Below are 115,343 nucleotides of genomic sequence, written 5' to 3' on the forward strand. Positions count from 1 at the left end.
CCCAGGCACAGGCAAATGGCACCGGGAATATTCAGGTAAAAATTTCTTTAGGACATAAAGCGCCGGCCCGCAATGCACGTTTCGTTCAACTGGCAGGCGGTTCTGCCGGTGTGGTGGTGTCGAACGTAGCAGGCAGGCAAATAGAAAAAAACGACCGGGTAACCGCTGCTTCGTCTATACTTAACTGTGGTGCAGGCGATGTGGATGAGTTGGTAGCAGATATCAGTTATCTGCTACCTTCTGCTCCATTAAGAAAGCTGGCAGGATGGAAAGACGGATACGCGGTAAATGATGATGCTATGTGGGGCTACCTGATGGAGCACGGTTCACCCGGGCAGTCACGGCGTTTGAAAGATGATCAGTGGAATAAGCCCGATGCGCCTTTACTTACCGTTCAACTGGATGAGGAAGGCACAACGGGATTTACAATTGCGCTGGAACAGCTTATCAGCCATGGCGCAATGTGGCTTCCTGAACAGGATGCGTTTATTACGCTTGCTGATAAACCGGTTGATTTTAAAATGCATATTGCTGCTTTAAAGGGAACAAGGGTGCTGGATGAAGTGGCACAACAGGCTGACGCATCGCTGGAAACATTTCAAAAGCTTTGGCCGGATATCGGCAACCCCAATGAGTGGGATCGATCCTGGCAAACCCGCTGGATGGGTACTACCGGGCATCTTACGGTAACGGCTGCTGCGCATGGTTCTGTATATAAGTTTGCAGTGGACCGCTGGGGAAATGTACGTCCGGATTTTGCATCTCCGCATAAGTTCAGGCTTGACCTGCAATGGCCGGAGAGTGCATGGAAGCGACAGAAAATTGATAACGGGTTACCTGTTATTATTACCAATCTTGAAAAAAACGGGCAACTTGCCACTATAGAACAATTCTCCTCTCCATTAGTTGATCTCTCAACAACCATACGCGGGTATATACCCAGCGTTATGTTCAGCAAAATAGATATATCCGGCAAAGCCGGGAACTTTAGCTTTGAAATAACACTGCACAACGAATTAAAAGATCACGCACTTGAAGTCATTCAGCAACAGGGCAAATGGATCATAGCTGATAAGCAGACCGGCGATATTTTTTTAGTAATAGAAACAGGAAAAGACATTACCGTAAAACCAACAGATCCTGTACCCAATAAAAACGGGCAGCAAATTGCATTCACCATTTCTGGTGTGCTTACCGATGGAACGAGCCGGGAGTTTGTAGTAAAACTACCTTCTCCCGCTATCGTCCCTGCTGAGTTAACAAGGCTCAATAACCTGCAATATGCAGTGGAAAGAAAAAAAACGGTGGATTATTGGGAAGGATGGTTGGCAAAAGGGGCATCATTCCAGGTGCCGGAGCAGGCTGTGAATGAGTTATACCGCGCCAATCTCTGGCATGCGCTTATTTTACCACGTCATACCCTTGATATTGATGGAAAAAAACATATGGATCTGCCTTATGCCAATACTGCGTATGGACAGAGAAATGCAGACTGGCCCGTCAACCAGGCAGTATATGTAGATTATATGATCTATGGTTTGCGCGGGTATGATGATGTGGCGCAGGATGAATATACTGCTATGTTCAAAAGTCAGCAGCAGCCCGACGGCAGGATAGGAGGGTTTGCCAACTGGGGTGTATATTCGCCCGGGCAACTGTATGCCATAGCACAGAACTTTTTACTATCCGGCAACAGGCTGCAGTTTGAACAACTGCTTCCGAACGCGCTTAAAGCGCTCGACTGGTGCCTGGCGCAGGTGGCTAAGTCAAATGAAGGAGCCAATAAAACAGGACTGATCCTGGGGCCGCTTAATGACCTTACCAATGCGGAAAGAGAGTGGGCTTTTAACCAGGCATATTATGTGGGCGGACTGGAAGCGTTTGCCAAAGCGCTGTCGGTCTATAACCATCCCCGTGCGGAAGAGGTACAGCATATAGCATCCAAAATGAAAGCAGATGTGGTAAAGGAATTTGCCCGCGGTAGTGTAAAATCACCGGTAGTGCAGTTGGAAGACGGTACGTGGATCAACTATGTACCAACTGATGCGCTGACATGCCGGCGCATGATGGATCAGTGGTATCCAACCGATGTAGATACTGGTCCTTTACATCTTACCCGGTTAGGCGTTATTGACGCGCATAGCTGGCTTACCACAGCTATGCTGCATGATCATGAAGATAATTTGTTCTTTAAAAACCAGGGCGCTGCCAATGAGCCGGTGTACGTTCAGCAATCCACTCCATATTTTTTGAGAGATAACGTGAAAGCTGTGATCCGTGCTTTTTACAGTTTAATGGCCTGTGGTTTTTCGCATGAGCAATATACTTCGCTGGAACATCGCTGGGCATGGGGGCAGTATTATGGCCCGCCCAGTACAGATGGCGCCTGGTTTGAGATTTACCGCAGAATGTTGTTGAACGAAATAGGACAGGATACCTTAATGATCGGGCAGGCCATACCACAAAGCTGGCTGGAAGAAGGAAAGAAGATAGAAGTGAAAGACGCGCCTACTTATTTCGGGAAAACATCGTTTTCCATAGAGGGCTTGAATAAGGAAAATGAAATTAAGGCGACTGTTGAAGTGCCGGATCGTGATGCGCCGCGGCAGTTGCTGGTAAGGTTTCGTCATCCTGCGGGTAAGATGATCAGATCAGTGCTGGTAAACGGAAAGCGCTGGAAAAACTTTGATGCCAAAAAGGAGTATATCAGTATTCCCGCGCCATCAGGTAAATATATCATCTCGGCCAGGTATTAATAAAACAATCTTTGCTTTAATCAGGATACCATGTTCAAAACAATATCATTTTCTTTAGAGGTACATTTAAAATTACTGTGCCGTAAATTGGCGGTGAGATATCGTACACGGCATACGCCCCGGTTGCTGTCTTCATCAACCAGCAACCATTTTAAATATGCCCTTTTTGTATCAATCTTTTTGTTAACCACGCTGTATATACAGGCGCAGGTTACCAATGTAAAAGTTGACTTTAGCAAAGAGCTCGGCCCCATGAAAATGGAGCAGATGGCATTGGGGCAGGGAGGGCTTTCAGAAGAGCCTATGCTGGCAAGCCGGGTTACTGAAATAAGAGCGCTCCATCCCGGTATCATCCGGATTTTTGTAAGTGAATATTATGATGTTATTCCTGAGCCGGGTAAATATCATTTTGCAACACTCGACAGTACTGTTTCGAATATATTACAAACAGGCGCCAGGCCTTTTATGAGCTTTTGCCTGAAGCCCAAACAGTTTTTCCCGGTAGTAGATCACGATATCGTGGAGCCCAATGACTATGCAGGCTGGGAACAGTTTGTATACGACGTGGTAAAACATTATGTAAATAAAGGTGCCGGCATTACCTACTGGGAAGTAGGCAATGAAGTGGATATTGGTGAAGACGGTGGCACACCTTACCGCTTTAAGCCGGAAAGCTATGCACGTTATTATAAGCATACAGCAGCAGCGATTCTTCGTGCTGATCCTAATGCGAAAGTAGGAGGACCGGCATTGGCATATTATAAATCGCCTATCTTACCGGAATTGTTACGGGTTTGCTCAGCAGAGAAAATACCCTTGCATTTTGTTTCTTTTCATCATTACAATAATAGTCCCACTGTTATACGCGGACAGATTGAATATGTAAAAAATCTTGTGGCGCAGTATCCTGATATAAAAGCGGAAACGATCATGAACGAGTGGAATGTGGATCTGTTCAAACCTATTCTTGATACGCGTTATCAGCCCTGTTATGTTGCCGAAACCATCTGGCAAATGAAAGATGCAGGTTTGGACTGGTCATGCTATTATCATATCCGTGACTGGTATGTTTCGTTTGAAACATTTTCAAGATTCTTTTCCCCTCACGGCACCGCGTTCATGACGAGGTGGTGGAACCGCCAGGCGCAGTTCAGCGGACTGTTTGATTACCAGAACCAGATCCGCCCGGCGTATTATACTTTTAAATTATTATCAAGACTGGCAGGAAACAAACTGGCGGTTACATCCAACAACGATAAAGTACATGGCTTTGCAGCGCATGATGCCAAAATGCTGATGCATAATATGATGCTGTGGAATTTTTCGGACAAGCCTGTAACCGTTAAAGTAGATCTTGTTGATCTTCCGAAAGATATGCAGGTACGTCATATTGTGCTGGATGCAACCGGGGCAGGATTGGAAGAAAATCAGCGCTTACGTCCAGATCCTTTTATTAAATTGAAGAAAGGTACGCAAACCATCAACCTGAAACTGGAGCCCTGGGGAGTGCATTACTGGTCGTTTGAGTAAGGGGCAATGGTCAATAGTGAATAGATGAATAGTGAATGGGCAATGGTGAATAATGAAGCTGATAGCTGACACCTGATAGCTGATAGCTCAAAGCCGATAGCCCAAAGCAAAAACAAGAATTATGATCATAGACATACATACACATATTTTTGATGCCGCGCAGCATTTTGGTCCAAAGCTCAATGCAGACCTGGTGAGGTGTGGTGTTGATCCTGCTGTATGGGGCAATGTGGAAGAAAGGCATTTGGAAACAACAAAAGCGGCTGATGTAGCGGTAGTATTTGGTTTGCAGGCATCCGCCACCGGCTGGAATATTCCCAATGAAGCGGTAGCCGCACATGTTGCAAAGGCACCGGAAAGATTATTGTTCTTTGCTTCTATTGATCCGCTGCAATCGGATTATATGGAGGAACTCGAAAAATGCCACCGCCAATTCGGTGCCGTTGGCGTAAAGCTGGCGCCATTATACCAGAATGCGCATCCGCAGGATAAAAGATATTATGATATATACCGGTATTGCCAGGCGAACGGATTACCAATATTATTTCATGCGGGTACCTCTTTTGTAAGTGGTACCCCGTTGGATTATTCCCGACCTGTGCACTTTGATGCGGTGGCGGTTGATTTTCCCGGACTGCGCATGGTGCTTGCACACCTGGGTCATCCCTGGGAAGGGGAGACCATCGCGGTGATACGCAGGCATGCACATGTATATGCAGATATATCCGCGCTCTATTATCGCCCCTGGCAGTTTTATAATTCCATGCGGCTGTTGGTAGAGTATAAGGCGCAGCATAAAGTTTTGTTCGGTTCTGATTTTCCATTTACCACCACAGGTGATTCCATAAAAAATGTACGGGCATTGAATAGTATTACAGGTTCCAGTGGTTTGCCGGAAGTGCCTGCTGAAGTAATAGAAGAAATTATTCATCGCGACGCGTTGAGCTTGCTTAACCTGCCAAATCCTTTACAAAAGTGAGCAATCTTCCACCATATATGCAGGTACTGCAGTTGCAGGGAATAGAACAACTGGTTCAGGTAACATTACCTGTGCCGGTACCTGCCGGTGATGAAGTGCTGATACAAACAAAGGCTGCTACAATATGTACCTCTGATCTGCACGATATCAGGAGCAATCCTTTTGGAATACAGTATCCGCGTGTGATGGGACATGAAGGGGCAGGCATAATTGTGCAGTGTGGCACTGATGTTAAGAATTTAAAACCAGGAGACTGCGTTGCGGCTCATCCTGTTGTTCCCTGTGGGGTTTGTGAGGAATGTATGCGCGGTTTGCAACATTTGTGCTCACGCATGGGGCATTCCGGTATAGACCGCGACGGCTGCTTTGCGGAATATTTTGTGCAGCGGGCAGACAGGGTAAGGAAAATTCCTGCTGATATTTCTTTTGCTACCGGGGCGTTGTTGGAACCGGTATCTGTTTGCCTCGAAGCGGTATACCGTGCCGGTAATATTAAAGGTAAAACCGTGCTTATTGTGGGTGACGGGCCTTTTGGAAATATCATTGCGCGGCTTGCCCGAAAGCAGGGCGCCGGTCGTGTGATGGTATATGGGCGGACACCGTTCCGGCTGGGGATGATACCGGGAGCAGAAATACTGGATGCTGTTCCGGAAAGATCGGTTGATGTGGCTATTCTCGCTGTTGGTAATGCGGAAGCAGCAGGGAGTTGTATCAAAGCATTACGTCCCCGCGGCAGGATGGTGGTATTCAGCGCGGCGCATCAGCCAGTTTTAGTGGACCTGTTCAGCGTGCATGTGCTGGAGCTGGAAATAGCGGGCGCTTGCAATGATGAAGATAAAATAGATGAAGCATTGGCGTGCCTTGGTGACAGATCACTGGCATTGGAAAATATAGTGACGCACCAAGTGCCATTTAACGATTGGAAAGAAGCATTTGATCTTGCCCGTAACGGACATGACCAGGCGTTGAAAGTAGCGTTGGTTTTTGAGTGATGGCATCGCCAGAGGCGATAAGACAAGGGTGCTAAGCGAAGACGCTTAGCACAGCGTAATGTTTGAGTGATGGATTTTCCTACAGGTGGGTGTCGCCACCCGCCTATCCTCTTTCGTGGTTCGTGTCTCACGAACCACGAAAGAGGTGGTTGAGTATTGGGATATTTTGTTTTTGTGCTGCCGATAAAAGCTAAACCCACTTACCGTCACTGCGATACCGCCCGCATGAAGATCTGAGTTAAAAGAATGTAGCGGCGGGAGAAGCAGCCTTCGTGTTTGGACAAGGCCGTAGATTGCGAGGATTGCTTCGCCGCGAAACGGGTTGAGATTTGATAATTGTTGAGGCGGCTCGCAAAGACGGGCGAGGGGTTGAGTAATGACATACTTTGTTTTAGTGCTGCCGGTAAAAGCTAAACCCACTTACCGTCACTGCGATACCGCCCGCACGAAGATTTGAGTTAAAAGAATGTAGCGGCGGGAGCCTGCCCGCCGAGGTGGGAAGCAGCCTTCGTGTTTGGACAAGGCCGTAGATTGCGAGGATTGCTTCGCCGCGAAACGGGTTGAGATTTGATAATTGTTGAGGCGGCTCGCAAAGACGGGCGAGGGGTTGAGTAATGACATACTTTGTTTTAGTGCTGCCGGTAAAAGCTAAACCCACTTACCGTCACTGCGATACCGCCCGCATGAAGATCTGAGTTGAATGAATATTGCGGCGGGAGAAGCAGTCTTCGTATGTGGGCAAGGCGGCAGACTGTAGGAATGACTTCTGGTGAGTGGTTCGTGAGACACGAACCACGGCAAAGGAGATTGCTTCGCCGCATATCATTCATAATATTTTGAGTTGATGCGGCGGCTCGCAATGACGGAACCAGGTTGATAAAATCGCCGGAGGCGATAAGACAAACGTGCTAAGCGAACCTGCCTGACGGCAGTCAGGGACGCTTAGCACAGCAAAAAGGCGAATAAAAACTAAACTAAACGCATGAAGATAACCAACGTAGAAGCATTTATCCTTCAGTCGCCGTTTGAAATAACCAACCCGGCGGGAAGTGAAGAGGCGCGTGGCGTAAAGCACTGCCTGCTGATAAAGGTAAGCACGGATGAAGGCATTACCGGCTGGTCGGATGTGGAAACCTCTCCGCATGTAGGCGAGGCCGTTGTAAACGCGCCTGAAAGTGGCGCGGGCATGTTTGAAGGATTAAGAGAACTGGCAATAGGCGAAGATCCTTTTGAAGTAGAGCGCCTTTGGGATAAGATATACAGAGGTACCATTTATTTTGGAAGAAGAGGCGCCGCGATGCAGGTATTATCCGGCTTTGATATTGCCTGTCATGATATTATCGGTAAAGCCATCAATCGCCCGGTACATAAAATATTAGGCGGCGCCAGAAGAGATAAGGTTCAGGCCTATGCTTCCACACTTTTCCGTCCTACCACAGATGCGATCAGGCATGCCTGTGAGTTTTATATGCAGCGCGGGTTCAAAGCGGTGAAATTCGGGTGGGGTGTGTTCGGACAGGATATTAAGCAGGATGTTCAACTGGTGGAAACCGCGAGAAAAACATTGGGACCTGATATTGCCCTGATGGTAGACCCGGGATGGATGGTGAAACGCAGCGCCTATGATGCGATAGCGCTTTGTCGCTTGCTGGAGCCTTATAATATTTACTGGCTCGAAGATTTTCTTCACCCGGAATTGTACCCGGGATACCGTAAGGTAAAGGAAGCCGGTGTAAAAACACGTATTGCTGCCGGGGAGCAGGAAGCAACGGCATGGGGATTCCGGCAGCTGATAACAGAAGGTGGGGTAGATGTGGTACAGCCTGATCTCTCGAGATGTGGTGGGTTTACCCAGGCAAGAAAGATCATGTGGGAAGCAGAATATGCAGGTGTAGATGTTTGTCCGCATGCCTGGCTTACCGATCTGCTCACTGCTGCAAGCCTTCACCTGAATGCAGTATTGCCGAAATCATTATTCCTGGAATACAATGTAAGCGATAACCCGATGTTGCGGGAGATCATCCGTAACCCTGTTCAACTGGATGCGGATGGCTATATACAGGTGCCGCAGGGCGCGGGTTTAGGAATTGATATTGATGAAAAGGCTGTAAAACGATTCTGTGTAAACTTATAGACAACAGCAATGAAAGAAATACTCGATCATACACTGCAATCTTCTGAAGCTGCCTTATGGTGGCTGGGGCAGGCAGGCTATATTATAAAGTCATCAGGGCAGGTGGTTGTGATTGACCCCTACCTATCAGATAGTGCGAATGGTGGTGTGCCCGGCTTTTCACGCGCCGTTCCTGTCCCGTTGCAGCCGGAAGAGCTGAAAGCGGATATTTATATCGTTACACACGATCACCTGGATCATCTTGACCCGGAGACAATCGGTGGCTACCGGTATAAGAATAATACTACGTTTATCGCGCCCCGGCTGGCCGCAAAAAAACTGCATAGCCTTGGCATACCTGCCGGCAATATGCTGGTAGTGAATGCCGGTGACAATGTAACGGTTAACTCAATTACTGTAACAGGTGTTTTTGCTTTGCCTACCGGAAAAGATGTGATAGATACAACGGGATACCTTATTCAGTTTCCTAACGGAAGAACGGTTTATCATACCAGTGATACACAGTTTCATCCAATTGTACTGGAAGCCGCACCTTCCAATCCGGATATAATGCTTGTTCCGATAAACGGCAAATGGAAGAATACCAATGCGGAAGAAGCAGCGCTGTTTGCAAAGGCTGTTCAGCCGCGGTATGTAATGCCGAATCATTATGATATGATGCCGCTGAACGCTGAGAATCCGGAAGTGTTTGCCTGGTTCTGTGAGCATCATGATTTGCCGGGCAAATGTATTATCCAGGAGCATTACCATCCTTTTACCTGGAAAGAAGTAAACGATTCATCAAATAATAATTAAAAATTAAAAGACAAATAAATCAGTTGCTATGGTAACAAATTTTATGTTAGCAGATGACAAAGAAAAATTCAAGTGGATAAAAGAACACCTGTATGTAGCGATCGTGTGTGATGTACTGGATATACTCGGATATCGCAACCAGGCAATGCACCAGCGCCTGCGCCCGCTGGATGCTGATAATTGTACTATTGTCGGTAGGGCCAGAACCTATCGCTGGATGGAAACCGATTATGTGGAAGAAGAAGATCCTTATGGATTGGAGATTGAAGCAGTAGATTCAATCAGGGAAGGAGATGTAGTGGTACATTCCACCGATTTCGCCGGAACCAATGCTCCCTGGGGTGAGCTCATGAGCACGATTGCCAAACGCAATGGCGCTACGGGTTGCATCTGCGATAGCATGATCAGGGATTGTAAAAGGATCATTGAAATGAAATTTCCCATATTTTACGGCGGCATTCGGCCGCTGGACAGTCTTGGCCGTGGACGTGTGATGGCATACGATGTGCCCATCCGTTGCGGGGATGTAGTGGTAAAGCCCGGTGAATTGATCTTTGCGGATTTCGATGGGGTGGTAGTGGTACCGAGAGAGGTAGAGGATAAGGTATTGGAGATGGCACATGAAAAAGTGTCTAAAGAAAATGCATCACGCAGGGATCTTTTAAATGGAGATTCTCTTCGGGTGGTATATGATCGTTATGGTGTACTTTAACAGGTTTAAGCTTATATGAATATAATTTGCGTGGTTGCTCATCCGGATGACATGGAAATATTGTGTGGGGGTACGCTTGCCCGTTATGCACAATCAGGGCATACCGTTACCATAGCTGTTTTTACCGATGGCAGCATGGGCGATGCTGTTATTAAACCAGCGGAGCTGAAGGGAATAAGAGAAAAAGAAGCACATGCTGCAGCTGGCATCATCGGCGCGAAAGTGATATGGGGAGATATAGTGGACGAGCATGTTTTTCCCGATGCGGCACAAAGACTACGCATGATCGATATTTTGCGGGAAGCAGATCCTGATGTGATCTTCACACATTCCCCCAACGACTATCACCCTGATCACCGGTATGTGGGTCAACTGGTTTTTGATGCCTATTTTCAAAAAGGATTACCGCATATACCCGGTCAGCAAAAACCGGCATGCAGGTTTGGTCAGGCACAGGTATATTATATGGATAACCTGGGCGGTATTGGTTTTTCACCCACAGAATATGTAAATATTACAGAGACATTTGAAATAAAAAAGCAAATGCTTTCCTGTCATAAAAGCCAGTTCGAAGCAATGAAAGACCTGGCAGATACCAACCTCCTCGATATGATAGAAGTGCAGGCCCGTTTCAGGGGAATGGCTGCCGGTTGTCGCTATGCTGAAGGATTTACCCGGCTCGATGCATTTCAGCGCGGGCTTACAAGCAGGATACTCCCATGAATGTAAGCTTTGAAAAATGGAAACACTGGAATGCAGTAACCTGTACCGTTGGTCAAAATACTATGGTGATCGGCATTTCCGCAGGGCCGCGAATATTGGCATTGCGTTATAATGACGGGGGGAATATTTTGTATGAAGATCATACGGGTTTCGGGGTAGGAGCGTGGCAAATGCATGGGGGGCACAGGTTTACAATTGCCCCGGAAAATGATGATAGCTATCATCCCGATAATGACCCCTGCGAAGTTACCATAGAAGATACAGCCATTCATATCACCGCAAAGCAAAGGTTAAACGGTTTGGCGCTTTCTCTTGTGATCAATGCATCTCCGCAGGGAGGGTTTTATGTTGATCATCTTCTTGTAAACAAGGGTTCAACGGATTGGGAAGGCGCTTTATGGGCGATAACCTGTATTCCCCGTTCTCATGTATTATCAGGTTCGTGTACAACAAATACCATCAGTTTTTGGCCGGGCACCGATGCTTCAAAGTGGAAGCATGCCGATGGTCGGGTAACAGTGGAAGATGGTTATTTCAGGGGGAAAGCCGGCTGGTATAGTGCCGCTCCCGAACTTACAGCAATCAGCCATGAAGGAAGGCTCACCATTACCAGCCCGGATAAAACTGTTCCGGAATTATGCGTGGATAATGGCTCAAATGTAGAAATGTTTGTTTGTGCCGGTTGGGCGGAACTGGAAACGCTCAGCAAAAAATATATTGTGAAGCCGGGTGGTTCGGTAGCGCACCGGCAGCACTGGCAATTCATTACCCGGGAACGCTATTAGTTTTTATACGTAACCATTAAGGCATTAAGAAAATTAAGTAAAAGCCTTAATATACCTTAACTTCTTAATGGTTTACAAAACAGATATTTTCGCATGGAAAATTTTCATCTTTCAACACTGGATATACTGATTATCATAGCGGAGATACTGCTGGTGGTCATCATTGGTTTTGTAGCCGCGGGAAAAGTAAAAAGAACAGCAGAAGGATATTTTCTCGCATCAGGCAATATGCCCTGGTATCTGATCGGCGCCGCGTTTGTATCTACCTCTATTTCCAGTGAACAGATCGTGGGAACTATTGGCGCTACCTATAAAGGAGGACTGGGCATTGCCAACTGGGAATGGTGGGCGTTGCCGACCTACCTGTTGACAATGATATTTTTTATTCCCCTGTACCTGCGCAATAAGATCATGACTGTTCCGGAACTGCTGAACCGCCGCTTCGGGCCAGCCTGCGGGGCTATCTACAGCTTCGTGATATTGATCGGTTATATTTTTGTTTTTTTACCACCGGTTATTTATGGTGGTAGTATTACTTTAAGTGAACTGACAGGCTGGGACCAACGATACGTGATGGCAGGAATAATAATTGTAACGGCAAGCTATACACTGGCCGGAGGCTTAAGTTCAGTGATGTGGACGGATGCCATTCAATGCATCATGCTGATCGGCGGTGGTGTGATATTTTATTTTGTTGCGCTGGATCATATTCCCGGTGGATGGAGCGCCATGGTGGAAGCAGCGCCTGAAAGATTTCATCTTTACCAGCCGGCAGACAATCCGGAGGCTCCCTTTGCAGGGTTGATATTGGCTACTTTCGGCGTGTTTTTATTTTACCAGTCATCCAACCAGGTAATGATACAACGCATACTCTCGGCCCGCAGCAGGTGGGATGGCGTAATGGGGCTGATATTTTCCGGCTTTATTAACCTTGTGCGCCCGCTGGTAACCTGCCTGGTGGGATTGATTCTTTACCATTGGCTGGAAGTAATGCGTCAGGGCCCTTCACTGTTACCAGACAACCAGGATAAGGCCTTCCCGTTGGCGCTCCAGTTGTTTGCACCGTCAGGGTTGAAAGGAGTTATCCTGGCAGGATTTTTTGCAGCGGTAATGGCAAGTGTAAGTTCCTTGTCTAATTCCATCGCAACTATTTTTTCATTAGATGTTTATAAGAAGTTCATCAATAAAAATGCAGGAGATAAAAAATTAATTATAGCCGGACAGTTATCCGGCGGCGCGGCATTGGTCATTTCTTCATTGATGGCTCCGTTAGTCGGGAGCGTAGGGCTGTTCAAATATTTCCAGACCGGGGTGACGTATATGGCTACCCCGTTCATTTCGGTATTGCTGATGGGCGTATTCTGGAAACGTGCCAATTATGCGGGAGCTATTGCCGGTTTGGTGGGTGGCGTTATTATCCAGATAGCATTAGGCGCTTTTTTACTGGCGGCTGATATAAAATTGCACTGGCTATATGTGGGAGCCATTGCAGAAGTATTGACAATATTATTGATCGTAATTGTTTCGTTGCGCACAACACCCCCGGTATTAGCAGATATTGACCGGTTTTTATGGAAATGGTCATGGGTGCAGAACATGGACGACAAATCAGCACAGAGACCCTGGTGGAAGCAGATTAAACTCTGGCTTGCTTTATATGCAATTGCATGGTGCTATATTTACTGGAGGTTTTGGTAGGGGGAAGGGGTAGGGTTCACCTATCAGCTATCAGCCATGAGCTATGGGCATTGCACTCTTGTACTGCAGCAATCCTATTCGGCTGAGGTGCAGCTTTTTCTATATTTTGCATCTTCCTTCTATTGCTTGTATATACTGAAAAGTATCGGACAATATTATCCCTGCTCAAACAAATAACAAATAGAACGCTCTTTATTTAATTCGCTTCTCCCTATACTCATTCGGAGATAGTCCCATTACTTTTGTAAACATTCTTGAAAAATAATATTGATCTTCAATGCCCACCTCCTGCGAGATTTCCTTAACCCTTAGCTTGGTAAAAAGCAGGTACTGGCAAGCCTTTTGAACTTTCAGGTGGTTAAAATATTCCATTGGAGAAAAGCCGGTTTTTTTCTTAAATAAATAAGAAAAATGTGAAGGGGATAAGTTTACCTCGCAAGCGATCTCTTCCAGGGATAATATCCTGTGCGTATGCTTACTTAAAAAATCTATTGCAAGGTCAATGGAATCCTTATTGCTTAGTTTACCCGAAATATCGTATTTATCATTAAAAAGAAAAGTAGAAAAGAAATGCCACAGGCACATGTTTACGCACATCAGGCTATCATTGGAATATCCTTTTTCCAGTTGGGTATACATCTCATTAAATAACTCAATACTCCTTTCCTTAAATCTGATAAATCCGTGTAGTCCATTCTTTTTTTCGATGTCAGTAGTAATTTTTCCGGAAACCGCTCCTTTAAAATGGATCCAGTAAATACTCCAGGGATCATCTTCATCAGCTGTATAGGAATGAGGCATTCCATCCGGAATGATAATAAAATCATCAGCCTCCATTTTGTATTCTTTATTGCGAATGAAAACCCGTCCCTTTCCATCGTTGCAATAAATTAATATATGCTGTTCTGCGCCATGAGGACGTTCCATATAATGAAACCGGGCTCTGGGGTAATACCCTATATCTGTAATATACAGGGTGTTGATCATCTTATTTCTTACACATTTGCTGTTAAGTACCTGCTTGGGAATTACAATAAGCTTTTGTCCCTGAAAGCCTTCTTTCTTTTTTATTGTATGTTCCATGTTTGAAGAATAGGTTTAAAAATAGTAAAAAAATCCATCTAATCAGGACGTTACTCCATTTAACCAACTGTAATAAGAAAATAATTTTGAGTATAAATAAATGTGTTTGCCATGAACCTGGAAGAAGTAAAAGCATGGATAGAAAATGTCAGTATCCCCACTTATCCTACAGGTCTGCCTGAAAAAAATCCCATGTTCCTGGAAAGACGGGTATACCAGGGTAGCAGCGGTGTTGTGTATCCTTATGCGGTGATAGAAAAAATTGAGGACACAAAAACTGATAAAATTTACAAAGCGGTTTTTATGGAAAACCGTTATTTGAAAATAATGATCCTGCCTGAACTGGGCGGCAGGATACAGATGGCTTATGACAAAGTGAAACAGCGCCATTTTATTTATTACAACCAGGTAATTAAACCTGCATTGGTTGGACTTACCGGTCCCTGGATTTCGGGCGGCATAGAGTTTAACTGGCCACAGCACCACAGGCCTTCTACATTTGAGCCGGTTGATTATACCATTGCTGCAAATGAAGATGGCAGCAAAACCGTGTGGGTAAATGAAGTGGAGCGCATGTTCAGAACCAAGGGCATGGCCGGGTTTACCATATATCCTGGTAAAGCATATATAGAGATAAAAGGAAAGTTGTATAATCGTACTCCGTTCCCGCAAACTTTTTTATGGTGGGCTAACCCTGCTGTTAAAGTGAATGATCATTATCAATCTGTTTTCCCCCCGGATGTGCACGCGGTTTTTGATCACGGCAAAAGAGATGTGTCCTCTTTTCCTATAGCCAAAGGCATTTACTATAAAGTAGATTATGCCCCGGGTACTGATATTTCACGATATAAGAATATTCCTGTGCCTACATCCTACATGGCGGTAAGCTCAAAGTATAATTTTATGGGTGGCTACGAGCATGACAGCAAAGGTGGCTTGCTGCATGTAGCAGATCACCATATCGCCCCTGGTAAAAAACAATGGACCTGGGGTAATGGTGAATTTGGTCGCACATGGGATGAAAATCTTACAGATGAAGACGGTCCATACATTGAATTAATGACCGGTGTTTATACAGATAACCAGCCTGATTTTTCGTGGATACAGCCTTATGAAGAAAAAACCTTTGAACAATATTTTATGCCTTACCGCGAAGTAGGCATGGTAAAAAATGCTACTAAAGAAGCCGCAGTCAATCTTGAAATAAATGGTAACAAGGCAAAGATTATATTATATGTTACATCGGTATATGAAAATATCAGAGTGGAACTGCTGAGAGCTGATGAATGCCTGTTTTGCGAAACCATTTCTTCTTCCCCGGAAAATCCTTATCACAAAAAAGTTACACTTGCTAATAGCATACTGCCAGAGGAAATAAAATTGCTGGTCACCAACCTTGCTACAGGAAAAGAACTGGTAAGCTACCAGGAGGAGAAATATGCTGAACAGCCTGTTCCATCACCGGCGCAACCTGCAAAGAAACCTGCTGACGTTGAAAACAATGAACAGTTGTTTTTAACCGGTCAGCACCTGGAACAATATCGTCATGCTACATATAAACCGATCGATTATTATGAAGAGGCATTGAGGAGAGATCCTAAAGACGCACGCAACAATAATGCAATGGGACTGTGGTATTTGAGGCGGGCGCAATTCGCCAGGGCAGAACCTTTTTTCAAAAAAGCGATTGAAACCATTACCCAGCGTAATCCCAATCCATATGATGGTGAGGCTTACTATAACCTGGGCTGGTCGCTCAAAATGCAAAATAAAAACGAAGAAGCGTATGACGCGTTTTATAAAAGTACCTGGAACGATGCCTGGCAACATGCAGGCTATTTAAACCTTGCAAGAATTGCAACACAGAAAAAAAGCTATGAAGATGCTTTAGCATTTATTGAGAAATCCCTGGTAAAGAATTACCATAGTCATACAGCAAGGCATGCCTGTGTTTTTATTCTCCGGAAACTTGATCAATATAAAAAGGCACAGATTTTTATTGATGAATCGTTGGAATTAGATCCTTTTAACTTTGGTTGCTTGTTTGAGAAATACATTTCGCTGTTAGGCGAAAAAGACAAGGCTCAGGCTGCAGCTGATATATTAAATCACTTAAAAAATATCAGCAGGCATAATGCCAATAATTTTATAGAGTACGCTTTTGATTATGCCCATGCAGGACTTTATGAGGAAGCCATTCAACTGCTTTCTATATACAAAGCGCATGATAATCAAAATACCTTAGTTGAATATTATCTGGGCTGGTTGAATTATCAGGCGGGGAACCAGCAAGAGGCAAGAGCACATTTTCAATATGCAGCATCGCTTTCTCCTGATTTTGTTTTTCCCAATAAGATAGAAGATGTTATTGTATTTAAGAAGGCAGTTGAACTAAATCCTAATGACGCTAAGGCATTTTATTATCTCGGCAATTTCTGGTTTGATAAAAGACAATACAATGAAGCCATTGAATGCTGGGAGCAATCGGTAAGGATTGATGATGGCTTTCCTACAGTACACCGTAATCTTTCATTAGCCTATTACAATAAGCGCAACGATGCTGATAAGGCATTGCAATCTATGGAAAGGGCTTTTTCATTAGATGAAACAGATGCCCGTGTGCTGATGGAATTAGATCAACTGCATAAAAGACTGAACAGGGATCATATCGAACGCCTTGATTTTTTGAACAGGTATTTTTCTTTAGTGCAGCAAAGGGATGACCTCGGACTTGAAATAATAACATTATACAACCAGTTAGGAAACTTCATTAAAGCTAAATCACTTTTAAGTGCACGTAAGTTCCATCCGTGGGAAGGTGGGGAAGGGATGGTGATCAGGCAATACCTGATCTGTAATATAGAGATTGCCAAGCAATTTATTGCTGAAGGTAAATATGAAGATGCACTGGAGTTATTGAACCAGGCAGAGAATTATCCATCTAACCTGGGTGAAGGTAAACTGGCAGGAGCGCAGGAAAATGATATTCACTACTGGAAAGGCATAGCGTATGAGCAACTGGGGGACAAAGAAAAAGCTCATCAATATTATAATATGGCGGTAAAAGGGATCAGCGAACCTGCACAGGCTATTTTCTATAATGATCCTCAACCTGATAAAATATTTTACCAGGGATTGGCATGGATAAAGCTGAACAATCCGGAAAAGGCTACAGCAATCTTTAAAAGCCTTATCGCCTTCGGAGCGCAGCATATTAACGATAATATCAGTATAGATTATTTTGCTGTTTCACTACCCGGTTTATTAGTGTTTGATACAGACCTGAACCTGTTGAACAAAATTCATTGTTATTATTTAATGGCGCTCGGGAATCTTGGTTTGGGGAATAATTACAAAGAAAAAGCAAATGAATATTTTGAGCAGGTGTTGCTGCTGGATAAGAATCACCAGGGTGTGATTACTCATAAAATAAATACTGTTAGTTGAATACAGGTATTACTACACAATCGTAAAATAATCCATCAAACACCAAAAATCATCCATCAAAATAACATAGGTATAAATATAAATTTGACTTTTCAATATTACAATTGATGACTAAAACATTGCTGTCATGAACAATCAAAACCTGGTTAAAGAAAATCAGATTCCATCTCTGAACCTTTTACTGCTATTGTTTTTTGCCCTCTTTAGCAGTACGTTATTTGCCCAACAAAAAACTATTACGGGGAAAGTAAAAGACGAAAACAACAATCCGCTGGAAAGTGTTTCGGTAACAGTTAGGGGCAACCCCAATACAGGCACCACTACTGATGCCAAAGGAAATTTTTCGATCGGGGCTTCTGCAAATGATGTCCTTATTTTTGAATTTGTAGGTTACCAAAAAGAAGAAGTTAGGGTGACCGGCAATTCAAATCTTGATGTCATTTTACACTTATCAGACGCCAAACTTAACGAAGTAGTGGTGATTGGTTACGGAACAAAATTAAAAGGAGAGTTAACAGGCGCAGTATCTAAAGTTGACAGTAAGGCGTTTGAAACCAGGCCGCTTACCAATACGATGAATGCCCTGCAGGGCGCTTTACCCGGTGTAACGATCACCAGGGGAAGCGGCAGACCTGGCTTCGAGAACTATGCCGTACAGGTGCGTGGCGCCTCCTCGGTGAGCGGTAGCAGGGTGATGATTTTGATAGATGGAATTCCCGGTGACCTCAGTCTTATTAATCCAAATGATATTGCGGATCTCACCGTGCTGAAAGACGCTGCAGCTTCCATCTATGGCGCACGCGCCGCAGATGGCGTAATAATAGTTACCACAAAAAAAGGTAAGAAGGGAGCGCCCTCCATTTCATATTCCGGGAACTATGGAATAAAAACTCCCCAATATTTAAAAGAGAGAACAAACACTTTGCATCTTGCCGAAATGTATGATGAAGGTATGCGGAATGTGAACCTGCCCGGCGTTTCTGAAGAAGTGTTTGAAAAGATCAGGAACAATGCTGAGCCTGACCCTACAGGATGGCTGAAATACCTGGAAAATTTTCCCGGCTTTTACCAGTCGCATGATTGGAACGATGCGGTATACGGACCAAGCGCCCAGCAAACACATAACCTCAGTATATCCGGTGGCGGCGATAACAGCTCATATCTTTTTTCCGCAGGATATGAAAGAAACGAGGGTGTGTTCAGGCATGGAGAAAACCACTCCAGCCGGTATAATCTTCGCCTGAATTATGATTTTAAAATTTCTGACAGGATAAATATTGAAACAAGAACCAGCTTTGAGAACCAGCCTGTAACTACTCCTACCGCGCTTAGCAGCATATTATATTATGTAAACCAGATGGGTAGCTACGTTCCCATATATAATCCGTTGGGGCAGTTGTATAAATACCAGGGAGGTTTTAGAAATGCTGTTCAGTATCTTGAGGAAGGTGGTCTGAATAAGGAGAATGCCTACCGGGTCTCTACTAACCTGAAAGGAAATATTAAGCTGCTCAATGATTTGCTATTGGTAGGCCAGGCTGGTATAATTATAGATTTTAATGACAGGAAGGAAACACGCCCTACATTCGCCCAGCATAATTGGGATGGCAGTGATTTTGACATTGTAAATAACCCGAACAGCGCTTTGTTTACGAATTCCAAAAATATTTACCAGAATTATACGGCTTATCTTGATTACAATAAGACTTTTGCAGGCAGACACAAACTGAATGTAATGGCAGGAGCTTCACGGGAAGGGAAGACCTACGAGAATCAATCCATTACAGGGTATAATTTTGCCAGCAATGAAATATTTACACTAAACCTTGCCGATAGAACAAAAACAGAGTATTCCAACTTCAGCAGCGGTGCATCTGATTGGGCCCTGCAATCGTACTTTGGCAGGTTGAGCTATTCTTTCGATAGAAAATATTTGATAGACTTTACAACAAGGATGGACGGCAGCTCCAAATTTGCAAAGGATAAACGCTGGAGTGCTTTGTTCCCTTCTGTAGCTTTTGCGTGGAATTTGTCGGAAGAAAACTTTATCAGCTCACTCAATGCTTTTGATAACCTGAAAGCCCGCCTGTCATGGGGACAATCCGGGAACCAGGAACTGAGCTTTGGCAACTATGACTATATATCGCTCATTTCTATTTCCGGCAACTATCCCATGGGGTCGCCCAATGTAGGGTTGCCCGGCGCAGTATCCAGCATTGCTTCACAAGACCGTACATGGGAAACCATTGAAACAAAAAATGCAGGTATTGATTTTGCATTTTTAAATTCAAGGCTTACAGGAAGCTTTGACTATTACATTAAAAGCAATAAGAACATGCTGGTGAATGACCAGTTGCCTGCAACGCTGGGCGGATCTGCGCCAACACAAAATATCGGTAAGCTGGAAACAAAAGGCTGGGACTTTTCTATAGGCTGGAATGATAAGATAGGCGGTGTAAGGTATAGTATTTCAGCAATGCTCAGCGATAGTAAAAACAAATTAATAGAATTGAAAGGAAATGATGCGTATGGAGAAGGCCTGATCTATGCACGAAAAGGCTATTCACTGAATTCTTATTTTGGCTACCAGTTTGATGGAATTATTCAGAATGAAGAACAATTAACCGCTTACAAACAATTGGGTAATGTGCCTTCTAACCTGGGTGTAGGCGATGTAATGTTCAGAGATGTTGATGGTGATGGACAGATTACGGCTTTTGGAGATGCTTCAAAAGGCACATCAGGAGATATGGTATATCTCGGGAACCTGCTTCCCAGGTATACATATTCATCCAATATCAGCGTATCCTATAAAGGATTTGACCTGAGTGTATTCTTACAGGGTATAGGAAAAAGGCAGGGTATCAGAACAGGAGAGATCAGCGTGCCGCTATGGCAGATATGGATGCAACCCCTGGAATACTTCTATGGTAAGAACTGGACACCTGAAAACCCTGATGCAAAATACCCCCGTATTATACCCGGTTCCGTTGGCTTTGATGGAATACGTAACTGGAACTGGAGGTACTCTTCCATGCGCATGAATAACCTTTCCTACCTCAGATTTAAGGTAATAACATTAGCGTATAATTTACCTCAGTACCTGGTCAGCAAAGCTAAAGTGAAGAATATTCGTATATACGTTAGCGGGCAGGATCTGTTTACTTTTTCAAAAGATACATGGAATAAATCATTCGATCCCGAAGAAACATGGGAACGCTCAGATGAGCAAACCTATCCTTTCAACAGCGTAATTTCTCTTGGACTGGATATCAAATTCTAAACCATTAACTAAAGTATCATGAACCATACATATTTTAAGGCATTTATTTTTTCACTCCTGGTACTAACAGGTTGCAATAAAGGGCTGGACCTCGTGCCCAAAGATGCTATTTCAGACGCCACTTTCTGGAAAACAAGTGCCGATTTTAAACTGGCGGCAAATAACCTGTATTCTTCACTTGAAGGGTTTAATACCTGGGATATATATGCAGACCTGGCCTATGATGTACCCAACTCCGTTAGTAACGGAACTTACCAGACAAGTGAAAGTGACAGCAGGTGGAACAATGCATACATCTATATCAGGCGTTGCAATAAGATCATAGCAAAAGCGGAGGAATCTTCCATAGCTGCAGATATAAAACAATTTTACGGAGAAGCTAAATTTTTCAGGGCGTACAACTACTGGAGCCTGTACAGGCTTTTTGGAGAAGTGCCGATTGTTACCACAGAACTGGATATACAGGATGAGGAATTATATGCGCCCAGGGCTACCCGGAAAGAAACAGTTGATTTCATTTTAAAAGATCTGGATGATGCTGCAGCCGAACTACAGGAACAGGGTAGTTTGCCAAGCGGCGATATTGGCAGGATCACTAAGGGTGCTGCTGATGCACTAAAGGCAAGGGTGGCATTGTTTGAAGGCACCTGGGGAAAATCAAGAAGCGACGCAAACGCCAATGCTTACCTGGATATAGCCATTAACGCGGCAACAACGGTTATGAATAGCGGGCAATACGCCTTGTATACAGGTGAAGGTGCGCAGAGCTACAGGTATTTTTTCATTGATGAAGGAGATGATGCCTCTGAAGCCATATTGGACCGTCGCTACCAGGTAAATATTTCTAATCAAACATTTCCAAGCACAGTAGGCGAAGGACATTTGTTGCCTACCAAAAAACTGGCCGATATGTATTTGTGTGCGGATGGTTTGCCTGTCTCGCAGTCTCCCCTGTTTCAGGGTTATAATCAAACCGGCTCTGAATTCCAGAACCGCGACCCCCGCATGACAATGACTTTTGTTGTTCCGGGCACAGGCGCTATGCAGCTTTGGTATCCGGAACCGGTGGCAAGCTGGCCTTTCTATCCCCAGCGTAATGCCAATACAGGTTATACTACGTTTAAATTTTTGTCTGAAAATCCGGCATCTAATGCATCGCCCTTTACGCTTGGTTATGGTTACGACCGCCATATTTTAAGATATGGAGAAGTGCTGCTTATTTATGCAGAAGCTTCATTTGAAAAGAATGGCGCTATCAGCGATGAAGAGCTGAATAAATCAATAAATTTAATCCGTCAGCGGGCGGGTATGATTGAACTGACCAATGGTTTTGTGAATGCCAACGGATTGAATATGCGTGAGGAAATAAGACGCGAAAGAACCATAGAGCTGGCGCTTGAAGGTTTCAGGTATGATGACCTGCGGAGATGGAAAACTGCAGAATACGAAATACCAACAGATGTAAAAGGAATTAAAATTGTAGGTACTCCCTGGGCTAACCCTATCGTGGTGGAAGGCCAGGATAGAAATCCTTATACAGATGCAAGCTGGCAAAACAAAACAGATGCCAATGGGTTTATTATTGTTGAAAACGCTTCCGGAAGAAGCTTTAATGCTGAAAAACATTACCTGATGCCGCTGCCTACAAAAGAAATCATGATCAATCCTGCATTAAAACAAAATCCGGGGTGGTAAGGTTAGTATACATTTGAATGCCAGCAATATTCAGTGTTATGCATTTTAAATTATGATGATGCGAATGAGCTAATAGGTTGAATTAATGAATATTTGTATTATGAAAAGATTTTTGATCCTGTTTCTTTTGCCTTTCTTTTGCGTGGCAGTTTATGCGCAGCAATACACGCTGAACTCTCCTGATAAAAAACTGGTGGTTGAAATTGAAAATAATCAGCAGGGAATAAGTGTGAAGATGACGAAAGGAACTGACCAGGTGCTGAGCTTATCAGACCTTGGTATGATTACCGGTCAAACAAAAGCAGAATCCCTGAAGGTTAAAAAGACAAAAAGAAATACAGTAAACGAAGAGATAACACCTGTTGTAAGAGAAAAAAGTAAAACTTACAGGAATGAATACAACGAGCTCATATTGACGTTCAAATCAGATCTTTCACTCACATTCAGGCTTTTTAATGAGGGAATGGCGTATCGTTTTTCAACGGCTGCCAAAGATAGTTTGACAATAACGAGGGAAACGCTGAATATACAGTTGCATGAAAGTGATTCTATCCGCTTCCAGTCAGAGAAATCTTTTAACTCAGCATACGAGCAACCCTATGAGTTCAAAAAGCTGGGCGACCTTAACCCTGACAGGCTTTGCAACCTGCCATTGCTTGTAGAAAAGCAGAACGGAAAATTTGTAATGATCACAGAATCGGATCTTTACAATTATCCGGGCTTGTGGGTAAAAGGCACAGGAGTTTCACAAATTTCGGCTACTAATCCCCGTTATCCCAAAACATTGATAACTACCAAAAATCGTTATGCCAGTGGCCAGGTTGGTGAAACCTGCGATTATATTGCAAGAGTAGCAGGTACAAGAAACTATCCCTGGCGGATTTTTGCAGTGGCAGACCAGGAAGATGGATTGATTAATAATAACATGGTATATCTGCTGGCTTCTCCTACGGAGTTGAAGGATGTTTCATGGATCAGACCGGGTGTGGTTATGTTTGACTGGTGGGGTAAGAATAATATTTATGGTGTGAATTTTAAAGCAGGCGTTAATACAGAAACAGCAAAATACTTCATAGATTTTTGTGCTGAAAAAGGATTCCGGTATTTTCTTTTTGACGATGGATGGAGTCCTAAGGATGATCTGCTTCATCCTGTTGCGGGTTTAAATATGGAGGAGGTTACCGCTTATGCAAAAAGCAAAGGGATAGACGTGATGGTATGGGTAATATGGAATACATTAAGAGACCAGTGGCAGGAAGCTTTTGACCAGTTTGAACGTTGGGGTATTAAAGGGATCAAAACGGATTTTATGAACAGGGATGATCAGCTGATGGTGGAGTTTTATGAAGCGCTTGCCGCTAAAGCAGCAGAAAAAAAGATGATCGTTAATTTTCATGGCGCTTACAAACCTTGTGGGTTAAGCCGTAAATATCCGAATGTGCTAACGCGGGAAGCATTGATTGAATTTGAACAAAGCGGCGTATCTAACAATGATAATCCTGAGCACCATAATTTATTGCCTTATATCCGCATGTTTACCGGCGCCATGGACTATATTCCTGCTACCATGCGCAACGGAAACAAAAACAATTTCCGGCATTTCTGGGATTACCCGATGGGTTGGGGCACAAGAGCACATGCGATGGCTTTGTTTGTAATTTTAAATAGCCCGATGACGATGCTGCCCGGTTCTCCTTCTGATTACTACCGGGAGAAGGAGTGTACTGATTTCCTGGCGAAAATACCTGTTGAATGGGATGAGACTAAACTCTTAATGGGCAGGATCAGTAAATACACTGTACTTGCCCGGCGGTCAGGTGATGAGTGGCATATTGGGGCCATCACCAATGACGACCGGCGAACGCTGGAACTATCCACTGGTTTTTTAAAACCCGGTAAATACCAGGTAGAGATTATTGAGGATGGAATAAATGCAGGTACTGCAGCAACCGATTATAAACTATCCCGGCGTGAGCTCAATGCCGGCGAAACATTAAAGCTTACACTTGCCGCTGGCGGTGGGTGGCTGGCAAGGATCACGCCGCAAAATAAATAAATCCCTAAGTCAAATCGAAAGTTTATCCGGTTTACTAACCGGATCTGAACACGAATGCAGACAGATACATTTCAATTTTTTGCTCCTGTATCACTTTCCGGCCGGTAACACACCGGTCGGAAGGAGATGGGGTTACTACCCACCACTTGCTGAAAATTAAAATGCGCCAATGAGGCAGAGCTATATATGCCAGTAAACGATAATAAATGGAGCTATTAAAAGAAGAAAATTTCAGACGTTCTATAAAAGGCAGCGAGGTAAAATTATTCACGCTTCAAAATAGGCATGGTTGTGTGGCACAGTTTACCAATTACGGAGCACGTTGGCTGAGTATGTGGACGCCTGATAAAAATAACCGGTGGGCCGACGTAGTGCTCGGGTTCGAAAACCTGGATGGATACCTGGATGCTAAAGAAAAATACTACAGCGCTATTGTTGGCCGCGTATGCGGGCGAATTAATAAAGGAACTTTTGAGTTGGAAGGAGTGAAGTATGAGCTGACAAAGAATGATATTTTTGGTAACCCGTTAAAAAATCATTTGCATGGAGGTTTTAATGGATTCAGTTTCCAGGTTTGGGATGGCACTACATTAGTAAATAATCGTGGCGAGGAGGTAGTGGCATTTAAATATCTTTCAAAAGATGGAGAAGAAGGATATCCCGGAAATATTGCAGTAACGGTGATGTATACTTTAGGTAATGATAATTCAATAAGAATAAATTATTCAGCGCATGCAGATAAAGCAACCATCGTTAATCTTACCAATCACGCTTATTTCAATCTGCATGGTGATATGAATAAAAATGTATTGGATCATTTTGTTTGTATTCGTTCTGAAAACAGTGTTGAATGTGATGATGAATTAATTCCCACCGGCAATATAATTTCTATAAAAGATACAGCGCTTGATTTTACGCGGCCGCTAACTATCGGTTCCCGTATTGGCGAATCGTTTCCCGGGCAATTGTTCCCCGGCAAAGGATATGTAGTATCTTATGTTTTGAATAATTACGATAGTGCTTTGCAATTAGCAGCAACAGTGGAAGAAAAAGAAACAGGAAGGATGATGGAAGTGTATACCGATCAGCAGGGTATACAGTTTTATAATGCATGGCTGTTTGATGGAACAGATGTGGGTAAAGGAGGACAACGATATTTTAGCAGTAGTGGACTTGCATTGGAGGCGCAGGGTTTTCCCGATGCGCCGAATCATTACCAGTTTCCCTCTATAGAAATACTTCCCGGAGAAGAATATAAACAAACAACGGTTTACCGGTTTTTGATAAGATAAATTTTATACTGGGTATGAGGAGCATTCAGGGGTTCTCTTGCAATGGGGCGTTTGTAAAGCGTATCATCTTATGCTATTGTAAAATGATCAGATAAAACAATATACTACAGCTCATTCTTAAAGATATAATGAATGCATACGGCCATCAATGAAAATACTTATCCGGTTAATAAGAAATATTCTTATAATACCCGTTATATTTTAGGTATTTCTTTTATTTCTGCTTTAGGAGGTTATCTGTTTGGGTTCGACTTTGCGGTAATTGCAGGAGCTTTACCTTTTTTGCAAAAGCATTTTTCATTAGATGCTTATTGGGAAGGATTTGCAACAGGAAGCCTGGCATTGGGCGCTATTATTGGCTGCATGGTGGCCGGGTCTGTGTGTGACAAATATGGACGTAAGCCGGGGTTATTAATTGCCGCGGCAATATTTGCTATCTCTTCGCTGGCGATGGCGTTTGCGTTTTCAAGAGATACTTTTATTGCTGCCAGGTTTTGCGCCGGCATAGGAGTGGGGATGGCCTCTATGTTATCTCCCATGTACATTGCAGAAATTTCTCCTGCGCATATACGTGGCCGTATGGTAGCCATTAACCAGTTGACAATTGTGCTGGGCATTCTTTTTACCAATCTTATTAATTATGCATTGCGCAATTCCGGTGAAGATGCCTGGCGCTGGATGTTTGGATTAGGTTTTGTTCCCTCCGCCTTGTTTTTTATTGGCGCTATGTGGCTGCCCGAAAGTCCGCGCTGGCTGATAAAGACCGGAAAAAAATCGCAGGCAAAAAGAATATTAGAAAAGATAGGAGACGCAGATTATGTAAATGAATCTGTCAGCAGTATTACAACATCTTTAAAAGGCATTGTTAAAACGCGATATACCGATATTTTTAAAAAAGCCATACTACCCGCTGTATTGACAGGTATAGGATTGGCAGTATTTCAACAATTGTGCGGCATCAATACCGTATTTAACTATGCGCCAAAAATATTTGATAGTATTGGCGCTTCGCAGGACGATCAATTATTGCAAACCGTTTTTATAGGAGGTGTAAACCTGGTATTTACTATTCTTGCCATGTTGCTGGTTGATAAATTAGGCAGGAAACCTTTAATGCTGATAGGTGCAGGCGGGCTTGCTGTTATGTATGTAATTATCGTCGTCCTGTTAGGAAATCAATTGACCTATGTATCCTGGTTTTTATTAGCATCCATCGGCATTTATGCCTTAACGCTTGCTCCCGTTACCTGGGTATTGATCTCAGAAATATTCCCCAACAGCGTACGAAGCGAAGCTACCACAGTTGCTGTGATCAGCTTATGGGCAGCCTATTTTATCCTCGTGTTTACCTTTCCCGTTTTATTTGAGCAACTGCAGGAAAAATCATTTTATATCTATTCCGTAATATGCATAATGGGGTTTTTCTTTGTCGGGAAAAAGGTAAAAGAAACAAAAGGCAAGACGCTGGAAGACATAGAAAGGGTAATGAAATAGTGCTGTTTAACGGGTGGTGGTTAGGCTATATAAAATGTTTTACAATTGTTTCCTCTAAGTTTGTAATCGAAGAGGCTTACATATAAAAGTTACTTATTGTTGGAGGAACTAAAGCGTTCCAATGAGCAGAAATGTTTTTGATGAAATATTTTTTTTGAAAAAGCGTCTGTAGCTAAAATGTTCATAGCTCCTAAAAAATATTGTTATGCAAAATGCTAAAGCACTATATCTGAAATTTAATTTTTGCATTCTGTTCCTGTTTTTCTGTATGAAAACCCTGCAGTCGCAGGAACTGAATTACCTGTTTAAGCAGGGTGAAAGCGGGTACAAATGCTTCAGGATACCTGCCATAGTATCAACCAACAGTGGAACTTTACTGGCTTTTGCTGAAGCAAGAAAAAACAGTTGCAGTGATACCGGAGACATTGATCTTGTGTTGAAGCGATCTGAGGATGGCGGAAAATCATGGAGCGCACTTGAAGTAGTGTGGAGTGATGGAGAGAACACCTGTGGAAATCCCGCTCCTGTAGTAGATAAAACGAACGGCAATATCATTCTGCTATCAACCTGGAACCTGGGAACTGATCATGAAAAAGATATTATTGCTTTAAAGAGCCAGGATAAAAGAAGAGTTTTTATGCTGAAATCAACTGATGACGGAAAGACCTGGTTGCCTGCAAGGGAAATAACAAGAGATACAAAAAAAGAAGACTGGACATGGTATGCAACCGGCCCGGTAAATGGTATCCAGGTACAAAAAGGAAAATATAAAGGCCGTCTTGTGATTCCCTGTGATCATATAGAAGCAGTATCAAAAAAATATTATTCCCATGCTATTTATTCGGACGATGGCGGCGATAACTGGAAGTTAGGAAACAGCACACCACAGGACCAGGTAAATGAATGTACGATTGCTGAATTATCTGATGGAAAACTTATGTTGAACATGCGTAACTATAATGATACCCGCGTAAGACAGGTTTCTGTTAGTAAGGATGGAGGACATTCCTGGGCAGATTTAAAAGGCGATCCGGCTTTGATTGAACCTGTTTGTCAGGGAAGTCTGCTGAGCTATAAACAAGCCGGTAAGAAAGTATTGGTTTTTTCAAACCCTGCAAATAAAGAACAGCGCATAAACATGACTGTGAGATTAAGCTTTGATAATGGTAAAACATGGAAATACAGTAAGGTATTGCATGAAGGACCTTCTGCATATTCCAACCTGGTAGTACTTCCCAATGGTAATCTCGCCTGCTTTTATGAAGGTGGAATTAAAAATCCTTATGAAGGAATTGTTTTCCAGGAGATTCCTTTATCAGATATAAAAGGTAAGTGATTTAGTAATTCAGGGGTTTGGAAAATATGCTGAAAGCATATCCAGGCTGATTATTTTCTTAAAGCAATTATTTATTTTTTATTTTCTGGCGCGGAAATTCATCTCTGTCAGATTAAGTTTTAACTATTACAAGTTAAAGGAACAACGCCATGTTGTTCAGCGTAAGTAATAATTGCTTCGCTTTCAGACAAGTCCAGATAATTTAAAATATTTGAAGTTCTTAGTTGGTTCCAAATATCATGTTGCTTTGGAAATGTATTTCTATCAGGTTCCTTAGCAATGATAAAGTCCTTCATAGAAACATTATTTTCATTGTAAGTAGTCTTCAATTGTATAAAGGAATTAATATGGTTAGCTACTGTTACTGGTGTAGCTTCCATGTCAACTGTTTGAGCAAATACATCAATTTCATTCTTACCTGCAAAGTCGATACGAACTGGAGTAATTAGATTTTGTACGTGTTCATGGGTAACCTCCCTATTTAAATCATAGTGCTTTTCGATTTTGTCGCCAAAATGAGTTTTTATGTATTCAACCGGTTTCACTCTCGGTAATTCCTCTTTAGCTTCAATGATGTCGTCAATGTATTTTCTGAACAGAGAAGAAAAAATCTGCTTATTCACTTCCAATGAAATCTCTTTGGGATTTGTAAATGAAATGACATTATTAGAATACTTGCTCAAATAAGAGATGTAGGAAGTAGAAAAGGTATTATCAGAGATATTATTCTTAAATATTTTGAACTCTTTTTTATTTGAAGATTTTGAATTATCAAAATCAATCTTCCTTTCAATGTTTTCTAATATCTCCCGAAGTATTTTATATGACGAGTTAGAGAGCAATTCTTTTGAAACTTGCAATTTATTCTTTGAATAGCTGAAATAAACTTCGTTAGCATTGAACAATAGCAACCCTACTGAAATCTTTTCCTGGATTTCAGGCCTAATTAAAACTGATAATATGCTGTATTGAGTTGTCATTTTGTTCAGGCTGCAAAGTATTGTAAAAACTCCAAAAAAGTGTGCCAACACTCCTCAAACCATTCGTCGGTAAGTAAAAACTGATTTAGTTCCGTCTCTTTTCCCTGTAAATTAACGTTCCATTCTGGTGGAATGTTTTGTAAATATTGATTAAGATTCTGTCTGCAACTCAGGGTGCAAAGGTAAAAAGATTGTTTGAGGTTTTCAATATTTTTAAACTCATTGATTTTGAACAACTTAGAAAAGAAGGAAGAGTATATCAAACTATCCTCATAAGTTATTTGTACCAAGCCATTTTCAAGGTTTTGAGAATTAAAACAGGCTTCATGGTCAATGGGGTAAAGCCTGTATTGTCCGCCAATCAGTTTATATAGGATATTGTAATTGTTTAAATGCCTGTCTTCGTTTGCCACCCAAATATCAAAAAAAGCCAGCTTTAAAACATCTGCTTTTAATACTTTTTTATTCCTTGTACCTACCAGAATATCTTCTGATACCTGGTTCAAGTCAAAAACATCTTCAAGCTTTTGCAGTCCAAAACAAGGAACCTCAAACCTGTTTCTTGGGATAGTTAAATCTGGTGGAATGTGTTCCGGCAAAACCTGTATCAATGAAAATGGAGCATGATTGAATTGCCAACAATCCAGAAACGAAGCAATAAGAAACTCTTTGAATAACCTATGTGCAGTACCAACAAGATTATGATACTTGCAATAGTAGAAATTCAAATCAGAGGCATGGACTATTATTGGCCTGTTTTGGGTTTCAATAATGTTTCCCCTGTCTAATGCTTCTATGGATTGGAAAGTAGGCAAATATTTTATCCCTGTTTATTGTTTTTAATCATCTTAAAAAAAGTTACTCTCATACTACTAAATCTTAAACCCGTATTTTGAAATAAAATGATAGTTCATCAGACAGTATTTTTTGTTTTGTGCTGTTAACTGCTCTTTGTCATTTATAATATCGAACATCATTCTGAAATGATGGGGTTTTAACCGTTTTTTTACTCTATCCCATTCAACCATCTTTCTGATAAGTTTCAAAGTTATTTCAGGGTCTTTGGAATTATTCGATTCGATATGTTCAGATAACTCATCAATTTCAAAAAGAAGTTCAGGTGCATTCTCAATTACTTTTTCAATTATGTAAATGCCATTTGAAATTTCGTTTGGCAATATATTTGAACCATTCCTGACTTTTAAAGCCAAGTTCCAGGAAATGTTTTGCTGTGTGTCGGACAAACTCCTGGTTTCTTTGCCCCAATCCTCAATTTTCTTCCATACGCTTGTCGGAATAGATTTTATTTTTTCAAGTTCTTCCTGCCTCTTTTGCATTTCCGCTTCATCTTCAGAAATGATTATTCTCTTTGGCGGATTTTTCTTATCAATTAAATCCTGCACTATCCCTGATAAATCAAAGTCGAATCCATGTGATTTGACTTTTAACCAGCACTCTTCTTTTTTTGCCCACTCACCATAAAGCCCTCCGGGAATATCCTTAATAAAGGCTTCAACTTGTACCATCATTGAATGGAGCAATTGTTTAAGTGAACCGGATATATCCTGAGCCTTCCAGATTTTGTATAAGTCTAACTGATTTTTAGTTAAATGATTTAATAAACTGATGGTGTAGGGCACAGTAATGTAACGCAAATCACCAATAGCATTGGGTTTTACACCATAAACTTTCTCCGAAGCCCGATAGAGGATTGCTTTTGAAATTGTGTCTTCGTAATATACATTATTCAGTTTCTTTTCGAGATTGAAGTTGATAAACTGTACATAGTTTTTTTGATTTCCTCTTACAACATAATGTGGACCAACAGGCACTTTCTTCCCGTCTGCTATTTCCTGATAAGCATTAATGTATTTAGCCAATTCCTCTTTGGTGAACATTTGATTCTTCGGGTTCTTTAAATCAAAAGCCTTTAGTCTGGACTTTGGCAAACTCTCCTTCAGTCGTGCATTTTTATATTGCCCTCTTGCCCTTTCATAAAACCATTTAGTTTGTATCGGCTGACTGTCTGTTAAAGGGGTGAAAATACTTCTTGACAGTTTTTCAAATTCAATATGATACGGCCTGTTACTACTTAAATCTGAAACTGATACTTTATTTTGAGTATTGGCGAAAGCAGATATATTGGAAACAATATCACTGAATTTCTCTTTATTCTTGATTAATGATATTTTCATTTGGACAAATATTTTGGAAATATCAGCCTTGTCCTTTTTGAAAGTATGATAAATTGAAGCAGTGGTTTGGCCACCATTCACTATTTGAAAATCCTTTACTGCGGCTATGTTCAACGAACTGCCATTTTCTTCAAATATTATTTCATCCGCAGTAGTTGTTAGTCCGTTATTATATGCAAGAAACATTTCGGGGCTTTCAATTATAGTTTTCCTAATACCGAAATTTGTTGATTTTTTTCCGCCTACCTGCAAGAATGAACGTACATTTTGTTCTAAAAGTCTTGCACCATATTGCTCATAAATAAAAGCCAATGCCTCCCCTGGAATAATCGCTAAATATGATTGATAATCGTCTGTAATAGATGGAGACTGAATACACGGAATCGAAAAGCCATACGATTTGAAATCAATATCATTCGGGAGATGAGGCTTGTTACTTATATTAAAAAGGCTTTCAATATCAAATACTTTGTAATAGAAGTTATATCCTGAAATAGTTGTGCCTGATGGAAATTCACCTTTATAAGAGCCGTTGGTTAGTATAAAGGCATTGACTCTGACAAGGTTCTCTCTGACTTCCTGCGACTTTGCCAGTGTATAGGCAAACTGAAATATTTCAGAGGTTTCTTCAATTTCATCAACATACTCACTTCTGAAATACTTGTTTTTTTCATCATCCGCTGCATAAATAGCTTTTCTGAAAAAGTTTGAAATTCTTTTTGATGCTGTTTCAATTTCCTGATTTGAAATCTTCGATATTTCTTCTGTACCGTTAAAAATAGTTATAAACAAATCTACTGTTTCATAATTCTCAGATATTGCATAAGCATTTATTTTATGCTGCTTCTGTGTTCCCAAACCTTTTTCATCATACCTGACAACTATATTTTCTGATTCACCAGATGCTGCCAGCAAATCAACTGCCTGTTGAGTAAAAATCTGTTCTGAAATTGCCCCTTCTTCATCTGTTGACTGGATGGCAGCGATGTCCTGCATCAGTGAAACATAAAATTTATTTAGTTCAATATTTTCAAGTGATAGGCTCATTGTTTTATCAGGGTTTGAAAAACTAATTCTTCTGTTTGTTTAAATTCTTCGCATTGCGAAAGAATAATTGAATATTCCACATCGCCTACACCACTTCGGAGTTCCTTCTCCTGTATTCTTGGAAAAGTATCTTCCACTGAATAAAATGTAGCCTGTCTTATAAAATAGCCTGTTGTGTCATAAAGACCTATATGTTGTTCAAAATACCCAGCTTCATAGAGTTTAGACCGGAACCGGTTTAATGCTATGGCATCATGTGAAAGCAAATTGCTTATTGAAGAAACGATTTGGTTTAATGTCTCTCCGCTTTCCTGTACTTTCTCCAATGAAACATGATAGATATATAACTTTTCAAGATGAGTTATATCTAATTGCCTTTCGCTGCTGATTTGAATTTTCTGATGATTATTACCATGCGTTGTTTTTACTTCCAATGCCCAATTGCCCATCTGAAAATCTCTCACTTCACTTGCAGGGCCAACCCATGTATTCAATACAGCAGAGTAATTGTTATTATGCTGCATGAATTTTCGCAGAAAATACAATTCGCCAAATAAACCTCTTTGTTCTTCGGGAGATAATCCTTCCGAGGCAATTTTGGTAAATAAGGATTTCCATTTTTCAAACCTGTTCAATAAGGTTTTTACCAACTGCCTTTCATTGGTTTCTGTGGCAATATTTGCAATCAGGTCTTCACATAGAACAGAAAAAATATCCCTGTGTTGATTGTTTGTTAGTTTAAATATCAGTATTCTTTTTTCTTGCTTGTTAGGGTCAGGAATAAGTTCAATTTGTATTTCCTGTAGATTATCAAATTGAGAAATATCAACATCAATTGATTCGCTTATTGAACTGGCAATGCACAGTTGTTTTTCTGGTTGTTGTATTGCAACAAACACATCAGGTAATACTGAGCCGGAATACCTTCTCAATAGCAGCCCTTTTGCAAATGAAGTATCATTTGCCAGTTCATCCCATATTTGATTAATCTTCATCCTCGTCCTCCTCTTCTAAATTGTCTTCCTGATTGAATATTGATAATAGCTGTTCATGAACAGCATAACTTACAGTTGCGTTAAACCTGCTGGAAGGGAAACTTATTGCATACCCTACTATTGGATTACTGTCAGATGCCAATCCTGCTTCTTCGGGATTTAAAAAATAGATAAGCAATAAGGGTTTTCGGGGGTCTCGAATTTCATTTCGAACTATTTCACCACTAATATAACTTGGCTCACCTTCTTTTCCCCTTTGCCTCCAATATTCAATTGTTCTGTTCCAGGCATTGTTTCGTTCTTCATCCGTTAAGTCAATTACTTCATCTCCTGGGCTAATAATATGTGAACGTTTTATGTAGTAATTATCAGTAGAAGAATTTCTTTCATCTTGCCGCCTGTTAAATAAACCAATATCCAGTTCATCTTCTCCCTTTTGAATTGTGTATCTCAAATCGGCCTTCTTTTTTGACATAATGGCCACTCTCCATTCTGTTAGCTCATTATTTGCTACCTGTAAGTTTATAAATCTGATAAGATTAGTGGGGTCAGCCCGTTTTAGATTTTCTGAAAGTCTAAATCCCTGAAGTAAAGATTTAATATTTTCAACATTCACATCAAACCATAAATAGTTGTCTTTTCTTATTTCTGGCCTACCGTTAAGTTGGTCAATAAATGCTATTGTTGCTTGAAGGTTAGAAGAAATAACATCTGCCTTTTTTTGAAACTCATAAGATTCAACAAGTCTGCCCGCCCATGAAACAGTTACGGTTGTTGCTCTCCTGATTTTATTACTTGCTGAAATTTGAAGTACGCCAGGGTGAGTTCTTACTTTTAATGCGTATTGCTCCGGTGTTGCTCCTACAGTATCACTCATATAATCAAACTCATTTCTTAATTCTTCCGAAGCATGAGTAATATGGCAGAACCATTCATTAAGTTGTCTGCTTGTAAATAATCTGCATAAATCCACATATCCTGGCCTGTAGCCAAACCATCTTCCCATTTGCATAAGAGAATCATACATTCTGGATGTACGCAAATAGTAGCTCACAGAAAGACCCTCAAGAGTTAAGCCTCTGGAAAGTTTATTTCCACCAACTGCAATAACTGATAAACCATTTGGATGGTCGTAATAATTCAGAGCATCTGCCGAACCCATATTTATCTCCTTAACTATTATTCTTGATGCTGCTTCGTGAGGGTGTTGTTTTACATCTTCCCAGGTATGTATCTGAATCTGGCCGTCAATTGCTGCCAATTGGGAATTTAAAATCTGGGAACTAATGGTAGTGTAAGATTTATAATTTCCCTGGTCTTCTTCGAAAACCTCTCTGAACTCTTCCAGCACTGATGCAATTTTCATTTCGATACCTCTCCGGTAAAAGTCAAAAACATTTTCTACCAGTGACTTTAGTTCATGCTGCCAGGCTCTTAATCTGGAGACATGAACAAGCATTGAGTTGTGTACATCAGTTTGACCTCTTAATCTTCTTATTGCACAAGTGATAATAAAACATTTGATTGCTGTTTTGAGTGATTCCGGAACTTCGGTTGGTGTATTTGAATCATCAACAAAATGGTGATGGTCGTCTATTCTTCTTACTATTGGTAATACATCATCAGATTCCTCGTCATCTCCCACAAGCCTGAACCCAAAAACTTTATCCGGGCCGATGTAGTTTGATGGTGCAGGCAGATTAATTATAAAGTCTCTTGGAAATAAATTGTCTTCTTCTATGGGAATGAAAATATTTGCAAAGGGGGTAGCAGTATAACCTACATAGCCACTTTTATCGAATAGCCTTAGGATATTCCTGATTAAATCATTAATTCTGGTAGCCGGGTCGTTATCCCGGTTGGTATTAATTGAAGCATTGTCTGCTTCATCGTCTATTAACAACAATGATTTGCTTCTGATTACCCTGCGGCCATCAACGTCTATTGCCTTGGAATTTAGCCATTGCAGTAACCTGTTTAATATCGTCGCATTCTTTTTTACAACCAACACCAAAGGGTCTTTCATTCCAAAATTAATTCCCGATGAATTAGCTGCAGCGGTATTGAAATCTGAAATGCTTGTGGTTAATGAATGTGCAATTGCATTTTGATTAAAGCGGCCAACTCCAATCCATGTATTATTTTCTCTGAATGCCCTTTCATGTTGTGTATCAAAGCCAAGAAAACCTTCATCAATTCGGAGTTGCGTTTGACTTCTAAGATTATTATGTATGCCCGCCAGAACAATAATCAAATTAAATCCAGCATCCGCTCCTTTGCAGATAAGGCCGGTATAGTTAGCCGTCTTGCCAGATTGCACTTGCCCAACCACAAGACCGTATTTACTTATGATTGCATTTATTTCCGGGTCAAATAATCCGTCTAAAGTGCGGTCGGTTAGTCTGTCGAGTTGATTTAAAACTGTATCAGCAAAATTCTTCTCATATTGTAAGTAATCTCTGTATCTGTTCCAAAATTTAAAATCAATTCCTGCTTTCTTTGCATTAATCCAGGGAAGCCTCCGTTCAGTATCTTCTATAACCCTGAAGTCCTCAATACGAACATTGTAAATTGATTCAATTTCCCTTAGCAAAGCATCTTTATCTACAGAGGAATATAATGGTAAAGACAGTGCCATATCTACGGCGGTATCAATTTCCGCTCTGCTAACACTTCCAGTTTGAGGCAGGAAAGTTCTGACAGTTTTGATTGCTTGTTGAAGCATATATAAATCGTTTATAAAAATTCAAGAAAATGAGTAAACTGATTGAATGGGTCAATGTTTGCAATTATTGCTTTTGCTTCCTGTTGAGACTTCCCTTTCTTTATCAGTGATTCAAACATTGTTTGCATTGTCTTTCTGATTGGTTCCTGGTCTATTCCTTCAAAAGGTTTTCCCTGTGCTTCTGGTTCTTCCGCTTCTTTAATATAAATTGATTTGGATGGAATATTCTCTTCTATAAATCTGATTAAAGTTTCAATTGATTTATCAGGGTCTGCCTTTGCCTGGTTTTTAATAATATCAAGCAATGGATGGTCTCTGTTTATCTTGTAAAACCATTTGTCTCCTCTTTTGTGGTCAATCCATAAAGGGATAAACTTTTGGCCATTGGAATGCGTTACCGTCTTTCCTCTGTGCCGATATACTTCAACACCCTGCGACCTGACCTTAGCTGCATAATTTTTTATCTGGTCTCTGTAAATAAGTGGCGGACGGGCAACTGATTTTTTTATATCAATCTGCCAGTCAGCATCCAGAGAATTTGGCAAATCAATCTGAATCCTGATTAACTTGTAGTGTTCTTCTTTTCTGAATAATCCTAACCAATCACCAGCCAGCAACAACCTTTCATTTCTGTAGATATAAAAGCCCTGATGTTCATTCCAGCCTTTTGTTCCTTCGGCATATTTATATGTTTCTTCATCAATCTTGGATTTGTGTGGCAATACATACCCTTTTATAATCACTTTGCCATTGTGCAACTGCTCCTCTCCAAATGATTGAGTAGCCGATTCCGCTGGCAAAAAAGGATTCCAGGGTTTGATTTCATTATCCTGAAAGAAGATTTTAATTCTTTTACTTTCAATAAACCTGTGAAAGACCATCGCCAGATGTTTTTTCACCAGTTCCATGATAAATAAAAATTTATCAAGTGCTGCGTTATCGGTCTGCCTGAAATGTTTTACAACTCTGTCAATATCATTCCAGATAACAAGAGTGCCTGACGGAAGATTTGATAATGAATTTTCATTGAAGTTCTCCGGCAGATATTTAATTAAATCCCAGTTGCCTGTTTGATTGACATAATCCAAATCCCATGTCCAGTACACACTTGCATAATCCGGTTTTTTTGATAAAACAGTTAACCGGCGAGCTTGCGAAAAAGAAGCGGTTTTAAGTCCTAAGCCAAACCTGCCTAAATCTTTTGAATTTCTATCGTCTAATGGATTTTTGCTGCCGGGACGCATGGCCTGAATAAGTTCATCATTATTCATTCCGCTACCATCATCTTTTACCGATAGCCAAGTGTCTTCTCCGTTCCATTCAAAATTTACCCATATATTTTTTGCATTTGCAGAAATTGAATTATCAATAATATCCGCAATAGCAGTTTCAATATTATAGCCAATAGCCCTGAATGTTTCAATCATTGAAGAGGCTTCGGGGATGGCTGCTGCAGTTTGGTATTTTGAATAATCTATAGGTGGTGGCATAGTTTAGATAAGTTCTATAATAGTTGCAGCGATTGATTGGGCCATCAATGGCGGTACAGCGTTTCCTATTTGTTTAAAAGCGGCGGTTCTGTTTTTCCCTTCTTTTACTCCTTCAAAATAAAAATCATCTGGAAAAGATTGCAACCGGGCAGCTTCTCTTACTGTTAGTGAGCGGTTTTGTTTTATATCAGGATGGATATAGTAATGTCCATCCTTTGCAATATGTGCTACTATGGTTTGGGAATATTCTGCATTTGCATCCACCACTTTAAAGCGGTCAAAAAAGGAATGCTGATTATTATGCGTTTTAAGCCGTTTGGGTAATGAAGGATAGTTGAGCCGTTCTCCCCGGTGCAGTTGCTCAACTGCAATTCGATAAATCTCTTTGTCCTGTACCGTATGCGGACGGGCAACATGCTGTGTGAGAATATCAATACCATTCCGGATTCCAGCATTGTTCAGATATGCTATTGACGGTTTGCCATATGAAACGAATTTGTCAACTCCTTCGCCAGCCTGAATAGAAGGAAGGTCATTCAATAATTCACTTACGGTATGTTTTGTATTGCAGCGAATAGCTTCCAGGTCTGGCAGATCAATATTTATTTCTTTCTGCCAACCGAGAATAATTACTCTTCTTCTGTTTTGTAAAACTCCAAAATTGTTTGCCTCAACTGTAAACAACTTCATGTTATATCCCTTCTTATCGAACAGCTTTTCCATGTTGTACAGATAAATTCCGGAACCGGCAGATTTTAATCCTAATACATTTTCAAATACAAACATTTTGGGCTGATACTTCTCCAGATATTTTGCATACTGCACATAGAGATAGTTGCGGGGGTCTCCTTTCATTCCATCTTTGCGTCTTGCCCTGCCCACCAAAGAATAAGCCTGACATGGTGGGCCACCAATAATTAAATCAACCTCCCTGTTATTTAGTTGTTTTTCGATTTCTTTATGAATCTTAGGATTGTTTTCACCTCCAATAGGCAGGTTGATTACACTATTGAGGATTTCAGTTGGAATTTTCTTGTATAGTTCGTCTCTGGTTATTTCATTTTTCAGATACTTCTTATATATGTCAAACTTCTTTTCTGATTTCAGAAAATGATAAGCGGCTCTTGTTTTTAATGTATAACATGCCGCTTCGTCCATTTCAACATGAGCAATAGGACTAAAACCTTCCCGGATAAATCCTTCGGAAAGGCCGCCAGCACCAGCAAAAAGGTCTATATAATTCATCTTAGTTATTCTCTGGGTATGGTTGTGATGGTAGGGGAATAAATTTATCCATTCCTGTTTCAACAAGAGAAACCTCAAGCATTACTGCATAAATGTCTGCTCCTTCTTTTTCACAAATCTCAAAACATTTATTCATTAAGTCATTTCTTACTTCAGCTTCTTCCTTTGTATAACACGGCTCATTTGTTTTAAAATTCATATAGTCGTTAAAATCATCATCAGGATGAAAGCTGACACCTTCGCCAATTATTTGCTTTGCAAAGAGTTTAACGTCCTCTACAGTTTTAATATCGTTAATCATTTTGTTTGGTTTTAAGTTGTTTGATAATTGCTTTCAATGTGGAATCAGTTCTGTCCTTGTTTAATTCACATTCATATATCGTAATTACTTTCCACTTACTTTTTCTCAATTTATTTTCATTCTCAGCATCCAATTGTTTGTTTCGTCCAATCTTGTTTAGCCACCATTCCGTTCTTGTTTTCGGAACCACATAATATTTGCATCCCTCATGGCCATGCCAGAAACAGCCATGCACAAATATTGCGGTTCTGTATTTTGGCAATACTATATCCGGTTTGCCGGGCAAGGTCTTTGAATGCAGCCTGTACCTGAATCCTTGTGCAAACAGGTATTTACGCACTACCAATTCCGGCCTGGTATTCTTTGACCGGATTTTGCTCATGTTGTAGCTTCTTACTGCTTTGCTATGCACATCTGCCATGCTACCTGTTTGTTTTTTCCAGAATCGAAATATCAAAATCCAAATACCAGGCAAACCTTACGAGGTAGTCAATGGTGATTGCAAACCTGCCGGTTTCCACTTTTGAAATAGTGGAGCGATGCACTTCCATTATTTCTGCCAACTCATCCTGACTGTAACCCTTTTTCTCCCGAAACCCTCTGATTTGTTTTCCTATCGCTTCCCTATGCTCCTGGATATATTCTTCGGTTGGCCTGGATTTTTTAATCATATACGCTGTTCTTTTATCATGGCTTACCATCACGGCAAGACAATGAGATATTTTGTTGGAACGGGCAGTTCCCATCCATCGGGGTAGGAAACAATGGTGAGGTTACCGTTAAACTCTTTCACTGTACCCACTTGGTCAATTCCACCTAAAATCAATTGCTGATACTGCCTGACCGCTTTTTCAGGGCTGCTTGTTTCCGCTTTGAAAATTTCAATCTTGTCGTTGTCGAAGGTTACTTTGTCGCCGACCTTAATTGTCTGGCTTGTGTTTGTTGCGTTCATTTTTGATATGCAGTTTGTATAGCGTTGCCCCCGCTTTGAGATTATAAAGCTAACAGATTTAGCATTATTATGTTGCAATATATTGAACTATATTTTATAGACAGCGGCTACTTTTCCACCGACCTGCTTTTGGCAGGACAGTAAGCATCCTTGCAAAAAAGTGAAACATAATAAGTGGGATAAACCCATTATTGAACGCTACTGCTGCAATCAACTGCATAGAACTATGAATAAACCAATAGAATTGGTTGGGTGGTCGTCAAAAAATCAACCAAAACAAAGAAAAATAGAGAAAAGCCGGTTTTTTCGAGCCGACAAATAATGATTTTTACTAATAAATAAAATTTGTGCGAAAAATGCACAAGCAAAATACAAATTTGGTCGCCTGCGATTGATGGTATCAGGCAGCTTTCAATGCTGCTTTATTAATGCCTCTGATAACTTCGATTGGCAAATGGATAGCGGAGAGTTTTTCTATCCTTTTGAATTTGATTTGCGAAATGATTTCATCGTGGAGTTGCAGTAACAGTTTGTAATACTTCTGATTGTTTTTCCATTTTACCCAGCAACGGATGCGGCCTGCGGTATTTGGATACTGCTCATGCAGGTATGAACGAATATTAAAATCCGGTTTGGCAAATTCAAGCACATCCTTGTATTTGTGCTTTACTTGTAAATAGCCCAAGTCGGCAGCTTTGGTTTTAATTACACATGCCCTTGTTTGCTTACAATGCAATATTGCCGCAATGGATTTATTGCATAGCCCAAAATACTTTGGCCTTTCATTGGATGAGTGAGAGGAAGCCCCTGAATGCTTTGCAACCGCCCACTTAGCAGTTGCTTTCCTGAGCCTCCTCTTTTTCACTACATCCCAATAAAATTCCTGGTCGGTAACTTCTTTGCATATAAGTACCGCTGCCAAATAAATTTGAAATTGTTTTAAATCCTGCGGAAGTACAACTGTAGCCTGCCGGTGGCGAAACTCATGCAGCGTTCTGATGAATTTTGTATTGCGGATGAAATACATGCCAGAAAATGGGTCGTATCCAATCCAGTTATGTTCAATCAGTGCAGTAATATGTGTTTTGAAAGTCCGGGAATCTTTTAACCGGAGGTCGTGGCGAAGTTGTGAAAGAATGGGGGAATCGCTTTTTATTTTACCATCTGTATAGAATTTCAGATAGAGATAGATGGCAAGCCCTTTAACAAGGCCGTGGTAATAGGCATATTCAGCCTGCTGAACAGGTAATAATATTTTATTGTTTTTAGGTTCAAACATAACTCAGTCCGTTGCTTTGTTGAAAGCAAAATTTGTTCATTCATCATAACAGGGCAATCGTGGTGAGTTTAACAGAATGGATGTCGGAAATAATAAATAGGAGAAAGTTTTTCAAACAGAATAATTAAGCAGCGTTTTGCTTGTTATCATTTAAAACCTTCATCACATCTTTACTTGAATAGTAGATAGTGCCGCCCATTTTTGTGAAGGGTAGTGTGCCATTCACTCTGAGGTTTTGTAATGTGCCTGGAGAACAATCCAGCATTTTCATTACATCGGAACTTTTTAACCATTCTTTCTGTTCAACCGGAGATTGAAACAATCTTTTAATTTCATCAACTATTTCACTTTTTAAGGAGTGAAAATCAGCCTTTGTAATTAACTCTATTTCCATATTCCTGCCTTTTGAATTTTAATGAATTATATGATACAAATTTAAACTAATAATTTGAGCAATTTTGCTGTTTTTTATTCACAAGAAGTGAACAAAAATCATTGATTTCAGAGGCGTTTGTGAATAACTAAATATTTTAGTTATTTAAGCAGTCTTTACTTTTGCACTCCCTTTTGAAATGCTTAATCTTTCTTTCAACAACTGCATATCACTACTTACTTTCTTATCCAACACTTTTGCATAATGCTGTGTAGTTTTTATTGATTTATGGCCGAGCATTTTTGAAACACTTTCAATAGGAACATCATTTTGCAAAGTCAATGATAAGATGTTCCTTTGTTAACTTCTTAACATCACTGTAAGCAAGGCCGGTAAAGCAACAGAAAAGAAATACATCCCTTACCTGTTCCAAACGTGAAGTGGCAAACTCTTTATCAGCGATGATTTGTATTTCATGCTCATGCAATATTTCTCTTTCAACTTCATTCAAACGGAAACGATAATTGATGAACGGGTCTTTATCAATCCAGCCATTGCCCAGGCAAATCCGCATTATCTTTTTGAAGTTGGTTAAATACTTTGCCCCTCTGCTATACTTGTGAATTACTGAAAACCCATCTTCTATAAATTCAAAGCTTGCATCCCTGCATGATTTCATTATGAACTTGTATTTCTCTGTCGTTACATACCGCATCAAACTCATTAGCGTTGTTTTACCACACCCAACGGGACCGCTTAATAAAATTCCTTTCTCCAAATCAAGCTCCAACTGCGGCGCTGCAATGTCATCTTGCAGAAACCAGCAGAGCAGCAGGTAAATGGTTTGCTTATCTTCTTCATGCAGTTGAAATTTTTTTCCATATACTTCTTTGCCTTTTTGTTGTAGCCATTGCCAAACATCGTTGTAGTTATAGCGGCTCTGAATAGTTTTTATTGGTTGTTGCATGAAGATGTTTCGCTTTGGGTTTTACCGGTTTGCCACCGGCTAACTTCTTTGCATTCAGTATCCAGTTACGGGCTGCCGCTTGCCAGTCTTTCATTTTTGTTCTGCCGCCAACCAGCCAGCCATTGCTTTGGAAATAGTTGTAAAATTTGGATGCTTCAACTGTAGGGAATTTTTGCGAAGCAAAATATTGTTGTACTTGGGCAAGTTGCGGAGTAACAAAAACATTTCTTTCTTTTTTGGCGGAACTTTTTTCTTTCTTTCCTGACCCGTTCACTTTTTGAACTTCTTTTTTTTGTGCTTGCTTATCCTCGTTTACTATGTTTTGTTTATTATGTTTAGATATGTTTATATAAGGCTCTTGTGCTTGTTCAGCACCTGTTTCAATTTTAGTACGGTGTATTACTAATGCTTGTTCATTACCAGTTCCAGTATTGAACAAGTTTGGCGGTTCGCTTTCTGCTATCATGCCAGTTTGAAAATTGAACAAGTAAACAAGGCTGCCTTTAAATGGATTGTAAGAAGGTTTGTATTTGAGGTAACCAAAATCATTCAGTTCTCTCATGCACTTATGATAAGTAGCTTTGGCACTGATTTTACTTACTCTCATTAATTCTCCCCGTGAAATGCTGATTGGATTTTTAAAGCGGCTGGCATTCCAAAACTGGAACAGTGAAACATACATACTGATGTGTGTAGGGTTCAGCCGTTCATCGGCAGATACCCGGTCAAAGAAACCTGCAAGGTGACGGATATAGTTCATGGGTTACCTCCTTTCTTTAGTTTTCCAAAAAGGGTGTTCTCCACTATTGCTTGTTTCTTATTATCTTCCAGCAATGCTTCAATATCTTCAGAACTGTAGTAAATGATGCTACCGATTTTGGTAAAGGAAAGCGTACCATTGATACGAAGATTTTGTAATGTGCCTGGAGAAATTTTAAGCAGCTTGCGGACTTCACTGCTTTTGAGCCATTGCTTTTGTTTGAGTGGTTTTGAATGGATGAGTGTTTTTAAATCATCCAGTAACTGGTGCCTGAACTCAGTCAGGTCTTCTTTGGTTACAATATTTACTGCCATACGTTGTGGTGAAATTTAGTATGGCACAAAAAAATCCCGTTTGCACGGAATAATTTCAGAAGGTGAACCGAAGTTCTGAAAGATTTTATCTAAAACGCAGCAAAATCAATACTTACAATAAATCATCTGCATCATCCATTCGCTTTATCAATTTTTCTTTTAGCGTATCAATGTATTTTGTCCTTCCTGTTTTCCGTTCCCTTAATTCAAGAAAACTGCGGTGAAATTGCCCTAATTCTATACCAAATGATTTTTCAAAAAAGTCTGCTATTGCATTGAGTTCTATCTTACCATTATTTAATGAACCATCGGCATGAAGTGCATATATCAGTTCAATGAGTGCAACTTTTGAACCTGTCCAAAAAATAGTGGGCTTCGGTAGGACTTCTGTTTTTGAATGTGCTTTTAGTTCTTTCCTATCCAGGTTTGCAATTTCATCTTCTAAATATACCTGTACTAAATCATGTGCAATAATCTTGGCTACTTTATAATCATGAGATGTACAAAAGCGATGGTCTGCTTCAAAGTAAAATGTGTCCAGGCTAAGTTTTATATCGTGTTTGCCACGGATAAAATATTTGTGGTCTAGATAAGTGCTGTTGGTACGATGGTATTTGTAAAATTCAAGGTTATTATCGAAGAAACGCTTAAGCTTATCTAACTCATTGTTAAGATATTTTCTTGTTACTTTTTCGCCGCCATATGGCTTCTTCGTTTCAATGTTTAGCACACGGTTGTGATAAATAAGTTTTGAAATAAACAATGGTTTTTGATACTTAAAGAAGTAAATTTCTTCTGCTTCATTTTTAAACTTATATTTTATAGTAAACCTTTTAAGTTTATCAATAACTGAAAGCAGAACCTTTAGGGATAGTTCTGCTGCTTTGATAGCATCTTCAGTTTCTAAACGAATGAACTGTAACTGGCTGTTCAAATCGTTAAGTAAATTTGCAGTAGTATTTTTCAAAAAGGGAAATATAGGGTAACAATTAGTTCTTTTTTACAGTAAGGATTGCGTTTTGAATAAACCACAAGCCGGCTTTAATCAAAAAACAACTACATTCTTAATACAATCCCTTTATAAACTCCCAATTCTTATCTTCCTTTATCTCAACCTGATTAAGCTCTTTGTTTTTTTTAATTTTTAAAACAAATATGTTCATCCGTATCAATTGAATAGCGACAATAAATACAAGAGCTATAATGGCGATAACGAAATATGTGGTGTACATCTTTTTACTTTTTTATTGACAAAATATAGTTGGCTAATTCTTCCCTGTCATCATCGGTTAGTTGTGATAGTGTGGGCATCTGTGGGTAGTCTGGGCGTTTCTTGCCCGGTGCTTTTATCCATTGTTTCAGTCCATCTTTATCATTAGCATAAATGCTTACCATTTCTGTGATTGGTGGACCTACTAATTTTTCTTTCTCTTTATGGCAACTGCTGCAATTCATTTGAAAAATAGCCGCACCTTTTGCAACGGCTCCTAATGTGGAATCAATCTGTAATTCGGCTTGTTCTGTTGGTGGATTTTCTCTTGCCTCTTTACTTAGCCGTTCAAATTCGGCTGTATTGGCTGCTACCAACTTTTGGTGAGGACGTAAGGCATTTGACCTGTACACATGCCTACCGCTACCCATAAAAACGACGGTAATGCTCAAAGCAATAACTACTTTGCCAAAATGCTTGTCAATATTTTCGGGTTTACCTGTAATAGCTTTCCATATCCACCACATGGCTGGTAAGGCAATGGCAGCACCGCAAAGTATTACCAATATCAGTCTTGTATCAAAACCCTTGGTAGGCAGTGTAAGCATCACCAATGGACCAATAATGAATTGGGCAACGGATGCTGCCAACGTAAGCGAATAGGCTTTTTTCTTTACGTCATACCTTGTCAGTTTTTCAAAGTATTGTTCAAAGGGATAGTTTTTTCTGCCCATGTACCAAAAGATGAATAAACCAGTTACTGCCATAGATGCACAAATAAAATGCAGGTATCTTGGAAATACATTGGGCAACAGCAATGCACTGAAAAATCCTTTTACTGTTCCCCATTTTTCAGGGAATAGCATCAAGTTTACGTTTACCAAAAAGATTAATGGAATAAATAAAAACAATGCTGTTGCAGTAGCAATAATTGCAATACTTAAGGGTTTGTTTTTATCCAGCACATGCCATGTATATTTATTTAAATAGGTAAGCAAAAAAGCAACTGTAACCAATGGAATAATAGCAATCCACATACCACCTGTAAGTGATGTGGCTGTATAAAAATAAGTAGCGTACAATGTTGAAATACTTAACAAGGGGGCTACGCCCAATACTACCGCAAGGCTTTTATTTACTGTAATCGTTCTTGAAATTTCGTGGGCAAGATTGTGGTAATCCTTGTCTTTTAATCCTTTTATCTGACACCATAATGTGAGGACAGTACCGCCTATCATCAGGTTTACAAAAATGATGTGCATTAAAAACGACACCACCAATAGTGTAATCAACAACCACTCTGGCAATGGTAAATCCAATGGTATATCTCTTGGAACAGGTGTATTTATTTGTAATAGCTGGAACATAATTATTTGAACTATTAATGAGAAGTTTTATTTGTTTAATGCTGTTTGAACTTTTGCTAAAGAATCTGTTTTTGCCTTTTCCTGTTTGTCAATCAACTTCACAACAGCCTCTACGCTTTGATTGGGGTTGACGGTTACGCCTTCGTTTTGTGCTCCTTCAATTACATCGCCTGTTTGTTGAAGGTGTTTGATATAGGCTGCCAGTGCTTCCAATTCTTTTTTATTTCCCGGAAATTCAGGCATAAATGTTCTTCCATTGTGCATATTTTTGGTAAAAACGGCAATAGAGCCTTCGTCAAATGGTTTGTCTTTCCCATACATTTTTTCAAATACTGTTACAATAGAATTGATGCCTTGTGTGGTATGGCAACGGCTGCATGTGAGTATGAAGACATTTCTGCCGGCTTCTACCTTATTGGTTTCCGTTACTTCTGGTGTTGTTGTATAGGTGGCGTATTTTAACACACCGTCACGCTTGTACAAAGGATAATCTTCTTCCCTTAACAAATTGCTGTACATATAGCCGCCAATAACATAAGGCTTGCGGATAAACTCTCTTACCCGCTCAAATATGCCCAAAAAGCCAAATGCCATTAAGCAGGGAATGATAACCATTGCAAACCTTATTTTCTTTGGCTTCCATAAACCTGCCAGTGCTATAATTACTACAGTAGAAATAGCACCAACAATAATCCATTTTAATAAATCGTAGTATTGGGCAAATTGTAATGTGCCAACTGCTGTACTCATATTGTCTTTCATTGCCTGCGGCATGGCACGGTAGTAAAAGATGGCTCCTGCCAATGAAAGCGGCGCCCAAATGAGCATCCAGATAGAGGATTGCTTTACTGCCCTTGCCCTTAGCTCGGTATTTTTCTTTGTAAAAATAGTGGTGAGCAAATAGCCGAATATGCCGCCTACCAACATAGCCGTTGGTGTACGAAAGAGTAATTGCGGTATGTAGATAGGGTTGGTAAACCCGTTGATTAAACTATGGTGCGTTTTCCAGTTGCCTGGGTCCATCATAAAGCCTAAAATAGAAACGATTATTGCCATTGTTATCCATGAAAAAATGGATAAGAACCACCCGAATTTTATGTGCCTCAATTTTGCTTTGAGTGATTTGTTGGAGTTTTTCCAGGTGAGGAAGTAAATCAGGATTAGTACTACTTCGGTTACAAATACCAGCCATTCTGTAAACCATGCCCAATAAAAAACCCTTATTAAACTTGCAATAGATGAAGGGCTTACCACCGATACTGAAAGCCAGATACCTACGCCTGTCATGGCACCCAAAGTGGTAGTAATGATGAAGCCTACTTTCATCATTTTGTACACCATTGCATCCCATTCTTTATTGGTGATTTCGTTTGCACTGCTATTCATTACGCCTTGTTGCTCCAGCCTGGTGATATAGGGAATGAAACCTACTGCCAAACCATGATTGATACAAACGTGAAGAATGGCAATGAGTGCAATTAAGAACCTGTCATTGAGCCAGTCTAAATGAAACATGGGAAAATCCATAACCTGAAAAGTTTAGGCTGCAAAGGTGATTTTCATTTGGCGTATGACATAAAAATGACAAAGCAGGATGTTTAGAAAAACAATCCTGCCTTGTTTGAAAATAATAGTATGTGTTTTGAAAAACGGAACTGCTGATTTTGAAAAACGGTAATACAACTTTGAAATTCAACTAATCGTTTATTTTACTTTTTCTGAGGGAGTAATTTTATATAGGTCGCCTTAAAACGGTTGTTGACAACCTCTCCCTGTACTTCTGCTTTGCGTATTGCTTTGCAGAAGCCATCATTGGCATGTGCATCGCCAAATGAATCAATATTAACACCATCAAGAAAGTAGGCTTTACCATTGATGCGTACAGCCAGGTCGCAGCTTTCGCCTTTTAAGTGAAATTTGCACTCGCCGCAAGACAACTCCACTGTTTGTATTTTTTTGTTGGGGTCGGGTTTTGAAATGTCTGGCTGCTTGCTTTGAGCATTTACTGTTTGAAAAATTATAGTGAATAGAAGCAGGCTGAGTAATTGTTTCATAAAAGTTATTTTAAAGTTTAATGTTTTTCTTCATCTTCCTTTCTGCATTCTTTAACGATTACATGAAAAATATCGTGAGCATCAGAAATTTGTTTTTTTAAGACATCATCAGTAGCTTTTTTTGCTACCGATTTTTTGATTAATACACATTGTTGTACCAGCTTTTTTAATGCCTTTTTTGTATCATCCGTTTTATAATTGGATGGTATTGCTGACGCCTGCCATTGTTTGGCGGCAATCAACATACTATCTGCCTTTTCTCTTAAAGGTGCAAGGTTCACTTCTTCTGAAGGATGAAAAGTACCTGACATAAAGTGATGAAAGTTTTTCATTTCTGCCCATGCCGCTTTGTTGGATTGTGCAAAAATGGATGTGGCTGTTAGCAATATGGCTATCGCCGTTAGTTTGATTTTTCTTTTCATTTTATTTTTTTAAAATATTGGCAAATTTAATTAGTTCAATACCGTCTGTGTTATAAGCTTAGATAGCATCATCATCAAACACAATAGAAATAACAACAAGGAAATACGGTTAATGAGGTGCATTGCCTTAATCATATTGTTGTCAGTTTCAGTTTCACGTTTCTTGCTGAGGTATAAGTAATCAGCTAATAATTTGAATGCTTTCATCTTGATAGATTTTTAAAATTATTTTGATACATAAGCAGATGGATTTTTCTTAAACTCATCTTTACAACCTGTTGAGCAAAAGCCATACACTTTTCCGTTATAGTGTACTGTATCTGCAATTCCTGCTGAAATGGGCATTCCGCAAACGAAATCCTTCTTATTGTCAAACTTCATTTCTTTGAATGCCTTTTCCGGGTGCAATGCTGTTTCCATCCCTCCGTCATATAAAGCTCTCATACCTTCCACCATGTTTTTATCAGCAGTGTTTTCATTGCCTCCTTTAAATGGCGGCTGTGGGTCATATTCCAAATCAAGCATGGCAGCCCTGGTATATTTTTCACCGGCAATTTCATTTAGCAGTGCAAGGCTCATATCAATGCCTGCCGATACCCCGGCTGCTGTCCAATACTTACCGGTGTGCGTATATCTTTTGTCTTGAATTTTTGCCCCAAAATCATTTGCCAGTATTTTTTTACCGTACCAATGCGTAGTCGCCTCCTTATCTTTTAATAAGCCTGTAGCACCTAATATCCATGCACCGGTGCAAACGCTGGTAGTGTATTTAGATGTGCTGTCAATACTGCGTATCCAGTTTAAAAGTGCTTCGTCTTTTGTTTCCTGGTAAGTTTGTGCTAAACCTCCAGGTATTAATAATATGTCAAGATGTTTTACTTCATCAATAGTAGTATCTACCTGTACTTTTAAACCAGCCCCATCTTCAACAATGCCTTTGTGTTTCGCAATAAAGAATACGTGGCTTCCCATCAATCGGGTAAATACTGAATATGGACCCAATGCATCCAAAGCCGAGTAGCCATCATATAAATAAATACCAACCGTTTTAATTTCTACTTTGGGCTTGGGAAATATTTCAGCCATTGATTCAATGTGTGGCTTTGCTGCTTCCTGATTTTTGTTTTTGCAGGCTGCTATCAGCAATATGGCTGATACGGCTATAATTATTTTTTTCATACTCATTTTTTTATTTGTTTTTGAATCAACGGAAGCATTCCCATATCATACATTTCTTTCATCATGTCTGCTACTATAGGGTCTGTTTTCCTTACAGAGCCTGCATTAAAAGGAGGCTGTGGGTCATACTCCAAATCAAGCATAACCCCTTTTGTATATTTTTCTCCCATCAGGTCGTTTATAATAGCCAAGGACATATCTAAACCGGCAGTAACACCGGCACTTGTCCAATACTTGCCATCTTTTACCCAGCGTTCTTCTTTGAATTTTGCTCCATAACTATCTAACATTTCTGCTGCCCGATACCAGTTAGTGGTGGCATTTTTACCTTGCAATAATCCGGTAGCTCCTAATATCCATGCACCTGTGCAAACGCTGGTAGTGTAAGTGGTGGTTTTATCTATTTGCTTAATCCAGTTCAGCACCGCTGTATCTTTTGTCATTTTAAATGTTTCAGCCGCACCACCGGGAATAACCAGTATATCCAGTTTGCTTACATCTGCAATGGACGTATCCACCTGGACTTTCAAACCGGTTTGATTACGCACTAACCCCTTTTGTTTAGCAATAAAGAAAACTTTGGTTCCCATTATCTGCGACAGTGTTTGATACGGACCTACTGCATCCAACGTATTATAGCCATCGTACACCAGTATGCCAATTGTTTTTATGGGATATTTTGGCTGTGTCATTATTATTGCCATCATTTCATTATGGCGTTTAGCAAGTGAATCGCTGCTACCTGTTTGCCCAATACATATCGAAGTGGCAAGAATCATACATGCAATACACACAACTGTTTTTATTGATTTCATCTTCGTATTTTTTAATAGTGAAAGGCAATGTGCTGCCCTTCACTAAAGATTAGAAATTAAAATTTACCGGTTAATGTAAGGCCCCACATCCTTGGAAGTCCCATCATATAAGAGCCATAACCATAAGCCATATAACGTACATCAGTAAGGTTGCGAACCCATAGTGCAACATCAAAATGATTACTGGTTACACCAGCCCTGGTATTGAGCATACCGTAGGCATCCTGGTGGTATTGATTAACAAAATCCAATTCGTATTTACCGATATACCTGAATTCGCCTCTTACAAATGCTTTGAAATTTTGAGCAGATTTTGAAAACGGAATACCATATTGAACCGCAAGCATTGACTGTAAAGCAGGATTATTAATTGCTTTATTCCCTTTGTAATCTTTTACTGTGAGCGTATTGGCATCAAATAGTTCCAGCTTTTTGTATTCGCTATGCGATGTGCTGGCAGTCCAGTCTACTTGCAGGTTCTTTGCAGGAAGAGCTGATGCTTCCAGTTCCAATCCATAATTATCCATATCGCCTACATTCAGCGTTGCATAATTTATACCGTCCTGAGAAGTGGAAACCTGCTGGTCTTTTTGTTGAAAATAGAAAGCAGTAAGATTTATTTTAAGCCTGTTGTTCAACAATGAGTTTTTAATTCCTAATTCATAGTTGTCTGATTTTTCCGGATTGTATGTTGGGTTGGTTGTACTACCGAAATTAAATCCGCCTACCCTGAACCCTTTTGCATAAGACGCATACACCATCGACTTATCCGTTAATTTGTAACTTAAGATAACCTTTGGGGTAAAAGCGTTGAACGTTTTCTTTGCTGTGCTATCGGCAGTTAACGGCATAACAATACCATTTTTCTCATACGCTGAATTTTGGGTAAGTTCCCTGCGTTCTACATCATATCTTGCGCCGGCTGTTATATCAAATTTTGGCGTAACCGCGTAAGTGGTCTGCCCGTAAAATGCAACTCCGTAGGCTTTTCTTTTGCCGTTGCTAATAGAGGCATAAGGAGCATTCGGGTCGAATAATGCATAATCCTGGTCAAAATAAGTAGTGCTGCCGTTCTTTATTTTCTCTCCAAATAAAAATGAACCTGCCGTCCATTTCCATTTACCGGCATTGGCAGGCGAAGAGAAGCGAAACTCCTGTGTGAGTTCATTTTGTCTTGACCAGGTAGTAAAGCTGATTAACTGGTCTGGACCAAAATCAAAATCAAATCTTCCCGGAAGCCAGATATGATAATCTACAAAAGCTGTAATTGATGTGAAGTTAAAATTCCTGCCAAAATATTTTAAAGCCAAAGAAGTATTGAAATTGGTTCTACGTTCGGTATTATCCCAGTTGCCAAAAACTTTGTAAGGATTAGCTCTTGCAGCACTGTCTGTAGCAGCCCACGGATAAGCCCCTTTATCTTTATCATTCTCATACCTTGTATTCAGGTCTATCGTCCATTTATCCGATACAAGATATTTCAGGTTCACATTTCCGCTGTAAGCGTTATGGTGGTCAAATTTCTTTGTATTCAATGTAGGATTTTCATAAACAGCACCACGGTTGTTGGATTGAAAACCGGCATTAACAAACAATTTATTTTTTATTATTGGAGTGTTGAAACCTGCACTGTAACGCTGTTGCCCGTAAATGCCAAAGTCTATTTCAGCGAATCCGGTTGTTTTATTCGCCGGTCTTTTGGTAATAACATTCAGTACGCCGCCAAATGCATTCCTGCCATAGAGTGTACCTTGCGGACCACGCAAAATTTCAACCCTTTCGATATTGCTGAAATTAATTGGTGCAGAAAAATAATCGAATTGATACACGCCATCTACATATACAGCTACAGCCTGGTCGTTTGAAAAGCCCATAGAGCCACGGATATTCAAAAAATTAGAGCCGGTGCTATTTCCATGTTCTACTATGAAGGTGCTGGGTGCTAATGCCGTAAGGTCGCTGATAGTCCACACCCTGTATTCTTCTAACTGCTTTGCATTTAAGGCAGTAACTGCTAAGGGTGTTTTTTGTAAGTTGGCTTCCACTTTATCTGCGGTTACTATAACTTCAGCTAATTGTTTGCTTTGCTCTATTAAAGTAATCGTTATTTCTGCTGGCTGTTTTGAAGAAACATCTATATTTTTTAATTGTGCTGCATAACCAACAGAACTAAAACTTAACTGGTAATTTCCCGTACTAAGATTGGCAAAACTGAAGTTTCCCTGTTTGTCGGTCAGTGTTGTTTTATCTGTATTTAAAATTTTGATAGTTGCTGCTTCTATTGGATTGCCATTTGAGCCGGTAATTTTTCCTTTAATAGATTGTGCCTGCAGTGCTGCCACAAAGACAACCAGCAGGAAAGTGAAAGTAATTTTTTTCATTTCTTTATTTCTGTTTTTTGTGTTGATTAAATATTTGTCCAAACGGACTTTAAAAGTTGAATAATATGGTTCCATTGTAAAGCAATGATTCCTGCGAAGAGTACAATCAGTAAAAATTTTACCATTACTCTTATCCTGTTGAATCTTTTTTCATGCTTTTTTATTACTTCAGTTGTTTCCATTGTAATTATTTTTAGTTGTAATAAACCGGTTTGATGATTACCAAACGGTCTTTAACGATGGTGACTTTTCCTTTTATAATTTCAACCCGTATGGGCTTGGGATATGTTATCTGCTTTTTCATTTAGTGATTGCTTTTCCTGAAATATTCAGGCGTTGTACCTGTATTCTTTTTAAAAAATGTGATGAAGTATGAGGGGCTTTCAAAACCTAATTTGTACGCTACTTCTGCTACAGACAGGGAAGTATAATGCAGCAGTCGCTGGGCTTCAATGGTTATTCTTTTTCTTATCAATTCGCCGCCAGTAACACCTCTGTAATCGTGACATAACTTATTTAAATAATTGGTGGTAATATGCAACCGCTTTGCGTAAAAGGAGGGAGTTTTTTGTGCTGTGTAATTCTCCTCCAGCAGCTTTTCAAACAATATTATTTTTTCATCCTTGCTATTTACTTTTTCTGCTGCTGCATGTTTATGAAACTTCCTGTCCAAATCATACAAAAGAATATTAAGGTAAGAACGTAATACTTTTTCAACCCCTTTTTGCTCAGCAGATGTTTCTTCCTGCATCAGTTGCAAAATATTGTTCCATCTTTCAGTTTGTTTTAGTGTAAGGCGTACATAGCTTTCTGCATTCTTTTTCAAAAATGAGAACTGGTACAGTACATTGTTATTGTACCGTAACGAAAAAAAACTTTCTGTAAAGCAAATGGCAAAACCTCTTGCTGTTCTGTTGATATCTAAGCTGAATACACTGTTAGGCTTTATACAAATAACCTTAGCCTCGTCAAGCCTTATGGTGGCATTGTCAATTATTACACTACCATTGGCTTTTTCCACAAACAACAACATATAAAATAATTGCTTGTGCGGATGTTCCAGGAAAGGATGATGTTCTAAAATCCTTTCCAGCGAACCAAACCAAAACGATTTGTTGCCTGAATTAAAAACACTAACAGGGTAAACAGCAATGTCGGCTGTTTTAATACCCATTAAAATTGTTGAATTGTTTAACTAATAAAAACTGTAGTGTTAAACAATAGGAGAAGGCGGACGAAAGACTGACCGTAAATAATCGGAAGTGATAAAGGAGGTGTTAAGATACGGGTGAGAAATATTGCTACTTAGAAATATAACCGGCTTTTGCAATTCGGTGGAATTATCCTGGCAAAAGAGGTTGATTTCTTTTGTTTTTAAGTCGGGGAATTTTTGCTGCTGTTTTTGGTCCTGGTTTAATTGATTTTCTAAATAACAAGAACCTTTACAAACAGGAATGGCTTCGAAGCGATTTATACAAAGGTTGGCAGCAATATAATCCTGGTTTATTTTAAATGAAAGCATAATCCACAACTGACTGGTGCTTTGAAGCAGGAAAGCAAAAATCAATAATATGGAGACTATCTTTTTCAATGATGCAAAAGTAAGGCTAAAATTGTTCTTTCAGAAGAGTTTGAATATCGCTTATAAGCCTTTGGGTTTCCTCGGGCTTTGTGCTGTTATAAACGCCCCTTATATGGCGGTTCTTATCTACCAGGAGCAAGCCGCCGCTATGGGTAAACCCACCCGGCGAAGTGCTGTCCGGGTAAGCTGTTGAGAAATAGGAATGTTCCGAAAGGTTTAGGATACTATCCTGGTTGCCCGTTACAAACTGCCATTTAGGAGATGAAACGCCTAAATTAGTTGCATAGGCTTTTAATCTTGGGATTGTGTCATGTTCAGGGTCTATCGTATGGGAAATAAAAGCCACTCTTTCATCTGTGGCATAAGGCAGATAAGCATTATACATTTCCCTCGTCATTTTAGGGCAAATGGTAGGGCAGGATAGAAATATAAAATCAGCCACATAAATTTTGTTTGCGAATGTTTGGTTGGTTACGGTTTGACCATCTTGATTGGTGAGAGAAAAATTAGCAATAGTTGGGTAAGTAGTGTCATTGCCTGAAACCGTTGGATTACCGAGAATGGGTAATTGTTTTGCTGGTTGGTTACAAGAAATAAGTAGTAATACAAGGTAAAATATAAAAAGCCTACTTTTCATCCTTTGACTATGTTTTAGATTAACAAAATTAATTCTTTGCGTCAGTTTATGACGGCTTTTGACTGATTTAGATTTTGATGCATTAACCTATCTTTCAATATTTTCATATCGTCACTCACTTTTCTATCCAAAATCTTTGCATAATGCTGTGTGGTTCGTAGGTTTTTATGTCCCAGCATTTTACTTACACTTTCGATAGGCACACCATTGGTAAGCGTAACAGTAGTGGCGAAGGTATGGCGGGCAATGTGGAAAGTAAGTTCCTTATTGATTTCGCATAGGTCTGCAATCTCTTTTAGATAACTGTTCATTTTTTGATTGCTTAGTACTGGCAACAGCTTGCCTTCATTCAGGCATTGCGGATGCTGCTTGTATTTGTTCAAAATATCTTCTGCCATCGGTAGCAATGGAATATTGGAACGGCTATCTGTTTTCTGTCGGTTAGTAAATATCCATTTGCCGCCATCAATACCTAATCCAATATTGGTAAGGGTTAGCTGCTTTACATCTATATACGCCAGCCCGGTAAAGCAACTAAACAAAAAAATGTCTTTTACCTGGTTGAGTCTTTCGGAAGCAAATTCTTTGTCAACAATCGCCTGTATTTCTTCCTGTACCAGGTACGCCCTTTCAACTTCTTTTACTTTGGCTTTGTAGTTTACAAAAGGGTTCTTATCCAGCCAGCCATTGGCTATGCAAATGCGGATGATTTTGCCAAAATTTTTGATGTACTTGACTGCAGTATTGTTGTTGCACTTGCGAACGCTGCGGAGATAAAACTCATATTCTGTTACAAAGGCGTGGTCAATCTTTTTTATGTCAATGTCTGAAACATTGTATTTCCATTTTAGGAAATCAATGGTGTGCTTGAGTGATGTTTTGTAACGCTCCAAAGTGCCAGGTGCAAACTCGTCATTTAACAGGGCTTCGATTTTGTTATTATGGTCTTGGAAGATTTTAACCAGGCTTCTGCCTCTTTCTGTTTTTCCCGATACTTTATTTTTAAGTACCTCGGCAGTTACCGGCTCGCCTGCAGCCAATAATAAAGCATGATGCTGGTGAATTTTTGCCTGCAAAATATTCAGGTAGGCATTGAGGGCTTTAATATCTTCTTTGGTGCCTGATGCTAAACCTGCCTGAGTATTCCATTTTTCTGGCAGGCAATCCCTGCCTACAGACATTTCGGTTCTTTGCCCATCTACGGTAATGCGTAAGTAGATAGGTACCGGACCTGATACATAACCTTTGGGTTTCTTCAAATAGAAGAGAAAATTGAAATTTGATTGCATGGTGTGGTGACCTTTTTGCAGTGATAAAATTAGATTCATTACCGACTGCAAACAAGATGTTCAAATGCTGAACTGCTTGCTGGACAAGTGTTTCAGGAAAAGTTGGTGAGTAAATTTTGAGAGAAAACGAACTCACCGAATTACTCACCTAAACTTTGGTTTTAGATGAATGGTTTGGCATAGTGCCAAATAAAAATCCCTACATAATCAACGATTTGCAGGGATTTAGTGAGTTTTGAAACCTTACTGGCGGAGAGAGAGGGATTCGAACCCCCGGACCTGTGACAGTCAACGGTTTTCAAGACCGCCGCATTCGACCGCTCTGCCATCTCTCCGCGGCAAAAGTAAGCGGGCGATTTTAATTCGCAAAAAAGATTTGTAATAAAATAGGAAAGATTTTTTTTTAAAATCAGCTTGAATAAGAAGAATCAATGCAGGCGTGGATTTTATCTGTTTAAAAAAATAAGCAGTATGAAAATTAGTTTCCATATTACATTTATAGAGGCATATTTGCAGCTATATTAATCAGCTCAAACGAAAAAGCTTTATGCGCTGTTTAAGGAAATATTCCTAACTCGGCATAGCTGGTTCCTACTTTATTTATCGCAACCACATACGCGGCTGTTCGCATATCAGGTATGTCAGGATTGTTTTTCCATACATCAACAATCTCCCGTGTTGCCCCGATCATCGTTTCTTCCAGCCCGCTATATACGAGGTCTGCTTCATCCGCTCCATGCATAATGGCTTCTCTTTCACCGGGTGGCACCTCTTTGCCGGTTAGTTCTTCTATTTGCTCTAAAATTTTGCTGTTCAGGTTTTCTGTAAATCTTTTTTCCATTCGGCCATAGCGAACATGGCTAAGGTTTTTAAGCCACTCAAAATAACTTACGGTTACACCACCTGCATTGAGATACATGTCCGGAACAACCAAAATGCCTTTTTTGATAAACACTTCGTCCGCTTCAGGAGTAAGCGGTCCGTTGGCGGCTTCACCAATGATTTTTGCTTTTATGCGGGGAGCATTCTCTCCATTGATCACGTTTTCCAATGCAGCAGGTATCAGTATATCACATTCCATTTCCAGCGCATCTGCCGAGAATAAAATATTTTCAGCGTCGGGAAAATTAAGAATGGTGCCTTCTTTTTTCCGGTGTTGAAAAACCTCTTCTTCATTCAAACCTGCAGGATTATAAATAGCGCCTTCCATTTCTGCAAGAGCTATTACTGTCGCACCGCCTTCTCTAAAAAATTTTGCTGCATGGTATCCTACATTTCCCAGTCCCTGCACTATCACTTTTTTCCCCTTTATGCCTGTAGATAAGCCAACTTTTGCCATCAGGTCGGACATACGGCAGATTTCTCTTATACCGTAAAAAACACCTAAACCTGTAGCTTCACGCCTGCCACGTACACCTCCCTGTGTAACAGGTTTCCCGGTAACACAGGCTAATGCATCAATTTCGCCAGGCTTCATACTCGTATATGTATCCACTATCCACGACATTTCTTTCTCTCCCGTGCCATAATCCGGAGCAGGAACATCGGTTCCTGGTCCAATAAAATTTTTCTTAATTAATTCGTGGGTATAACGTCTTGTGATTTTTTCCAGCTCATAGGGCGTATATTTTTTAGGATCAATATTTATACCGCCTTTAGCGCCGCCGAACGGAACGTTTACAATCGCGCATTTGTAAGTCATAAGCGCGGCAAGCGCCATTACTTCATCAAGGTTTACCGTTGTGGCAAAACGTATCCCTCCTTTGCACGGCGTTTTATGGTGAGAATGTTGAACACGGTAGGCTTTGATCACTTCAATCTTATCGCCAATTTTTACAGGAAAATGCATCCTGTAAACGGAATTACATTGTTTGATCTGTTCCAGTAAACCCGGATCCCAGTTGGTGAATTTTGCTGCTTTATCAAAACTTGCCGAAACGGCATCGAAGAAACTGTATTCCTGTTGAGCAGACATATGGAAGCTTTTAAAAATTTATCGTTAGCAAATAAACACTCAGAAGGCAACAATTATTGTTTCCCCTTTTCTCTTTCAAGCCTGCTTATTTTCCTGTCTAAATTGATGAGGAAAATAAACAATCCGAAAAAAATTACAGCGAGCACGGCAACCACTACATAGATTTTTCCATTGGCACGCATGCCATCAGCCATTTCTACCTCGGTTTGCGCAAAAGATGAGCATACGCTAAAAAACAATACGCTAAAAAGAAAAGCTTTCTTACGTAAAAACTTAAACATGTAAAAGGTTTTTATCTTCAATTTTACGAATGCGAACGGTAAGGGAACTGATCCATATACCCAATATAATAAAACCAGGAACGGCTGCAGGCCAAAAGATCAATCTCATCCGAGCATCCATATCTCTCGGGTCCGCGCCAGGGTTGCCCATTCCACCCGGATGCAAAGATTCCATCATGCGGGGAATGATCCATAATGCCGGCAAAAGCATTGCAAATGCGAATATGTTATAAACTGCGCCTACCCTTGCCCGTTTGTCAATATCTGTTATGGAATTTCTCAAAACAAAATAAGCTGCATATATTAACAGCGCTATAGCAGCGCCAACCTGCTTAATGTCGTTACTCCAGGGTTTGCCCCAGGTGTATTTTGCCCATATAGCCCCGGTAATAATGCCAAGCGCACCATATAACATGCCGGTAGCAGCATAGGAGGTAGCTTTAATATCACTAAGCATATCCGGCTTTCTCAAAAACCGGATGGAATGATATACGGAGATACCACATAATACCATCATGCCAAACCACATAGGCACATGATAATAAATGTTCCGGATCGTTTCATTAAGAATGGCTTTACGGGGTACATCCATTAAAAGACCGCCAAGCAAAACGTAAGATAGTAATACAATACAGAGTAATTTCCACCAGGATAGTTTCATCCCATTGAATTTATTATAGCGACAAACCTACATCAATTTAATGAATGAGCAATGCTGTTTAATCTTTCCATAAAAAAGGGAAGAGGATAATAGCCATTATTATTACCAGTAAATCTAATCCTGAAAGCAGCCAGATCATATCTGATAAGGCAGTTTCTTTAAATGTTTCTCCAAACCCTGCTTTTGAAATGCGCATTAATAAAAGCAGTTGCGGGATTATAATAGGGAATCCCATAATAGCCATCAGCGAAGCCTGTTGCTGGGCTTTTGCAGCAATGGCAGCCAGCATGGTAAATACAAGGCTCAGGCTTACCGAGCCCAGGCTTACTATACCCAAAAAATGAAAGAAATTTATTAGCGGGTTGCCGATCATCAAAATAAAAAGTCCAAGACTTACCAGGCTCATGATGAGCATGATGATTAAATTATACAGTAATTTGGCAATGATAAAATTACCCGGACCGGCAATGGTATAGAAATAAAGCATTCTTCCCCGGCTTTCCTGCAAAAAACTTTTAGCAACAGCATTAACGCAAATAAATAATTGTATCATCCAGAATAAACCGTTCCATACATCGGTTTCTGGTTGTTGAATGGCGAGGTACAAAACAAATACTGTTGAGGCAATATATAATAATACACCATAAAAAGTATACTGCTGCCGTAATTCAAGCAACAGATCTTTTTTGAGCAAAGCAAAAATCCGGGTAATTGCATTCATATAATAATCCCTGTTATCTTATTCTTCCAGGTTATAACAATACCTGCAGCGGGGTTCGTAAATATCTTTTTCACCTAAAACCACCTGGTCTTTATGTGTACTTTTTCGCCAGGAATAACTGGCAATATTGCCACATTTCACACATATGGCATGCAGCTTTGTTATATATTCTGCAACTGCTAATAGGCCGGGCATCTGCCCGAAGGGTTTTCCCGTGTAATCCATGTCTAAGCCTGCCACAATTACCCTGATGCCGCTTAAAGCCAGTTCATTACAAACCCCGGTTATATTATCATCAAAAAACTGTGCTTCATCAATGCCAACAACATCTACATCTTTGCTTAATAACAGTATGCTGGCGGAGTTATCAACAGGTGTTGAGATGATGGAATTTTCATCGTGGGATACTATTTCTTTTTCCCTGAAGCGTGTATCAACCGAAGGCTTAAAAATCTCCACTTTCATATTAGCTATGCGTGCACGCTTCAGCCTGCGGATAAGCTCTTCTGTTTTACCGCTGAACATAGAACCACAGATCACTTCAATCCAACCTCTTCTTTCTCCTTTTATATGGGGCTCTGTAAACATTTATAATAATTTTATGGCAAGGTGTTTGTAACTTCACCACACTTTTTAACAGTCTTTAAATCAATACCGCTCAAAAATACCATATTCAATGGAACGAATCGGGGTTTTGATAAACAAATTGCAGGAACTTCACCAGGAAAAAGCGTCTCCTGATCAGTTGATGCATGTATTACAAATGCTGCAAACAGAAGTGTTTTTGCTGAAACAGCAGGCGGGTGCAGGCAACCGCAGGAAAATTGCTGTTGTAATGCCGAGCAACATTGCTACTAAAACCATTGACGAAGAAATTGCCATGCCTGAAGATTTTGTTAAAGTAAAAGTGGAAGAGGTAAAAATTCAGGAGCAGCCTGATAACAGTTTGTTTGTTGAAAATAAAAAAGAAGTACAGCCTGTTACACAAAATTCTTTTAATGTTTTTGAAGAAGTGCCAACCTTATCGCATCAGCCAAAAGTAAAAGAATTGAATGAAGTGATAGGAAAGGAGAGTACCTCATTAAATGATAAGTTATTTGAGCAAAAAAGAGAAATAGGTGAGAAATTTAATGATGAGCCACTGAAAGATTTAAAAAAGGCCATTGGTGTAAACGACAGGTATATTTTTATTACAGAACTTTTCAGGGGCGATGAAGCCATGTATGAGCGTTCACTTAAAACCATCAATCATTTTACCATATATCCAGAGGCTGAATTCTGGATACAACGGGAGCTGAAACTTAAATTAGGCTGGCTGGAAGATCATGTGCTGGTAAAGCAATTTGATCAGTTGGTTCGAAGAAGATTTTTATAGATATAATTCAAAATATGGCTTGTAGCGCCGGCGTTTTTATAAACGTATTCCTTTGCGGCATTACTGCTACTTTTTAATGCTTCTTCGTTTGCCCACAGATTGTTTAATTCCTTTTCAAGCTCTAAGGCATTTTCAATGCTAAAAGCTCCTCCCGCATCTATCATTTCTTCCGCTTCATAATTTTTTTTGAAGAATGGTCCGAAAAATACAGGCTTGCCATACACGGCAGCTTCTAGAATATTGTGCAGTCCGCTATCAGAAAAACCTCCGCCTATATACGTTATATCCGCATAGGCATACAGGCGTGAAAGCATGCCTATATTATCAATGATCAGGGTGTTGATAATATTATCATCGTATAAATTTTCTGATCCATCCTCAGCCGCGCTTAGCTCAGAAAAAAGAATAGAGTTGGGAAATTCTTTTTGCAGATCGAGCACATTTTCCCGGTCTACTTCATGCGGCGCAACGATGAATTTGATCTCAGTTTTTATTTTGGCATAATGTATAAGCACTTCTTCATCGTCAGTCCAGGTGCTGCCGGCAACAATCACGCGGTGTTGTCCACAGAATCTTTTAACCAACGCAATGTCTTCAAATTTACCAGCAATGCTTATTACCCTGTCAAACCGGGTATCGCCGGAAATGCTCACATTTCGCGTAAAGCCCATTCCATGGAGTATTTGTTCCGATTCCCTGGTTTGTACAAAAATGTGTGTAAAAGCATTGAATAATCTTTTACGGTAATAGTTGTATACGTTTTTAAATATTCCTTTTTTTCTAAGATTTGCTGAAATCAGCAATAACGGAATATTTTTTCTTTTTAACTCTTCCAGGTAGTTTAGCCAAAATTCATACCTGATCCATAATACCAGGTTTGGCTGTATATGGTTGATGAACTTTTTAGCATTGGCCGGGGTATCTATGGGCAAATAACATATAAGATCAGCTCCTTTATACTTTTTGGCTATTTCATAACCTGATGGTGAAAAAAAACTAATGATAATATAACAATCCGGGTATTGCTTTTTTAAATCTTCAATCAAAGGCCGCCCCTGTTCAAATTCTCCAAGCGATGAGGCATGCATCCAGATTTTTATTGCCTTATTATCGGTTGATTTGTGCAGTTTTGCTTCCAGTTGCGGGAAAAAATTCTTTCTGCCGGTTATCCACAACCTGGCTTTTGTATTCCATATAGCAGCCAGTTGAATAGACAAATGATAAATGCTAACAAACAGATTATAAAATATGGTAATCACTATCAATATTTAAAATATGATACAAAACTAATGTGTATTGAACAACCAACGCATATTTTACTATTTTTGCAACCATTTTATTAAATACCACATTTATTTATATGACTCCCATTCAGATGGTTGATTTGCAGAAGCAGTATACGCATATTAAAACGGATGTAGATGCTGCCATTCATAGTGTATTAGATAGTTGCGCGTTCATTAATGGAAAACCTGTTCAGGATTTTGCAGTAAACCTGGCAGGATACCTGGATGTTAAACATGTAATACCCTGCGCCAATGGAACGGATGCGCTTCAGATAGCATTAATGGCTTTAGGATTACAGCCTGGCGATGAAGTTATAACCCCTTCCTTTACATATATAGCTACTACCGAAGTTATTGCTCTGTTGAGGTTGAAACCTGTATTTGTTGAAGTTGATCCTAAAACCTTTTGTATTGACCCTGCTGCTATTGAAAAAGCTATAACAGGTAAAACAAAGGCAATTGTTCCTGTGCATCTGTATGGTCAAACAGCCAATATGGAAGAAATCATGAAAATTGCCGGTAAGCATAATTTGTTTGTAGTTGAGGATAATGCCCAGGCAATAGGTGCAGATTTTACTTTTTCTGATGGTACCAAAAAGAAGTCAGGAACTATCGGCACTATTGGATGTACGTCTTTTTTTCCTTCAAAAAATCTTGGATGTTATGGAGATGGCGGCGCTATTTTTACAAATGATGATAAATTAGCCGTTCAGCTAAAAATGATCGCTAATCACGGACAAAGTGTAAAGTATTATCATGATGTAGTAGGTTGTAATTCCAGGCTTGATACATTGCAGGCTGCAATTTTAAATGTAAAGCTTAAAAAGCTTGATGAATATATTGCTGCGCGACAAAAAGCAGCTCAATATTATACAAAAGCATTTGCCGGTAATGAAAAAATTGCCACGCCTTTTATCCCGTCATATACCAATCACGTATTTCATCAATATACGCTTGTACTGGAGCGTGTTGACAGAAATGGTTTAAATACATTTTTAGCTGAACACAATATTCCTTCCATGATCTATTATCCTGTACCAGCCCACCGCCAAAAAATGTTTGCTTCATTCGGCGGTAACAATTTCAACTTGCCTGTAACAGATTGGCTGACTCAGAGAGTTATTTCACTTCCTATTCATACTGAACTGGAAGAGGAACAACTGGCCTTTATTGCGTCGAAAGTTTTAGAATATATAAATAAATAAATTAAAAAATGAAAATAGCAGTTGTAGGTACTGGCTACGTTGGATTAGTTACAGGAACATGCTTTGCGGAAACCGGGAATACCGTTACCTGTATTGATATAGATATTAATAAAGTAAATAAGCTTTCAAAAGGCGAGATTACCATTTTTGAACCAGGTCTGGAAAAGATATTCCTTAGAAATTTAAAAGAAAAACGACTTGATTTTACTACCAACCTTGCTGAAGGGGTAAAAGATGCACAAATTATCTTTTTGGCATTGCCTACGCCTCCCGGCGAAGATGGATCTGCTGATCTTAAATATGTGCTGGGTGTAGCCGGAGAGTTAGGAAAAATTATACAGCCCGATCAATACAAAGTAATTGTAGATAAAAGTACGGTACCGGTGGGTACTGCCGAAAAAGTAACGAATACAATAATAGAGAGTTCAAAAAAAGTATTGCCTGCCGGTAAAGATTTAGGCGCTGCCGAGGCATTTGATGTTGTATCAAATCCTGAATTTTTGCGCGAAGGTGTTGCAGTGGATGATTTTATGAAGCCGGACAGGGTAGTAATAGGAACAACATCTGAAAGAGCAAAAAAATTAATGCTTGATCTCTATGCTCCTTTTGTAAGGCAGGGTAACCCGATCATTTTTATGGATGTACGCTCTGCGGAGCTGACCAAATATGCTGCTAATTCATTTCTTGCCATGAAGATATCTTTCATGAATGAAATTGCCCAGTTATGTGAGCGGTTAGATGCAGATGTGGATATGGTTAGGAAAGGAATAGGAAGCGATGAGCGAATTGGAAAGCGGTTTTTATTTCCCGGGATAGGTTATGGCGGAAGTTGTTTTCCTAAAGACGTTCAGGCCCTGGTTAACAGCTCAAATGAAGTAAAATATGATTTTAAGATTTTAAATGCCGTGATGGATGTTAATGAAAGTCAAAAGCTTCATCTTATTCCTAAAATTAAAAACTACTTCAAGGGCGATATAAGCAATAAAAAATTCGCTTTATGGGGACTCGCATTTAAGCCTAATACAGATGATATTCGCGAAGCTCCGGCTTTATATATAATTGAATCACTTTTGGCTGCCGGGGCTACTATAAGCGCTTTCGACCCTGAGGCTATGAATAATGTTAAACAGGTAGTAGGTGATAGAATAGAATATGCAGAAAATCAATATGACTGTCTTAATAACGCTGACGCACTTATAATAGCAACTGAATGGAACGAGTTTCGTACGCCTGACTTTTTAAAAATTGCTGAGCTGCTGAAGAATAAGGCCATTTTTGATGGCAGAAATTTGTTTGATGTAAATGCTATAAAAGAAATCGGGTTTCATTACGAAAGTATTGGACGTCCCGTATCAAAAATATAACCAATCTACTATAGTTTATGAACAGGAAAAGGGTGTTAATTACCGGTGCTGCCGGCTTTTTGGGCTCTCATTTGTGTAACCGCTTTATTAAAGATGGTTACCATGTTATTGGGATGGACAACTTCATCACAGGTGATGTCAGAAATATTGAAAATCTCTTTCCATTAGAAAACTTTGAATTTTATCATCACGATGTTTCAAAGTTTATTCATATACCCGGAGATCTGGATTATATTCTTCACTTTGCCTCACCGGCAAGTCCTATAGATTATTTAAAGATTCCTATTCAAACGCTTAAGGTAGGCTCTTTAGGCACACATAATTGCCTTGGTCTTGCAAAAGCAAAACAAGCACGTATACTGGTTGCTTCTACCTCAGAGGTGTATGGTGATCCTCTTGTGCATCCCCAAAATGAAGATTATTGGGGAAACGTAAATCCTGTAGGCCCACGTGGCGTATATGATGAAGCAAAAAGATTCCAGGAAGCCATAACCATGGCATATCATACTTTTCATGGTGTAGAAACAAGAATTGTCCGCATTTTTAATACTTATGGACCAAGAATGCGTTTAAATGATGGCAGAGCATTACCTGCTTTTATTGGTCAGGCATTGCGTGGAGAAGACTTAACCGTATTTGGCGATGGTTCGCAAACACGGTCATTTTGCTATGTTGATGATCTGATTGATGGTATTTGCAGGCTTTTATACAGCGATCATGAGCAACCGGTAAATATCGGGAACCCGGATGAGATCAGCCTGAAAGAATTTGCTGAAGAAATAATAAAACTTACCGGCACTCATCAGAAAATTGTTTATAAACCGTTACCTACTGACGATCCAAAGCAAAGACAGCCTGATATTTCTAGGGCAAAAAGTATATTGAATTGGGAACCTAAAGTTAAAAGAGCCGAAGGGCTGAAGATCACCTATGAATATTTTAAATCCTTACCCAAAGAAGAACTGTATAAACAACCTAAGGAATTTAAAAAACAGTAAGTATGCTTATATACGATGATGTTATCAACAAAAAGGCAAAATTGGCAGTAATCGGGTTAGGATATGTAGGACTTCCTATCGCTCTTGAGTTTGCAAAAAGGGTAAGTGTTATTGGTTTTGACATTAATGCAAAGCGCATTGAAATGATGAGGAATGGTATTGACCCAAGCAATGAGCTCGAATCCTCTGCATTTGCAGGTTGCGATATTCATTTCACAAACTCACTTGATGAATTAAGAGAAGCAAAATTTTTTATTGTAGCCGTGCCTACACCGGTAGACGAACATAATGTACCGGATCTTATACCAGTGAAAAGAGCTTCTGAAACAATCGGGAAAGTAATAAAAAAAGGAGATTATGTTGTATATGAATCAACCGTATACCCTGGTTGTACCGAGGAGGATTGCTTACCAATTATAGAAGAATTAAGTGGACTTAAACTAAATGAAGATTTTAAACTGGGATATTCGCCCGAGCGTATTAATCCCGGAGATAAGGAACATACACTTGCTAAAATCATTAAAGTGGTTTCGGGTTCTGATGCAGTATCTGCGGAAGAGATAGCAAAGACGTATGAAATAGTGGTAAAAGCGGGAATACACAGGGCATCATCCATAAAAGTAGCGGAGGCTGCAAAAATTATTGAAAATACCCAACGCGATCTGAATATTGCGTTGATGAATGAGCTATCTATCATTTTTGATATGGTAGGTATTAATACATTTGAGGTGCTTGAAGCTGCAGGCACCAAATGGAATTTCCTGAAATTTCAACCCGGACTTGTGGGCGGGCATTGTATAGGCGTTGATCCATATTATCTTACCTATAAATCCAATGAACTTGGTTATGAATCCAGGGTTATACTTGCAGGAAGAGTGATTAACGATGAAATGCCTATGTATGTGGCAAAAAAAGTAGTGCAGCATATTATTAAAAACGCAAAAGAGGCAACAGGTGCAAGAGTATTAGTAATGGGCGCTACTTTTAAGGAGAATGTAAGCGATATCAGAAATTCAAAGGTGATTGATATGGTTCGAGAGTTGAGGGCCTATTCGCTTAATGTAGATATAGTTGATCCGTATGCTGATAGTGAAGAGCTTCAGCATGAGTATGGATTTGCATTATCTCCTGCAACAGGAAAAAATTACGATGCGGTCATTCTCGCTGTTCCTCATACTGAATATAAGAACCTTACCGAAGATTATTTACTTTCTATTACCAATCCTAGTGCTATTTTTGCTGACTTAAAAGGCTTGTATCGCGGCAGATTCTCAAAATTGAAATACTGGAGTTTGTAATGGACAAATATCAGAAAATAATAGCAATAACAGGAGGAGCCGGTTTTATCGGCTCTCATGTTTTACGCCTGTTTGTAAATAAATATCCCGAGTACTTTATCGTAAATGTTGATGCGCTTACTTATGCGGGCAATCTCGAAAATTTAAGGGATATTGAAAGCAAGCCTAATTATGCATTTGAGCATGCCGATATATGCGACGAGAACAAGATTGAGGAGCTTTTTGCCAAATATAATTTTGATGCTTTTATTCATCTTGCCGCTGAAAGTCATGTTGACCGTTCTATAACAGACCCACTTGCTTTTGTAAGAACGAATGTTTTGGGAACTGGTATTTTATTGAATGCCTGCCGTAAGCACTGGAAGGATAAAGCCAGTGATAAGAACCTGTTTTATCATGTATCTACTGATGAAGTATATGGCTCATTAGGCGAAACAGGATTTTTTACAGAAGAAACACCGTATGATCCAAGATCGCCATATTCCGCGTCAAAAGCCTCTTCAGATCATTTGGTAATGGCATATCACCATACATATGATTTACCGGTAGTACTTTCTAATTGTTCAAATAATTATGGCTCTCATCATTTTCCGGAAAAACTGATCCCTTTAATGATCAATAATATTAAGCATAATAAACCCCTGCCGGTGTATGGAAAAGGTGAAAATGTGAGAGACTGGTTATGGGTAGAGGATCATGCAAGAGCAATTGATCTGATTTTTCACAAAGGAAGGAGAGGGGAGAAATACAATATAGGCGGATTTAATGAATGGAAAAATATCGACCTGGTGCATTTGCTTTGCAATATTATGGATGAAAAACTGGGACGAGAAAAAGGCACATCTGCAAAACTCATTACTCATGTGAAAGATCGCATGGGGCATGATCTGCGTTATGCTATTGATGCCTCTAAGCTCAATAATGAACTGGGGTGGAAACCTTCGCTTCAATTTGAAGAAGGATTAGGAAAAACAGTGGATTGGTATCTGCAAAACGAAGCCTGGGTAAATCATGTTACTTCAGGGCAATACCAGCAATATTATTCTGAGCAATACAATAAAAGGTAATATTACTTCTTATCTTCACCCTGCATAATAATTTGATTCATGCCGTTTAATAAAACCGATATCCCCGGCCTGGTGTTATTTCAACCAAAAGTTTTTGAGGATAGCAGGGGATACTTTTTTGAAAGTTTTAATAAAGCAGTTTTTGCAGCAGAAGGATTAGCATTTGATTGGGTACAGGATAACGAGTCGTATTCAGGCTATGGTGTAATCCGTGGATTACATTTTCAAAATCATCCTAAAGCACAAGCTAAGTTAATTCGGGTGCTGGAAGGAAAAATTTATGATGTTGCAGTAGATATCCGCGAAGGATCACCAACATTCGGCAAATGGTTTGGCGTGGAGCTTTCTTCCGAAAACAAATTGCAATTATTAATTCCCAAAGGTTTTGCGCATGGCTTTTCCGTGATAAGTGAAACTGCTAAAGTGCTGTATAAATGCGATAATTTATATGATAAGAATGCGGAAGGGGGTATTATGTATAATGATGCAGATTTAAATATTGACTGGAAAATTCCGGCTGATAAAAGCATTATATCAGACAAAGATTTACATCATCCTTCACTGAAGGATTGCAACACTCAATTTATATTTGAAGAATAGTAATGAGCAGGTTAAAGATATTGGTCACAGGTTCTTCAGGTCAATTAGGGAAATGCATACAGGAAATATCTTCACTGTTTACTGAATTCGAATTTTTCTTTTATTCCCGACCTGTATTTGCGCTTGATGATACTGAAACAATGAAAGCCGCATTTGCGTCAGTCAAACCTGATGTATGTATTAACTGTGCTGCATATACTGCTGTTGATAAAGCGGAATCTGAAAAGGAGACCGCGTATAAGATAAATGCCGATGGTGTTGGGGAATTGGCTTTATTATGTAAGCAATATCAAACAAGGTTTATCCATATTTCTACAGATTATGTTTTTAAAGGCAACGCTTCTTCAGCATATAAAGAAAGCGATCCGGTAGACCCTGTTAACGCCTATGGCGCGTCTAAAGCAGAAGGAGAGAAGCTTGCCCTGCAAAACAATCCTGCATCGGTAATTATCCGTACGTCGTGGGTGTATAGTTCGTATGGAAAGAATTTTGTGAAAACGATGCTCAGCCTGATGAATCAAAGAGACGAGATCAATGTAGTTAATGATCAAACAGGATCTCCTACCTATGCCATTGATCTTGCGCAAGCCATACTCCATATAGCAGCGCATAAAAAATGGATACCGGGCATCTATCATTACAGCAATAAAGGAATAATAAACTGGTATGAGTTTGCTGTTGGCATTCAGCAGAAAATAAACAGTAATTGTAAGGTAAATCCTATTCCAACATCTTCATACCCCACACCTGCGAAAAGGCCGGTGTTCTCTGTGCTGGATACTTCGAAAATTGAAACTGATTACGGAATTGATATTCCATATTGGAAAGATAGCCTGGATAAATACTTACTCCATTATAATGCTGAAAGAAACTGACTATTGATAAACTGAGCAACCGCGGGTAGCTGTTGCGTATTATTGTATACATCAAGCTGCCTGTCGGCACCTGTGCCTTTCTCAATTATTTTTTGCACATTAGCCAGGCGATGCCGCGATCCTAAGTTATCTACTATATCATCAACAAAATCCAGCAGCTCATAAATCAATACTCTTGTATTTACCTCTTCTTCTTTTCCAAAATCAATTAAATGACCATCCAGTCCATACCTGCTGGCGCGCCATTTATTTTCGTTTACCAGTGCCCGTGAGTACTGGATAAAGTTCATATTTTCCGTACGCAACTTATATAGCTTTGCGCAGATGGCCTGAAATAAAGCGGTGATAGCAATGGTTTCATCCACTGTTAGCGGAACATCGCAAATCCGGAATTCCACGGTATTAAAAAACGGGTGAACCCTTAAGTCCCACCATATTTTTTTGGCATTATCAATGCAGTTTGTTTTTATCAGGAGGTTTACATAATTATCATAAGCTTCAATACTTTCAAAAAAGTCAGGTATACCTGTGCGCGGAAACTTATCAAATACTTTTGTGCGGAATGATTTAAAGCCAGTAAACCTGCCTTCCCAAAAAGGCGAATTGGTGCTTAATGCAAAAACATGCGGCAGAAAATATCGTGCGGAATTCGCGATGTGAACAGCCATCTTCCTGCTTTCCATACCAACATGCACATGCAAGCCGAAAATCAGGTTGCTTCTCGCGGCATCCTGCATTTCATTCACTATTTCATGATAGCGTATATTATCGGTAATCAACTGGCTTTCCCATGCGCTGAAGGGATGCGTTCCTGCAGCGCCCATCGCCAGCCCAAGCCCGCCTGCTATTTCAGCAATGGTTTTTCGTAAAAGAGAAACATCATTATGAGCAGCGTCAACATCTTCACAAATATCAGTACCCACCTCAACCACAGCCTGGTGCATTTCAGCTTTTACTTTATCTTTTATCATTTTCTGTCCCTCAGAAACAATTTTCTGCTCATGACTTTTCAATTCAAAAGTATGTGGGTCTATTACCATATACTCTTCCTCAACTCCTACAGTGAATTGCTTATAATTCAGATTAGCCATATGGGTCGTTATTAGGTATTTATATTGTTATGATCAAGCTAATGGTAATTTATCAGCGCTTCTTTTTATGTATTCTCCCCAGGTAAGATTGTCAAGACCTTCTTTGTAATGTACAGCCCTTTCAATAGCATAATTGGCTGCGGTTTCAACTACCCATTCAAAGTTTTCCTCACCTACACTTGTGCGCTCAGCATCAGGTGCCGGGTTACAAAAATCTATTGCATAGGGCACGCCGTTCCTCACCGCTAATTCAACGGTATTAAAATCGTAACCAAGATATTTATTAATACGCAAAACAATTTCTTCCATCTGCCGGTATCTTTCAGGCGATGGCTTAAAACTGCTTTCATAGCGCAGGTGATGCGGGTTTCTCGGTTCGTAAGGCATGATGCGCACATATTTGCCACCAATACAATAGCAGCGGTAATATTCCTCAAAAACAATTTCTTCCTGCAGCAGCATTACCAATTGCCCGGTTTCGCCATGTTTGTCAAAAAAATCTTCGATGCTGTCGAGCCTGTATACATTTTTCCAGCCGCCGCCGGCAAAAGGTTTCATATAAGCCGGAAAGCCAACATACCTGAAAATACCTTCCCAATCCAGTGGATAAGCAAGGTTGGAAAATGATTCATCAGAAGTATCTGTTGGCAATTCTCTTGAAGGTAAAATAACGGTTTTAGGAACAGGCACCCCGATTTTTATAGCCAGCGCATTATTAAAAAACTTTTCATCAGCGCTCCACCAGAATGGATTATTGATAACCGCGGTTCCGCTTATAGCCGCGTTCTTGAGAAATGCCCGGTAAAAAGGCACATCCTGCGATATACGGTCTACAATAACCGCGTAACCGCTTGATTCACCCTGAATTACTTTATCTATACTTACCGGTTCTGCAATAATGCCATCCGGATTCTTACTATTGATCCTTTCAACAAATGCTTTGGGAAAAGATCTTTCTTTTCCATGCAGTATTCCTATTTTCTTCATATTTCATATTTAAGCCGGTTTTAAGCGGCTGGTTAGAACAAATGGTAATGAATAGTAAGATAAGCAATTAATAATTCTGCCCAACAAAATCTGTTTTAAACCATCATATTCTTTATTTTACCCGGTTCAGATACATTTTTCTTGTGATCTTTCCGTTATATTTTAAGTTTGTATTTTTTGATATGATAGACAATATAGCCATACCTGTAGAAAATTATACCCTTCAATCTGCCTTTTTGAAAAGAGAAGTAAAGATGGATTTTTTTCTTCCCAATAATATTGCGGAAGGGAAAACGAGTTTATTACTGATAAATGACGGGCAGGATATGGAAACGCTTGGGCTTGCTGAAATACTCTCAGGACTTTACAAAACCAATGAAATAGAGGAAGTCTTATGTATCGGGATACATTGTGGTGAAGACCGCAAGAATGAATACGGCACTGCTTATATTCCTGATTTTAAAGGTCGCGGGGCAAAGGCAGCTTTGTATACCAGGTTTATCTTTAGCGAATTATTACCTTTTATACACAGGCAAACCGGGATTACATATTTTAAAAATAAGTCCTTTGCAGGCTTTTCACTGGGTGGACTTTCTGCCATAGATATTGTTTGGAATCATCCTGCCGAATTTTTAAATGTTGGCGTTTTCAGCGGTTCACTCTGGTGGCGAACCAAAGCGCTGGATGATGGTTATGTAGAAGAAACCGATCGTATTATGCATGCGCAGATAAGGAAAGGAACCTATTACCCCTGGCTCAGATTCTTTTTTGAAACCGGCACGCAGGATGAAACGGCTGACAGGAATAATAACGGTATTATTGATTCTATTGATGATACCATGGGATTAATAGAAGAGCTTAAGCTAAAAGGATATAGTTTAGGGAAGGATATAGCATATCTTGAATTAGCCGATGGAAAGCATGATGTGCCAACCTGGGCTAAAGCAATGCCTTATTTTTTAAAGTGGGGATGGGGTAAGCAATCCTGATCATATAAGATCGGCCACCGTCTTTTTTTCAAGTATTCTTAATGTTGCATCACGTGCCAGTATAAGCGTATCGCGCAGGGCACAATTCTTTTCATCGCAGTTTTTACATCGCTCATAAAAGTTAAGGCTAACGCAGGGTAATAGTGCTATTGGCCCATCCAGCAGCCGCATAATGCGGGCTAATGTAATATCTGCAGGGCGTTCTTTGAAAAAGTAGCCTCCGCCTTTGCCTTTTTTACTGTCAAGGATGCCCACATTTTTAAGCTCCAGCAGAATATTTTCCAGGAATTTAAGGGGTATTTTTTTCTTACGGGATATTTCGGCAATAAGTATAGGCCCGTCTTTCTCAGCCTGCGCCATATACATAAGCGCCTTAAATGCATATTGGGTCTTTTTAGAAAGCATACGGCAATTTAGGAGGAATTATGTAAATGTAAAAATTTCACAGTTATTGATATGCAAGGGCGCTTAGTATATATGTTAATGCAGACGTGTTAATAAGCCCCGGATTGCTAAACTACCGGGAGGAGGGAAACGCAGATCTTCGCCCAAAATCAACAACAATAGCAAAAATTGTCAATCTTTTTTTCATCGCAGAGTTTTGTAAACATTAGCGCTTAAAGAGCGAGCGTTCTCCGCGAAGTCTCTCCTCCGGGCAATGTGCGTTGGCAGGACTCTGCGGTAGACGGGGCATCAAAGATTGTAATTAAAACTGCTGCCATGTAAAGATGATGTAGATTTGACGAAACAAAGATGATGAGTACCCCTCGCAGAGTCCAGCTCACGCACAAAAGGCTCGGAGTTGAGACTCCGCGGAGAACCTAATTGTCAATCTTATTACCCTTATAACAGAACGTGGGATTGTAGACCCTTAATCAATTTTGTGCTTCGATATATTTCTGATGACCCTTATTTTTTATTGGTGTTCTTCATACAGGTGCATATTTTTATAACCGGTATGAGAGAACAGATGCCGGCAGAAGTAAAACTCAGGAAAAATGCAGAATAACTCTTAACCTTCAATGCTGCATAATACCTAACTTGGTAAATTAAAAAGCACCAATACTATGAAGTATTTCCTGGTTTTAATATTGATAATAAGCTTGCCGTGTTTTAGTCAGGATTATAAAACACAGTTGGCGGCATTCCGCAATACATATAAAGCGGAATTCCTGAAGGACAACCATTCACCATTAAACAAATCAGACCTGAAATTGCTGCGTTTTTATGATGCCGACAGCACATACAGGGTTACAGCGAAAGTGGAAATTTTACCTTCTGCTCCCGGCTTTATAATGCCTGTATTCAGCGGAACGGGAAGAGAGTATACAAGATATGCAGTGCTAGAATTTTTGCTAAAAGATCAACCTGTGAAGCTTACGGTATACAGAAGCACCGCTCTATCCGGCAACCCACAATATGTTGACTATTTGTTTTTACCTTTTACTGATAAAACAAACGGTGAAGATACTTACACAGGCGGGAGGTATATTGATCTTTCGGTAAAGGACTTTGCAAACGGAATGGTGATTATTGATTTTAACAAAGCATATAATCCATACTGTGCTTATAGCGCCGGCTACTCCTGCCCAAAGCCACCGGATGAAAATAAGCTGGATATTAAGATAGAAGCCGGGGAAAAAAAATTTGCAGGCAAAAAGAAGCATTGATTTTCCCGGGAAATTGTGCAGCAACGGGAAAAAATCAATAACTGTTATAAACCCAGCACATCCTGCATATTAAAAATGCCCTTTCTTCCATAAATAAATTCAGCGGCTAAAACAGCGCCTAAGGCAAAACCGGACCGGTTATGGGCTGTATGTTTTATTTCAATATCGTCTATAGCTGATTTGTATGTGATGATATGGGTGCCTGGCGCCGGATCTATACGTTTGCTTTCAATCACCAGGTCGGTTTTCTTTTCCGCTTTATTCAACACCCATTGTTTTTTAAAGGGGCTTACTTCCAGTATTTGCTCCGCCAGTGTAATAGCTGTACCACTGGGTGCATCAAGTTTTTGGGTATGATGTATTTCTTCTAATGATGGTTCATACTCAGCCTGTGAAGCCATCAGCTTTGCAAGTTTTTTATTGATCTCGAAAAATATATTTACACCTATACTGAAATTGCTGGCATATAAAAAAGCTCCATTCTGTTCTTTACAATTCCAAACGGCTTCTTCATATTGCTTAAGCCAACCGGTTGAGCCACTTACAACAGGCACACCTGCTTCAAAGCATTTATTGATATTTTCAAACGCACTTTCCGGGCCGGTAAATTCAATAGCTACATCTGCTTTCCGGATATTTTCAATCGTATTATCTTCCAGGTTATCAATTGAAATTTTCAGCACGATTTCATGCTTACGTTGCAGCGCAATTTCTTCAATGGCATGCCCCATTTTTCCGTAACCTATCAAAGCTATTTTCATGCGTTTTTTTTAGTTGGCAAATATAGGCGTTTTGCGGCGTGGCGGTGAGGTGGAAGCTATATGATTTTTACCAATATTGAATACGATGCTCAGTCCCGCAGTATTTGCCATAGGAGAGAGGCCTGGTTTTAACTGTATGCTAAGATCATCACTTACATTAAAATCTCTGAGATGCCCGTCAACGGCTGCATCCATCACTTGTAATCCCCACAATGCAATAAATGCAAGTACAGAATAGTCTACGTTCTTTCTGAATTCACTACGGTAATTTTTTAATCCTGCCTGGTCTCTCGCATCCACAAATGGTTTAAGTTGCGGATATACACTTTCATAGCCCGATGAGTCACCTAAATTCATCATGCTATATAATGTGTTGTAAGCAAACCTCGTCCGGTTAAACCATTTCAGGTTATCTGTAAACGTATATACCGGTATGGCAAGTGCGCCATAAACAATCGGCATCTTCCAGTACTTTTTGTTATAAGCCTGACCTGCGCCGGGCAAAATAGCGGATAATAATGCTGCTCTTTTTGCAGGGTTTATTTTTTTTGCAGTATCAATTTTCAGCTTTGCCAGGCTATCGCTTTTGATAGACGGAGCATGGGTCACAATCACACTGTCTTTATGCAATGTATCGGCAGCTATTTTTGGTAAGGTATCCCGTGATCCAGGCAAAGTATCCTGCTGCGCGTTTACACGCCCGATTGTCAACAAAAAACAACAATAAAGTAGGAAATGATAGCTACGCATAATTGCAGTTACTCATCCGGCAGATACCTGCATTTTCTCAAGAATAGCATTAAGTTCCTGCACCGAAAAATATTCAATGGTTATAGAGCCATTTCCCTTTTTGCTATGCTGCATTTTTACGCGGGTGCCGTAATGAGAGGCCAAGGTATCTTCAATTTTTTTGAATGGCGCGGCCAGCGTGGCTTTTACCGATTTTTTAACAGGCGCATTTTTGTAAAGATTTCTTACCAGGTCTTCTGTTTGCCTTACAGAAAGCCCTTTATTCTTTATCTCATTAAAAATGTATAACTGCTGCTCTACATTATCTACATTAATTATGGCGCGGGCATGCCCCATGCTTATCACGTTGTTGCGGACAGCAACCTGTATATCCGGCGGCAGTTTTAATAAACGTATGTAATTTGTAACCGTACTTCTTTCTTTACCCATTCTTTCAGCTACCTGCTCCTGCGTATAAGCCAGCTCTTCCATCATGCGCTTATAGCTGAGCGCAATTTCAATGGAATTAAGATTTTCTCTTTGTAAGTTTTCGAGCAGGGCCAGTTCAAGCAATTGCTGATCGTTTGCCTGGCGTATATATACCGGCACATCTTTAATACCGGCAAGCTTTGAAGCCCTCCATCTTCTTTCTCCTGCAATTAACCTGTATTTTTCAGCACCTGCAATTTTAGCAACGGTAAGCGGCTGAATAATATCGTGCAGTTTTATCGATTCTGCTAATTCCTGTAAAGCTTTTTCGTCAAAATCGCGGCGCGGCTGTTTGGGATTGGGTTCAATCTGCTCAACCGGAATACGTAATGTAGTTGTAGCTTTTTCTACAACACCTGATTTAAGATGATCTCCGCCGCTTGTTTTCAGATCTGAGTCAATACTTTGCAAAAGAGAGCGGATGCCTTTTCCGAGGGCGTCCTTTTTATTATTGGGTGTGCTCATTGTCAAGAGTTAAAATTCTTTCATCCTGTGGTATCTGGGTCATGTTATTGCGCTGCAATATTTCCTTGGCAAGATTGAGATAGTTGATGGAACCTTTACTTTCAGCATCATATAAAATAGCAGGCTTGCCAACACTGGGCGCTTCACTTAATCTTGTATTACGATGTATAATAGTATCAAAAACCATTTCCTCAAAATGCTGTCTTACTTCATTCACTACCTGGTTACATAACCTGAGGCGACCGTCATACATTGTCATCAGGATACCTTCTATTACCAGTTCAGGATTCAGCCTGCTCTGTACAATTTTTATAGTATTGAGCAATTTCCCTAATCCCTCAAGGGCAAAAAATTCTGTTTGCACAGGCACAACCACACTATCAGCGGCAGTTAATGCATTTACCGTTATCAATCCTAAAGAAGGAGAGCAGTCTACCACTATGAAATCATAGTCATTTTTAACCGGCTCAAGAATATGCTTCAATACATTTTCACGGTTGGGATAATTGATCATCTCAATTTCCGCACCTACAAGGTCAATATGTGAAGGCATTACATCTAGAAAAGGAATTTCTGATTTCAGAATAACATCCCGCGCCGGTACATCATTTACCATGCAGTCGTATAAACTCTTCTGGATGTTGTGCAAATCAAAGCCGGTACCCGTTGTGCTATTTGCCTGCGGATCAGCATCTACAAGAAGCGTTTTCTTTTCCAGCACAGCAAAACTCGCGGCTAAATTTATAGCCGTGGTTGTTTTTCCCACCCCGCCTTTTTGATTGGCTATACCTATTATTCTTGCCATAATTTATGTTACGGATATAATTATACTAATATAAAACTTAATATGTTATGGTTGTCAATGGGCAAATGTAGACTTTTATCGGGTGTTTTTTGCCAGATATTATGTACAATATATAAAGAGGTTTGCTATAATTCCATTGATTCGCCCGGCGAAAGCAGGTATAACTGTAGTCCCTGCTCCGCAAACAGCTGCTTCGCCGCTTCGTGATCAATCTTTATATAACCGAATGTATCATAATGAACGCCAATTATTTTGCGGCATTGAATAAATTTCGCTGCCTGAACAGCGTCTGCTGCATCCATCGTGAAATTGTCGCCAATGGGCAATACCGAAAAATTAAGGGCGGTGTACTGGGGTATTAACTGCATATCAAGGGTAAGCGCCGTATCGCCGCTATAATAAAAATTGCCTTCTTCGCTTGTAAAAACAAATCCCATCGGGTTACCGCCATAAGTACCATCAGGCAGTCCGCTTGAATGATGAGCCGTTACACATTTTACCACCCCAAAGTCAAAACTCCATTTACCACCGGTGTTCATAGGGTGGGTATTGGTTACGCCCTGCCTGTTAAGCCACATATGAATTTCAAAGCTGCAAACCACTTTGGCGCCGGTACGTGTAGCAATGGCAACACAGTCAGCTATATGATCTTCATGCCCGTGAGAAAGAAATATATAGTCTGCTTCAACAGATGCTGCATCAATTCCTTTAGCCAGTTCATTGTATGTGATGAAAGGATCGAAAAGAATTTTTTTGTGCTTTATTATTACAGAAAAGCAGGAATGTCCGTATGATGTGAAATGCATGATTATAATATACTATTGTTATTTGATACTGATGGTTGAAACAGGATTATCTTTGCAGCATACCGGGTTTCAACCATAGCCCGGGCAAAAATACTGTTTCGGCGTAAAATTAAAAGGAACAATTCATTCAGATACATGCAATCAGATATATACACCATTATTTCAGGCACTAACCGGCCGGGAAGTAATACCATAAGAGTGGCAAGACAATATGAAAATATTCTAAAAGCAAAGGGAATTGAACCAAAATTTATTACACTGGAAAATCTTGATGTAATAAGCAGGAGCGAGGCCCTGGTTAAATTAGAGAAAGAGGTATTGATACCTACCACCAAGTTTATTTTTGTTACGCCGGAATATAACGGCAGCTTTCCCGGAGTACTGAAAGCAATGATGGATAACACCACTATTGAGAAAGTTTGGTGGGGTAAAAAAGCATTGCTTACCGGCGTATCTACCGGAAGGGCGGGAAATTTAAGAGGAATGGAACATTTAACAGGTGTACTGCATTATTTAAAGATGCATGTATACCACAATAAGCTTCCTATTTCTGTGGTAAATAAATTATTTAATACTGAGTATAATATTGAAGATCCTGCCACATTAAGGGCGATCAATGATCAACTGGACGAGTTTATAAAATTCTGAAGTATCTCAAATCTCAAATCTTAAATTTCAAATTAATATATGCGTCGTTTTTCCGGTTCATGGATTTTAATCATAATCATGTTGCTGATAGACCTGTATGTTTTTCAGGCGCTGAAAGTGGTAATACAGCATACTTCTCCTAAAGTAAAACTTATAGTTTTTGGAATATACTGGCTTTTTAGTGCAGGGGCAGTTATAACCCTGCTGATAATGCCGTATATTAATATTGAAAGTTGGCCGAAAGCATTGCGCACTTATTTTATTTCAATTCTTATCGGGTTATTCCTCTCTAAGGCAGTTACGGTAATTTTTTTGATTGTAGATGACCTGAGAAGAGTACTGCAATGGGCAGGGGGAAAATTATTTTACCAGTATGTTCACGGAGAACCATTTAAAGCTGCCGGTATTTCACGTTCAGTATTTATGAGCTGGCTGGGTTTAGGCATAGGAGGAGGATTATTTGGCACTTTGCTATGGGGATTTCGTAATAAATACCGTTACGATCTAAAAACAATTCAGCTTAATTTCCCCAATCTTCCTGAAGCGTTTAAAGGATTAAAAATTATTCATATTTCCGATGTGCATTCCGGCAGCTTTACCGATAAAAAAGCGGTGGCACATGGTATTGATATGATTATGAAACAAGGCGCGGATATTATTTTATTTACAGGCGACCTGGTGAATGATCATGTTGATGAGATGAATGATTATTCTGATATATTTTCAAAGTTAAGCGCGCCTATGGGTGTATTCAGCACTTTAGGCAATCATGATTATGGCGACTACCGGGCATGGCCAAGCGCAGAAGCCAAAGAACAAAACCTGGAACGGTTAAAGCAACTGCAAAAAGATATGGGCTGGCGTTTGCTGATGAATGAGCATGTGCCATTGGAAAAGAACGGGCAGCAAATAGCATTGCTTGGTATAGAAAACTGGGGAGCAAAAGCTAATTTTCCGAAGTATGGAAAGTTGGATCAGGCATATGCCGGCACTGAAAAATATCCTTTTAAAATTTTAATGAGCCACGATCCAAGCCATTGGGATGCGGAAGTAAGAACGGAAACATATAAAGATATAGACCTGATGCTTTCCGGACATACACACGGCATGCAGTTTGGCGTGGAAGTGCCCGGCTTTAAATGGAGTCCCGTACAGTATGTATATAAACAATGGGCAGGATTATATGAGGAAGCTGCTCAAAAACTATATATTAACCGCGGCTATGGATTTATTGGTTATCCGGGACGAGTTGGTATATTACCGGAGATTACGGTGATTGAGTTGGTATAGCGTAAAGATTTACCCGTAAGTATTACATGCTTATCTTATTCTCTTCAAATAAAACTCTCCCTCAGTAATAGCAACTTTATCATTCTCATCTTCCATATTCACAAAAAAGTTACCGGTAAAGCTCCCTTTAATTGCCCCGGGTTCTATGGTAGTAAGGGTAAGATAGTATTTGGAAACCGGTTCTCTGTCAGACAAATCATACCAGCTTGTTGAGCCGTTCCGGGTAATAGAATATCCACCCGGCATAAAATAATTATCTGAACTATAGGTGCCTTCTGTTAATGAAGTTCCATCAACCTGCAGGCTTATACCAAAGCTTTCCCGCATATCGCCGCTTGCACCCTGAAAAGCAAAATTTGTTTTGTTGGCATCATCAAGGTCTGCACCAAGTTCTGCGACAGCATTTGTCCATAATACCCAACTGCCGTTCATTTTAAATTTAAGGTAGTACCCGGCATTATCAGTATTATCTGGTTCTTTCTTACAGCCTGTTAGTACAAAAGTTAATATGCTGATCGTAGCTAAAGCGAAAAGGACAATCTTTCTCATAATCGTTTCATATTGGCAACGCAATATAATCTGTTATTTTTAAAATTTACCTTGTATATACAAATGTGCAGGCAGGCAGTATCGCATTTTTTATTTTCTTTTTCCGGTAATTACTTCCACTACCTCTTTATACGTTTCCCCAACCGGCAATTCCATATCACCCACAAATACGCTGTTCTTTTTAACAGCGGTAATATGATCTGATGAAACGATAAACGATTTGTGTATACGTATAAATTTAGACCGCGGCAGCTCTTCTTCTATCGCCTTCATGCTTATCCTGGCGATAAGTGGTTTTGCAGGGGCAACAAGGTGAATTCTCAGGTAATCCCGTAATCCTTCTACCCACATAATATCACTGAACATTATTTTTACCATGCTGTAATCTACATTCAGAAAAAAGTAATCACTGCCTGCATCCGTTTGTTTATGCTTTAACTGGTATAGCTCACTGGCTTTATTGCATGCCTGCATAAAACGGGAGAGCTCTACAGGTTTTAGGAGATAGTCCACAACATTTAAATCATAGCTTTCCAAAGCAAATTTTTCGTAGGCTGTTACCAAAATAAACATGGGTTTGTGCGAAAGGCTTTTTATGAACTGCAAGCCCGTTAAGCCCGGCATTTGTATATCAATAAATACAAGATCAATTTCCTGTTCCAGCAATACCTGGTTGGCTTCAAAAGCGTCGCCGCATGTTGTTACCAGTTGCAGGTAAGGCACTTTGCTGATGTAATCCTGCATCAGTTGCAAAGCAAGCGGTTCATCATCTACTGCTATACATTTCAGCATTTATACAAGATTTATTTGTAAGGATACAACAAACCAGCCATCTTCTTTTGTAATAAGCAGATCATGCTTTTCTTTATACAATAAATTTAGCCTGCGCATTACGTTGGCCAGACCAATACCCGAAGTCCTGTCTTTGCTTTCATTTGTTTCAGAAGCATCATACCTGTTTCGCACAACAAAGTTAAGCGTATCATGCGCTACACTCATATTGATGTATATCTGCGCGTTTTTAATATGTCCGGTACCATGTTTAAACGCGTTTTCAATAAAAGGTATCAACAGCATGGGGGCTATCTCCTGGTACGCTTCTGCCTGCGGAATATGTACATCAAGTTCAACCTTTCCGCCTACACGCTGCTTCTGTAAATCAATATAGCTGTTCAGGTAATCAATTTCCTTTTGTAAAGAAACCCTTTCCTCATCTGTTTCATACAGCATATACCTCATTAAGGTAGAAAGTTTGAATATAGTAGGTTCCAGCTGATCGCTTTTAAGGCGGGCTAATGCAAGTATATTGTTCAGTACATTGAACATAAAATGCGGGCTTACCTGTGAGCGAAGAAATGAAAGCTCCGACTTGAAATTTTCTTCCTGCTTTTGTTGTAGTAACTTATCGGTTTTGTTTTTGTCGATGATCATGCGGTATGCTGTGCTAACAGCAATTGCCAGCATAAATGGTGGAATATTAAATCCTATGGATCTTGACAATAAAAATCCCCTGCCTGTAATTAATGATATAAACAGCCAGGAATGAACTGTCATTATAACTACGAATAACCCCAGAACGATCAAAAAGTAATACAGGTATTTCTTATTGTAGATGAACACAGGTGTTAAAATATAGGCGTTAAAATAAAAAACACCTATCCATAGCAATGCTGTAAGATTATTAACAAGAAAAAAGCCTCTTTCATCCGGGTCTTTAGGAGTGTCAACAGCCGGGTATCGCCGTAATAAAAACGGGAGAGAGAACACAATGATCCAGGCAGCTACGTGGAACACTACTTTTACCCAGCTTTTATTAATCCAACCCATTTTCATTTTTGCAAAATATATTTTTTATGTCATTCACTTATGTCTTTTCACGTTTCACGCAGGGATTTCGCTTTTAAGTTAAATAATTATACAGTTTTCCTTAGTGCTGGCAGTAAAGTATAGACCCTCTCTCCGTCATTTCGACCGAGCAACACGGGCATTATCCTTTAATCACTCTTACTCGAGGGAGAAATCTGCCGGGCATTGGTGCTAATGCTCAACATTTGTACTACTACCCAACGGATTTACCTTCGGTGAGAAAAGTTCTCTCCCACCGCAACATGCTCTTAGTTCAATCTTCATGCTGGCGGGTTCGAAATGAACGATGCTGCAATCATTATTTTTAAAAGTGAAATCCCTGACGTTTCACACCCTCTATTTTTACTTTTACATTTCGGCTATTCATACCTCAAAGCCTCTATAGGATCCAATCTCGCAGCTTTTTGTGCAGGATAATATCCGAAAAACACACCTGTTACAGCACAAACCATAAATGACAATATAATGGATGATTCTGATATCAATATAGGCCATTGCATAAACACATTCACCAATTCTGCCGCGCCTATTCCCAGTGCCACACCAATAATACCACCTGTAATACTTATCAGAATTGCTTCCACCAAAAATTGTAACAGTATATCAATCCCCCTTGCGCCTATTGACATGCGAAGCCCGATTTCCTTTGTGCGTTCCGTTACTGAAACATACATGATATTCATAATACCAATTCCGCCCACTACAAGCGAAATGCCTGCAATTGCCGCCAGCAATACCGTAAGCAATTCGCTTGTTGAGCTAATGGTGCTGATCAGTTCCGCTTGTGTGCGTATTGAAAAATCATCTTCATCAGATCCTTTTAACTTATGCTGCTTGCGTAATACTGCAGTAATTTCCTGTGTTGCAGTATCAGAGCTTTGCTCGTTTACCGCAGAAGCATAAATTGTTTGCACATAAGGCACAGCCAGTATTCTTTTTTGTACTGTTGTATACGGCGCTATAATAATATCGTCCTGGTCCTGCCCAAAAGTATTTTCTCCTTTTTCTGCAAGCACACCAATTACCTTCAACGGAATCTTTCCAAAACGAATAGTTTGCCCTATTGGATTCTGCCCGTTTGTAAAAATATTATCTACAATAGTTTGCCCTATTACACAAACCTTTGCCATTGTTCTCACATCTTCTTCTGTAAAGTTCAGTCCGTCTTTAATTTTCCATTCACGTATTACAGGCAGGTAATCGGGAGACACTCCCTGTATAGTAGTGGGCCAGTTCAATGCGCCGTTTATTACCTGCCCGCTTGCCTGCAGCCCGGGAGAAACCGCTGTAATAAAATTTACTTTTTCTTTTATAGCGTCAACATCTTCAACCTTTAACGTTTGTAAGCTTGATGCGCCAAGCCTTGCGCCACCCCCAACAGTAACATTGCTGCTCGGGCGTATATTGATCATATTAGAACCCATACCGGATAACTGATCGCGTATGCTTTGCTTGGAGCCTTCACCTATTGCAACCATCGTAATTACAGAAGCAACACCTATAATAATACCAAGCATGGTAAGAAAAGCCCTGAGCTTATTTCTCACCAGCGCTTTCCACGCTATTCTGAAGAGATTAATTACATTCATGTTACTTCAATTTAATAATCATCATTTACAGGCAGGCTGTCCAGCGCTTCTTTTGCGGATTTTACATTTTCATTCTTACTGTCTTTTACTACATGGCCGTCCTTCAACGTTACTGTTCTGCTGCTGAATGCCGCTATATCAGGTTCATGCGTAACAAACACAATTGTTTTTCCCTGCTCCCTGTTCAGCTCCTGCATCAGCGACATGATCTCATAAGATGTTCTTGTATCAAGATTACCGGTGGCTTCATCCGCCAATATCATCACCGGCTCATTTACCAATGCTCTTGCTATAGCCACACGCTGCTGTTGTCCGCCTGATAACTGGTTGGGGAGATGATCCATCCTGTCTGCAAGCTTAACTGCTTCCAGCGCTTTCATTGCTTTTTCCTTTCGTTCGTGCAAAGTGATACCGGAATTGTACAGCAACGGTAATTCCACGTTTTCAAGGGCAGATGTTCTTGCCAGTAAATTATACGATTGAAATACAAAACCGATCTTCCTGTTGCGCAGCCTCGCTAATTCATTGCGGGAAAGGTTTTTTACATTCACACCATCCAGCAAATAATCCCCGTCTGTAGGTTTATCGAGACAACCCAGAATATTGAGCAATGTTGTTTTGCCTGAGCCACTGCTGCCCATGATGGTTACAAACTCACCTGGTTGCACATTAAAGGATACACCTCTTAATGCGCGAACCGTTTCGCTGCCCATCTTGAATTCTCTTTTCAAATGCTGTATATCAAGAATTGCGTTTGCCATAATGTTGATTGTGATATGTTGCAGGTTTCGGGTTACAGGTTGCTGATCGCTGGTAGCTAACTGCCCACCACTCCCTGCCCCTATCCCCCCGGAGGTGGTCCCGGATTATTCCTCCTGTTATTTCCTCCCGGACGCTTAGGCATAAACGGGCTGGAAGCTGTTCCTTTTTTCTTCGCCTCTGTTTTCGATATCTGTTCATAGCCTGTTACAACTTCATCTCCTTCACTCAATCCGGAAACAACCTGTACTGAAGTTTCATCTTTCATACCAGTTGTTACAGGTGCAGCAATAATGCTGCTGTCTTTCTTAACCCATACCACAGCTTTCATGTCCTGTTTCATGCTGTCAGGTTGTTTCGCGGATGAGTTAGCCGGTTTTTCAGCTCCGTTATTTCGATGCATACCATTATGTGACGGCGGCATATTTCCTTCTATTGCATATATAGCACCTAATACAGAATCCGGTTGGAACTGTACGGCTTTCGCGGAAACGATCAGCGCACCGGGCACTTCTTTGGTATAGATTGTAATATTCGCTGTCATGCCCGGTTTCAGTTTCATGTCTTTATTAGGCGCATCAATAATAGTGGTATAGTTTACCACGTTTGAAGAAGTGGTGGGTTTTAACCTCACATCAAGCACAGTGCCCTCAAATGAATCATCAGGGAAAGCGTCAACCGTGAAGTTTACACGTTGGCCTTTTTTTACATTTCCTATATCAGCTTCATCAACCGATGCCTGCACCTGCATTTTAGTAAGATCTTTTGCAATACTGAACAGGGTTGGTGTACTGAAGCTTGCTGCAACAGTTTGACCCTCGCTTACACTCCTGGATAAAACGGTTCCATCAATAGGAGAATAAATATCAGTAAAGGAAAGATTACGTTTTGCAGAAGACAACTGGGCAATTATACCATTTACATTATCATTGCCGGAATTGTATTGATATAAAGCGGTTTCATATTCTGCCCTGCTGATAGCGCCAACTTTAAACAATTGTTCCTGTCTCTGGAAATTGCTCTTTTGATAAACGGCATTAGCCTTTGCCTGCTGCAGGTTGGCCTGTATCTGCTGCACCTGCGCCTCCAGCAAAGATTTATCCAACTGCGCCAGCAATTGCCCTTTTTTTACTGTTGAATTAAAATCAGCATATACCTTGTTTATGGTGCCCGAAACCTGTGTACCTACGGCTACCGTATCAACAGGCTGTATAGTGCCGGTTGCAGTTACTGAAGTGCTCAAGGTGCCTGTATACGGATGCTCCGTTTGCAGTATTACCACGGTACCCTCATCCCTGAATTTCCAGAACCACACACCAACTGCTATCAGCGCCGCTATCACTATTAAAATGATCCATGTCTTTTTTTTCATTACTTGTGCGTTTTATATTCAATGATCTTATTAAAATGATACAGGAACGCCTGTATAGAAATTGTATATTTTGTTATAAAGTACAGCACTGTATTTTGCCTGTATATAGGATTGCAGCGCCTGCACATACTGATTCTTCTGCTGTAACAACTCTACCATATTTACTGCGCCTAGCCGTAACTGTTCGTTGGTAATATCATAGCTGTCCTGCGTTGCTTTCATCTGCTTTTCTGCTGCTGTATACTGTGCCTGCCTGTTTTGTACATTAATATATGCCTGCTCTAGCTGTGTACTTAAATTGAGTTTGGTATCCGCCAGTGAAAGCTTTGCCTGTTCAATAGCAATTTTTGATTTTTCTATGCTCGTTTTATTTACCCTTCTGCTATAGATGGGAATACCTACAGTTAAGCCCAATGATTGATAAAAGTTGTTATTGATCTGTGTAAAATATTTGTTATCCGGACTAAGATTGGCATACCCGCTGGCGAGGTTAGCGCCAAGACTTACAGTGGGTAATGTTCCGGACCTTGCTAACAACAGGTTGGTTTTTGCGAGGTCGATACCAAGCTGGCTGTTTTTTATCTCGGGCCTGGTGGAAAGTGCGGCGTCCTGTGCGGACGCAAGGTTCGGTATCATTTCCTGTACGGTAATATTATCCGGTGCTTCTATTTTAAAATCATAGGCAGATGGAAGCTGCAGGGTTTGTTTCAACGTCAATACATTCAACCGGTAATTGTTCTGCGCATTTACAAGATTATATTCGTCGCTTGCTGTTTGTGCTTCAAATTGTAAAAAATCTTTTTTGGAAATACTGCCGGCATCGTAGCGCTGTTGCCCTTGCTGCAACTGCGCTTTGGAAGTAACCAATACATCTTCGAGGTATTTAATGGTTTCCTGTGCCAGCAAAATATTCAGGAATGATTCTGTAATATTCAGCGTAATATCGTTTTGTGTTTCCTCTACACTGAGGTTAGCGGATTGCAGCGAAATTTGCTTTGCGGTAATATTGTTATTAATGTAGCCGCCATTGTAAAGCGTTACAGAAGAATTGATGCCATAGTTGCCTGAAAAATTTGCCTGGGATGATAATCCGCCCACCACCACATCTGTTTTCTTTCCATTAACAAAAGACTGGGAAAGCGATGCGGACACAGAGGGATATCTCGCGGCTTTTGCCTGTAAAACATCCTGCTCTGCAGAACTGGTGTTTAGCCGCAGGTTATTGAGCTGTATATTATTTTTCTTAGCATATTCTATACAATACTGGAGACTCCATTGGGCGGGGAGATCTTGCAAAGTACTATCCTGTGCGTGTATGCCGGTGGCACTTAATGTTATTGCCGCAATTAAAATGATCAGAAACTTCTTCATGCCGTCATTCATTTAATGCTTAATGAAATGAATCATTTACCATGTCAAAAGTATCCTGATATAAAAAGGCAGTATATATAAAAGCGGCAAAACAGCAATATTGTGCGACAAACAGGGATAAAGAAAATTTATGAACACGCTCTTCCGCCCTTTCGATCCCGCCCTCATGAAGATTGGCCTAAAAGTATGTTACGGCGGGAGAGAACTTTTCTCACCGAAGGTAAACCAGCCTGCCGGCAGGCTGGTATCTCACTCGCGCCAAAACGATGATAGTAAGATTCCCGTGTTGCTCGTTTATAATGACATCATTACGTATGAATTGAAAACCAGGTTTCCTGTGTTGCGCCGTGTGTATAATGATTTAGCATTACAACAAATACTTTTTATAGAATAGCACAAGGAATACACTGATGATACTGATAAACACCGATACATTCCGTAAATATCCGTTTTATTCGTGTTCCATTCTGCGTATTGGGTATGCCCGAAGTTATTTTTAAATAATCCCTGATATATTTCCTGCCACCAATTCCGGTGTTCGCATCGGCGAAACAGGATTTGCTACACAAAGAGCTACAAAGCATGCACAAAGTTACACAGAGCGATTTATTATTCTTTGTGGCTCTTTGTGTAGCCTTCGTGTACCTCTGTGAAATAACCAGTAAATATTGCAACCTGTAAACCGGGGCCGGGAAGGCTATTAGTGCTTACAAATAACCATTAAGGAATTAAGAAATTTATGTAAAAGTCTTCATGTACCTTAACTTCTTAATGGTTTTATAAAACAGCTATTATTTTTTTACGAGCTAAATATGGTTCCTGTTAGTATATACCCTGCCGCGTATCGGCTACCTGTTTGTAGAAAAATGCACCCGTTTTATTTGCCCCGTATGGGGCTACCCCTGCATAACAACAAAATAGCATTCCGGCGGTTTACCCAAATGATATAGCCCATAAGCCCGCTGTTTTTACAGCAAACCATTTTAATGTCATCTTTATATTTTTCCTGAATCAGGTTTGGTACTCGTGATGATGATGTCTTGAGCAATTTCTTGTTGCTGTTGCAATAGAGATTGTCTTGGTTATGAACAGTACATTATTTTTTGTGAGTAGCGGGTAACTCGCAGGAATCCCCGATACAACGTTTGGGGCGAAAAAAACCAGTAATGATCATAGCCGTGCCAAACAGGATTGCGGGCCAACCATCCTTATTAAAGTACAATATACCAATTGCTATGAATAAGCCTCCGAGTCCCCATCGAACCAGGCGGCTTATCCAAATGGTGAGGCGGATAGGTTTATCATTGTCCATTTGCAGCATTGTGATTTATTCTGCAAGATTGAAATTTTGTATTGAATGGTCAGTGATATTGGTCACAATGCTTATGCCAGTATTTACTTGTTTAGCAATTCAAATAATAATTCAGGCTCATTTGTGGTGATATAATCAAACTTCTGGTCAATAAACCATTTCATATCTTCTGCACTATTAACTGTCCAAACATTCAACTCTACATTATTTTGTTTTGCTTCAGCAACCCATCCCGGTTTTTTTTTGAATACGCTGTAATGATAATCTAACCCCGGAACATTATCAGCCTTTAATTGCCCGGGAGATTTTTCGCCATTCAGATAGGCTACATTAGCGCCCGGCTGCAGTTCCAATACTTTTTTTACAATATCATAATCAAAGCTGATATACATTACCCAGGGTTCAGCCTTTAACTCTTTTACCAGTTCAACGCATTTCCGCGCAAGAATTTGCCCCCGTCCTTTACTTATGGCTGAAGGTTTTATTTCGAAAACAAGTTTTGTGGCGTGCTGCTGCATACCTGCAAGCAGGTATTGCCTTGCGGTAGGTATGGTTTCACCATTCGATAATTTGGTTTCTGCAAGCGAAGCATAGGTATTTTCTTCAATTTTTTTGCCTGCATATTTATCATCATGATTTACAATCAATGTATCATCCGCAGTAAGGTGCACGTCAAACTCCGAACCCGCGCAGCCAATGCGCACAGCTTCCCGCAATGAGGCTATAGAATTTTCCGGGAGATTATTTTTCTTCCATGCACCTCTGTGCGCTACTACTATATTACTGGCAAAATTCATTTTTGAATCTGTTGTTTTCTTCGTGTGTGAGCATCCGTTATGTATTACTATAACTGCGGCGCAAAAGAACAGAGCGTAGACTTTCATTGTAAGATTATTGTATTTCTAATGTAATTAATACCGGTTTGTGATCTGAGTAGTCGTATGGAAGAACCTGCACATCCACTACTTTAAATGTATGTCCTTTTTTCAGCCAGGCATAATCTATACGTACTTTCGGGTTGTCCACAGAAAAAGTAAGCTGCGGATCCCCTTTTAAAATGGCGGCATCATTCCAGGCAGTTGATAATATACGGTAAGGCTCTTTATCCGGTGTAAAATTTAAATCACCGCAAAGTATTACCGGCAACTTTACGCTCTCAAAAGTTTTATTTATTTCAGTAACCTGAGCTATCCTGTTCTCTTCAAACTGGTGACAAAGATGCGTGCCTGCAAAAACAATTTTTTTCTTTTTCGATAACGGGTAATCAATATAGATCAATGCACGCGGTTCGCCGCCTTTGGGTGTGGGCAGGATTTTTACTGTTGCTCTTGCTGGTTTATTGGTTAGCAAGCCTTCACCATATCCGCCGCCATCATAATCCATGGCCTTGCCGAAAAAGCCATGCATGCCGGTCTTCCTGGCTAATTCAGCAATAAAATCAGTATGTACTTTATATATGCTTTCGCTTCTGCCGGTAGCGCTGTCTACTTCCTGGAAGGCTGCAAGATCGGGTTTGTATTTATTAATAAGCCCTGCTACGCTATCAATATTAGGCTCACCTTTTTTATAAGCCTGCTCACCATGAAAAATATTATAGCTTAATATTTTAATGGTTTGCTGCGAGTGAGCAGTGGAGAAAGTAAACAGCAGCAATGTTAAGCCCCATTTTATCATAAGAATGAACTTTTGTCTGAATGATCAAAAATAGGGAAATAGTAAAGAAGTTTTGGAGGGTGCATCAGAGATTTCGCTTTTAAGTAATGCTGTTCATTCGGGTATGGCACAAATGGTTCCGTTCCATCCTAAGGTAACCTGATACTCATATACCAACCATACCTACTCGCGGTGCAGGCAATCAGCACTGCAGAATAGCAGAGGCATGTTGTATAACTTACGCTGAGTATTACAGTAGCGGGGTATACAGTCTGTTGCGCATTGTTCAGTATTGATATGAAAGTTGAAAATTTGCACTAAAGCTCAGTACATATCCTACTGCCTGTCATTCCGATCCCGCCTGAGGTTGCCTTGACATATATGTATGTTGCGGCGGGAGAGGAATCTGAGTAACGTAATTTCATATAAAGCCCAGAACCTGGTCTGCGCTTCAATAAAGGCTGCCTGATGTTATACTGCACAAGCGAGCGTAGCAAGGAACGATGCTATAAATACTGTTGCTGGTAACAAAAATATCCACTATCAATGCACATTTTGTGTGTTTTTAAAATGCATCTCGCCCTTCACCTTATACCTTTCTCCTTTTAATGTAACTTGCGCTCATGCAACAATACCTTGATTTGCTTCAGCATGTTATAGATACCGGTGTGCAAAAGCACGACAGAACCGGCACGGGCACGATCAGTTGTTTTGGTTACCAGATGAGGTTTGATCTAAGTAATGGTTTTCCGCTGGTAACTACCAAAAAATTACACCTTAAAAGTATTGTTCACGAATTGCTTTGGTTTTTGAAAGGTGAGACGAATATTAAATATCTTACCGAGCACGGCGTAAGTATATGGAATGAATGGGCAGATGAAAATGGGGATCTTGGGCCTGTTTACGGAAAGCAATGGCGTAGCTGGGAAGGTGCTGACGGCATGGTAATCGACCAGATCACTGATGTGATCGACCAGATCAAAAAAAATCCTGACAGCAGAAGACTTATTGTGAGTGCGTGGAATGTGGCTGATCTTCCTAAAATGGCGTTGATGCCCTGCCACAATATGTTCCAGTTTTATGTGGCTGAACCTGCACCGGGTGATAAGCCAAGATTGTCGTGTCAGCTATACCAACGTTCTGCCGATGTGTTTTTGGGTGTGCCTTTCAATATCGCTTCTTATGCTCTGCTTACAATGATGATAGCACAGGTTTGTGATCTTGAGCCGGGAGATTTTGTGCACACTTTTGGCGATGTGCATTTGTATAATAATCATATTGAACAGGCAAGGCTTCAGTTGACCCGTATTCCTTATGCATTGCCGGAGATACACATCAATCCTGATGTGAAAAATATCATTGATTTTACTTATGAAGATTTTAAACTGGAGCATTACGAATTTCACCCGGCAATAAAAGCACCGGTTGCGGTATGAGGAATAGCTGATGGCTGATAGCTTTTTTAATCCTTTGAACTAACATTATGATCATATCCTTAATTGTTGCCGCTGCTGAAAATAATGCCATTGGTAAAAACAATGATCTGCTCTGGCATTTACCTAACGATATGAAGTTTTTTAAAAACACCACCTGGGCGATGCCGGTAATTATGGGCAGGAAAACATATGAGTCATTTGGCTCAGAGCCTTTGCCGGGCAGGTATAATATAGTAGTGAGCAGGCAACAGCTAACCATACCCGAAGGCAAAAATGCTGAACATGTATCCAGCACGGATGAAGCATTGGCAAAAGCAAAAGAAAAAGACTGCAAAGAAGTTTTTATAGCAGGTGGTCAACAGATATACCAGGCTTTTTTGCCTAAGGCGGATAAAATTTATATAACAAGGGTTCATGCTATGTTAGACGGTGATGTGTTTTTCCCGGTTTTTGACGAAAACCAATGGGATAAAATTTATCAACTGGATTTCCCTGCTGATGAAAAGCATGCTTATGCATATTCCTTTCAAACCTGGGTAAGAAAAAACAGCTTACCATAGTTTCTGCATGTACAACAAATCTCAGCTCGCGTTAAAATATATTCATTATTATATTACCGCTGCCAATGGTAAAGGACATGGTGTACATTCTCCTTTTGTGTTTGATTTTATCACCAATGTGCTAAATGACAGGCGAAATTTTTATGCGTTCAGCAATATTGAGTATATGCGTGAGCAATTACTGCATAGTACTGATATAATAGAAGTGCAGGACTTTGGCGCCGGATCTTCCGTAATGCAGCAAAAAACGAGAAAGGTGAGCGATATAGCCAAATGGTCGCTGAAATCCCGGAAGTATGCACAATTGCTTTTCAGGATGGTTAATTATTATCAACCCAAAACAATTGTTGAGCTGGGAACATCTCTAGGCATTACAACGGCATACCTGGCGTCAGCTAACCGGGAAGCGGCGGTATATAGCTTTGAAGGAGCAGATGCTATTGCGGAACGGGCACAGGCATATTTTAATAAGGCCTGCCTACAAAATATACTGTTAGTAAAAGGAAATTTTGATAATACTTTTCTGCCGGCCCTACAGAAAATAAAAAGAGTTGATTTCGCTTTTATAGATGGTAATCATCGCAAAGAACCTACCCTGCGGTATTTTAACCAGTTACTTCCATGCCTGCATAATAGTTCAATTGTGATTTTTGATGATATTCACTGGAGCCGGGAAATGGAAGAAGCCTGGGAAACTATAAAATTGCTGGATTGTGTTACCTGCAGTATCGACCTGTTTTTTATCGGCATTATACTTATTTCAAACGACTTTAAAGCAAAACAGGATTTTGTTGTGAGGTTTTAGCTTTCAGCAGTCAGCTATGAGCTTTCGGCTTCCTGATAGCTGACACCTGAAAGATGATAGCTTCTTAAAAATTCTTACATTCATTTTATGATTGCAGGCATACTTAAAGAACCGCATGGCGAAAACAGGGTATCACTCTTACCCGAACAGGCAGAGGCTTTGATGAAAAAGAATATTGAGGTTTGGATAGAAGATGGCGCTGGTATAAATGCATTTGCAGATAATGAAGCGTATACTTTTAAAAATATACGTGTAGTATCCCGTAAAGAATTATTACTGCAGGCAGATATTATTTTATCGATCCATAATCTTTCTTCAGAAGAAATAGTGGGTTTGAGAAATGAAGCTTTGCTGGTTGGTGTATATCAACCTTTATATAATATTGAATTAATTAAAGATTATACTGCCGCAATTGTTACGTTGTGCAGTATAGATATGCTGCCCCGCACTACCCGTGCGCAAAGCATGGATGTATTGAGCAGCCAGGCGAATATTGCAGGCTATAAAGCAGTATTGACGGCTGCGAATATATATGGCAGGTATTTCCCGATGTTTATGACTGCTGCAGGTAGTATTGCGCCGGCCAGGGTTTTAATATTAGGTGCAGGCGTTGCCGGACTGCAAGCCATTGCTACAGCCCGCAGACTGGGCGCTGTAGTGGAAGTATTTGATACAAGACCCGCGGTAAAGGAAGAAGTAATGAGCCTTGGTGCAAAATTTATTGAAATAGGCGGGGCTGCAGATGCGAGTACTGCAGGTGGCTATGCTGTTGATCAAACAGAAGAATACAGGCAGCAGCAGCAAATGAAGATAGCGGAAAGCATTACAAAAGCAGATATCGTTATTACTACCGCGCAGATACCCGGAAAAAATGCGCCGGTACTTATTACGGAAAAAATGCTGAAAACAATGCGCAATGGTTCTGTAATTGTTGATATAGCTGCGGGAACAGGCGGTAATACGCCTTTCACAAAAAATAATGAAGCGGTAAAGTATAATGGAGTAACAATTTTGGGCGATGCTAACCTGCCATCAACTATGCCGTTTGATGCAAGTAAGCTTTATGGCAAAAATGTATTGAATTTTTTATCGTTGCTTTTAGATAAGGATGGAAATATTCAACTGGACTTTGAAGATGAACTCGTAAAAGGAGCCTGTATTACGCATAGGGGAGAGGTGGTACATGAAAAGATAAAGAATCTTATAAGTAATTAGCATATACCAGGGATTAAACTTATAAATATGCACGAAATATTATCATGGATATCAGCCAATCAACAGATCATCTACATAGTGATATTGATGATTTTTGTGGGAATAGAAGTTATCGGGCATGTTCCTTCGGTTTTACATACGCCTTTAATGAGTGGCGCTAATGCTATACACGGCGTAGTGATTATTGGAGCCATTATTGTAATGGGCAAAGCAGAGCCCGGCAATTATCCGGCGCTGATACTTGGCTTTCTTGCTGTGATATTGGGAACGCTGAATGTTGTGGGTGGCTTTGTGGTTACAGACAGAATGTTGGAGATGTTTAAAACAAAGAAAAAAAAATAGTAATTACGTATCTCGTTTTCTGCACAAACTTGTATCAATATCATGCGCATATTGTATCAAAAGCGAACATTGTAAATTATAATACTCCCTGCAAATGTTTGACATCCAGACCTTTGAGTAGTTGGCATATTTTTCACATTGATTCTGCTATATGCTATTGATATGATCAGGAATTATTTTAAAATAGCCTGGAGAAATCTCACCAGGAATAAAGCATTCTCTGCCATTAATATTACAGGGTTAGCATTAGGTTTATCCTGCAGTATGCTTATTTTTTTGTGGGTGAATGATGAAAAGAGTATTGATAACTTTCATGAGAATGGAAGAAAATTATTCCAGGTGTATGAAAGAAACTTTTATGATGGCAAGGTGGATGCAGGTTATTCAACCCAGGGGTTACTGGCAGATGAATTGAAGAGGAATATCCCTGAAATACAATATACATCCGGTTTTGAATATGTTGTTGCACCTGGCACGCTGAGTACCGCAGAAGCCAATGGAAAAATTATTAAAATGCTGGGATTTTTTGCCGATGCGGATTTTTTCAACATGTTCAGTTTTCCATTGCTCCGGGGTAAAGCGCAAGCATCCTTACAATCACCTGATAAGATTGCCATTTCCCGCAAAATGGCCGAGCAGTTTTTTGGAAGTGCAGATAATGCCATCAGTAAAACAGTTTTAATTGATATTAAAGCTGAATATACTGTTGCTGCTGTATTTGAAAACCTTCCGGCAAACTCCAGTTTTCAATTTGATTTTTTATTACCATGGCAGGTTTTTGTGAAGCAAAATAAATGGATAAATAACTGGGGCAACACTTCTCCGGCAACATATGTTCAATTAAAGGAGGGGGCAGCGGTTAATAAGGTGGAAGCTAAAATAAAGGACTTCATTTATAACTATACTGAAAAGAATAAAAGCTTTTACACGCAGTTGGCGTTACAGCCATTCAATCAAAAATACCTGTATTCTAATTTTAAAAATGGATACATTGATGGCGGCAGAATTGAGTATGTGAGACTGTTTACTATCATTGCCATATTTATTCTCATCATAGCCTGCATCAATTTTATGAATCTTGCAACAGCCCGTTCCGGAAAACGTGCTAAAGAAATAGGACTGCGTAAAGTAATCGGGGCTATGCGATGGTCGCTGATATGGCAATTTTTGGGCGAGGCATTGTTGATTACATTTTTTTCTATAACAGCAGCCTTTTTAATTGTTGTATTAATGCTCCCCCTTTTCAATAGCTTAACCGGAAAACAGTTGACATTGCCCATAGAAGATCCTGTTTTCTGGTTATCCCTGCTGGGCTTATTGGCAGGCACCGGATTAATTGCCGGAAGCTATCCTGCATTATTCCTTTCTTCACTCAACCCGTTAAAAGTGTTGAAAGGAAAATTAAAATTTGGTTGGGCTCCGGTTTTTTTCAGGCAGGGGTTGGTAGTGTTTCAGTTTTCATTATCTATACTGCTTATTGTGGGAATGATTGTTATTTACCGCCAGATGGATTATATACAAAGCAAAAACCTTGGTTACGACAGGGAGAATCTTATCTACATTCCTATAGAAGGTAGTCTTGCGGACAGGTATTCCAGCTTTAAAGAACAGGTACAACAGTTGCCTGGCGTTATGGGTATTTCTAAGATGAGAAATTCGCCCACGGTGATTGAACATCATAATAACAGCATTGGCTGGCCTGGCAAAGCTCCGGATCTTACTGTTTCATTTGCAGACGGTGTAGTAGGGTATGACTTTATAAAAACAATGAAATTATCTTTAAAGGAAGGAAGGGATTTTTCAAAGGAGTTCGGTTTGGATTCTGCCAATTTTATATTGAATGAAACTGCCGTTAAAAAAATGGGATTTGAAAACCCGGTTGGGCAAACGGTAACATGGGGAAACCATCCCGGGAAAATCATAGGAGTATTAAAGGATTTTCATTTCAATTCTATGCACCAGGCTATTGAGCCACTTATACTCCGCGTTGACGAAGACTGGAGTTGGGGAACAATACTGGTACGCACCAAACCCCGAGAAACCAAAGAAGCAATAGCCGGTTTAGAAAAACTATGTAAAACCATTAACCCTAAATTCCCATTTACTTATCAATTTTCTGATCTTGAATTTGAAAAATTATACAGGAGTGAACAGGTGGTAAGTAAGCTATCCAACATTTTTGCTTTTCTTGCCATTTTTATTTCATGCCTTGGTTTATTTGGTTTAGCGGCATTCACGGCAGAGCAGCGTACCAAAGAAATTGGTGTGCGTAAAGTATTAGGCGCATCTGTATCAAATATTCTTACGTTATTGGTCAGCAATTTTTTAAAACCTGTTGGTATAGCATTGATTATTGCTTTTCCCCTGGCATGGTATATTATGCATAAATGGCTGATGGATTTTCAATATAAGATTAACATGGGTGTAGATATCTTCCTGCTGGCAGGCATTTTAACTTTTCTGATCGCAATTTTTACAGTGGCTTTTCAGAGTATAAAATCTGCGTTGGCAAATCCCGTAAAAAATTTGAGAGTAGAATAGCTATTGCCCAATTTCAAAATGTGGTAGCATTTTTGCAACATCTTTATATAAATTGATTTTATGGATGATATTGCTTTTAGTAAAGCTTTTGCAAAAGAGTTGGAAGCAGAAACAACCGCAACACGTAAATGCCTTGAAAGAATTCCTGCAAATTTATTTGAATATAAGCCTCACGAAAAATCAATGCCATTGGGTTACCTGGCGCTGTTGGTAGCTGAAATTCCTAAGTGGATTACAGTCATGATCAATGATTCAGAAATTGATTTTATGACGTATCCTCACTTTAAGGCGACAAACACAGCAGAACTTGTTACCCACTTTGATGAAAATATTGCAGATGCCAAAAAGGCTTTGCTGAGTATTAAAGAAAACGCTTTAAAAGATCCTTTTTATTTAAAGCGTAATGGACAGGTTGTTTTCAGTGCTTCCAAAAGAGAGCAGATTGAATCTACCATCAATCATATGGTGCATCACCGTGGACAACTTACTGTATACATGAGACTAAATGATATTGCCGTACCCTCTATATATGGGCCTTCTGCAGATGAAAGATCATTTTAAGTGATAAGCTTACTTTACAGTGGAATATGGCAAACGTGATAAAAGTTACACTCGTATAAATAAGTATAGGTACTTTTGGTAAAAATTGTAATGCCAACAATTCAATTAAGCACCCAGGATTTTAAAGACAGTATTTTCAACTACGAAGCAGAAGCAGAATGGAAGTACAAAGGAAGTTTGCCTGCTATTATTGACTTTTATGCAGACTGGTGCGGGCCTTGCAAGATGGTTGCGCCTATATTGGAAGAGTTATCCAATGAGTATGAAGGTAAATTGATTATATACAAAGTGAATACGGAAAAGGAAGAAGAATTGTCCGCCGCATTTGGAATTCAAAGCATACCTACTTTTCTTTTTATTCCTGCAGAAGGTCAGCCAATGATGCAACCTGGCGCTCTACCTAAAAATATTTTTAAGCAGGTAATAGATGAACAATTATTGGTTAGCAATCCTTCACGGGAAAGCTGAAGAAACCCCGGATGGATATTACTTGTTACATAACAGGATGTAACTTAAATTCGTGCAGAATATAAGATTGCTATAAAGTATAATATGGAGATTTTGTATAGGGTTGGTTTATAGATAATGATTGTTTGCTGTCAGTAATTCAGTTTTAATCACCAATAAAATGATATAATATGACTGAACTGATGGTGCAGGTATATAATCCTGGATTTATAGCCTGCGATAGTATAAAAAAAGCAATGTTGTCTGTGCCGGGAGTACTGGCGGTGAATGTCTCAAAAGAACAGGAAACTGTTACAGTAATGGGATACGAAGTAATCAGGCAATCTGTTCTTGATAAATTAACCGAATTAGGTTATCCCGAAAAACGCAATCATTCCTCTTACTTATTTAATGATTAAACCGGGTTTATTGCTCACCCCGTCTGTATCAATAATTTTTAAATCATTTACATGGTTAAGGCTTTTTTATAATTGTGATAATAATAGTCATTATTGCCTGGGGAAAAGTGTCTTTATATTAAAATCCATTGTTTTAAAAAAATAAAAAAGACCATGTAGAATATTACACGGCTTTTTTATGGATAAAATAATGGTAAAATAGCAGCATATTACTCATGTATCTGGAAAGTAACCGGCTGTTTCCTGTAAGCTTTCACCGGTTTACCGTTTTGCATAGCAGGCACCCATTTAGGACCTTTGGCAATAGCATTAACCACAACTTCCGAAAATTTTGTTCCTTTTAATGTAAGCGCTTCGGTATTGGAAACATTTCCCTCTTTATCTACTATAAACTGTACCAGGCATGTGCCTGTGACTTTCGCTTTTTGAAGTGTGTCTATATTTTGGGTTACCTGTCGTGAAATATATTTTAACCAGGCCTTTTCACCCCCGGGAAAAGAGGCTTCTTTTTCAGTTTTTATAAATATTTTATCATCATCGGAAATTACAACCTCCTTTATTTCTACATTATTCTTTTGCGAAGGTGAAGCTGTGTTTACCTCGCTAAGTATTACTTCTTTAACTGTGATGGGCTCTTTATATTTTACTTCCCCGTTGGTTGTTTTAATATCCATAATGTCAGCATTTTTTTCTTTGCTTTTTAAGACATGTATGGTTTCTATACAGGTAACATCAATTTTTTCTATTTCTTCCGGTGTAGTTTCCTTTCCGTTTAATATGTAAACAATATTGTCGTCTTTTATTAAACGTGAAGCCTTGGTAAAAGCACTAAGATCATTGTTGATAATGCCTTTGTCTATCGCTTCTTTCTTCGTCATCTTCACAGCTTTGTTATCATTGTAAATAACAATTACATTATCGTCTTTGGTTATGTCTATTGATTTTATCTTTTTAGGGATAGTATCAGCCCGCACTATTTCAGATACCTTATCTGTACTGCTTGATTCTGCATAAAATGGTGACTGAGGAACCCCGGATTCAGTCTTTATTATAATATTTTCCTCCCTGCTTTTTGCATACCTGGCAATAGCATTTAAAATATTTTGGGCTATTTTTTCCTGGTTAGCAGTGTTCTGTATAAATGCGAGATCTTTTTCGTTGGTAATATATCCGCAATGAACCAATAGTGCAGGATAATTTATTTCAGGAGCATCTAATACCCAAATACCCTGTTCATTTCTTTGTAAGGTATCTTTTGAAACCAGGTAAGTATTTTTAATTTCATCTGATAAAATACTGGCAAGAGCTCTTGTGTTTTTTTCCTGCGAACCTTGATTTCTTCCTATGTAAATGTCAAAGCCGGTTTTGTTGTTTTCAGGGCTTGCATTAATATGGATGGAGATAAATGCATCCGGCTTTTGTTTTAAAGTCCAGCTCACCTTTTCGGATACAGGTTGGTAAATGTCTTTTTCCCTGGTCAATAGAATTTTAATACCAGGATTTGTATTAAGCTGCTGAACTTTTTTTGCTATAGCAAGCGTTAAATCTTTTTCCCATGTATCGTTTAATCCTTTTGCTCCGGGTTCTTCTCCGCCATGCCCAGCATCAACAACAACTGTAATGTTTTTTTCAAGTGTAATATTTGCAGCCAGTTCTTCAGCAGGCCTAATGTGTTTGGTTTTAATGGTAAATGCAACAAAAACAAAGGTTAGCAACGGTAATACGAGCACCCTGCTGATATAATGCACACTTGGGTTTTGCATTTTCGTTAACATAAGTATTCTTCTTTTTATGGATGATGAAAAGAAACTGCTGGTAAGTCCAAAACTATGTTGCGGATAAGCAGCTTGTATGATCATTGCTGCTAAAGCGCCGGTATCATTGTCTTCAACCGCTTTGCTGTCGGCAATAAATTCGTGGATCATATTCATTTCACGGCGTATGAGCCAGAAAAAGGGATTACACCAGAAAAATATCAGCACAATATTCATGAATAATTTATCCGCACTGTGCTTTTCCTGCACATGTGCCAGCTCATGTTTAAATATTTTTTCACCGGTGGCTGAATCTATATCAAGCTTACTGTTCCAGAAAATATTACTAAAAAAAGAGAATGGTGTTCCTTTAGTATCAGTATTAACCAGGCGAATGCCGTAGATAAATTGTGATGTATTATTTTTTATGAGTTTTGATAAACTATACAGCGTACGCAGCAGTATATACAATAAAACCAGACTCACCACTGTGTATAAACCTATGATCAGCGCTTCATTGCTTATAAAAGGTTTGCTTCCCGCATTTGCTTCTATTATAATTTCATCGCCGGTTGTTACAACATTCAACAGTTTAATAACCTGGCTTGTGTCCTGTGATGGGTTGTGCAGTATATTGATTTTAATAAGAGGGATACACAAGCTTATTATAACGGTGCCCAGCAGGTAAAACCTGTTCCACCGGTGAAATATTTTATTGTGCAGCGCTAACCGGTAATAGCTGAATAAAATACCGGAGCAGATAATTACTTTCAATACATAGTATGCAACTGCAAGCATATTAAAAAGTTTAGGTTAATGCAGGATATTTTTATTTGCTTTGTTTTTTTAGTTCTTTCAGCAAGAGCTCAAGGTCTTCAACACTAAGGTTGTTTTCTTTGATCATAAAAGAAACTGCGTTGCTGAAAGACCCTTCAAAATAGCTCTTCACCATGTTTTTCATCGTTGCTTTTGAATAGGCATCTTTACTGATCAATGGATGGTATTGATGCATGCGTCCGAAAACTTCCACACCCACAAACTCTTTTTCAACTAAAATTTTTAAAATGGTAGCCACCGTATTTTGGTGCGGTTTAGGATTGGGTTGTGCATCTACCAGTTCACGCAAAAAAGCTTTTTCAAGCTTCCACAGGCTTTGCATGATTTGTTCTTCGGCTTTGGTTAAACTCTTCATATTATGTTGAATGCTTTACTCAAAAGTAAAACTAATATTTTAGTTTTACAACTATTTTTTTAGTTTAATTTTTAAAAAAAGCTTTTTTTATGCATCATCTTAACGTAAAGAATACGTTCTTTGCAATAGTTATCAATCTTTTAATTACTGAGGATAAATATTATGGCGGAAACTATTTTAGAACTTGAACATGCAAATATTTACCAGGGGCAATCGCTTATTTTACAGGATGTAAATATTCGTGTAAACAGGGGCGAATTTGTGTACCTGGTAGGTAAAACCGGCACCGGAAAATCAAGTCTTCTAAAAACTTTATATGGCGAACTTAAGTTGAAAGAAGGAGAGGGTACTGTGGTAGGATATAAGTTAAGAGACATGGACTGGAAGAAAATTCCATTTCTCAGAAGAAATCTCGGTATTGTTTTCCAGGATTTTCAATTGCTTACAGATCGTAACGTGCACGATAACCTGAAATTTGTTTTGAGAGCTACCGGTTGGAAAGATGAAAAGCTTCTTGAAGAAAAAATCGCCGACGTTCTTGATAAAGTAGGTCTAAAAACAAAAGGCTTTAAGTTTCCATTTGAGTTATCCGGAGGGGAGCAGCAGCGTGTAGATGTAGCCAGGGCATTATTAAATTCTCCCAAATTAATACTGGCAGATGAGCCTACAGGCAATCTTGATCCTGAAACATCTGATGAGATCATGCAATTGCTTTTTCATATTTCAAGAGATTTTGGAACGGCAATAGTAATGGCAACCCATGATTACAGGGTAATCAGTAAATTCCCTGCCAGAACCATACGTACAGATAGGGGTAAAGTGATAGATAATGCTGCAATAACGCTTTGATCAGCGTTCTGTTCTTTCTTCCATATTCAAATCGTCATCAAACGGGCTTTTGGTAAAAGGGTATATCATCTGCTTTAAATATCCTTTGGGATAATGGGCTTCGTGCAATCCTGTTCCTGCAGGCCATTCATTACCTGGCAAATAATAAGTACCAAACATTATATCAATAAATGGAAAAATGGTAGCGAAATTTTTTCCATAATATTTAGGGTCTTCGCAATGATGCCAGTGATGATATTGCGGTGTGGCAATAATATATTTCAAAAAGCCGAAATTTATTCTTGTATTGGCATGTATCAATACGGCGTGTATTGCCATAAATACGATATAGGTATTGAAGGTTATTTCCGAAAAGCCAAATACATATAATGGAATAAAAGCCATTGATCTTGTTACAAAAATATCTACAAAATGAGTACGGCTTCCTGCCAGCCAGTCCATGTTTTGTGTGGAATGATGAATGGAATGAAAGCGCCACAGGTAATGATGGCTATGGAAAATACGATGCGCCCAGTACTGAAAAAGATCAGTAATAAAAAATGCGAACAGCAGCTCTATAACAAAAGGCAGACTTTGTACCCATGTATGAATACCATTTAATCCTATCCACCCAAAAAATAATTTAGCCGGCTGCTGGGTAATTACGCCGAAAAACTGGATGAACAAGTGGCTTACTACAAAGTATACCAGGTCTGTTCTCCACTCGTCATGAAACTTAGGTTGCTGTTTGTTTTTGGGAAACACCAATTCTATTGGTACAAATATTACAGCCATCAACAGCAGATCAAGCAGCAACCAATCTAATCCCAAATGCCAGCTTGTTTTTTCTACAGCCCTTCCCTGTACGGAAAAGCCGCCGATCACAATAGCTATAGTACAAATAACCAAACCAATCAGTGCCCATTGTTTCTTTTTACTCAATAAAAAGCTCAGCAGTGCAAAAAAGAAAGAAGCGATAATAGTAGCGGTAAGCAATGTTTTCATTGAATGCGCGGTATATACTTCCCTGAATTCCGGTGATGTAAGCAACTCCGGAAAACGGAAACATAATATTGCCAGTAAAGAAAGTGATCCGAGAAATATGGATATATAGCCACTGATTATACCTTCTCCTATTACCAGACGTCTGCTTTTCATGAAATAAATTTATGGTTTAAACGGATTTTGAATGGATTGTAGTATACAGGCTTTTGCTGTTGTTGATGTCACTGGGTACAGGCATGGTTAATGTACTATTTCCAATATGCCATATACTTCAATTTTGGGTACAGTAAGCGTTACGCTGTTGTTACTATATGAAAACGGTATTTTTTTATTACCGGGTTGCAGTCTTATTGTTTTCGGTTGCTGTATATGCAGTTTAACAGGCAGGTTTTCCACGGGGCGCAACTTTTCATACACCAATACATTGGGATTATTATGCTCTCCTCCTGAATTGATGAGATGAATATACAGCCTGTTGTTTTTCCTGCGGATCACCTGGTGAATATGCTCCGTTCCCTGTATCGTACTTATAAAAGATGAAACAAGTTCTGCAATAACTTTCTGTGTAAGATTTTTTAAAAACCGGTTTTGATTGCGGTTATAAAAATCACCCATATCAATATAAATGCCTGCAGTTTTGCCCTTGCCGGCTTCGGTTATACTTGCCAGGAAATTATTGGTAGTAAACCGCCAGTCATCGGCGGTAAGCTGTGTTCCAAACGTTTTTAATGCTTTGATTGGTTTTGCCTGTTGATATTTGGTTCCCATCAAAACAATCTCATTGTCAAGCCCGGCAAACAAACCATTTTTTTTAAGCGGTTGTTCAAATTGCACACCCAGCATAGCCGCAAAATCTGCAGTGGCAGATGCGCCAATAACCAATAGTTTTCCCCCGTTTTGTACATATTGTTGCAGTTGTTCTCTTATAACAGGATCAATATGCTCCCATTCAGGAATGATCAGTAAAGGATATTTTTCCATTCTGCCGGGTAACTGGTGATCCATCAGGATGTCAACCGGATAGTGGCAATCAAGCAGCAGGTTAAGTATTCCTTTTACGGCTTCCTGCCCATGGGCATTGTATAAGCCGCCATTGGGCAATCTTTTCCAGGCATAGGTTGAATACAGCAGCCCGATTTGCGGAACGGTTTCCGATTCAAATGTATATGCTCTTCTTTCTTTGGTGAACCTGATTATTTCTGCCATTTTACGAAACTGGTATGGCTCCGGCGTGCCATCCCTGTTCTGCTGCCAATAGGTTTGAAAGCCACCGCCCATCGCCAATACTTCTGCCGCCTCCTGTTGTAACTGGATAACTGATTTTGTGGCTTTGGAATTATTTTTCCACGCAAACGACCAAGACATCAGATCCCAGGGTTTTCCCTGCAGGGCAAGGCTCCTGCTTTCAAAAGCAGAACTGTACAAACTATTAGTGCCGGCAACATCACCCGATAAATAATCTACAGGCACATCAACCGGCTCCGGCATCATTGATGAAAAAGACCAGTTGCTTGTGACCCTGAATGCCGGTGCAACTGCATGTACGGCATCAGCATATTTGGTTATATACTCCCTGAAAGCTTTCCTGTGAAATTCCATCCATTCAAAATAATGTGGTTCATCTGCTTTGGCGGGAATAACGGCAATACCTGTTAGTTGTGTAAATTTTTCTTTGGCTGCAGGGGAGTAGTCAGGAGCTAAAACCCAGCAATCACCATCAACCCAGATACCATCCAGTTTATACTCTGTTGCTAATTCTTTTATTTGAGGTATTAATAACGAGTCAGCATACCCGCTGAAAACTGATGTGGCATTTTTATCCTGCTTCCCGTCTGCATTATACCTCGCCCAGTTGGGGTGATGTTTTACAGCTTCATTATCCCACAGTCCGGAGTAATGCACAAACAGTGGTATATTGTATTTCCGGGTTACATCTCTCCATATTTTAAGAATATCTTTTTCAAATGCCGGCGCAGGGTTTCCAACTTTTGTAGGATAGCTAGATATTCCCGGGTGCCCTTTACAATCCACCTGTATAAAATCCGGCTTAATGATGGAAAGCATTGAATCGATCATCTGGTATGTAAAAGTTTTGCCTATGCCGGAGTCTGTAAGCCCGGCATGAAAATCAAGATGGAGCCCGGCGAATCTTGCTGCATTTCCTGTACCTGTTTTTTGCGCTTTAATAACCAGGGGAAATAACGCGATTATTATAATGAACAAATGCAATATTCTCATATTCTAAATTTTTTTCCGGCATATACTTTTCCGGCCGAACCCTCTGCGGGTAATACAGATAGAGGTTTTATATGTTGAAGTATACTGGCGATAGGAGAGGTTTGCTATAGTAAGTGGCACAAAGAGGCACAAAGTTACACAGAGCATTTTATCTTATTCACTTCTTTGTGGAACGTTGTGTATCCTTCGTGTACCTCTGTGAAATAACATTTATCAGTTTAAGGCACACTATAAAAGCAACAACCTCCGGAGCCGGAGGTTGTACTTGAAGTTGATTGACACTAACCCACCTGTATATTTTTGGCTTCTGAAAGAAGCTTAATTGGGTTATTTGAGACAATAAAACTAATATAATTATTACGGGTTTGCAATACCCTAAACCGGTTATTTTCTATTAATTTTCAACTCCTTAGGGTAAACGCTTAAGATATATATGTTCTTTTAATTTTTATTATATAAGTTTTTAAAATAATTCTTTTATAATCAAAAGAGGTGGATATACTGTAAAGTTTTGCATCAGGAGCAAGCGATTTTGTTAAGACATAGCATTAACTGCTTATCTTATTACCACTTCTTTCACTATGTTTTCACCAAGCGCTTCATTAACCCGCTGAATGATCCTGTCTTTTTGATAAAGCAGTTCATTTTTCAGAGGAGCTATTGTGGTTGAAATAAAGAGTGTGTTGTTGATGATCTCAATTTTTTCAGTGTATCTGGCAATGGTTTTACCCATTATCTGTTCCCACACATCAGTTATCTGAAAAGCCTGTATGCTGCCTTTCAACCTGCTTTTTTGCAGGAATATTTTTAATGCCTGTCCAATTGAATACTCACCCATATATCACAAAATAACTGGTTTATTAATGGCGTGTCAAAAATTATTACAAATTGAAAAGCTGGTATTGCACATCAAGCCTTTTTAAAGCTTCATTTAACCTGTCGCAATGGGTATCTGTAATAAATATCTGGCCCTGGTTCCTAACACATACTCTTGACAACAAATTATGCATCCGGTCTTCATCAAGCTTTTCAAAAATATCATCCAAAAGCATTAAGGGCGGAAACCCTTTGTGTTGCAAAAGCGTTTCGTATTCGGCAAGCTTTAAAGCAAAAAGCAGGCTCTTTCTTTGTCCCTGCGAGGCAAGCGACTTAAATGAACCGCCATCAATTTTAAATTCGAGGTCATCTCTGTGAACGCCTTTTGTTGTTCGCTGCAGGGCAAGATCTTTTGTTCTGTTTTCTTTTAATATATTTTCAAAAGTATTTGATTCTAAATTACTTATATAGTTTATAGATAATTTTTCATTAGACTTGGCTATCTCATTATACAAGGCAATGATCATCGGTATAAAATCCCTGCAGAACTCCTGCCGCTTTTTAAAGATGAGATTCCCGTTTTGAATTAATTGTGCTGAAATTACCTGGAAGAGCGTTTCATCCATCTTTCCTTGTTCAGCTGCCTGCTTTAAAAGGCTGTTTCTTTGTTGTAGTAACTTATTGTAATTTATTAAGTTGTGAAGATAATCTAAATCTAATTGTGAGATGGTGTAATCTATAAATTTTCTGCGTTCATCGCTCGCTTCAGTAATAATGGCAACATCATCAGGTGCTATCATTACACAGGGAAACCTGCCTATATGTGCGGCAAATTTTGTGTATATCTCTCCATCAACCGAAAACTCTTTTTTGCCATTTTCTCTTACCACACAAACTACTTTATAAGGCGTTCCTGATTTTTTTAAATTGCCTTCAATGCGAAAACCTGTTTTACCATGTGAGGTATTTTGTGCATCAGGTTTATTAAAATAACTTTTGGTAAAGCACAGGTAGTATATGGCATCGAGCAGGTTGGTTTTGCCGCTCCCGTTTTTTCCGCAAAAGCCAATAATGTTTTTGCTGAAGGAAAAAGAACCGGAATGGTAATTCCTGAATTGGAAAAGTGATATGTTATCTAATATGAGCATCTTTTCTACCGCCAATAATTGGCCGAAAATAAAACTGAAAATCAGAATTTTGGCAACAGAACAAGGCTAATTTGAAATTCTGAATTTGAGATTTTACACATATATTTGCCGCTCAAATTTTACCACGTGAGTACAACAACCAAAGAATCTGTAAAATTTACCAAAGAAACTTATTTATACTGGTACGAATTAATGCTTTTGCTGAGGAAGTTTGAAGAGAAAGCAGGTCAGTTATATGGAATGCAAAAGATTCGTGGATTTTGTCATTTGTACATTGGTCAGGAAGCATTGGCTGCCGGTTGTATGACAGCTACAAAACCTGATGATACTTTTATTACTGCATACCGCGACCACGGATTGGCAATTGCAAAAGGGATAACACCTAAAGCCTGTATGGCTGAATTGTATGGTAAGGCAACAGGATGTTCAAAAGGAAAGGGTGGAAGCATGCACTTTTTCGGAGTGAAGGAAAGATTTTTTGGGGGGCATGGTATTGTGGGTGCGCAGATAGGCACAGGAGCAGGTTTGGCTTTTGCAGAACAGTATAAAGGAACAGATAGCGTATCGCTTACCTTTTTTGGTGATGGTGCTGCCCGCCAGGGTATGCTGCATGAAACATTTAACCTTGCTATGTTGTGGAAGCTGCCTGTAATTTTTATTTGTGAGAATAACAATTACGCGATGGGAACTTCTGTACAAAGAACTTCAAACGTAATTGATATTTATAAGCTGGCAGATGCATACGAGATGCCGGGCGACAGTGTTGACGGCATGAGCCCTGAAGCTGTGCATGAGGCTGTGGCGCGTGCTGTGAAAAGAGCAAGAGAAGGCGGTGGTCCTACTTTACTTGAAATTAAAACATACCGTTACAAAGGACACTCTATGAGTGATCCCCAGAAATACCGCACTAAAGAAGAAGTAGAAGAGTATAAGCAAAGAGATCCGATTGAGTATACAAGGGAGAAATTGGTGAACGATTTTAAAGTGCCTGAATCTGAAATAGAAGTCATCAACGATAGAGTAAAAGCCGAGGTGGATGAATCAGTGAAATTTGCAGAAGAAAGTCCCTGGCCAAGTGATGATGAGCTGTTGAAAGATGTTTACATCCAGCAGGATTATCCATTTATAGTAGATTAATTAACTAACTAACGATTTCATTTTATAACCCTGACATAAACTACAGAATAATAATACAATGAGTGTTACAAAAAATCATGAGGCGGCAGTGCCGGAAAAGAATTCAACCCTGGGATTTTGGGAAAAGAACAACAAGAGCATACTGGTGGCATTAGGCGCTGTTATATTATTAACAGGCGGTTACTTTGTTTACAAGTACTGGTTTAAGATGCCGGAAAATCAAAAAGCGGTTGAAGCTATAGCAAAAGCCCAGCAATATTTTGCAACTGATTCACTTCAGAAGGCATTAAACGGAGATGGCCAGAGCGCAGGTTTTTTAAAAGTGATCAGCAAATACGGGAGCACACCTTCAGGAAATCTTGCTAAATTATATGCCGGTCAAACTTACCTTCAGCTCGGAGATTTTAATAATGCTGTAAAATATCTTAACGACTTTAATGCTAACGGTTCTGCACAAACGCAGGCATTTGTATACGGATTGTTAGGAGATGCTTATTCAGAACTGAAAAAGAATGATGAGGCTATTGACAATTATAAAAAAGCCGCTACTACCTTTGATAAAAACGCGGCATTATCATCTGAATACCTTTATCGTGCTGCCAGCCTTTATGAAGTGATGGGTAAGAATAAAGAAGCTGTGGAATTATTTAAAGAGCTGAAAGATAAGTTTCCAAAAACTGAAAGAGGTTTTACTGCTGATAAATATCTTGGAAGATTGGGTGCCACTGAATAATTAGCCAGGCGTATCTTCTAATATTTCAACAAAAATTCTGATGGCTGATATTCAAAACAGCAATTTATATAATGTAGATGCAGGCATTCTCCCGGAGGATGCCTGTATTGTAATTGTTCGCACTGAATGGAATGCAGCAATTATTGACAAGCTGCAGGAGGGATGTATAAAAGTGCTGCAACAATATGGTGTAAAATCAAAAGTAGTAACAGTGCCCGGCGCTTTTGAAGTTCCGTTTGGCATAACAAGCTACTGGAATGCAAAGCAAAATGATTTAATAAAGCCTGCAGCATTTATTGCCCTGGCATGTGTTATAAGAGGAGATACTCCACATTTTGATTATGTGTGCAAAGGTATTACCGATGGTGTTGTGCAATTAAACCTGACATTGCCTGTACCTACTATTTTTGGTGTGCTTACTGTAGAAAATGAAGAGCAGGCTAAAGAAAGAATCGGTGGCAGGCATGGGCATAAGGGTGAGGAAGCGGCTATTACGGCATTAAAAATGATTGGTCTTCAAAGATCATTTTCTCATATCTGATCTCATTCATCATATTTCAGGAGAATTAATGCAGCTGTTTTGATTAGAATTGTTACTTTTAACAATCCCGATCATTCCTTAATTCCCATTGAAGTCCTTCAAATCTGAATCTTAATTTGAAATAACGATGGCATACTGGCTTATTAAATCAGAACCCTCTACCTATAGTTGGGATCAACTGGTAAAAGACAAACAAACTTTTTGGGATGGTGTAAGAAATTATGCAGCCCGGAATAACCTTAAGGCAATGAAGAAAGGAGATGAGTTATTCTTCTATCACAGCAATGAAGGAGTGGAGATTGTTGGGATTGCCAAATTAGCAAAAGAGTATTATCCTGATCCTACTACAGACGATGATACATGGGTGGTTGTGGATGTAAAACCCGTGCGAAAGCTGAAAAATCCCGTTTCGCTTACACAGATAAAAGCAGATAAACGCCTGGCAAATATGGCGCTGGTGAGATTGGGCAGACTTTCCGTGCAGCCGGTTACGGAAAAAGAGTGGGAAATTGTACTTGAACTGGCAGGAGAAAAATAAAAGTATATCCTCTTTATAATTGCATCGACCACAAAAGACACAAAGTGTTTACACAAAGAAACACAAAGAAGTTGTCGACCTGGTAAACGCTTAGTGGTCTTTGCGACATACTTTGAAGTCTTTGTGGTTAAACGATGAAGCTGCATCTGCATTTTTATTTCCCGCAATCGTTTGTTTATTTCTTTTCATCAAAATATAGCGCAGGGGCTTAATATTTGTGGAAATTTGAAATTAACTTAGCACGCCATTACTAATAACTATCATTAATTAAATCCACATAACACCATGAGTATGGTAGATTCTTTCGAGAAAATTCCCTGTCGTATATTCTCTGATTACAAAGAGGGTTCAAAGTTTGCAGCAGAAGAAATAGCACAACTCATCAAACAAAAACAAGCAGAAGGCAAAAAAGCGGTGCTGGGCCTGGCAACAGGTTCTACTCCAAAAACATTATATGCTGAGTTGATAAGAATGCACAAGGAAGAAGGGCTCAGCTTTAAAAATGTTATCACTTTTAATCTTGACGAATACTACCCGATTGATAAAAATGCTATACAGAGTTATCACAGGTTCATGAAAGTGAATCTTTTTGATAAAATTGATATTGATCAGAATAATTGCCATATACCAAGCGGTGAATGGAAAAAAACCGAAGTAAAAACACATGCTGCCAGGTATGAGCAGATGATTGATGAAGCCGGCGGTATTGATCTGCAGGTATTGGGTATTGGCATCAATGGTCATATTGGTTTTAATGAACCAGGCTCAAGCATATACTCAAAAACAAGGCTTGTAACCCTGGAAAATTCTACGCGACTCGCCAATTCTTATGAATTTGCCAACATCGCGCAGGTGCCCCGTCTTGCTATTACTGCCGGCATAAGCACTATTATGAAAGCAAAAAAAATTGTTTTGCTTGCTTGGGGGCAAATGAAGGCGCCTGTTGTGAAAGCTTCTATTGAGGATAATATTACAGAATCTATACCGGCATCAGTTTTACAAAATCATGATGATTGTATTTTTATATTAGATGAAAGCGCGGCGTCGGAGCTTACCCGTTTTAAATCTCCATGGCTTACCGGCGAGTCGGAGTGGACACCTAAAATGATACGCCGTGCTGTAATTAATACCGCATTGAAATTAAATAAACCGGTGCTCAGCCTTACCAACAGCGATTATATGGATAATGGTATTGGCGACTTACTGGTTGAACATGGCGATTCGTATGATATAAATCTCAAGGTATATTATATGCTTCGCGATAGCATAACCGGTTGGCCCGGCGGCAAACCCAGCCCCGTACAAATATCCAGCCAGCCAGAAAGATCAATGCCTTTTCCAAAGCGTGTAATTATTTTTTCTCCCCATCCTGATGATGATATTATTTCAATGGGTGGGACCTTCCAGCGTTTACACGACCAGGGGCATGAAGTGCATGTTGCTTATCAAACTTCCGGAAATATTGCGGTAACCGATGAATTTGTAACCCGTTTCCTGGATTTTGCTGTAGGCTTTGAAGAAATGTTTGGATTAGACAGCACAAAATCTCACCAGATATCTGATGAAGCCCGTTCTTATTTTGCGCAGAAAAAATCAAGACAATCTGATACCGCGGAAATAAGAAGTATAAAGGGATTGATACGCCGCTGCGAAGCCAAGGCAACCTGCCGCTATGTAGGACTTACGGATGACAGGGCTCATTTCCAGAACCTTCCTTTTTATGAAACAGGAACTATTGAAAAAAAGCCGATGGGAGAGGAGGATGTGAAACTTACAATGGCTTTGCTGCGCGAAATAAAACCGCAACAGGTATATTGTGCCGGCGATCTTGCCGACCCGCACGGAACACATAAAGTTTGTCTTGAAATTGTATTTGAATCATTAAAACGAATAAAAGCCGAAGGGGATGAATGGGTGAAAGATTGCTGGGTTTGGTTGTATAAAGGTGCATGGCAGGAGTGGGATATTACAGAAATTGAAATGGCTATACCAATGAGCCCTGAGCAGGTACTGAAAAAACGCTTCGGTATATTTATTCACCAGTCACAAAAAGATTCTGTTCCGTTCCAGGGAACAGATTCCCGTGAATTTTGGCAAAGAGCGGAAGAACGTAATGCAAATACTGCAGAGTTGTATGCAAAACTTGGTCTTACACAATATGCCGCAATGGAAGCATTTGTGAGATGGCATTATTAATGCTGAAGTTAAATCTTCAGCATTTTCTTTTGGCATTAAAGGTGTACAATCTTATCTTTGCCGCCCCAATTGAGCATCTGACTACAGATCAGAAGGCTTTACCGGGAAAAGTTTTTGAATAGTAACGGCCCCGTAGCTCAACTGAATAGAGCATCTGACTACGGATCAGAAGGTTTCAGGTTTGAATCCTGACGGGGTCACACAGGCTTGATAAGGGTCTCATTTCAGTGAGGCCCTTTTTATTTTTTAGTCATTTTACATACAATTTACATACTTCTATCCAGGTGTTGAGCTCAACTTATTTTTGCAAACAATATTTTATATTAAATAAATTTGGTAAGTTTAATTTTGTATAAATGATATAGTATAATCATTATTTAAAAATAGTTACTCCGTCTTTTAAAGAATGTAGAGGTTGGGAATGATTAATTCATTTACCAAAGCCATGGTGGATATGTCTATTGCCACTTATTAAAACCCTTGGTTGTATGCCCCTTAGAAAGATTTTAAATAAAAAATTATTTTTTATAAATCTTATTCTATGCCCATTCATTTGTCTGGCACAAAACCTCATACAAAATCATAGTTGTGATAGTCCTTTGGAAAATGGTAAAATTCCTTATTGGGAGGAAGTT

At 39.8% G+C, this 115,343-nt stretch carries 107 protein-coding genes and 2 tRNA genes (2 of these 109 only partly in view); 47 read left to right on the forward strand and 62 right to left on the reverse strand.

All coding sequences use genetic code 11. The annotated features are described in order from the left end of the window. From DC498_RS03390 to DC498_RS03435, 10 genes are all read left to right on the forward strand, one after another. Positions 1–2,756 carry the 3' portion of a hypothetical protein gene (locus tag DC498_RS03390; protein ID WP_133176751.1) on the forward strand. Its footprint begins 85 nt before the window's first position, so 2,756 of the gene's 2,841 nt are visible here — the last part of the coding sequence; its start codon lies off the left edge, out of view; the stop codon is at positions 2,754–2,756. Between the two features lie 93 nt (positions 2,757–2,849). After that, a complete protein-coding gene (locus DC498_RS03395; protein WP_240627840.1) occupies positions 2,850–4,286 on the forward strand; it encodes a GH39 family glycosyl hydrolase in 1,437 nt (478 codons plus the stop codon). 121 nt (positions 4,287–4,407) lie between these two features. Further along, positions 4,408–5,265, forward strand: a complete 858-nt coding sequence (locus DC498_RS03400; RefSeq protein ID WP_116872727.1) for an amidohydrolase family protein — start codon at positions 4,408–4,410, stop codon at positions 5,263–5,265. After that, positions 5,262–6,257, forward strand: coding sequence for a zinc-dependent alcohol dehydrogenase (locus tag DC498_RS03405; protein WP_133176752.1), 996 nt, complete (start codon positions 5,262–5,264; stop codon positions 6,255–6,257). The genes DC498_RS03400 and DC498_RS03405 overlap by 4 nt, the downstream gene beginning before the upstream one ends. 982 nt (positions 6,258–7,239) lie before the next feature. Continuing rightward, a complete protein-coding gene (locus DC498_RS03410; RefSeq protein ID WP_116872729.1) occupies positions 7,240–8,391 on the forward strand; it encodes a mandelate racemase/muconate lactonizing enzyme family protein in 1,152 nt (383 codons plus the stop codon). Positions 8,392–8,400: 9 nt separating this feature from the next. Further along, the gene (locus DC498_RS03415; RefSeq protein ID WP_116872730.1) at positions 8,401–9,186 is read left to right on the forward strand and encodes an MBL fold metallo-hydrolase; all 786 of its coding nucleotides are present in this window, start codon (positions 8,401–8,403) and stop codon (positions 9,184–9,186) included. A 28-nt stretch (positions 9,187–9,214) separates the two neighbouring features. Further along, positions 9,215–9,898, forward strand: coding sequence for an RraA family protein (locus DC498_RS03420; RefSeq protein WP_206197516.1), 684 nt, complete (start codon positions 9,215–9,217; stop codon positions 9,896–9,898). Between the two features lie 15 nt (positions 9,899–9,913). After that, on the forward strand, positions 9,914–10,621 hold the full coding sequence (locus DC498_RS03425; protein ID WP_116872731.1) for a PIG-L deacetylase family protein: 708 nt from the start codon (positions 9,914–9,916) through the stop codon (positions 10,619–10,621). Further along, a complete protein-coding gene (locus tag DC498_RS03430; protein ID WP_116872732.1) occupies positions 10,618–11,406 on the forward strand; it encodes a hypothetical protein in 789 nt (262 codons plus the stop codon). Before DC498_RS03425 ends, DC498_RS03430 begins: the two co-directional genes overlap by 4 nt. Positions 11,407–11,499: 93 nt before the next feature. Continuing rightward, a complete protein-coding gene (locus tag DC498_RS03435; protein WP_116872733.1) occupies positions 11,500–13,104 on the forward strand; it encodes an SLC5 family protein in 1,605 nt (534 codons plus the stop codon). Between the two features lie 192 nt (positions 13,105–13,296). Here the strand turns inward: DC498_RS03435 and DC498_RS03440 are convergent, their stop codons facing one another. After that, positions 13,297–14,187, reverse strand: coding sequence for an AraC family transcriptional regulator (locus DC498_RS03440; protein ID WP_116872734.1), 891 nt, complete (start codon positions 14,185–14,187; stop codon positions 13,297–13,299). A 111-nt stretch (positions 14,188–14,298) separates the two neighbouring features. On the opposite strand from DC498_RS03440, the gene DC498_RS03445 reads away from it, so the two are divergent. The 7 genes from DC498_RS03445 (at position 14,299) to DC498_RS03475 (ending at position 28,790) form a co-directional block, all read left to right on the forward strand. Beyond that, a complete protein-coding gene (locus DC498_RS03445) occupies positions 14,299–17,634 on the forward strand; it encodes a DUF5107 domain-containing protein (RefSeq protein WP_116872959.1) in 3,336 nt (1,111 codons plus the stop codon). A 127-nt stretch (positions 17,635–17,761) separates the two neighbouring features. Next, the gene (locus tag DC498_RS03450; protein WP_116872735.1) at positions 17,762–20,917 is read left to right on the forward strand and encodes a SusC/RagA family TonB-linked outer membrane protein; all 3,156 of its coding nucleotides are present in this window, start codon (positions 17,762–17,764) and stop codon (positions 20,915–20,917) included. 18 nt (positions 20,918–20,935) lie between these two features. Beyond that, positions 20,936–22,612 carry a RagB/SusD family nutrient uptake outer membrane protein gene (locus DC498_RS03455; RefSeq protein WP_116872736.1) on the forward strand — a complete coding sequence of 559 codons (1,677 nt, stop codon included), beginning with the start codon at positions 20,936–20,938 and terminating at the stop codon, positions 22,610–22,612. 100 nt (positions 22,613–22,712) lie between these two features. Further along, positions 22,713–24,668 (forward strand): glycoside hydrolase family 97 protein, encoded by a 1,956-nt coding sequence (locus tag DC498_RS03460; protein WP_165813736.1) that lies wholly within the window; start codon positions 22,713–22,715, stop codon positions 24,666–24,668. Between the two features lie 206 nt (positions 24,669–24,874). After that, positions 24,875–25,960 carry an aldose epimerase family protein gene (locus DC498_RS03465; RefSeq protein WP_116872738.1) on the forward strand — a complete coding sequence of 362 codons (1,086 nt, stop codon included), beginning with the start codon at positions 24,875–24,877 and terminating at the stop codon, positions 25,958–25,960. Positions 25,961–26,092: 132 nt separating this feature from the next. After that, positions 26,093–27,454 carry a sugar porter family MFS transporter gene (locus tag DC498_RS03470; protein ID WP_116872739.1) on the forward strand — a complete coding sequence of 454 codons (1,362 nt, stop codon included), beginning with the start codon at positions 26,093–26,095 and terminating at the stop codon, positions 27,452–27,454. A 205-nt stretch (positions 27,455–27,659) separates the two neighbouring features. Continuing rightward, positions 27,660–28,790, forward strand: a complete 1,131-nt coding sequence (locus DC498_RS03475; protein WP_116872740.1) for a sialidase family protein — start codon at positions 27,660–27,662, stop codon at positions 28,788–28,790. A 119-nt stretch (positions 28,791–28,909) separates the two neighbouring features. Here DC498_RS03475 and DC498_RS03480 read toward each other — a convergent pair whose 3' ends face one another. The 36 genes from DC498_RS03480 to DC498_RS03645 all read right to left on the reverse strand — a co-directional run bounded on the left by DC498_RS03480 (position 28,910) and on the right by DC498_RS03645 (position 61,575). Next, entirely contained in the window at positions 28,910–29,770 is an 861-nt protein-coding gene (locus tag DC498_RS03480; RefSeq protein ID WP_116872741.1) for a hypothetical protein, read from the reverse strand. A 5-nt stretch (positions 29,771–29,775) separates the two neighbouring features. Next, positions 29,776–30,585 carry a HipA family kinase gene (locus tag DC498_RS03485; RefSeq protein WP_116872742.1) on the reverse strand — a complete coding sequence of 270 codons (810 nt, stop codon included), beginning with the start codon at positions 30,583–30,585 and terminating at the stop codon, positions 29,776–29,778. A gap of 57 nt (positions 30,586–30,642) precedes the next feature. Next, a complete protein-coding gene (locus tag DC498_RS03490; RefSeq protein WP_116872743.1) occupies positions 30,643–33,012 on the reverse strand; it encodes an AIPR family protein in 2,370 nt (789 codons plus the stop codon). Next, positions 33,009–34,007, reverse strand: coding sequence for a PD-(D/E)XK motif protein (locus tag DC498_RS03495; RefSeq protein ID WP_116872744.1), 999 nt, complete (start codon positions 34,005–34,007; stop codon positions 33,009–33,011). Before DC498_RS03495 ends, DC498_RS03490 begins: the two co-directional genes overlap by 4 nt. Further along, a complete protein-coding gene (locus DC498_RS03500) occupies positions 33,997–36,732 on the reverse strand; it encodes a Z1 domain-containing protein (RefSeq protein ID WP_116872745.1) in 2,736 nt (911 codons plus the stop codon). Before DC498_RS03500 ends, DC498_RS03495 begins: the two co-directional genes overlap by 11 nt. 11 nt (positions 36,733–36,743) lie before the next feature. Continuing rightward, the gene (locus DC498_RS03505) at positions 36,744–38,222 is read right to left on the reverse strand and encodes an ATP-binding protein (RefSeq protein WP_116872746.1); all 1,479 of its coding nucleotides are present in this window, start codon (positions 38,220–38,222) and stop codon (positions 36,744–36,746) included. A 3-nt stretch (positions 38,223–38,225) separates the two neighbouring features. Beyond that, positions 38,226–39,467: a DNA cytosine methyltransferase gene (locus tag DC498_RS03510; RefSeq protein WP_116872747.1), complete on the reverse strand. Its 1,242-nt coding sequence runs from the start codon at positions 39,465–39,467 to the stop codon at positions 38,226–38,228. Between the two features lies 1 nt (position 39,468). Further along, positions 39,469–39,768: a hypothetical protein gene (locus DC498_RS03515; protein WP_116872748.1), complete on the reverse strand. Its 300-nt coding sequence runs from the start codon at positions 39,766–39,768 to the stop codon at positions 39,469–39,471. Beyond that, positions 39,761–40,189, reverse strand: a complete 429-nt coding sequence (locus DC498_RS03520) for a very short patch repair endonuclease (RefSeq protein WP_116872749.1) — start codon at positions 40,187–40,189, stop codon at positions 39,761–39,763. The genes DC498_RS03515 and DC498_RS03520 overlap by 8 nt, the downstream gene beginning before the upstream one ends. A gap of 1 nt (position 40,190) precedes the next feature. Further along, on the reverse strand, positions 40,191–40,439 hold the full coding sequence (locus tag DC498_RS03525) for a helix-turn-helix domain-containing protein (protein WP_165813737.1): 249 nt from the start codon (positions 40,437–40,439) through the stop codon (positions 40,191–40,193). Positions 40,440–40,468: 29 nt separating this feature from the next. Further along, on the reverse strand, positions 40,469–40,720 hold the full coding sequence (locus DC498_RS03530; protein ID WP_165813738.1) for a hypothetical protein: 252 nt from the start codon (positions 40,718–40,720) through the stop codon (positions 40,469–40,471). A 400-nt stretch (positions 40,721–41,120) separates the two neighbouring features. After that, complete coding sequence (locus DC498_RS03535; RefSeq protein WP_116872752.1) at positions 41,121–41,999, reverse strand: hypothetical protein; 879 nt, start codon at positions 41,997–41,999, stop codon at positions 41,121–41,123. A 124-nt stretch (positions 42,000–42,123) separates the two neighbouring features. Further along, complete coding sequence (locus tag DC498_RS03540; RefSeq protein WP_116872753.1) at positions 42,124–42,393, reverse strand: helix-turn-helix domain-containing protein; 270 nt, start codon at positions 42,391–42,393, stop codon at positions 42,124–42,126. Between the two features lie 144 nt (positions 42,394–42,537). Continuing rightward, positions 42,538–42,714 carry a hypothetical protein gene (locus DC498_RS26080; RefSeq protein ID WP_206197517.1) on the reverse strand — a complete coding sequence of 59 codons (177 nt, stop codon included), beginning with the start codon at positions 42,712–42,714 and terminating at the stop codon, positions 42,538–42,540. Continuing rightward, entirely contained in the window at positions 42,698–43,339 is a 642-nt protein-coding gene (locus tag DC498_RS03545) for a hypothetical protein (protein ID WP_165813739.1), read from the reverse strand. Before DC498_RS03545 ends, DC498_RS26080 begins: the two co-directional genes overlap by 17 nt. Then, positions 43,302–43,805 carry a hypothetical protein gene (locus tag DC498_RS26360; RefSeq protein ID WP_206197518.1) on the reverse strand — a complete coding sequence of 168 codons (504 nt, stop codon included), beginning with the start codon at positions 43,803–43,805 and terminating at the stop codon, positions 43,302–43,304. The genes DC498_RS03545 and DC498_RS26360 overlap by 38 nt, the downstream gene beginning before the upstream one ends. Before the next feature lie 290 nt (positions 43,806–44,095). After that, entirely contained in the window at positions 44,096–44,413 is a 318-nt protein-coding gene (locus DC498_RS03555; protein WP_116872755.1) for a helix-turn-helix domain-containing protein, read from the reverse strand. A 112-nt stretch (positions 44,414–44,525) separates the two neighbouring features. Then, positions 44,526–45,380: an RteC domain-containing protein gene (locus DC498_RS03560; RefSeq protein ID WP_116872756.1), complete on the reverse strand. Its 855-nt coding sequence runs from the start codon at positions 45,378–45,380 to the stop codon at positions 44,526–44,528. Between the two features lie 269 nt (positions 45,381–45,649). After that, the gene (locus DC498_RS03565; RefSeq protein WP_116872757.1) at positions 45,650–46,990 is read right to left on the reverse strand and encodes a c-type cytochrome; all 1,341 of its coding nucleotides are present in this window, start codon (positions 46,988–46,990) and stop codon (positions 45,650–45,652) included. A 27-nt stretch (positions 46,991–47,017) separates the two neighbouring features. Next, positions 47,018–48,517 (reverse strand): c-type cytochrome, encoded by a 1,500-nt coding sequence (locus DC498_RS03570; protein ID WP_116872758.1) that lies wholly within the window; start codon positions 48,515–48,517, stop codon positions 47,018–47,020. A 182-nt stretch (positions 48,518–48,699) separates the two neighbouring features. Continuing rightward, positions 48,700–49,044: a DUF6370 family protein gene (locus tag DC498_RS03575; protein ID WP_116872759.1), complete on the reverse strand. Its 345-nt coding sequence runs from the start codon at positions 49,042–49,044 to the stop codon at positions 48,700–48,702. A gap of 17 nt (positions 49,045–49,061) precedes the next feature. Continuing rightward, complete coding sequence (locus tag DC498_RS03580) at positions 49,062–49,466, reverse strand: hypothetical protein (RefSeq protein WP_116872760.1); 405 nt, start codon at positions 49,464–49,466, stop codon at positions 49,062–49,064. A 30-nt stretch (positions 49,467–49,496) separates the two neighbouring features. After that, complete coding sequence (locus tag DC498_RS26735; RefSeq protein ID WP_370443893.1) at positions 49,497–49,673, reverse strand: DUF6728 family protein; 177 nt, start codon at positions 49,671–49,673, stop codon at positions 49,497–49,499. Positions 49,674–49,691: 18 nt separating this feature from the next. Beyond that, positions 49,692–50,645: a DJ-1/PfpI family protein gene (locus DC498_RS03585; protein WP_116872761.1), complete on the reverse strand. Its 954-nt coding sequence runs from the start codon at positions 50,643–50,645 to the stop codon at positions 49,692–49,694. Positions 50,646–50,647: 2 nt separating this feature from the next. Next, positions 50,648–51,460 (reverse strand): DJ-1/PfpI family protein, encoded by an 813-nt coding sequence (locus DC498_RS03590; RefSeq protein ID WP_116872762.1) that lies wholly within the window; start codon positions 51,458–51,460, stop codon positions 50,648–50,650. Between the two features lie 56 nt (positions 51,461–51,516). Beyond that, complete coding sequence (locus DC498_RS03595) at positions 51,517–53,841, reverse strand: TonB-dependent receptor (RefSeq protein WP_116872960.1); 2,325 nt, start codon at positions 53,839–53,841, stop codon at positions 51,517–51,519. Between the two features lie 26 nt (positions 53,842–53,867). After that, positions 53,868–54,023 (reverse strand): hypothetical protein, encoded by a 156-nt coding sequence (locus DC498_RS26085; protein WP_165813740.1) that lies wholly within the window; start codon positions 54,021–54,023, stop codon positions 53,868–53,870. A 122-nt stretch (positions 54,024–54,145) separates the two neighbouring features. Then, positions 54,146–55,015: an AraC family transcriptional regulator gene (locus DC498_RS03600; protein ID WP_116872763.1), complete on the reverse strand. Its 870-nt coding sequence runs from the start codon at positions 55,013–55,015 to the stop codon at positions 54,146–54,148. 433 nt (positions 55,016–55,448) lie between these two features. After that, entirely contained in the window at positions 55,449–56,060 is a 612-nt protein-coding gene (locus DC498_RS03610) for an SCO family protein (protein WP_116872765.1), read from the reverse strand. Between the two features lie 41 nt (positions 56,061–56,101). After that, positions 56,102–57,349: a site-specific integrase gene (locus DC498_RS03615; protein ID WP_116872961.1), complete on the reverse strand. Its 1,248-nt coding sequence runs from the start codon at positions 57,347–57,349 to the stop codon at positions 56,102–56,104. A 247-nt stretch (positions 57,350–57,596) separates the two neighbouring features. After that, a tRNA-Ser gene (locus tag DC498_RS03620) sits at positions 57,597–57,684 on the reverse strand. A gap of 221 nt (positions 57,685–57,905) precedes the next feature. Further along, positions 57,906–59,324 carry a Glu/Leu/Phe/Val family dehydrogenase gene (locus tag DC498_RS03625; RefSeq protein ID WP_116872766.1) on the reverse strand — a complete coding sequence of 473 codons (1,419 nt, stop codon included), beginning with the start codon at positions 59,322–59,324 and terminating at the stop codon, positions 57,906–57,908. A gap of 53 nt (positions 59,325–59,377) precedes the next feature. Further along, positions 59,378–59,605: a CcmD family protein gene (locus DC498_RS03630; protein WP_165813741.1), complete on the reverse strand. Its 228-nt coding sequence runs from the start codon at positions 59,603–59,605 to the stop codon at positions 59,378–59,380. Further along, positions 59,598–60,266 (reverse strand): cytochrome c biogenesis protein CcsA, encoded by a 669-nt coding sequence (gene ccsA / locus DC498_RS03635; protein ID WP_116872767.1) that lies wholly within the window; start codon positions 60,264–60,266, stop codon positions 59,598–59,600. The genes DC498_RS03630 and ccsA overlap by 8 nt, the downstream gene beginning before the upstream one ends. A 58-nt stretch (positions 60,267–60,324) precedes the next feature. Next, positions 60,325–60,987 (reverse strand): heme exporter protein CcmB, encoded by a 663-nt coding sequence (locus DC498_RS03640; protein WP_116872768.1) that lies wholly within the window; start codon positions 60,985–60,987, stop codon positions 60,325–60,327. Between the two features lie 18 nt (positions 60,988–61,005). Continuing rightward, positions 61,006–61,575, reverse strand: a complete 570-nt coding sequence (locus DC498_RS03645) for a thymidine kinase (RefSeq protein WP_116872769.1) — start codon at positions 61,573–61,575, stop codon at positions 61,006–61,008. 88 nt (positions 61,576–61,663) lie between these two features. On the opposite strand from DC498_RS03645, the gene DC498_RS03650 reads away from it, so the two are divergent. Next, complete coding sequence (locus tag DC498_RS03650) at positions 61,664–62,362, forward strand: hypothetical protein (protein ID WP_116872770.1); 699 nt, start codon at positions 61,664–61,666, stop codon at positions 62,360–62,362. On the opposite strand, the gene DC498_RS03655 is transcribed toward DC498_RS03650, so the two are convergent. Then, entirely contained in the window at positions 62,335–63,621 is a 1,287-nt protein-coding gene (locus tag DC498_RS03655) for a 3-deoxy-D-manno-octulosonic acid transferase (RefSeq protein WP_116872771.1), read from the reverse strand. The two genes, DC498_RS03650 and DC498_RS03655, sit on opposite strands and share 28 nt — an antisense overlap. Before the next feature lie 101 nt (positions 63,622–63,722). On the opposite strand from DC498_RS03655, the gene DC498_RS03660 reads away from it, so the two are divergent. Genes DC498_RS03660 through rfbD form a run of 7 tightly spaced genes read left to right on the forward strand, consistent with a single transcriptional unit; the run spans position 63,723 to position 71,055 of the window. Further along, complete coding sequence (locus tag DC498_RS03660; protein WP_116872772.1) at positions 63,723–64,853, forward strand: DegT/DnrJ/EryC1/StrS family aminotransferase; 1,131 nt, start codon at positions 63,723–63,725, stop codon at positions 64,851–64,853. An 8-nt stretch (positions 64,854–64,861) separates the two neighbouring features. After that, positions 64,862–66,217, forward strand: a complete 1,356-nt coding sequence (locus DC498_RS03665) for a UDP-glucose dehydrogenase family protein (RefSeq protein ID WP_116872773.1) — start codon at positions 64,862–64,864, stop codon at positions 66,215–66,217. Positions 66,218–66,234: 17 nt separating this feature from the next. Further along, the gene (locus tag DC498_RS03670) at positions 66,235–67,215 is read left to right on the forward strand and encodes a UDP-glucuronic acid decarboxylase family protein (protein ID WP_116872774.1); all 981 of its coding nucleotides are present in this window, start codon (positions 66,235–66,237) and stop codon (positions 67,213–67,215) included. Positions 67,216–67,217: 2 nt separating this feature from the next. Further along, positions 67,218–68,513 (forward strand): nucleotide sugar dehydrogenase, encoded by a 1,296-nt coding sequence (locus tag DC498_RS03675; protein WP_240627842.1) that lies wholly within the window; start codon positions 67,218–67,220, stop codon positions 68,511–68,513. Continuing rightward, a complete protein-coding gene (gene rfbB, locus DC498_RS03680) occupies positions 68,513–69,580 on the forward strand; it encodes a dTDP-glucose 4,6-dehydratase (protein ID WP_116872775.1) in 1,068 nt (355 codons plus the stop codon). Before DC498_RS03675 ends, rfbB begins: the two co-directional genes overlap by 1 nt. 39 nt (positions 69,581–69,619) lie before the next feature. Further along, entirely contained in the window at positions 69,620–70,180 is a 561-nt protein-coding gene (gene rfbC, locus DC498_RS03685) for a dTDP-4-dehydrorhamnose 3,5-epimerase (protein ID WP_116872776.1), read from the forward strand. A gap of 2 nt (positions 70,181–70,182) precedes the next feature. Beyond that, positions 70,183–71,055: a dTDP-4-dehydrorhamnose reductase gene (gene rfbD, locus DC498_RS03690; protein WP_116872777.1), complete on the forward strand. Its 873-nt coding sequence runs from the start codon at positions 70,183–70,185 to the stop codon at positions 71,053–71,055. Here rfbD and DC498_RS03695 read toward each other — a convergent pair. Continuing rightward, entirely contained in the window at positions 71,034–72,146 is a 1,113-nt protein-coding gene (locus tag DC498_RS03695) for a carboxylate-amine ligase (RefSeq protein ID WP_116872778.1), read from the reverse strand. The two genes, rfbD and DC498_RS03695, sit on opposite strands and share 22 nt — an antisense overlap. A gap of 33 nt (positions 72,147–72,179) precedes the next feature. Then, complete coding sequence (locus tag DC498_RS03700; protein ID WP_116872779.1) at positions 72,180–73,133, reverse strand: ATP-grasp domain-containing protein; 954 nt, start codon at positions 73,131–73,133, stop codon at positions 72,180–72,182. 182 nt (positions 73,134–73,315) lie between these two features. Between DC498_RS03700 and DC498_RS03705 the strand changes: the two genes are divergently transcribed. Further along, entirely contained in the window at positions 73,316–74,122 is an 807-nt protein-coding gene (locus DC498_RS03705; protein ID WP_116872964.1) for an alpha/beta hydrolase, read from the forward strand. Here DC498_RS03705 and DC498_RS03710 read toward each other — a convergent pair whose 3' ends face one another. Next, positions 74,123–74,527: an RrF2 family transcriptional regulator gene (locus DC498_RS03710; protein WP_116872780.1), complete on the reverse strand. Its 405-nt coding sequence runs from the start codon at positions 74,525–74,527 to the stop codon at positions 74,123–74,125. 662 nt (positions 74,528–75,189) lie between these two features. Here DC498_RS03710 and DC498_RS03715 point away from each other — a divergent pair. Next, a complete protein-coding gene (locus DC498_RS03715; protein WP_116872781.1) occupies positions 75,190–75,792 on the forward strand; it encodes a DUF1684 domain-containing protein in 603 nt (200 codons plus the stop codon). A 44-nt stretch (positions 75,793–75,836) separates the two neighbouring features. On the opposite strand, the gene dapB is transcribed toward DC498_RS03715, so the two are convergent. The 5 genes from dapB to DC498_RS03740 all read right to left on the reverse strand — a co-directional run bounded on the left by dapB (position 75,837) and on the right by DC498_RS03740 (position 79,847). After that, positions 75,837–76,553: a 4-hydroxy-tetrahydrodipicolinate reductase gene (gene dapB / locus DC498_RS03720; protein WP_116872782.1), complete on the reverse strand. Its 717-nt coding sequence runs from the start codon at positions 76,551–76,553 to the stop codon at positions 75,837–75,839. Between the two features lie 9 nt (positions 76,554–76,562). Further along, positions 76,563–77,267, reverse strand: coding sequence for a DUF5683 domain-containing protein (locus DC498_RS03725; protein ID WP_133176753.1), 705 nt, complete (start codon positions 77,265–77,267; stop codon positions 76,563–76,565). A 48-nt stretch (positions 77,268–77,315) separates the two neighbouring features. Then, the gene (locus DC498_RS03730) at positions 77,316–78,236 is read right to left on the reverse strand and encodes a ParB/RepB/Spo0J family partition protein (RefSeq protein WP_116872784.1); all 921 of its coding nucleotides are present in this window, start codon (positions 78,234–78,236) and stop codon (positions 77,316–77,318) included. Then, positions 78,220–79,041 carry a ParA family protein gene (locus DC498_RS03735; protein WP_116872785.1) on the reverse strand — a complete coding sequence of 274 codons (822 nt, stop codon included), beginning with the start codon at positions 79,039–79,041 and terminating at the stop codon, positions 78,220–78,222. The genes DC498_RS03730 and DC498_RS03735 overlap by 17 nt, the downstream gene beginning before the upstream one ends. Positions 79,042–79,166: 125 nt before the next feature. After that, positions 79,167–79,847 carry a metal-dependent hydrolase gene (locus DC498_RS03740; protein WP_116872786.1) on the reverse strand — a complete coding sequence of 227 codons (681 nt, stop codon included), beginning with the start codon at positions 79,845–79,847 and terminating at the stop codon, positions 79,167–79,169. Between the two features lie 135 nt (positions 79,848–79,982). Here DC498_RS03740 and DC498_RS03745 point away from each other — a divergent pair, with 135 nt between their 5' ends. Together DC498_RS03745 and DC498_RS03750 are read left to right on the forward strand one after the other, a co-directional pair. Beyond that, positions 79,983–80,495: an NADPH-dependent FMN reductase gene (locus tag DC498_RS03745; protein WP_116872787.1), complete on the forward strand. Its 513-nt coding sequence runs from the start codon at positions 79,983–79,985 to the stop codon at positions 80,493–80,495. A 39-nt stretch (positions 80,496–80,534) separates the two neighbouring features. After that, on the forward strand, positions 80,535–81,785 hold the full coding sequence (locus tag DC498_RS03750; protein ID WP_116872788.1) for a metallophosphoesterase: 1,251 nt from the start codon (positions 80,535–80,537) through the stop codon (positions 81,783–81,785). 30 nt (positions 81,786–81,815) lie between these two features. Here the strand turns inward: DC498_RS03750 and DC498_RS03755 are convergent, their stop codons facing one another. From DC498_RS03755 to DC498_RS03785, 7 genes are all read right to left on the reverse strand, one after another. Continuing rightward, positions 81,816–82,334: a hypothetical protein gene (locus DC498_RS03755; protein ID WP_116872789.1), complete on the reverse strand. Its 519-nt coding sequence runs from the start codon at positions 82,332–82,334 to the stop codon at positions 81,816–81,818. A gap of 90 nt (positions 82,335–82,424) precedes the next feature. Then, complete coding sequence (locus tag DC498_RS03760) at positions 82,425–83,126, reverse strand: LytR/AlgR family response regulator transcription factor (RefSeq protein ID WP_116872790.1); 702 nt, start codon at positions 83,124–83,126, stop codon at positions 82,425–82,427. Further along, on the reverse strand, positions 83,127–84,161 hold the full coding sequence (locus DC498_RS03765) for a sensor histidine kinase (RefSeq protein WP_240627844.1): 1,035 nt from the start codon (positions 84,159–84,161) through the stop codon (positions 83,127–83,129). It abuts the gene before it with no gap. Positions 84,162–84,559: 398 nt separating this feature from the next. Continuing rightward, a complete protein-coding gene (locus DC498_RS03770) occupies positions 84,560–85,789 on the reverse strand; it encodes an ABC transporter permease (RefSeq protein WP_116872792.1) in 1,230 nt (409 codons plus the stop codon). A gap of 11 nt (positions 85,790–85,800) precedes the next feature. Beyond that, on the reverse strand, positions 85,801–86,550 hold the full coding sequence (locus tag DC498_RS03775; protein ID WP_116872793.1) for an ABC transporter ATP-binding protein: 750 nt from the start codon (positions 86,548–86,550) through the stop codon (positions 85,801–85,803). A gap of 80 nt (positions 86,551–86,630) precedes the next feature. Beyond that, the gene (locus tag DC498_RS03780) at positions 86,631–87,920 is read right to left on the reverse strand and encodes an efflux RND transporter periplasmic adaptor subunit (RefSeq protein ID WP_116872794.1); all 1,290 of its coding nucleotides are present in this window, start codon (positions 87,918–87,920) and stop codon (positions 86,631–86,633) included. Positions 87,921–87,950: 30 nt separating this feature from the next. Beyond that, entirely contained in the window at positions 87,951–89,291 is a 1,341-nt protein-coding gene (locus tag DC498_RS03785) for a TolC family protein (protein ID WP_116872965.1), read from the reverse strand. A gap of 130 nt (positions 89,292–89,421) precedes the next feature. Here DC498_RS03785 and DC498_RS03790 point away from each other — a divergent pair, with 130 nt between their 5' ends. Then, positions 89,422–89,685: a hypothetical protein gene (locus DC498_RS03790; RefSeq protein ID WP_133176754.1), complete on the forward strand. Its 264-nt coding sequence runs from the start codon at positions 89,422–89,424 to the stop codon at positions 89,683–89,685. 702 nt (positions 89,686–90,387) lie between these two features. Here the strand turns inward: DC498_RS03790 and DC498_RS03795 are convergent. The 3 genes from DC498_RS03795 to DC498_RS03805 form a co-directional block, all read right to left on the reverse strand. Continuing rightward, positions 90,388–90,603, reverse strand: a complete 216-nt coding sequence (locus DC498_RS03795) for a hypothetical protein (protein WP_133176755.1) — start codon at positions 90,601–90,603, stop codon at positions 90,388–90,390. Between the two features lie 83 nt (positions 90,604–90,686). After that, complete coding sequence (locus DC498_RS03800; protein WP_116872797.1) at positions 90,687–91,487, reverse strand: glycerophosphodiester phosphodiesterase family protein; 801 nt, start codon at positions 91,485–91,487, stop codon at positions 90,687–90,689. A gap of 7 nt (positions 91,488–91,494) precedes the next feature. After that, positions 91,495–92,277, reverse strand: coding sequence for an endonuclease/exonuclease/phosphatase family protein (locus DC498_RS03805; RefSeq protein WP_116872798.1), 783 nt, complete (start codon positions 92,275–92,277; stop codon positions 91,495–91,497). Positions 92,278–92,879: 602 nt separating this feature from the next. On the opposite strand from DC498_RS03805, the gene DC498_RS03810 reads away from it, so the two are divergent. The 9 genes from DC498_RS03810 to DC498_RS03850 all read left to right on the forward strand — a co-directional run bounded on the left by DC498_RS03810 (position 92,880) and on the right by DC498_RS03850 (position 100,582). Then, complete coding sequence (locus DC498_RS03810) at positions 92,880–93,692, forward strand: thymidylate synthase (RefSeq protein WP_116872799.1); 813 nt, start codon at positions 92,880–92,882, stop codon at positions 93,690–93,692. Between the two features lie 47 nt (positions 93,693–93,739). Then, positions 93,740–94,252, forward strand: a complete 513-nt coding sequence (locus DC498_RS03815; protein ID WP_116872800.1) for a dihydrofolate reductase — start codon at positions 93,740–93,742, stop codon at positions 94,250–94,252. Positions 94,253–94,259: 7 nt separating this feature from the next. Then, positions 94,260–95,057, forward strand: a complete 798-nt coding sequence (locus tag DC498_RS03820; RefSeq protein ID WP_116872801.1) for an O-methyltransferase — start codon at positions 94,260–94,262, stop codon at positions 95,055–95,057. Between the two features lie 87 nt (positions 95,058–95,144). After that, entirely contained in the window at positions 95,145–96,272 is a 1,128-nt protein-coding gene (locus DC498_RS03825) for a Re/Si-specific NAD(P)(+) transhydrogenase subunit alpha (protein WP_116872802.1), read from the forward strand. Positions 96,273–96,299: 27 nt separating this feature from the next. Beyond that, complete coding sequence (locus DC498_RS03830; protein ID WP_116872803.1) at positions 96,300–96,614, forward strand: NAD(P) transhydrogenase subunit alpha; 315 nt, start codon at positions 96,300–96,302, stop codon at positions 96,612–96,614. A 138-nt stretch (positions 96,615–96,752) separates the two neighbouring features. Next, positions 96,753–99,155 (forward strand): ABC transporter permease, encoded by a 2,403-nt coding sequence (locus DC498_RS03835; protein ID WP_240627846.1) that lies wholly within the window; start codon positions 96,753–96,755, stop codon positions 99,153–99,155. A gap of 60 nt (positions 99,156–99,215) precedes the next feature. Continuing rightward, complete coding sequence (locus DC498_RS03840) at positions 99,216–99,716, forward strand: DinB family protein (RefSeq protein ID WP_116872805.1); 501 nt, start codon at positions 99,216–99,218, stop codon at positions 99,714–99,716. 90 nt (positions 99,717–99,806) lie between these two features. After that, positions 99,807–100,184 (forward strand): thioredoxin, encoded by a 378-nt coding sequence (trxA, locus tag DC498_RS03845; protein ID WP_116872966.1) that lies wholly within the window; start codon positions 99,807–99,809, stop codon positions 100,182–100,184. Between the two features lie 170 nt (positions 100,185–100,354). Further along, complete coding sequence (locus tag DC498_RS03850; protein ID WP_116872806.1) at positions 100,355–100,582, forward strand: heavy-metal-associated domain-containing protein; 228 nt, start codon at positions 100,355–100,357, stop codon at positions 100,580–100,582. Positions 100,583–100,791: 209 nt separating this feature from the next. Here the strand turns inward: DC498_RS03850 and DC498_RS03855 are convergent, their stop codons facing one another. Together DC498_RS03855 and DC498_RS03860 are read right to left on the reverse strand one after the other, a co-directional pair. Next, entirely contained in the window at positions 100,792–103,134 is a 2,343-nt protein-coding gene (locus DC498_RS03855; RefSeq protein WP_116872807.1) for an N-acetylmuramoyl-L-alanine amidase, read from the reverse strand. Between the two features lie 31 nt (positions 103,135–103,165). Beyond that, positions 103,166–103,528 (reverse strand): BlaI/MecI/CopY family transcriptional regulator, encoded by a 363-nt coding sequence (locus DC498_RS03860; protein WP_116872808.1) that lies wholly within the window; start codon positions 103,526–103,528, stop codon positions 103,166–103,168. 162 nt (positions 103,529–103,690) lie between these two features. Between DC498_RS03860 and DC498_RS03865 the strand changes: the two genes are divergently transcribed. Next, complete coding sequence (locus tag DC498_RS03865; RefSeq protein ID WP_116872809.1) at positions 103,691–104,377, forward strand: cell division ATP-binding protein FtsE; 687 nt, start codon at positions 103,691–103,693, stop codon at positions 104,375–104,377. On the opposite strand, the gene DC498_RS03870 is transcribed toward DC498_RS03865, so the two are convergent. The 4 genes from DC498_RS03870 to recF form a co-directional block, all read right to left on the reverse strand. Then, a complete protein-coding gene (locus DC498_RS03870) occupies positions 104,378–105,514 on the reverse strand; it encodes a sterol desaturase family protein (protein WP_116872810.1) in 1,137 nt (378 codons plus the stop codon). It lies immediately after the preceding gene. An 87-nt stretch (positions 105,515–105,601) separates the two neighbouring features. After that, the gene (locus DC498_RS03875) at positions 105,602–107,599 is read right to left on the reverse strand and encodes an alpha-amylase family protein (RefSeq protein ID WP_116872811.1); all 1,998 of its coding nucleotides are present in this window, start codon (positions 107,597–107,599) and stop codon (positions 105,602–105,604) included. Between the two features lie 556 nt (positions 107,600–108,155). Further along, entirely contained in the window at positions 108,156–108,437 is a 282-nt protein-coding gene (locus DC498_RS03880; protein WP_116872812.1) for a DUF721 domain-containing protein, read from the reverse strand. Positions 108,438–108,480: 43 nt separating this feature from the next. Beyond that, entirely contained in the window at positions 108,481–109,563 is a 1,083-nt protein-coding gene (gene recF / locus DC498_RS03885) for a DNA replication/repair protein RecF (protein ID WP_116872813.1), read from the reverse strand. Between the two features lie 192 nt (positions 109,564–109,755). Between recF and pdhA the strand changes: the two genes are divergently transcribed. The 7 genes from pdhA to DC498_RS03920 form a co-directional block, all read left to right on the forward strand. Then, complete coding sequence (gene pdhA / locus DC498_RS03890; RefSeq protein ID WP_206197529.1) at positions 109,756–110,700, forward strand: pyruvate dehydrogenase (acetyl-transferring) E1 component subunit alpha; 945 nt, start codon at positions 109,756–109,758, stop codon at positions 110,698–110,700. A gap of 58 nt (positions 110,701–110,758) precedes the next feature. Continuing rightward, positions 110,759–111,433: a YfgM family protein gene (locus tag DC498_RS03895; protein WP_116872815.1), complete on the forward strand. Its 675-nt coding sequence runs from the start codon at positions 110,759–110,761 to the stop codon at positions 111,431–111,433. Between the two features lie 40 nt (positions 111,434–111,473). Beyond that, a complete protein-coding gene (gene ribH, locus DC498_RS03900) occupies positions 111,474–111,974 on the forward strand; it encodes a 6,7-dimethyl-8-ribityllumazine synthase (RefSeq protein WP_116872816.1) in 501 nt (166 codons plus the stop codon). A 127-nt stretch (positions 111,975–112,101) separates the two neighbouring features. Then, entirely contained in the window at positions 112,102–112,512 is a 411-nt protein-coding gene (locus DC498_RS03905) for an EVE domain-containing protein (RefSeq protein WP_116872817.1), read from the forward strand. A 291-nt stretch (positions 112,513–112,803) separates the two neighbouring features. After that, positions 112,804–114,708 carry a glucosamine-6-phosphate deaminase gene (nagB, locus tag DC498_RS03910; RefSeq protein ID WP_240627850.1) on the forward strand — a complete coding sequence of 635 codons (1,905 nt, stop codon included), beginning with the start codon at positions 112,804–112,806 and terminating at the stop codon, positions 114,706–114,708. 126 nt (positions 114,709–114,834) lie between these two features. Continuing rightward, positions 114,835–114,908 (forward strand) — tRNA-Arg (locus DC498_RS03915). Positions 114,909–115,196: 288 nt separating this feature from the next. Continuing rightward, positions 115,197–115,343, forward strand: the 5' portion of a protein-coding gene (locus tag DC498_RS03920) for a gliding motility-associated C-terminal domain-containing protein (RefSeq protein ID WP_116872819.1). It continues 1,329 nt past the right edge of the window; 147 of the gene's 1,476 nt are visible here — the first part of the coding sequence; it begins with the start codon at positions 115,197–115,199; the stop codon falls past the right edge of the window.

This window comes from Terrimonas sp. (genome assembly GCF_003075435.1).
Classification (GTDB): domain Bacteria; phylum Bacteroidota; class Bacteroidia; order Chitinophagales; family Chitinophagaceae; genus Agriterribacter.

What these genes read in the sequence shown, in the direction of transcription:
- DC498_RS03400 (WP_116872727.1), top strand. Translation starts at nt 4,408, where the DNA reads ATGATCATAGACATACATACACATATTTTTGATGCCGCGCAGCATTTT.
- DC498_RS03410 (WP_116872729.1), top strand. Translation starts at nt 7,240, where the DNA reads ATGAAGATAACCAACGTAGAAGCATTTATCCTTCAGTCGCCGTTTGAA.
- DC498_RS03415 (WP_116872730.1), top strand. Translation starts at nt 8,401, where the DNA reads ATGAAAGAAATACTCGATCATACACTGCAATCTTCTGAAGCTGCCTTA.
- DC498_RS03420 (WP_206197516.1), top strand. Translation starts at nt 9,215, where the DNA reads ATGGTAACAAATTTTATGTTAGCAGATGACAAAGAAAAATTCAAGTGG.
- DC498_RS03425 (WP_116872731.1), top strand. Translation starts at nt 9,914, where the DNA reads ATGAATATAATTTGCGTGGTTGCTCATCCGGATGACATGGAAATATTG.
- DC498_RS03430 (WP_116872732.1), top strand. Translation starts at nt 10,618, where the DNA reads ATGAATGTAAGCTTTGAAAAATGGAAACACTGGAATGCAGTAACCTGT.
- DC498_RS03435 (WP_116872733.1), top strand. Translation starts at nt 11,500, where the DNA reads ATGGAAAATTTTCATCTTTCAACACTGGATATACTGATTATCATAGCG.
- DC498_RS03440 (WP_116872734.1), bottom strand. Translation starts at nt 14,187, where the DNA reads ATGGAACATACAATAAAAAAGAAAGAAGGCTTTCAGGGACAAAAGCTT.
- DC498_RS03445 (WP_116872959.1), top strand. Translation starts at nt 14,299, where the DNA reads ATGAACCTGGAAGAAGTAAAAGCATGGATAGAAAATGTCAGTATCCCC.
- DC498_RS03450 (WP_116872735.1), top strand. Translation starts at nt 17,762, where the DNA reads ATGAACAATCAAAACCTGGTTAAAGAAAATCAGATTCCATCTCTGAAC.
- DC498_RS03455 (WP_116872736.1), top strand. Translation starts at nt 20,936, where the DNA reads ATGAACCATACATATTTTAAGGCATTTATTTTTTCACTCCTGGTACTA.
- DC498_RS03460 (WP_165813736.1), top strand. Translation starts at nt 22,713, where the DNA reads ATGAAAAGATTTTTGATCCTGTTTCTTTTGCCTTTCTTTTGCGTGGCA.
- DC498_RS03465 (WP_116872738.1), top strand. Translation starts at nt 24,875, where the DNA reads ATGGAGCTATTAAAAGAAGAAAATTTCAGACGTTCTATAAAAGGCAGC.
- DC498_RS03470 (WP_116872739.1), top strand. Translation starts at nt 26,093, where the DNA reads ATGCATACGGCCATCAATGAAAATACTTATCCGGTTAATAAGAAATAT.
- DC498_RS03475 (WP_116872740.1), top strand. Translation starts at nt 27,660, where the DNA reads ATGCAAAATGCTAAAGCACTATATCTGAAATTTAATTTTTGCATTCTG.
- DC498_RS03480 (WP_116872741.1), bottom strand. Translation starts at nt 29,770, where the DNA reads ATGACAACTCAATACAGCATATTATCAGTTTTAATTAGGCCTGAAATC.
- DC498_RS03490 (WP_116872743.1), bottom strand. Translation starts at nt 33,012, where the DNA reads ATGAGCCTATCACTTGAAAATATTGAACTAAATAAATTTTATGTTTCA.
- DC498_RS03495 (WP_116872744.1), bottom strand. Translation starts at nt 34,007, where the DNA reads ATGAAGATTAATCAAATATGGGATGAACTGGCAAATGATACTTCATTT.
- DC498_RS03500 (WP_116872745.1), bottom strand. Translation starts at nt 36,732, where the DNA reads ATGCTTCAACAAGCAATCAAAACTGTCAGAACTTTCCTGCCTCAAACT.
- DC498_RS03505 (WP_116872746.1), bottom strand. Translation starts at nt 38,222, where the DNA reads ATGCCACCACCTATAGATTATTCAAAATACCAAACTGCAGCAGCCATC.
- DC498_RS03510 (WP_116872747.1), bottom strand. Translation starts at nt 39,467, where the DNA reads ATGAATTATATAGACCTTTTTGCTGGTGCTGGCGGCCTTTCCGAAGGA.
- DC498_RS03515 (WP_116872748.1), bottom strand. Translation starts at nt 39,768, where the DNA reads ATGATTAACGATATTAAAACTGTAGAGGACGTTAAACTCTTTGCAAAG.
- DC498_RS03520 (WP_116872749.1), bottom strand. Translation starts at nt 40,189, where the DNA reads ATGGCAGATGTGCATAGCAAAGCAGTAAGAAGCTACAACATGAGCAAA.
- DC498_RS03525 (WP_165813737.1), bottom strand. Translation starts at nt 40,439, where the DNA reads ATGATTAAAAAATCCAGGCCAACCGAAGAATATATCCAGGAGCATAGG.
- DC498_RS03530 (WP_165813738.1), bottom strand. Translation starts at nt 40,720, where the DNA reads ATGAACGCAACAAACACAAGCCAGACAATTAAGGTCGGCGACAAAGTA.
- DC498_RS03535 (WP_116872752.1), bottom strand. Translation starts at nt 41,999, where the DNA reads ATGTTTGAACCTAAAAACAATAAAATATTATTACCTGTTCAGCAGGCT.
- DC498_RS03540 (WP_116872753.1), bottom strand. Translation starts at nt 42,393, where the DNA reads ATGGAAATAGAGTTAATTACAAAGGCTGATTTTCACTCCTTAAAAAGT.
- DC498_RS03545 (WP_165813739.1), bottom strand. Translation starts at nt 43,339, where the DNA reads ATGCAACAACCAATAAAAACTATTCAGAGCCGCTATAACTACAACGAT.
- DC498_RS26360 (WP_206197518.1), bottom strand. Translation starts at nt 43,805, where the DNA reads ATGATAGCAGAAAGCGAACCGCCAAACTTGTTCAATACTGGAACTGGT.
- DC498_RS03555 (WP_116872755.1), bottom strand. Translation starts at nt 44,413, where the DNA reads ATGGCAGTAAATATTGTAACCAAAGAAGACCTGACTGAGTTCAGGCAC.
- DC498_RS03565 (WP_116872757.1), bottom strand. Translation starts at nt 46,990, where the DNA reads ATGTTCCAGCTATTACAAATAAATACACCTGTTCCAAGAGATATACCA.
- DC498_RS03570 (WP_116872758.1), bottom strand. Translation starts at nt 48,517, where the DNA reads ATGGATTTTCCCATGTTTCATTTAGACTGGCTCAATGACAGGTTCTTA.
- DC498_RS03575 (WP_116872759.1), bottom strand. Translation starts at nt 49,044, where the DNA reads ATGAAACAATTACTCAGCCTGCTTCTATTCACTATAATTTTTCAAACA.
- DC498_RS03580 (WP_116872760.1), bottom strand. Translation starts at nt 49,466, where the DNA reads ATGAAAAGAAAAATCAAACTAACGGCGATAGCCATATTGCTAACAGCC.
- DC498_RS26735 (WP_370443893.1), bottom strand. Translation starts at nt 49,673, where the DNA reads ATGAAAGCATTCAAATTATTAGCTGATTACTTATACCTCAGCAAGAAA.
- DC498_RS03585 (WP_116872761.1), bottom strand. Translation starts at nt 50,645, where the DNA reads ATGAAAAAAATAATTATAGCCGTATCAGCCATATTGCTGATAGCAGCC.
- DC498_RS03590 (WP_116872762.1), bottom strand. Translation starts at nt 51,460, where the DNA reads ATGAAATCAATAAAAACAGTTGTGTGTATTGCATGTATGATTCTTGCC.
- DC498_RS03595 (WP_116872960.1), bottom strand. Translation starts at nt 53,841, where the DNA reads ATGAAAAAAATTACTTTCACTTTCCTGCTGGTTGTCTTTGTGGCAGCA.
- DC498_RS26085 (WP_165813740.1), bottom strand. Translation starts at nt 54,023, where the DNA reads ATGGAAACAACTGAAGTAATAAAAAAGCATGAAAAAAGATTCAACAGG.
- DC498_RS03600 (WP_116872763.1), bottom strand. Translation starts at nt 55,015, where the DNA reads ATGGGTATTAAAACAGCCGACATTGCTGTTTACCCTGTTAGTGTTTTT.
- DC498_RS03610 (WP_116872765.1), bottom strand. Translation starts at nt 56,060, where the DNA reads ATGAAAAGTAGGCTTTTTATATTTTACCTTGTATTACTACTTATTTCT.
- DC498_RS03615 (WP_116872961.1), bottom strand. Translation starts at nt 57,349, where the DNA reads ATGCAATCAAATTTCAATTTTCTCTTCTATTTGAAGAAACCCAAAGGT.
- DC498_RS03625 (WP_116872766.1), bottom strand. Translation starts at nt 59,324, where the DNA reads ATGTCTGCTCAACAGGAATACAGTTTCTTCGATGCCGTTTCGGCAAGT.
- DC498_RS03630 (WP_165813741.1), bottom strand. Translation starts at nt 59,605, where the DNA reads ATGTTTAAGTTTTTACGTAAGAAAGCTTTTCTTTTTAGCGTATTGTTT.
- ccsA (WP_116872767.1), bottom strand. Translation starts at nt 60,266, where the DNA reads ATGAAACTATCCTGGTGGAAATTACTCTGTATTGTATTACTATCTTAC.
- DC498_RS03640 (WP_116872768.1), bottom strand. Translation starts at nt 60,987, where the DNA reads ATGAATGCAATTACCCGGATTTTTGCTTTGCTCAAAAAAGATCTGTTG.
- DC498_RS03645 (WP_116872769.1), bottom strand. Translation starts at nt 61,575, where the DNA reads ATGTTTACAGAGCCCCATATAAAAGGAGAAAGAAGAGGTTGGATTGAA.
- DC498_RS03650 (WP_116872770.1), top strand. Translation starts at nt 61,664, where the DNA reads ATGGAACGAATCGGGGTTTTGATAAACAAATTGCAGGAACTTCACCAG.
- DC498_RS03660 (WP_116872772.1), top strand. Translation starts at nt 63,723, where the DNA reads ATGACTCCCATTCAGATGGTTGATTTGCAGAAGCAGTATACGCATATT.
- DC498_RS03665 (WP_116872773.1), top strand. Translation starts at nt 64,862, where the DNA reads ATGAAAATAGCAGTTGTAGGTACTGGCTACGTTGGATTAGTTACAGGA.
- DC498_RS03670 (WP_116872774.1), top strand. Translation starts at nt 66,235, where the DNA reads ATGAACAGGAAAAGGGTGTTAATTACCGGTGCTGCCGGCTTTTTGGGC.
- DC498_RS03675 (WP_240627842.1), top strand. Translation starts at nt 67,218, where the DNA reads ATGCTTATATACGATGATGTTATCAACAAAAAGGCAAAATTGGCAGTA.
- rfbB (WP_116872775.1), top strand. Translation starts at nt 68,513, where the DNA reads ATGGACAAATATCAGAAAATAATAGCAATAACAGGAGGAGCCGGTTTT.
- rfbC (WP_116872776.1), top strand. Translation starts at nt 69,620, where the DNA reads ATGCCGTTTAATAAAACCGATATCCCCGGCCTGGTGTTATTTCAACCA.
- rfbD (WP_116872777.1), top strand. Translation starts at nt 70,183, where the DNA reads ATGAGCAGGTTAAAGATATTGGTCACAGGTTCTTCAGGTCAATTAGGG.
- DC498_RS03695 (WP_116872778.1), bottom strand. Translation starts at nt 72,146, where the DNA reads ATGGCTAATCTGAATTATAAGCAATTCACTGTAGGAGTTGAGGAAGAG.
- DC498_RS03700 (WP_116872779.1), bottom strand. Translation starts at nt 73,133, where the DNA reads ATGAAGAAAATAGGAATACTGCATGGAAAAGAAAGATCTTTTCCCAAA.
- DC498_RS03705 (WP_116872964.1), top strand. Translation starts at nt 73,316, where the DNA reads ATGATAGACAATATAGCCATACCTGTAGAAAATTATACCCTTCAATCT.
- DC498_RS03710 (WP_116872780.1), bottom strand. Translation starts at nt 74,527, where the DNA reads ATGCTTTCTAAAAAGACCCAATATGCATTTAAGGCGCTTATGTATATG.
- DC498_RS03715 (WP_116872781.1), top strand. Translation starts at nt 75,190, where the DNA reads ATGAAGTATTTCCTGGTTTTAATATTGATAATAAGCTTGCCGTGTTTT.
- dapB (WP_116872782.1), bottom strand. Translation starts at nt 76,553, where the DNA reads ATGAAAATAGCTTTGATAGGTTACGGAAAAATGGGGCATGCCATTGAA.
- DC498_RS03730 (WP_116872784.1), bottom strand. Translation starts at nt 78,236, where the DNA reads ATGAGCACACCCAATAATAAAAAGGACGCCCTCGGAAAAGGCATCCGC.
- DC498_RS03735 (WP_116872785.1), bottom strand. Translation starts at nt 79,041, where the DNA reads ATGGCAAGAATAATAGGTATAGCCAATCAAAAAGGCGGGGTGGGAAAA.
- DC498_RS03740 (WP_116872786.1), bottom strand. Translation starts at nt 79,847, where the DNA reads ATGCATTTCACATCATACGGACATTCCTGCTTTTCTGTAATAATAAAG.
- DC498_RS03745 (WP_116872787.1), top strand. Translation starts at nt 79,983, where the DNA reads ATGCAATCAGATATATACACCATTATTTCAGGCACTAACCGGCCGGGA.
- DC498_RS03750 (WP_116872788.1), top strand. Translation starts at nt 80,535, where the DNA reads ATGCGTCGTTTTTCCGGTTCATGGATTTTAATCATAATCATGTTGCTG.
- DC498_RS03755 (WP_116872789.1), bottom strand. Translation starts at nt 82,334, where the DNA reads ATGAGAAAGATTGTCCTTTTCGCTTTAGCTACGATCAGCATATTAACT.
- DC498_RS03760 (WP_116872790.1), bottom strand. Translation starts at nt 83,126, where the DNA reads ATGCTGAAATGTATAGCAGTAGATGATGAACCGCTTGCTTTGCAACTG.
- DC498_RS03765 (WP_240627844.1), bottom strand. Translation starts at nt 84,161, where the DNA reads ATGGGTTGGATTAATAAAAGCTGGGTAAAAGTAGTGTTCCACGTAGCT.
- DC498_RS03770 (WP_116872792.1), bottom strand. Translation starts at nt 85,789, where the DNA reads ATGAATGTAATTAATCTCTTCAGAATAGCGTGGAAAGCGCTGGTGAGA.
- DC498_RS03775 (WP_116872793.1), bottom strand. Translation starts at nt 86,550, where the DNA reads ATGGCAAACGCAATTCTTGATATACAGCATTTGAAAAGAGAATTCAAG.
- DC498_RS03780 (WP_116872794.1), bottom strand. Translation starts at nt 87,920, where the DNA reads ATGAAAAAAAAGACATGGATCATTTTAATAGTGATAGCGGCGCTGATA.
- DC498_RS03785 (WP_116872965.1), bottom strand. Translation starts at nt 89,291, where the DNA reads ATGAAGAAGTTTCTGATCATTTTAATTGCGGCAATAACATTAAGTGCC.
- DC498_RS03790 (WP_133176754.1), top strand. Translation starts at nt 89,422, where the DNA reads ATGAACACGCTCTTCCGCCCTTTCGATCCCGCCCTCATGAAGATTGGC.
- DC498_RS03795 (WP_133176755.1), bottom strand. Translation starts at nt 90,603, where the DNA reads ATGGACAATGATAAACCTATCCGCCTCACCATTTGGATAAGCCGCCTG.
- DC498_RS03800 (WP_116872797.1), bottom strand. Translation starts at nt 91,487, where the DNA reads ATGAAAGTCTACGCTCTGTTCTTTTGCGCCGCAGTTATAGTAATACAT.
- DC498_RS03805 (WP_116872798.1), bottom strand. Translation starts at nt 92,277, where the DNA reads ATGATAAAATGGGGCTTAACATTGCTGCTGTTTACTTTCTCCACTGCT.
- DC498_RS03810 (WP_116872799.1), top strand. Translation starts at nt 92,880, where the DNA reads ATGCAACAATACCTTGATTTGCTTCAGCATGTTATAGATACCGGTGTG.
- DC498_RS03815 (WP_116872800.1), top strand. Translation starts at nt 93,740, where the DNA reads ATGATCATATCCTTAATTGTTGCCGCTGCTGAAAATAATGCCATTGGT.
- DC498_RS03820 (WP_116872801.1), top strand. Translation starts at nt 94,260, where the DNA reads ATGTACAACAAATCTCAGCTCGCGTTAAAATATATTCATTATTATATT.
- DC498_RS03825 (WP_116872802.1), top strand. Translation starts at nt 95,145, where the DNA reads ATGATTGCAGGCATACTTAAAGAACCGCATGGCGAAAACAGGGTATCA.
- DC498_RS03830 (WP_116872803.1), top strand. Translation starts at nt 96,300, where the DNA reads ATGCACGAAATATTATCATGGATATCAGCCAATCAACAGATCATCTAC.
- DC498_RS03840 (WP_116872805.1), top strand. Translation starts at nt 99,216, where the DNA reads ATGGATGATATTGCTTTTAGTAAAGCTTTTGCAAAAGAGTTGGAAGCA.
- trxA (WP_116872966.1), top strand. Translation starts at nt 99,807, where the DNA reads ATGCCAACAATTCAATTAAGCACCCAGGATTTTAAAGACAGTATTTTC.
- DC498_RS03850 (WP_116872806.1), top strand. Translation starts at nt 100,355, where the DNA reads ATGACTGAACTGATGGTGCAGGTATATAATCCTGGATTTATAGCCTGC.
- DC498_RS03855 (WP_116872807.1), bottom strand. Translation starts at nt 103,134, where the DNA reads ATGCTTGCAGTTGCATACTATGTATTGAAAGTAATTATCTGCTCCGGT.
- DC498_RS03860 (WP_116872808.1), bottom strand. Translation starts at nt 103,528, where the DNA reads ATGAAGAGTTTAACCAAAGCCGAAGAACAAATCATGCAAAGCCTGTGG.
- DC498_RS03865 (WP_116872809.1), top strand. Translation starts at nt 103,691, where the DNA reads ATGGCGGAAACTATTTTAGAACTTGAACATGCAAATATTTACCAGGGG.
- DC498_RS03870 (WP_116872810.1), bottom strand. Translation starts at nt 105,514, where the DNA reads ATGAAAAGCAGACGTCTGGTAATAGGAGAAGGTATAATCAGTGGCTAT.
- DC498_RS03875 (WP_116872811.1), bottom strand. Translation starts at nt 107,599, where the DNA reads ATGAGAATATTGCATTTGTTCATTATAATAATCGCGTTATTTCCCCTG.
- DC498_RS03880 (WP_116872812.1), bottom strand. Translation starts at nt 108,437, where the DNA reads ATGGGTGAGTATTCAATTGGACAGGCATTAAAAATATTCCTGCAAAAA.
- recF (WP_116872813.1), bottom strand. Translation starts at nt 109,563, where the DNA reads ATGCTCATATTAGATAACATATCACTTTTCCAATTCAGGAATTACCAT.
- pdhA (WP_206197529.1), top strand. Translation starts at nt 109,756, where the DNA reads ATGCTTTTGCTGAGGAAGTTTGAAGAGAAAGCAGGTCAGTTATATGGA.
- DC498_RS03895 (WP_116872815.1), top strand. Translation starts at nt 110,759, where the DNA reads ATGAGTGTTACAAAAAATCATGAGGCGGCAGTGCCGGAAAAGAATTCA.
- ribH (WP_116872816.1), top strand. Translation starts at nt 111,474, where the DNA reads ATGGCTGATATTCAAAACAGCAATTTATATAATGTAGATGCAGGCATT.
- DC498_RS03905 (WP_116872817.1), top strand. Translation starts at nt 112,102, where the DNA reads ATGGCATACTGGCTTATTAAATCAGAACCCTCTACCTATAGTTGGGAT.
- nagB (WP_240627850.1), top strand. Translation starts at nt 112,804, where the DNA reads ATGGTAGATTCTTTCGAGAAAATTCCCTGTCGTATATTCTCTGATTAC.